The 113,248-nt window shown below is 53.2% G+C and carries 102 protein-coding genes, 11 tRNA genes and 1 pseudogene; 50 read left to right on the top strand and 64 right to left on the bottom strand.

The features are described 5' to 3' along the window. Positions 1-278: 278 nt before the first annotated feature. The 3 genes from HZU72_RS19635 to HZU72_RS19625 form a co-directional block, all read right to left on the bottom strand. Positions 279-1,499 carry a glycosyltransferase family protein gene (locus HZU72_RS19635; protein WP_180095102.1) on the bottom strand — a complete coding sequence of 407 codons (1,221 nt, stop codon included), beginning with the start codon at positions 1,497-1,499 and terminating at the stop codon, positions 279-281. Positions 1,500-1,559: 60 nt separating this feature from the next. Beyond that, the gene (locus HZU72_RS19630) at positions 1,560-2,477 is read right to left on the bottom strand and encodes an HAD-IIB family hydrolase (RefSeq protein ID WP_180095100.1); all 918 of its coding nucleotides are present in this window, start codon (positions 2,475-2,477) and stop codon (positions 1,560-1,562) included. A gap of 480 nt (positions 2,478-2,957) precedes the next feature. After that, entirely contained in the window at positions 2,958-3,968 is a 1,011-nt protein-coding gene (locus HZU72_RS19625; RefSeq protein ID WP_328737979.1) for an OmpA family protein, read from the bottom strand. A gap of 210 nt (positions 3,969-4,178) precedes the next feature. Here HZU72_RS19625 and HZU72_RS19620 point away from each other — a divergent pair, with 210 nt between their 5' ends. Together HZU72_RS19620 and HZU72_RS19615 are read left to right on the top strand one after the other, a co-directional pair. After that, complete coding sequence (locus tag HZU72_RS19620) at positions 4,179-4,844, top strand: hypothetical protein (RefSeq protein WP_235976189.1); 666 nt, start codon at positions 4,179-4,181, stop codon at positions 4,842-4,844. Between the two features lie 4 nt (positions 4,845-4,848). After that, entirely contained in the window at positions 4,849-5,439 is a 591-nt protein-coding gene (locus HZU72_RS19615; RefSeq protein WP_235976186.1) for a FlgO family outer membrane protein, read from the top strand. Between the two features lie 87 nt (positions 5,440-5,526). Here HZU72_RS19615 and glyA read toward each other — a convergent pair whose 3' ends face one another. Then, on the bottom strand, positions 5,527-6,792 hold the full coding sequence (glyA, locus tag HZU72_RS19610; protein ID WP_180095098.1) for a serine hydroxymethyltransferase: 1,266 nt from the start codon (positions 6,790-6,792) through the stop codon (positions 5,527-5,529). 243 nt (positions 6,793-7,035) lie between these two features. Between glyA and HZU72_RS19605 the strand changes: the two genes are divergently transcribed. Together HZU72_RS19605 and HZU72_RS19600 are read left to right on the top strand one after the other, a co-directional pair. Further along, positions 7,036-7,467, top strand: coding sequence for a LexA family protein (locus tag HZU72_RS19605; protein ID WP_180095096.1), 432 nt, complete (start codon positions 7,036-7,038; stop codon positions 7,465-7,467). Further along, a complete protein-coding gene (locus tag HZU72_RS19600) occupies positions 7,464-8,840 on the top strand; it encodes a Y-family DNA polymerase (protein WP_180095094.1) in 1,377 nt (458 codons plus the stop codon). The genes HZU72_RS19605 and HZU72_RS19600 overlap by 4 nt, the downstream gene beginning before the upstream one ends. Here HZU72_RS19600 and HZU72_RS19595 read toward each other — a convergent pair. The 6 genes from HZU72_RS19595 to HZU72_RS19570 form a co-directional block, all read right to left on the bottom strand. Then, entirely contained in the window at positions 8,802-10,265 is a 1,464-nt protein-coding gene (locus tag HZU72_RS19595; RefSeq protein WP_180095092.1) for a sodium-dependent transporter, read from the bottom strand. The genes HZU72_RS19600 and HZU72_RS19595 overlap by 39 nt on opposite strands. Before the next feature lie 76 nt (positions 10,266-10,341). Beyond that, complete coding sequence (locus tag HZU72_RS19590) at positions 10,342-11,565, bottom strand: YbfB/YjiJ family MFS transporter (RefSeq protein WP_180095089.1); 1,224 nt, start codon at positions 11,563-11,565, stop codon at positions 10,342-10,344. Positions 11,566-11,702: 137 nt separating this feature from the next. Then, the gene (locus tag HZU72_RS19585; protein ID WP_180095087.1) at positions 11,703-12,059 is read right to left on the bottom strand and encodes an AtuA-related protein; all 357 of its coding nucleotides are present in this window, start codon (positions 12,057-12,059) and stop codon (positions 11,703-11,705) included. Next, on the bottom strand, positions 12,046-13,452 hold the full coding sequence (locus HZU72_RS19580; protein WP_180095085.1) for an acyclic terpene utilization AtuA family protein: 1,407 nt from the start codon (positions 13,450-13,452) through the stop codon (positions 12,046-12,048). The genes HZU72_RS19585 and HZU72_RS19580 overlap by 14 nt, the downstream gene beginning before the upstream one ends. After that, the gene (locus tag HZU72_RS19575; RefSeq protein WP_235976185.1) at positions 13,449-15,359 is read right to left on the bottom strand and encodes a TRAP transporter permease; all 1,911 of its coding nucleotides are present in this window, start codon (positions 15,357-15,359) and stop codon (positions 13,449-13,451) included. Before HZU72_RS19575 ends, HZU72_RS19580 begins: the two co-directional genes overlap by 4 nt. Before the next feature lie 21 nt (positions 15,360-15,380). Continuing rightward, a complete protein-coding gene (locus tag HZU72_RS19570) occupies positions 15,381-16,346 on the bottom strand; it encodes a TAXI family TRAP transporter solute-binding subunit (RefSeq protein ID WP_180095081.1) in 966 nt (321 codons plus the stop codon). A 157-nt stretch (positions 16,347-16,503) separates the two neighbouring features. Here HZU72_RS19570 and HZU72_RS19565 point away from each other — a divergent pair, with 157 nt between their 5' ends. Both HZU72_RS19565 and HZU72_RS19560 read left to right on the top strand, forming a co-directional pair. Then, positions 16,504-17,388 (top strand): LysR family transcriptional regulator, encoded by an 885-nt coding sequence (locus HZU72_RS19565; RefSeq protein WP_180095079.1) that lies wholly within the window; start codon positions 16,504-16,506, stop codon positions 17,386-17,388. 81 nt (positions 17,389-17,469) lie between these two features. Next, positions 17,470-18,801 (top strand): M20/M25/M40 family metallo-hydrolase, encoded by a 1,332-nt coding sequence (locus HZU72_RS19560; RefSeq protein WP_180095077.1) that lies wholly within the window; start codon positions 17,470-17,472, stop codon positions 18,799-18,801. 993 nt (positions 18,802-19,794) lie between these two features. On the opposite strand, the gene HZU72_RS19555 is transcribed toward HZU72_RS19560, so the two are convergent. Together HZU72_RS19555 and HZU72_RS19550 are read right to left on the bottom strand one after the other, a co-directional pair. After that, positions 19,795-20,532, bottom strand: coding sequence for a glutaredoxin (locus tag HZU72_RS19555; protein WP_180095075.1), 738 nt, complete (start codon positions 20,530-20,532; stop codon positions 19,795-19,797). Between the two features lie 173 nt (positions 20,533-20,705). Beyond that, positions 20,706-21,392: a type 1 glutamine amidotransferase domain-containing protein gene (locus tag HZU72_RS19550; RefSeq protein ID WP_180095073.1), complete on the bottom strand. Its 687-nt coding sequence runs from the start codon at positions 21,390-21,392 to the stop codon at positions 20,706-20,708. A 93-nt stretch (positions 21,393-21,485) separates the two neighbouring features. Between HZU72_RS19550 and HZU72_RS19545 the strand changes: the two genes are divergently transcribed. After that, entirely contained in the window at positions 21,486-22,265 is a 780-nt protein-coding gene (locus HZU72_RS19545; protein ID WP_180095071.1) for a CLCA_X family protein, read from the top strand. Between the two features lie 75 nt (positions 22,266-22,340). Here the strand turns inward: HZU72_RS19545 and HZU72_RS19540 are convergent, their stop codons facing one another. The 4 genes from HZU72_RS19540 to HZU72_RS19525 all read right to left on the bottom strand — a co-directional run bounded on the left by HZU72_RS19540 (position 22,341) and on the right by HZU72_RS19525 (position 28,464). Then, positions 22,341-24,254 (bottom strand): TRAP transporter permease, encoded by a 1,914-nt coding sequence (locus HZU72_RS19540; RefSeq protein WP_208458161.1) that lies wholly within the window; start codon positions 24,252-24,254, stop codon positions 22,341-22,343. Positions 24,255-24,287: 33 nt separating this feature from the next. Beyond that, positions 24,288-25,415 carry a TAXI family TRAP transporter solute-binding subunit gene (locus tag HZU72_RS19535; RefSeq protein ID WP_180095069.1) on the bottom strand — a complete coding sequence of 376 codons (1,128 nt, stop codon included), beginning with the start codon at positions 25,413-25,415 and terminating at the stop codon, positions 24,288-24,290. Between the two features lie 102 nt (positions 25,416-25,517). Then, complete coding sequence (locus tag HZU72_RS19530) at positions 25,518-26,714, bottom strand: CaiB/BaiF CoA transferase family protein (RefSeq protein WP_180095067.1); 1,197 nt, start codon at positions 26,712-26,714, stop codon at positions 25,518-25,520. Then, on the bottom strand, positions 26,707-28,464 hold the full coding sequence (locus tag HZU72_RS19525) for an acyl-CoA dehydrogenase family protein (RefSeq protein WP_180095104.1): 1,758 nt from the start codon (positions 28,462-28,464) through the stop codon (positions 26,707-26,709). Before HZU72_RS19525 ends, HZU72_RS19530 begins: the two co-directional genes overlap by 8 nt. 150 nt (positions 28,465-28,614) lie before the next feature. On the opposite strand from HZU72_RS19525, the gene HZU72_RS19520 reads away from it, so the two are divergent. The 3 genes from HZU72_RS19520 to HZU72_RS19510 all read left to right on the top strand — a co-directional run bounded on the left by HZU72_RS19520 (position 28,615) and on the right by HZU72_RS19510 (position 31,239). Beyond that, positions 28,615-29,514 (top strand): LysR family transcriptional regulator, encoded by a 900-nt coding sequence (locus HZU72_RS19520; RefSeq protein WP_180095065.1) that lies wholly within the window; start codon positions 28,615-28,617, stop codon positions 29,512-29,514. Between the two features lie 76 nt (positions 29,515-29,590). Then, the gene (locus HZU72_RS19515; protein ID WP_158414232.1) at positions 29,591-29,755 is read left to right on the top strand and encodes a hypothetical protein; all 165 of its coding nucleotides are present in this window, start codon (positions 29,591-29,593) and stop codon (positions 29,753-29,755) included. A 287-nt stretch (positions 29,756-30,042) separates the two neighbouring features. Further along, a complete protein-coding gene (locus HZU72_RS19510; protein WP_009288078.1) occupies positions 30,043-31,239 on the top strand; it encodes a tyrosine-type recombinase/integrase in 1,197 nt (398 codons plus the stop codon). Positions 31,240-31,510: 271 nt separating this feature from the next. Here the strand turns inward: HZU72_RS19510 and HZU72_RS19505 are convergent, their stop codons facing one another. From HZU72_RS19505 to HZU72_RS19485, 5 genes are all read right to left on the bottom strand, one after another. Beyond that, positions 31,511-31,678, bottom strand: a complete 168-nt coding sequence (locus tag HZU72_RS19505) for a VIT1/CCC1 transporter family protein (RefSeq protein WP_370657681.1) — start codon at positions 31,676-31,678, stop codon at positions 31,511-31,513. Positions 31,679-32,014: 336 nt separating this feature from the next. Further along, positions 32,015-32,341 carry a hypothetical protein gene (locus HZU72_RS23910; protein WP_231500696.1) on the bottom strand — a complete coding sequence of 109 codons (327 nt, stop codon included), beginning with the start codon at positions 32,339-32,341 and terminating at the stop codon, positions 32,015-32,017. Between the two features lie 65 nt (positions 32,342-32,406). Further along, the gene (locus tag HZU72_RS19495; protein WP_180095063.1) at positions 32,407-32,874 is read right to left on the bottom strand and encodes a DUF6691 family protein; all 468 of its coding nucleotides are present in this window, start codon (positions 32,872-32,874) and stop codon (positions 32,407-32,409) included. An 8-nt stretch (positions 32,875-32,882) separates the two neighbouring features. Beyond that, positions 32,883-33,350, bottom strand: coding sequence for a YeeE/YedE family protein (locus HZU72_RS19490; protein WP_022523392.1), 468 nt, complete (start codon positions 33,348-33,350; stop codon positions 32,883-32,885). Positions 33,351-33,379: 29 nt separating this feature from the next. After that, on the bottom strand, positions 33,380-34,246 hold the full coding sequence (locus HZU72_RS19485) for an MBL fold metallo-hydrolase (protein ID WP_027959644.1): 867 nt from the start codon (positions 34,244-34,246) through the stop codon (positions 33,380-33,382). Positions 34,247-34,788: 542 nt separating this feature from the next. On the opposite strand from HZU72_RS19485, the gene HZU72_RS23905 reads away from it, so the two are divergent. The 4 genes and pseudogenes from HZU72_RS23905 to HZU72_RS19470 all read left to right on the top strand — a co-directional run bounded on the left by HZU72_RS23905 (position 34,789) and on the right by HZU72_RS19470 (position 36,709). Beyond that, positions 34,789-35,136, top strand: a complete 348-nt coding sequence (locus HZU72_RS23905; protein WP_235976184.1) for a hypothetical protein — start codon at positions 34,789-34,791, stop codon at positions 35,134-35,136. Positions 35,137-35,175: 39 nt separating this feature from the next. Beyond that, positions 35,176-35,688 (top strand): annotated as a pseudogene (locus HZU72_RS23900) (DDE-type integrase/transposase/recombinase); the annotation flags it as partial. A gap of 156 nt (positions 35,689-35,844) precedes the next feature. After that, positions 35,845-36,126: a PepSY domain-containing protein gene (locus tag HZU72_RS19475; RefSeq protein ID WP_022523388.1), complete on the top strand. Its 282-nt coding sequence runs from the start codon at positions 35,845-35,847 to the stop codon at positions 36,124-36,126. A gap of 13 nt (positions 36,127-36,139) precedes the next feature. Beyond that, positions 36,140-36,709, top strand: a complete 570-nt coding sequence (locus tag HZU72_RS19470) for a cytochrome b/b6 domain-containing protein (RefSeq protein ID WP_009288075.1) — start codon at positions 36,140-36,142, stop codon at positions 36,707-36,709. Between the two features lie 107 nt (positions 36,710-36,816). Here HZU72_RS19470 and HZU72_RS19465 read toward each other — a convergent pair whose 3' ends face one another. The 3 genes from HZU72_RS19465 to HZU72_RS19455 form a co-directional block, all read right to left on the bottom strand. Further along, on the bottom strand, positions 36,817-37,506 hold the full coding sequence (locus HZU72_RS19465; RefSeq protein WP_022523387.1) for a VIT1/CCC1 transporter family protein: 690 nt from the start codon (positions 37,504-37,506) through the stop codon (positions 36,817-36,819). A 187-nt stretch (positions 37,507-37,693) separates the two neighbouring features. After that, on the bottom strand, positions 37,694-39,106 hold the full coding sequence (locus tag HZU72_RS19460) for an ATP-binding protein (RefSeq protein WP_022523386.1): 1,413 nt from the start codon (positions 39,104-39,106) through the stop codon (positions 37,694-37,696). Continuing rightward, positions 39,103-39,765, bottom strand: a complete 663-nt coding sequence (locus tag HZU72_RS19455) for a response regulator (RefSeq protein ID WP_022523385.1) — start codon at positions 39,763-39,765, stop codon at positions 39,103-39,105. Before HZU72_RS19455 ends, HZU72_RS19460 begins: the two co-directional genes overlap by 4 nt. A gap of 293 nt (positions 39,766-40,058) precedes the next feature. On the opposite strand from HZU72_RS19455, the gene HZU72_RS19450 reads away from it, so the two are divergent. From HZU72_RS19450 to HZU72_RS19425, 6 genes are all read left to right on the top strand, one after another. Then, the gene (locus HZU72_RS19450) at positions 40,059-41,252 is read left to right on the top strand and encodes a glycosyltransferase family 9 protein (RefSeq protein WP_022523384.1); all 1,194 of its coding nucleotides are present in this window, start codon (positions 40,059-40,061) and stop codon (positions 41,250-41,252) included. A gap of 74 nt (positions 41,253-41,326) precedes the next feature. Further along, the gene (locus HZU72_RS19445) at positions 41,327-41,704 is read left to right on the top strand and encodes a diacylglycerol kinase (RefSeq protein WP_235976183.1); all 378 of its coding nucleotides are present in this window, start codon (positions 41,327-41,329) and stop codon (positions 41,702-41,704) included. Next, positions 41,686-42,372 carry a phosphatase PAP2 family protein gene (locus HZU72_RS19440; protein ID WP_180095061.1) on the top strand — a complete coding sequence of 229 codons (687 nt, stop codon included), beginning with the start codon at positions 41,686-41,688 and terminating at the stop codon, positions 42,370-42,372. The genes HZU72_RS19445 and HZU72_RS19440 overlap by 19 nt, the downstream gene beginning before the upstream one ends. A 24-nt stretch (positions 42,373-42,396) precedes the next feature. Then, positions 42,397-44,064 carry a phosphoethanolamine transferase gene (locus HZU72_RS19435; protein WP_009288070.1) on the top strand — a complete coding sequence of 556 codons (1,668 nt, stop codon included), beginning with the start codon at positions 42,397-42,399 and terminating at the stop codon, positions 44,062-44,064. Positions 44,065-44,139: 75 nt separating this feature from the next. Further along, positions 44,140-44,508, top strand: coding sequence for a hypothetical protein (locus HZU72_RS19430; RefSeq protein ID WP_027959652.1), 369 nt, complete (start codon positions 44,140-44,142; stop codon positions 44,506-44,508). Positions 44,509-44,737: 229 nt separating this feature from the next. After that, on the top strand, positions 44,738-45,529 hold the full coding sequence (locus HZU72_RS19425) for a hypothetical protein (protein WP_180095059.1): 792 nt from the start codon (positions 44,738-44,740) through the stop codon (positions 45,527-45,529). A 6-nt stretch (positions 45,530-45,535) separates the two neighbouring features. On the opposite strand, the gene HZU72_RS19420 is transcribed toward HZU72_RS19425, so the two are convergent. Beyond that, positions 45,536-45,745, bottom strand: a complete 210-nt coding sequence (locus HZU72_RS19420) for an AlpA family phage regulatory protein (protein WP_027959653.1) — start codon at positions 45,743-45,745, stop codon at positions 45,536-45,538. A 300-nt stretch (positions 45,746-46,045) separates the two neighbouring features. Next, a complete protein-coding gene (locus HZU72_RS19415; protein WP_009288068.1) occupies positions 46,046-46,783 on the bottom strand; it encodes a YagK/YfjJ domain-containing protein in 738 nt (245 codons plus the stop codon). Positions 46,784-48,061: 1,278 nt separating this feature from the next. Between HZU72_RS19415 and HZU72_RS19410 the strand changes: the two genes are divergently transcribed. Further along, on the top strand, positions 48,062-49,744 hold the full coding sequence (locus tag HZU72_RS19410) for an AICE-type RepA C-terminal domain-containing protein (protein ID WP_009288067.1): 1,683 nt from the start codon (positions 48,062-48,064) through the stop codon (positions 49,742-49,744). A gap of 300 nt (positions 49,745-50,044) precedes the next feature. Here the strand turns inward: HZU72_RS19410 and HZU72_RS19405 are convergent, their stop codons facing one another. Both HZU72_RS19405 and HZU72_RS19400 read right to left on the bottom strand, forming a co-directional pair. After that, complete coding sequence (locus HZU72_RS19405; protein ID WP_027959655.1) at positions 50,045-51,322, bottom strand: Y-family DNA polymerase; 1,278 nt, start codon at positions 51,320-51,322, stop codon at positions 50,045-50,047. Beyond that, on the bottom strand, positions 51,319-51,765 hold the full coding sequence (locus HZU72_RS19400) for a LexA family protein (RefSeq protein ID WP_027959656.1): 447 nt from the start codon (positions 51,763-51,765) through the stop codon (positions 51,319-51,321). The genes HZU72_RS19405 and HZU72_RS19400 overlap by 4 nt, the downstream gene beginning before the upstream one ends. A 155-nt stretch (positions 51,766-51,920) precedes the next feature. Between HZU72_RS19400 and HZU72_RS19395 the strand changes: the two genes are divergently transcribed. The 6 genes from HZU72_RS19395 to radC all read left to right on the top strand — a co-directional run bounded on the left by HZU72_RS19395 (position 51,921) and on the right by radC (position 55,625). Further along, positions 51,921-52,262 (top strand): hypothetical protein, encoded by a 342-nt coding sequence (locus HZU72_RS19395; RefSeq protein WP_027959657.1) that lies wholly within the window; start codon positions 51,921-51,923, stop codon positions 52,260-52,262. A 92-nt stretch (positions 52,263-52,354) separates the two neighbouring features. Beyond that, complete coding sequence (locus tag HZU72_RS19390; RefSeq protein WP_027959658.1) at positions 52,355-53,323, top strand: DUF932 domain-containing protein; 969 nt, start codon at positions 52,355-52,357, stop codon at positions 53,321-53,323. A 120-nt stretch (positions 53,324-53,443) separates the two neighbouring features. Beyond that, entirely contained in the window at positions 53,444-53,614 is a 171-nt protein-coding gene (locus HZU72_RS19385) for a hypothetical protein (protein WP_155830866.1), read from the top strand. 22 nt (positions 53,615-53,636) lie between these two features. Next, complete coding sequence (locus tag HZU72_RS19380) at positions 53,637-54,392, top strand: ERF family protein (RefSeq protein WP_009288065.1); 756 nt, start codon at positions 53,637-53,639, stop codon at positions 54,390-54,392. Between the two features lie 33 nt (positions 54,393-54,425). Beyond that, positions 54,426-55,037 (top strand): lambda exonuclease family protein, encoded by a 612-nt coding sequence (locus tag HZU72_RS19375; RefSeq protein WP_027959659.1) that lies wholly within the window; start codon positions 54,426-54,428, stop codon positions 55,035-55,037. 90 nt (positions 55,038-55,127) lie between these two features. Then, entirely contained in the window at positions 55,128-55,625 is a 498-nt protein-coding gene (gene radC, locus HZU72_RS19370; RefSeq protein ID WP_027959660.1) for a RadC family protein, read from the top strand. Between the two features lie 213 nt (positions 55,626-55,838). Here radC and HZU72_RS19365 read toward each other — a convergent pair whose 3' ends face one another. From HZU72_RS19365 to HZU72_RS19265, 21 genes are all read right to left on the bottom strand, one after another. Then, complete coding sequence (locus HZU72_RS19365; protein ID WP_027959661.1) at positions 55,839-56,114, bottom strand: hypothetical protein; 276 nt, start codon at positions 56,112-56,114, stop codon at positions 55,839-55,841. A 110-nt stretch (positions 56,115-56,224) separates the two neighbouring features. Then, positions 56,225-56,728: a hypothetical protein gene (locus HZU72_RS19360; protein WP_009288063.1), complete on the bottom strand. Its 504-nt coding sequence runs from the start codon at positions 56,726-56,728 to the stop codon at positions 56,225-56,227. Positions 56,729-56,815: 87 nt separating this feature from the next. Continuing rightward, the gene (locus HZU72_RS19355) at positions 56,816-57,682 is read right to left on the bottom strand and encodes a hypothetical protein (RefSeq protein WP_009288062.1); all 867 of its coding nucleotides are present in this window, start codon (positions 57,680-57,682) and stop codon (positions 56,816-56,818) included. A 636-nt stretch (positions 57,683-58,318) separates the two neighbouring features. Continuing rightward, positions 58,319-60,049, bottom strand: a complete 1,731-nt coding sequence (locus HZU72_RS19350) for a hypothetical protein (RefSeq protein WP_009288061.1) — start codon at positions 60,047-60,049, stop codon at positions 58,319-58,321. Between the two features lie 3 nt (positions 60,050-60,052). Further along, entirely contained in the window at positions 60,053-61,174 is a 1,122-nt protein-coding gene (locus HZU72_RS19345; protein ID WP_138799992.1) for a hypothetical protein, read from the bottom strand. Positions 61,175-62,218: 1,044 nt separating this feature from the next. Beyond that, positions 62,219-62,306 (bottom strand) — tRNA-Ser (locus HZU72_RS19340). A gap of 123 nt (positions 62,307-62,429) precedes the next feature. Next, positions 62,430-62,939: a YiiD C-terminal domain-containing protein gene (locus HZU72_RS19335; RefSeq protein ID WP_180095057.1), complete on the bottom strand. Its 510-nt coding sequence runs from the start codon at positions 62,937-62,939 to the stop codon at positions 62,430-62,432. 2 nt (positions 62,940-62,941) lie between these two features. Next, positions 62,942-63,502, bottom strand: a complete 561-nt coding sequence (locus tag HZU72_RS19330) for a nitroreductase family protein (protein WP_180095055.1) — start codon at positions 63,500-63,502, stop codon at positions 62,942-62,944. Between the two features lie 76 nt (positions 63,503-63,578). Next, entirely contained in the window at positions 63,579-64,412 is an 834-nt protein-coding gene (gene queF, locus HZU72_RS19325; RefSeq protein WP_180095053.1) for an NADPH-dependent 7-cyano-7-deazaguanine reductase QueF, read from the bottom strand. A gap of 48 nt (positions 64,413-64,460) precedes the next feature. Next, positions 64,461-65,234, bottom strand: coding sequence for an ABC transporter permease (locus HZU72_RS19320; RefSeq protein ID WP_133733386.1), 774 nt, complete (start codon positions 65,232-65,234; stop codon positions 64,461-64,463). Beyond that, a complete protein-coding gene (locus HZU72_RS19315; RefSeq protein ID WP_180095050.1) occupies positions 65,231-66,199 on the bottom strand; it encodes an ABC transporter ATP-binding protein in 969 nt (322 codons plus the stop codon). Before HZU72_RS19315 ends, HZU72_RS19320 begins: the two co-directional genes overlap by 4 nt. A gap of 171 nt (positions 66,200-66,370) precedes the next feature. Next, positions 66,371-66,445, bottom strand: a tRNA-Gly gene (locus HZU72_RS19310). Positions 66,446-66,465: 20 nt separating this feature from the next. Further along, positions 66,466-66,541, bottom strand: a tRNA-Glu gene (locus HZU72_RS19305). Positions 66,542-66,644: 103 nt separating this feature from the next. Beyond that, a tRNA-Gly gene (locus HZU72_RS19300) sits at positions 66,645-66,719 on the bottom strand. A 42-nt stretch (positions 66,720-66,761) separates the two neighbouring features. Beyond that, positions 66,762-66,837: transfer RNA gene (locus HZU72_RS19295), tRNA-Glu, on the bottom strand. Positions 66,838-66,940: 103 nt separating this feature from the next. Then, a tRNA-Gly gene (locus HZU72_RS19290) sits at positions 66,941-67,015 on the bottom strand. Positions 67,016-67,057: 42 nt separating this feature from the next. Further along, positions 67,058-67,133, bottom strand: a tRNA-Glu gene (locus HZU72_RS19285). Between the two features lie 95 nt (positions 67,134-67,228). Further along, positions 67,229-67,303, bottom strand: a tRNA-Gly gene (locus HZU72_RS19280). 52 nt (positions 67,304-67,355) lie between these two features. After that, positions 67,356-67,431, bottom strand: a tRNA-Glu gene (locus HZU72_RS19275). Between the two features lie 95 nt (positions 67,432-67,526). After that, a tRNA-Gly gene (locus HZU72_RS19270) sits at positions 67,527-67,601 on the bottom strand. A 52-nt stretch (positions 67,602-67,653) separates the two neighbouring features. Next, a tRNA-Glu gene (locus HZU72_RS19265) sits at positions 67,654-67,729 on the bottom strand. Positions 67,730-68,063: 334 nt separating this feature from the next. Here HZU72_RS19265 and HZU72_RS19260 point away from each other — a divergent pair. From HZU72_RS19260 to htpX, 8 genes are all read left to right on the top strand, one after another. Then, positions 68,064-69,167: a TRAP transporter substrate-binding protein gene (locus HZU72_RS19260; protein WP_180095048.1), complete on the top strand. Its 1,104-nt coding sequence runs from the start codon at positions 68,064-68,066 to the stop codon at positions 69,165-69,167. A gap of 1 nt (position 69,168) precedes the next feature. Continuing rightward, positions 69,169-69,678, top strand: a complete 510-nt coding sequence (locus HZU72_RS19255) for a TRAP transporter small permease subunit (RefSeq protein ID WP_180095046.1) — start codon at positions 69,169-69,171, stop codon at positions 69,676-69,678. A 3-nt stretch (positions 69,679-69,681) separates the two neighbouring features. Beyond that, entirely contained in the window at positions 69,682-71,007 is a 1,326-nt protein-coding gene (locus HZU72_RS19250) for a TRAP transporter large permease (RefSeq protein ID WP_180095044.1), read from the top strand. A 55-nt stretch (positions 71,008-71,062) separates the two neighbouring features. Further along, complete coding sequence (locus HZU72_RS19245) at positions 71,063-72,649, top strand: gamma-glutamyltransferase family protein (RefSeq protein ID WP_180095042.1); 1,587 nt, start codon at positions 71,063-71,065, stop codon at positions 72,647-72,649. 137 nt (positions 72,650-72,786) lie between these two features. Next, a complete protein-coding gene (msrB, locus tag HZU72_RS19240) occupies positions 72,787-73,185 on the top strand; it encodes a peptide-methionine (R)-S-oxide reductase MsrB (protein WP_180095040.1) in 399 nt (132 codons plus the stop codon). A gap of 83 nt (positions 73,186-73,268) precedes the next feature. Next, a complete protein-coding gene (gene ylqF, locus HZU72_RS19235; RefSeq protein ID WP_180095038.1) occupies positions 73,269-74,225 on the top strand; it encodes a ribosome biogenesis GTPase YlqF in 957 nt (318 codons plus the stop codon). Between the two features lie 105 nt (positions 74,226-74,330). After that, the gene (locus tag HZU72_RS19230; RefSeq protein ID WP_180095035.1) at positions 74,331-75,578 is read left to right on the top strand and encodes a pyridoxal phosphate-dependent aminotransferase; all 1,248 of its coding nucleotides are present in this window, start codon (positions 74,331-74,333) and stop codon (positions 75,576-75,578) included. 95 nt (positions 75,579-75,673) lie between these two features. Then, entirely contained in the window at positions 75,674-76,579 is a 906-nt protein-coding gene (gene htpX, locus HZU72_RS19225; protein WP_180095033.1) for a protease HtpX, read from the top strand. A 75-nt stretch (positions 76,580-76,654) separates the two neighbouring features. Here the strand turns inward: htpX and HZU72_RS24255 are convergent, their stop codons facing one another. The 3 genes from HZU72_RS24255 to pdxB all read right to left on the bottom strand — a co-directional run bounded on the left by HZU72_RS24255 (position 76,655) and on the right by pdxB (position 78,398). Next, positions 76,655-76,918: a type II toxin-antitoxin system RelE family toxin gene (locus tag HZU72_RS24255; protein WP_180095031.1), complete on the bottom strand. Its 264-nt coding sequence runs from the start codon at positions 76,916-76,918 to the stop codon at positions 76,655-76,657. Continuing rightward, positions 76,905-77,138: an RH3 domain-containing protein gene (locus tag HZU72_RS19215; protein ID WP_180095029.1), complete on the bottom strand. Its 234-nt coding sequence runs from the start codon at positions 77,136-77,138 to the stop codon at positions 76,905-76,907. The genes HZU72_RS24255 and HZU72_RS19215 overlap by 14 nt, the downstream gene beginning before the upstream one ends. Positions 77,139-77,249: 111 nt before the next feature. Beyond that, complete coding sequence (gene pdxB, locus HZU72_RS19210) at positions 77,250-78,398, bottom strand: 4-phosphoerythronate dehydrogenase PdxB (protein ID WP_180095026.1); 1,149 nt, start codon at positions 78,396-78,398, stop codon at positions 77,250-77,252. 84 nt (positions 78,399-78,482) lie between these two features. On the opposite strand from pdxB, the gene HZU72_RS19205 reads away from it, so the two are divergent. Continuing rightward, the gene (locus HZU72_RS19205; protein WP_022520413.1) at positions 78,483-78,764 is read left to right on the top strand and encodes a hypothetical protein; all 282 of its coding nucleotides are present in this window, start codon (positions 78,483-78,485) and stop codon (positions 78,762-78,764) included. 41 nt (positions 78,765-78,805) lie between these two features. Here HZU72_RS19205 and HZU72_RS19200 read toward each other — a convergent pair whose 3' ends face one another. Further along, positions 78,806-79,141, bottom strand: coding sequence for a glutaredoxin family protein (locus HZU72_RS19200; RefSeq protein WP_180095024.1), 336 nt, complete (start codon positions 79,139-79,141; stop codon positions 78,806-78,808). Positions 79,142-79,153: 12 nt separating this feature from the next. Beyond that, complete coding sequence (gene rlmKL / locus HZU72_RS19195; protein ID WP_180095022.1) at positions 79,154-81,391, bottom strand: bifunctional 23S rRNA (guanine(2069)-N(7))-methyltransferase RlmK/23S rRNA (guanine(2445)-N(2))-methyltransferase RlmL; 2,238 nt, start codon at positions 81,389-81,391, stop codon at positions 79,154-79,156. Between the two features lie 338 nt (positions 81,392-81,729). On the opposite strand from rlmKL, the gene rmf reads away from it, so the two are divergent. Next, entirely contained in the window at positions 81,730-81,939 is a 210-nt protein-coding gene (gene rmf, locus HZU72_RS19190; protein ID WP_007111057.1) for a ribosome modulation factor, read from the top strand. Positions 81,940-82,063: 124 nt separating this feature from the next. Here rmf and HZU72_RS19185 read toward each other — a convergent pair whose 3' ends face one another. The 5 genes from HZU72_RS19185 to HZU72_RS19165 all read right to left on the bottom strand — a co-directional run bounded on the left by HZU72_RS19185 (position 82,064) and on the right by HZU72_RS19165 (position 90,841). After that, positions 82,064-83,080, bottom strand: coding sequence for a quinone-dependent dihydroorotate dehydrogenase (locus HZU72_RS19185; protein ID WP_180095020.1), 1,017 nt, complete (start codon positions 83,078-83,080; stop codon positions 82,064-82,066). Positions 83,081-83,219: 139 nt separating this feature from the next. After that, positions 83,220-88,043, bottom strand: a complete 4,824-nt coding sequence (locus HZU72_RS19180) for an NAD-glutamate dehydrogenase (RefSeq protein ID WP_180095018.1) — start codon at positions 88,041-88,043, stop codon at positions 83,220-83,222. 158 nt (positions 88,044-88,201) lie between these two features. Beyond that, positions 88,202-89,326 (bottom strand): tRNA (uridine(54)-C5)-methyltransferase TrmA, encoded by a 1,125-nt coding sequence (trmA, locus tag HZU72_RS19175; RefSeq protein ID WP_180095016.1) that lies wholly within the window; start codon positions 89,324-89,326, stop codon positions 88,202-88,204. 46 nt (positions 89,327-89,372) lie between these two features. Beyond that, positions 89,373-90,194, bottom strand: coding sequence for a glutamate racemase (gene murI / locus HZU72_RS19170; RefSeq protein WP_180095014.1), 822 nt, complete (start codon positions 90,192-90,194; stop codon positions 89,373-89,375). A gap of 101 nt (positions 90,195-90,295) precedes the next feature. Next, a complete protein-coding gene (locus HZU72_RS19165; RefSeq protein ID WP_180095012.1) occupies positions 90,296-90,841 on the bottom strand; it encodes a hemerythrin domain-containing protein in 546 nt (181 codons plus the stop codon). 298 nt (positions 90,842-91,139) lie between these two features. On the opposite strand from HZU72_RS19165, the gene HZU72_RS19160 reads away from it, so the two are divergent. After that, positions 91,140-92,474 (top strand): replication-associated recombination protein A, encoded by a 1,335-nt coding sequence (locus HZU72_RS19160; RefSeq protein WP_180095010.1) that lies wholly within the window; start codon positions 91,140-91,142, stop codon positions 92,472-92,474. Between the two features lie 79 nt (positions 92,475-92,553). Here HZU72_RS19160 and lolA read toward each other — a convergent pair whose 3' ends face one another. Beyond that, positions 92,554-93,219: an outer membrane lipoprotein periplasmic chaperone LolA gene (gene lolA / locus HZU72_RS19155; RefSeq protein ID WP_180095008.1), complete on the bottom strand. Its 666-nt coding sequence runs from the start codon at positions 93,217-93,219 to the stop codon at positions 92,554-92,556. 191 nt (positions 93,220-93,410) lie between these two features. Beyond that, positions 93,411-96,635, bottom strand: a complete 3,225-nt coding sequence (locus tag HZU72_RS19150; protein ID WP_180095005.1) for a DNA translocase FtsK — start codon at positions 96,633-96,635, stop codon at positions 93,411-93,413. A gap of 131 nt (positions 96,636-96,766) precedes the next feature. Between HZU72_RS19150 and aat the strand changes: the two genes are divergently transcribed. The 3 genes from aat to infA all read left to right on the top strand — a co-directional run bounded on the left by aat (position 96,767) and on the right by infA (position 98,661). Beyond that, on the top strand, positions 96,767-97,513 hold the full coding sequence (aat, locus tag HZU72_RS19145; protein WP_180095003.1) for a leucyl/phenylalanyl-tRNA--protein transferase: 747 nt from the start codon (positions 96,767-96,769) through the stop codon (positions 97,511-97,513). A 63-nt stretch (positions 97,514-97,576) separates the two neighbouring features. Continuing rightward, complete coding sequence (locus HZU72_RS19140) at positions 97,577-98,311, top strand: arginyltransferase (protein WP_180095000.1); 735 nt, start codon at positions 97,577-97,579, stop codon at positions 98,309-98,311. Positions 98,312-98,442: 131 nt separating this feature from the next. After that, positions 98,443-98,661 (top strand): translation initiation factor IF-1, encoded by a 219-nt coding sequence (gene infA, locus HZU72_RS19135; RefSeq protein ID WP_007111068.1) that lies wholly within the window; start codon positions 98,443-98,445, stop codon positions 98,659-98,661. A 193-nt stretch (positions 98,662-98,854) separates the two neighbouring features. On the opposite strand, the gene clpA is transcribed toward infA, so the two are convergent. The 3 genes from clpA to HZU72_RS19120 all read right to left on the bottom strand — a co-directional run bounded on the left by clpA (position 98,855) and on the right by HZU72_RS19120 (position 104,121). After that, positions 98,855-101,131 (bottom strand): ATP-dependent Clp protease ATP-binding subunit ClpA, encoded by a 2,277-nt coding sequence (gene clpA, locus HZU72_RS19130; protein ID WP_180094998.1) that lies wholly within the window; start codon positions 101,129-101,131, stop codon positions 98,855-98,857. A 139-nt stretch (positions 101,132-101,270) separates the two neighbouring features. Continuing rightward, positions 101,271-101,579 (bottom strand): ATP-dependent Clp protease adapter ClpS, encoded by a 309-nt coding sequence (clpS, locus tag HZU72_RS19125; protein ID WP_180094996.1) that lies wholly within the window; start codon positions 101,577-101,579, stop codon positions 101,271-101,273. 307 nt (positions 101,580-101,886) lie between these two features. Continuing rightward, entirely contained in the window at positions 101,887-104,121 is a 2,235-nt protein-coding gene (locus HZU72_RS19120; RefSeq protein ID WP_180094994.1) for an NADP-dependent isocitrate dehydrogenase, read from the bottom strand. A gap of 175 nt (positions 104,122-104,296) precedes the next feature. Here HZU72_RS19120 and HZU72_RS19115 point away from each other — a divergent pair, with 175 nt between their 5' ends. The 9 genes from HZU72_RS19115 (at position 104,297) to HZU72_RS19075 (ending at position 113,214) form a co-directional block, all read left to right on the top strand. Next, entirely contained in the window at positions 104,297-104,932 is a 636-nt protein-coding gene (locus HZU72_RS19115; protein ID WP_180094992.1) for a pseudouridine synthase, read from the top strand. After that, on the top strand, positions 104,932-105,372 hold the full coding sequence (locus tag HZU72_RS19110; RefSeq protein WP_180094990.1) for an NUDIX hydrolase: 441 nt from the start codon (positions 104,932-104,934) through the stop codon (positions 105,370-105,372). Before HZU72_RS19115 ends, HZU72_RS19110 begins: the two co-directional genes overlap by 1 nt. A gap of 82 nt (positions 105,373-105,454) precedes the next feature. Further along, positions 105,455-106,642 carry a tRNA 2-thiouridine(34) synthase MnmA gene (gene mnmA, locus HZU72_RS19105; RefSeq protein ID WP_180094988.1) on the top strand — a complete coding sequence of 396 codons (1,188 nt, stop codon included), beginning with the start codon at positions 105,455-105,457 and terminating at the stop codon, positions 106,640-106,642. Further along, on the top strand, positions 106,639-107,280 hold the full coding sequence (gene hflD / locus HZU72_RS19100; protein ID WP_180094986.1) for a high frequency lysogenization protein HflD: 642 nt from the start codon (positions 106,639-106,641) through the stop codon (positions 107,278-107,280). The genes mnmA and hflD overlap by 4 nt, the downstream gene beginning before the upstream one ends. Positions 107,281-107,363: 83 nt before the next feature. After that, a complete protein-coding gene (purB, locus tag HZU72_RS19095; RefSeq protein WP_180094984.1) occupies positions 107,364-108,749 on the top strand; it encodes an adenylosuccinate lyase in 1,386 nt (461 codons plus the stop codon). A 60-nt stretch (positions 108,750-108,809) separates the two neighbouring features. After that, positions 108,810-110,000, top strand: a complete 1,191-nt coding sequence (locus HZU72_RS19090) for a cupin domain-containing protein (RefSeq protein WP_180094982.1) — start codon at positions 108,810-108,812, stop codon at positions 109,998-110,000. Continuing rightward, positions 110,000-110,425, top strand: a complete 426-nt coding sequence (locus HZU72_RS19085) for a GNAT family N-acetyltransferase (RefSeq protein WP_180094980.1) — start codon at positions 110,000-110,002, stop codon at positions 110,423-110,425. Before HZU72_RS19090 ends, HZU72_RS19085 begins: the two co-directional genes overlap by 1 nt. A 402-nt stretch (positions 110,426-110,827) precedes the next feature. After that, positions 110,828-112,426 (top strand): isocitrate lyase, encoded by a 1,599-nt coding sequence (locus tag HZU72_RS19080; RefSeq protein ID WP_180094978.1) that lies wholly within the window; start codon positions 110,828-110,830, stop codon positions 112,424-112,426. Between the two features lie 317 nt (positions 112,427-112,743). Further along, positions 112,744-113,214 carry an outer membrane lipoprotein gene (locus HZU72_RS19075; protein ID WP_180094975.1) on the top strand — a complete coding sequence of 157 codons (471 nt, stop codon included), beginning with the start codon at positions 112,744-112,746 and terminating at the stop codon, positions 113,212-113,214. Positions 113,215-113,248: the final 34 nt, after the last annotated feature.

The following is a 113,248-nucleotide window of genomic DNA, read 5'->3' as shown; positions in this document are numbered from 1 at the left end:
CCCAGCTGCGCCAACTGGTTGCCCACTTCCGTATTAACCAGAGCATGGGGCATGCACAAGCAAGTTTACCCGACTCTTCGCCTGCCCCACGTGCAGCCCTCCAGCACAGCGATTTTTAGCGCTAGCTCAATGTTAAAAACTAAGAGCTAAGAACCAGGTTTTAAAAACCGAGTGCTAAGAGCAAGGCCAGCTACCTTTGGGTAGCTGGCCTTTTTAATGGCAAAACAGTTATTGAAGAAGTGATTAATGAAGAAACTATTAATGAAACAGCCAGAGCGCTAAACCTTACCTTGATTATCCAGTTCTACCGCTTCGTGCATGCGTGTGAGCAGATCCGGCACCGCGGCCTGAACACGGTTCCAGCTGGGGATAAAGGGCCGCTCTCTGGGGTTATCCATAAAAAGATTGCCCGCTTCGAGCAGGTTACTGGCAAACAGCTCTACGGCCTGTTCTTCGCTGTGACGATCAAGGCTTAGGCCGTTCATCGTCGCATCGTGATCATAGGCTTCGATCAAATCCAGCGCAAAGCGGTAGTAGGTAGCTTTAAGCGTGCGGAAGTCTTCGCTGCTAAAGGTAATTCCCTGGGTGGCTAGTTTGCGATAGAGCGCTTTTGAAATATCCAGACTCATGCGGTTTAAACCGCTATCAGGATCATCTTCGCTCACCGGCTGATGCTTGTGGTCGTAGGCATCGGCGATATCTACCTGGCAGAGCTGGCGCAAGGAGTAGTTGCGCTGTAACTCCGACAAAACGCCGATCTCCAGGCCCCAGTCCGCAGGCATACGAATCCCCTCGAGCACTTCGCTGCGCATCGCAAACTCACCGGACAGCGGGTAGCGAAAGCTATCCAGGTAATCAAGGTAGGGCATCGGCCCACAAACAGTTTTAAGCGCCCGCAGCAACGGTGTGACTAACAGCCGTGAGACGCGCCCATTCAGCTTGCCCTCGGCAATACGGGGGTAATAACCTTTGCAAAAGCTGTAATTGAAATTGGGGTGTGCCACCGGATACATCAAGCGAGCAAGCAACCCACGCTCATAGGTCAAAATATCGCAGTCGTGAAGCCCTACCACCGTCGAGCGCCCTGACGAAAGCATATAGCCTGCGCAATACCATACATTGCGCCCTTTCCCAGGCTCTAAAGCGCCTAAACCGTGCTCTTCCAACTCCGCATCCAGGGCGCGCAGCCGTGGGCCATCGTTCCATAAGATGCGCGTGTGCTGCGGCAGGCGTGAGAAAAACTCCCGAGCATATAAAAATTGCTCACGATCGGCTCTATCCAAGCCAATGACTATCTCGTTGAGATACGGGACTTTAACCAGCTCATCGACGATCGCCGATAGCGCGGGTCCTTCCAGCTCCGAAAACAGCGACGGTAGAATCAGCCCCATTGGACGTCGTCGAGCAAACTGGCACAGCTCTTGTTCAAGCGCCTCCACCGAGCGCCGGGTAAGGTTGTGAAAGTCGGTAATAATTCCGTTTTGATGAAAGTCACTCATTCACTTACCTCCCTGGATTCAAAGTACTGGAGTCAAAGTACTGGACTCAAATAACTGGACTCAAATAACAACAGCATCACTCTTCTCCGCCGTCGCTAAACGGCGGTCATCTCGCCCCCACCAGTAGGCCACTCCCTCGGCCCAGCCGGTTGGCCCTGTGGCATCCGTGCGATAGAGCGAAGCGTTGCGGGGTTCTACGGCTAAGTCGTGACAACCTCGTATCACGACCGCTTGATCCACTGCTTCAAGCATAGTGATATCGTTTGGCCCATCCCCCAAACCCAATGAAAGAGGCATTCGCCCTCTTAATGCCGTGAAACGTTTAACCAGCCACTCGACGGCATTGCCCTTATCAGCGGAGCGCCCCATTACATGCCAAAAGCGCCCACCTTGAGTAAGCTGTAGGCCATCCCCCTCTAAAGCGGCACGAAACGTCTCAAGGGCCGCGGCCGTGTCTTCCCACAGCAACGGTTCGCTACCTTCCCGCTGCCGAGCATCCCGGGCGCGAACTGCGTCGAGCCCGGTAAGCTCCATCACCTCAGCTACGCTCATCTCTCCCATACGGGTAAAGCGAATATCCAAGCGCTCACGCCACACCTTCAATCGGGCACGTATAAAGCCAATATCCACACCAGGATGTTTGATAACGACACCATCACGGCCACTGCCTGGACGGTCTAAGCGCGCATGACACCAGCCAGGGGGAAGACCAATAACCGCACCATTTTCAGCAATAAATGGGGTTGCCGTGAGGCCCAGCGCTTCGCGCAGCGGTATCAGTTCGGCACGGGTTTTACTGGTCACCGGAACCACCGGCACCCCCATCTGCTTTAAGCGGGCAAGCCAAGGAGCAGCAGGGCTGAAGTCATAACTGTGATGGTCGAGCAGTGAGCCATCTAAATCGGTCAAGACAAGCCGCGGCTGCAGAGCTGGATCAACCGAAGGGATTGACGCTGAAAGACGGGCGGGTTCAGGCATAACACTACCTCTCTTCGGCCTTAACGCTTCGTTAAGACGTCATATCTAGGACACCTAAATAGCTATGGCCAGCTATTAATTGCTATCTAAAGCATAGCAATTAATAAGCCAAAACAGAGAAGTATCTATTCAACAGAAGGTTACATGGGATTTTACGGGATAAACAAAACAGAGTACTCGCAAGCACCAAAAAGAGGCAGTTTAAATGCACCATAAAAGTGCATGCAGTGGATCGGTGCGCTTTGTGCAGCCCCTTTCAGAAAATGCATTAGTGCTAATTATAATGATAAAAACTGAAAAAAGCCTTACCACGCTTGGCAACGTTTAATAAATAGCTATACTGATATTCTACCCACTGGAAATCCTGTACACCCTCACTTGATGCCAGTGGGCTGCAGTGAGCCAAGCCCTTTAATGCCCGCCTCCCCCGGCGGGCTTTTTTAAAATTCTTATTTAACGCAGGGCATACTCCAACGCTGCTTACTCGACGTGAATCACCACCTCAACCCGCCGATTACGAGCACGCCCTTCCGCGGTGGTGTTGCTCTCTAACGGTTTTGTTGCTGCCAAGCCGACTGCGCGAAGGCGTTCGGCATCAACGCCCGCCGCTTCCAGCGCCTCCACAATGGCAATGGCACGAGCACTCGACAGCGCCCAGTTGGATGAGAATTCCTCGGTGCTAATGGTCTGGCTATCCGAATGGCCCTCCACCCACACTTCGCCATCGTAGCGCTGAATAGTCTCGAGCAAACTGCCCACTAGTGACGACCCATCGTTGGTTAACTCAGCCGCGGCAGAGGGAAACAGCAGTTGATCCTGTACACGCAGGCTAATCCCCTCAGCTACCCGCGATACTTCAACACCCTCAAGGTCGGGCAGATAGGTAGACTCTTCAACACGATCCGAAAGTGCCTGATTTAGCGCAAGCGCCCCCGCTACTGACTCATCACTCACCGCTTGTACATTCACCGGAGGATGATCAGTTAACACCACCATGTAGTCGGCCAAAGGCGATGTAAAATCATCGCTGCCCGCGGGCATCAGTAGTTTTGGTAACGAAATAACCGGCTCAACAGGCGGCAGTGGTGCTGCCAAAAGCGGTGGAACACCGAAGCTGACTCGTCGAGGAAGATCGGCCAGCTTGGGCAGCCCTGCCACGCCAAGTGCCGCACTAACCGCCATGGGGTTCAATCCTGTACTACTCCACTGGGCAACACTCTCACGCTCATGACTTGCCTGGGCCAATGCTTCGGGCAGGGGGACTCCCAAAGTAGGCGAGGATGTGCCTGCGTCCTCGCCCACACTATCCTTCTGGTTCAATTGAGGGATAACCGGCCCTGCAGCGGCGATAATGACCACGAAAAGAGCCACCAACAAGGTCATGATATCGAGATAACTGATCATCCAACCACTACCGCTATCACTTTCATGATAGGCCGACATCAGCGAATCATGGCGCGGGCCGCCGCGGTGATCTTCAAGCATTGGCATTATCGCTCATTCAAGTTTTGAACCTCGTGGCCGATCTTGCTAGGTATGATGAATTAGATACGTCAAATTAGGCATGGCAAACTAAACAAAGCACATAGTCTATCAAAAGTCGTTTTGTAGCGAAAAAGGAACCAGTAGGTGCGCACCCGTCCCCGATTATTTCAATTACCCTATTTCATACGTCCTGTTAGTTTGGGGCTGGCAAGCTTAATGCTTAGCGGCTGCTTTTATGCCAACACATCTCAAGCGCCGATCGCCACTACCTACCCCTATACCGAACAGCAGCGTATGCAGGCAGCTCATCACTGGGATGTGCTGGCCCGCCATGAAGCTACCAGCATTTTACAACGCGAGCGCGTCCGCAATCGCGATTTACACATCAGCGAGTCAGATAGTGAAGCGCTGCACGCCTACAGTGGCGGTGAATTTGGGCGTGGTTTTCGCGCACTGCTGACCAGCGAACTGGTGTCACGGGGCGCTAACCTTACCACCGTTCCCACAGCAAACAGCGCCAATATCACTATCGACGTCGAAGTTGTCGAGCACCGTGACCGCGGCTTTATCCGCCCACCGGTCGGCGCTTTTACCGCACTCACCGCGGGCATCGCGGTAGCCACGATTCCGTTTAATCAGTGGAGCGAACCTGCACTGGGATTAATCCCCGCCGGCATGCTTGCCGATACCACCAGCGGTAGTTGGACATATACTGGTGACGAAGAGATTATCGTGACCACGCAAATTATCGATGGCGAACGAATTCTCTACTCTTCGTCCAACATTTACTACATCAATGCCGGTGATCGTCGTCAATATGCCCCTCATCGCGTGCCTCAGGCACCTACCACACCCTCCGTTTCCCTTACTGATACGTGGTAATTTCATGCTGATGACACTTTTAACTACTTGGCGCGCTCGCTCTATCAGCCATGCTACCCGTGGGATGACCATGGGCATAACGCTACTGTTACTAGCTGGCTGCAGCGCGCTGGGCAATGCTAACAACACGCCCGCCGAACCGGAACCCGATCTCTCTGAATTGGTTCATGCCGCTGCTGAACAGATGGTTGCCAGCAATCCTGAGCTCACACGCTATAGCCCCATGATTGCCGCGACTTTTGTGAGCATCGACAATCTAAGCCAGTCGTCTACGCTTGGGCGTATTAGCTCTGAAATTATGGCCTCCGCACTGGCCCGCCAGGGTATGCAGGTACGCGAAGTCAAAATGCGCGACAGCATGTTTATCGAAGAGAGTGTGGGAGAATTGATTCTATCACGGCAAGTTCAGCGCCTAACCGCCCAGCACAACGCCCAATCAATATTGATGGGCACCTACGCTCAAGGCCAGGATTACGTCTATGTGAGTGCTCGTGTGGTGCGGGCAGGCGATGCGATGGTGCTTGGCAGCGCCGATTTCCGCCTACCGCTCAATAACAACACCCGCAGTTTGTTAGAGGGTCAGGGAGGCTGGTAAAAAAAGAGTGGGGGAGGTTTTAGTGTTTTGTGACTAAAAAAAGCCCCGCAAATAGCAGGGCCTCCTCAAACCTAGCTAGCGTTACAATTACTTATAAACCGGAAGCCGCGCACAAACCTCAGCCACTTTATCCAGCACCTGGGCTTCGATGGCGCTGGTGTCTTCGCCCTTGGCCAGTACGTCCAGAATGTCACAGATCCAACCTGCCAACGTACTACACTCTTGTTCACTGAAACCGCGCGTGGTCACCGCCGGGGTGCCAATACGCAGGCCAGAGGTGACAAACGGGCTTTGCGGGTCGTTAGGAACGGCGTTCTTGTTCACGGTGATATGAGCACGACCCAAAGCAGCATCGGCGTCTTTGCCGGTAACGCCTTGCTTGATCAGCGAGAGCAGGAAGAGGTGGTCTTCGGTGCCACCGGAAACGATGTCGTAACCGCGGTCGATAAACACCTTGGCCATGGCCTGGGCGTTCTTAACCACCTGCTGCTGGTAGGTTTTGAACTCGGGTTCCATGGCTTCTTTAAAGCAGATCGCTTTAGCGGCGATCACGTGCATCAAAGGGCCGCCCTGACCACCGGGGAAAACCGCTGACTGCAGCTTCTTCTCAATATCGGCGTCATTTTCCGCAGAGAGAATCACGCCACTGCGGGGGCCGCGTAGGGTTTTGTGGGTGGTGGAGGTGACCACGTGGGCATGGGGCAAAGGGCTGGGGTAAATGCCCGCCGCGACCAGGCCGGAGACGTGGGCCATATCAACGAGTAAGTAAGCGCCTACTTCATCGGCGATTTCACGGAACTTGGCCCAATCAACAATTTGTGAATAGGCTGAGAAGCCGGCGATGATCATTTTGGGTTTGTGCTCGCGAGCAAGCTGGGCCACTTGATCGTAATCAATTAACCCCTGCTCATCCAGACCGTACTGAATGGCGTTGTAGTGCTTGCCGGAAAAGTTAGGCTTGGCACCGTGGGTCAGGTGGCCGCCAGCATCCAGGCTCATGCCTAAAATGGTATCGCCTGGCTTAACCAGCGCTTGGAACACCGCGCTGTTGGCTTGCGAGCCTGAGTGGGGTTGAACGTTCACGTAGGTAGCGCCGAACAGCTCTTTGGCGTAATCAATAGCTAGGTTTTCAGCAATATCAACGAATTCACAGCCGCCGTAGTAGCGCTTGCCAGGATAGCCCTCAGCGTATTTATTGGTCAGCTGACTGCCCTGAGCTTCGAGTACGCGGGGGCTGGCGTAGTTTTCGGAAGCGATCAGTTCAATGTGGGCCTCTTGGCGCTCCACTTCTTTCTGCATGGCATCAAACAGCACATCATCAAATCCGGCAATTGTCATATCGCGGCTGAACATCGGCGGGAACCTCGTAACGAGAAAGGGTCATCATGGGAGAAGCGAGGACGCTATCATAACGCAGCCTGACGCGACTTTCATCGCATCCTCGTCAGGTCTTGCATGAGCGTGATTCATGTAATGACAGAGGAAGTGTCATCGCGAACACAGTGAAGCGATCTCAGGGGGCGTCAATTTGCATTTTCCTTCACTATGCAAAATACTGTATATCCATACAATATTTTAAGCACCAGGATGCCGACGATGCCGGGCCAGTCTTCTCACTTTACCCCCGCCTTGCCGTTAACCTCTCAGCCGCAGCCTTGTGGCCGCGCTGGTTTTAGTGGCTTTCCTTCGCCAGCCCAGGATTACGAGCCATGCACGCTGGATCTCAACACACGGCTGGTTAAAAACCCTACTGAGACATTTTATGTCTCCGCCACCGGTGACAGCATGGAGGGTTGGGGAATTTTCGAGGGTGATTTGCTGGTGGTTGATCGCAGTATTGAACCGCAACTGGGACATATTCTGGTCGCTATGCTGGAGGGTGAGGCGCTGATTAAACGCTATGCGCTCTATCGGGGAACGCCGCACCTTTGCTCAACACATCCAAACTATCCGCCACTGCCACTTGAAGGCAGCGACTGCCAGCTATGGGGGGTGGTGCGCGCCGTCGTGCACGAGTACTTGCGATGATCGGTCTAGTCGATGCAAACAACTTCTACGTCAGCTGCGAGCGAGTTTTTCAGCCCAAGCTGGAAGGTAGGCCCGTGGGGGTCATGTCGAATAACGACGGCTGCATCATCGCCCGTTCCGCCGAGTTAAAAGCGCTGGATATCCCTATGGGTACGCCCGCCTTCAAGCTTGAAGGAATGCGTCAGCGCGGAGAGATCCACCTGCTGTCGTCTAACTATGAACTCTACGGAGACATGTCGACACGGCTGGCCCAATTGCTGCGAGATGCCTGCCCTGCGGTTGCGCCCTATTCAATAGATGAAATGTTTGTCTACCTGGAAGGATTAACCACAGAGCAGTGTGAGGCGCTGGGGCGGGAGCTGCGCCAGCGTATTCGTCGCCACTTGGGCTTGCCGGTGTGCGTCGGGCTGGCCCCTACCCATACACTCGCCAAGCTGGCCAATCATCTGGCCAAGCAACACCCTCACTATCAAGGCGTTTGCCTGCTGAACGGGCAGGATCACACCACCGAGGCGCTGCTCAAACGCATCCCGGTGGCCAGTGTGTGGGGCGTGGGTCGTCGGCTTGCCGAGCGCTTGGCCATTGGCAATGTCAACACTGCCTGGGACTTACGTCAAAGCGACGACAAGCCGTTGCGCAAGCGCTTCTCTGTGGTGCTGGCGCGCACCGCGCTCGAACTGCGTGGTACTCCTTGTATGGAGATGAACGCTCTGGATCAACCGCGTCAACGCATTATGACCTCGCGCTCCTTCGGCCAGCCCACCGGCGTTTTTGCAGAAGTACATAATGCACTGCGGCGCCACGCCCAGCGCAGCGCTGAAAAACTTCGCAAGCAGCGCAGTTTAGCCCGTGCGGTAATGGTATTTCTCAACACTAACCGTCATCGCCGCGATCAGCTGCAATACTTCCCGCAGGCGCTGATCCCCCTGCCCTCACCCAGTGACGATACCCGGGTGATCCTTGATGCCGTACGCCAAGGCCTTGAGCAGATCCATCGTCCCCGCTACCAGTTCATGAAAGCCGGGGTGATGTTGCTCGATTTAGTGGACGCTGAACAGCACCAGCTTTCGCTGCTGCATCCGCCCACACGGGATCGCCACCCGTTTTTGATGGCAACGGTGGATCAGATCAACCAGCGCATGGGGCAAGGCACTATCAGTTTTGGTATGACGGATGCCCCTGCCGCTTGGCAACTGCGCTGCGCCCACCGCTCAGACCGCTTTACTACGCGCTGGGACGAGCTGATGAAAGTGGGCACTCACCCCGGCGCAGTCGCCGCCGCCGAGGCAAAGCAGAAGGAGAAGGAGAAGGAGAAGCTGAAAAAACAGCAAGCGTTAACCAGCACTAAGCGCGGTACGCAGCCGCGGGCTTAAGGTTTCACCAAGCGCGGTCATGGCAACCAGAATCCCCAGCAGCCAGGGCCAATGGTCTGCAAACGAGACCTGATAAACGCCCAATGCATCGACAAAAATCACCACGATGCCCAGCGGACTAACGTAGCGCACCATGGTCAGCCACAGCGCGTAAGGCAAGGGGGCAAGCCCCAACTCGTCGCGGAAAGTATCGCTTTTCAGCACAAACCCCGCTACCACTACCGTGCCCAAGCCACCCAGCGGCATCATCCAGCGCGAGGTTAAATAATCCAGCCAGTCAAAGAAGTTCTTACCGGCCAGTGTCCAATCCGCGCCCAGGTTAAACGACAGCATCGCCAGTGTGCTAATCAACCACAGCACAATACCGGTTCCCCAGGCGGCTGCCGGACGCGAGATACCTTTGTTGTCGCACAGCCAGGAAACCGTGGCTTCGACCATAGAGATCGAAGAGGTCAGCGCTGCCATAGAGAGCATCAGGAAGAAGAGAATGCCAAACAGGGTGCCCAGCGGCATCGCCTGGAAAGCCAGCGGAAGACTCATAAAAATTAGCCCAGGGCCTTCGCCGGGGTTCATGCCATTGGCAAAAATAACCGGGAAGATCGCAAGCCCCGCCATCAAGGCAACAACGGTATCCGCCACCGCCACACTCACCGTGGTGCGTCCAATAGAGGCGTCTTTAGGCAAGTAGCTGCCGTAGGTCAGAATCGCCCCAGAGGCCAGCGAGAGGGTGAAAAACGCATGACCCAGCGCTGCCAGCAGACCCTCGCTAGAGAGGCTGCCCGCATTGAACGAGAATAGAAAGTTAACCGCGGCGCCAAAGCCACCGGAGAAGATGCCAAAGCCAATCAGCACCACCAGCATAATCACCAGCCCCGGCATCATCCAGCTAACGCTCTTCTCGATTCCCTGCTGCACGCCTTTACCCACGATCAACATGGTGGCCAGCGTAACCAGGGTGCTCCAGAACCCGAGGTTCAGCGGATTGGCGTTATTGGCCCCGAACACGGCGGCCATCTCATCAACGCTGCTGCCCGCAAGCCCCCCGGTCAGCATCTTCCACAGATACGAGAACGACCAGCCCGCCACCACCACGTAAAACGACAGGATCATAAAGCCGCAGAGCATGGCCATCCAACCAATCAACGACCAGGCCGATGAACGGCCAGACTCATTGACCACGCGCCGTATGGCATCCACCGGGCTACCACGCCCCCGCCGACCAAACGCGATTTCGACCATCATCACCGGCACACCCACGGCAAAGATGCACGTTAGATAGACCAGCACGAAGGCGCCGCCGCCAAACTCCCCGGTCATATAGGGGAATTTCCAGATATTGCCCAGCCCCACTGCGGAGCCGGTTGCCGCTAACATAAACCCCCAGCGGCCTAGCCATTGGGTACGTGGTTGCCTAGAAGAGGTCATTTGCCCATTTATCCCATTATAAAAAAGGCGCCTATCCTAGAGGATTTCACCGACAATGCCCACCTGACCCCTGCCACTAGGCATACACCAGGGCTTTGGCTGCGGCATCCAAGCGCTGAGCGGTTTGGTCTACCCGGCGCAAACAGGCCAGCAGCACGACGCCAAGCGTTACAAAACCGCCCGCCAGCCATAGTCCAACGCCATAATGGCCAGAGGCTTCAGCCAACATACCGGTTAACGCCGGAGCGCATATCTGGGCGGCGCCGTATGCGAGCGTCATCTGCCCCATTAATCGAGCAGGGCTGGCGGGATAGAGCCTACCCGCCATTGTCAGCACTAAGCTGACACAGCCAAGGAAAGTGCCGCCATAGAGTACGGCGCTTAGCAGCACCACCGCTGCATTCGCAGTAATGGCTGGGAGCACAATACCAATAACTTGAATGCTCATAGCGATCATCAGTGCCATTAAATAGCCCACTCGACGGGCGACTAGATCCCATAGCATGACGGCAGGCGCGGCGGCTAAACCGGCCAGGGCGAACGTCCAATTGCCCATCCCCGCCAGCAGCGGCTCACGCTCAACGATGGCAACTAAGAAGGTAGCACTGATCACATAGCCATAACCGGCGCAAAAGTAGGCGGCGAGCATCCAGCGCATAAAAGTACGTGTTGGCGGCGTAGCGGTTCGGCTACTCACCACGTGAGCCCCCTCTAGCGGCTTTTCCGGCCGCGGCAGCCAGCGCCAGGCAGGCACCAACAGCACGGCACCCAGCAGGCTAAAGCCCCACCATTGGGTCTGCCAGCTAAAGGAAAGCTGGAGCATCATCTCCACTGCCACCGCCGCGACAACCATGCCTAGCCCCAAGCCGGCAAAATGAATTCCCAGCTCGCCGCGCTGGCGATGTTGGATTAACCAGTGAAGAATCAGCCCTGACGCTAATAGCATTGCAGCACTGCTTGAAAGACCCGCCAGAAAGCGCAACCCCGCCCAAACCCAGAAGTGATCGGTAAGGGCCATACCCGCAGTCGTGATTACAGCCAGGATTAACCCACAGCGAAATAGCGTGTCCTTGATATAAATACTGTGAATAGAAGCGGCCAGCACTGCCCCTAGCATATAGCCCGCGTAGTTAACCGCGGCCAGCCAGCCGCCATCGGCATCCCCCATCCAGGTCTGCTGCTGCATCACCGGTAGCAATGGGGTATAGGCAAAGCGCGCGATGCCAACACATAATATTTGGCTAAAAACGCCCGCCAACAGCACTTTGAAGCGCTGGGCACCTAGCGTTGCGACGGTCATGGGGCTGCTCCTGAACGGCTCTTTAACGACGACTGAGCGGACGTTATGTTAATTAGCGTGCGTATTTTATCGTCATAGTAAGGCCTTTCAGGCAGCGGGTCATGACCACCTAAGTCGAGGGGCGAGGTTAAAAAGGTCTAGCTCGAATTAACCTCCATGCTTAACAGCAAAAACGATAGCGTTTTGCCATGCCCGTCCAAATTGAGCGCGCCATTAACACCGCCCTGCAGCACGTCATCAATCACGAAGTTCATGCCCGCCAAATTAGGCAAAGGGTAGCGCCGCACTCGGCTGGCACCGCGGTGAGCAAACAGCGCCAGCACACGCTCCTCGGTTACCTGCTCCAGCAAGGTGGCGTAGTGGTCTGGGTCATAGGCAAATAGCGCCACATTAAGGCGCTCGCCCTTATCGCCTGCACGGGCATGGGCGAGTTGATGGAGGGTGACTGAGGAATCCGGGTGCACCGCCGTTTGCGTGCGTTCAGCTTGCAACATAACGTTCACTCCTACGTTCGCCGAGTGGCGACGATTCAAACAGGCTGGCATGGGCATTAACGTCGCTACGTTTGACCAAATAAGAGGCAGTAAACACTCGCCTTTGAAATTGGCGCCGCACGCCGCCGCCACCCGCGGGCCCCGCACAATAAAGCGCCAATAGCTCCTGGGTGGCGCGAGCCACCCAGCGCCGCTCGCTGTGCTCGGCCGCCAGGCGCAACCGATAATCGCCGCTGGCAGACGCTGAAGCACTGCGCTGTAACTCACCGCTATCGCTATCGAATACGCTGGCCAGGCCAATGATATCCAAGCGGGTACGCAGCTCAGCAGGGGCCCGAAAAATCAATCGTTCACGTAGTACCTGCGCTGCAAGCTGCGCCCTTGCCAATGCGTTGGGCCCAGCATAGGAAATTTCCGCTTCGCCCTGCCAGCCGCCTTCATAGCACACGGTGGTTTTTAGCCGCTCAGGCGCAGGCTTGCCGCGAATTCCCGTCACCGCCACGCGGTTGGGTGACAACTGACGCACCTCGGCGTGGGAAAGATCCACCGTGACATCCGGGGTTAGATAATTCGCTGGGTCATGAACTTCGTAAAGCAGCTGTTCTTTCACAGTCTGCTCGGTAACACAGCCACCGGTATTGGCAGGCTTGGAAATAATAAGGCTGCCATCCTGCTCTACTTCAATAATCGGATAGCCCACCGTGGCGAGTCCCGGCACGTCTTTAAAACCCGGATCGGCAAAGTAGCCGCCGCTCACCTGGGCGCCACACTCAGCTAAATGCCCCGCCATCATGCCGCAGGCTAGGCGATCCCAATCATCCCAACGCCAATCGAAGTGGTGCATCAGCGGCGCTAAAAACAGTGCTGGGTCGGCTACCCGCCCGGTGACAACCACATCCGCCTGCATAGCTAACGCTTCAGACAGCGCCTTGGCACCCAGGTAAACGTTGGCTGAGATCAGGGCGTCATCACCTGGCATATCCAGCCGCTCGGCCTCCCAGCGCTGTAAGTCCAAGCTATGTAGTTGCTGACGGATATCGTCACCGTGCACCTGGGCAATTCTGACATCTGGACGGCCAAGTTGTGTGGACAGCTCCGCAATTACCTGGCACGCGCCACCAGGGTTCGCTGCACCGAAGTTGCCTAAAATCTTAATGTCGTGATCCAGACAGTCACGAAGCACTGGCGCCAGCAGCTCGTCTAACAGCGGCTCAAACCCGCTTTCGGGATCATCACGCATCGCGCGGTGAGCTGCCGCCAATGTCCGCTCGCCAAGGGTTTCAAATACTAAAGCGGAGGGCTGCTGTCGCTTGATCAACTCTGCCACCACCGCCACGGCCGCATCGGTACGGTCGCCAGAAAAGCCCGCACCACTGCCTAATAAAAAGCTCATAGCTGTGTCTCCTTGGCCTGAAGAGAATGGTGGTCACCCGCGACAGACCCCAGCTCGTCTCTCAGCAGCGAGCGGCGGCGTATAAATAGCCCAATGATCAGGGCTAGCGCCGCCAGCGTGGTCAACCAGCCGGGTGTCAGCGCAAGCCCAATCACCACGATCAGCCCCACGACATCGATCGCGCGTTTGCCCGTCATGGCTACCCGGGACATCAACGCGGCAAAGGCCATCACAAACACGACCCCCTGACAGCTGGCCAAGACGATCTCCAGGGCAGAACCAAACCCCGCCAGGGCTGGGTAGATCAGCAGCAGGAAGGGAATGACATAGATAGCCGCCGCCAAGCGCACTGATTCAATAGCCGCAGGCAGCCAGTTGGTGTCGGCAATTCCTGAGGCCACGAATACCGCAATGCAGACAGGCGGTGTAATGACAGAGAGCGTCGCGAAGTAGAAAACGAATAGGTGGGCAATCAGCGGCTCAACACCGATTGTGGTGAGCGCAGGCGCCAGTACTGATGCCACCAGAACATACGCTGCCGTAGTCGGAATCCCCATACCCAAAATAAGACACACGCCACCGACGATAAAGGCGACCAGGAACAGCGATTCGCCGCCTACCGTGACGATCAAGCTGGCTAACGTTACCCCGATGCCCGTCATACCGATCATCGCCACCAGTATTTGCGCCCCGGCCAGCAGCACACCAATAATCACCATGCCCTTGCCCGCATCGACCAGACCAGCCACCAGCTTGCCGAGGATCTCACGCAGCGGCATCTTGGCCATCAGCGCAAAAGGCACAAACGTTAGCACGGTCATTAAGATGCCATAGAAAGCCGACATTTGAATCGAACGACCGCTAAGTACGCCGTAAAACAGCCCGCCTAATGCAGCCAGAATGGGAATGATCCGTTCAGGGCGTATCACATCTGACCAGCTTGGCAGTTCATCATCGGGCACTACCTGCAGTTGACGGCGCTTGGCGACGAGATGAATGGTGACAAATACCCCCAGGTAGAAAAGAATCGCGGGCAGCAAGGCCGCCAAGGCGATCCGCAGGTAACTCTCACCGAGAATTTCCGCCATGATAAATGCCGCAGCACCCAGGATCGGCGGTGCGATTTGGCCGCCGGTAGAGGCCACGGCCTCAACCCCGGCTGCGAACGGGCGTGGATAATTTAAGCGTTTCATCATGGGAATGGTAAAGTTGCCCGTGGTGGCCACATTGGCCACCGCACTGCCGCTGACCATGCCGAATAGCCCGGAAGCCACCGTGGCCACTTTGGCAGCACCGCCTGGCGAGCGGCCGCTAATACGCAGCGCCAGATCCATAAAGGTATTACCGCCCCCCGTGTGCAGCAGCAAACAGCCGAACAGTACGAAAGCGGCAATGGTAGTCGCGGCGACACCCACCAGCATGCCCCACACGCCTAAATCGCCAAGGTAGATGGTTTCGGTCATGTAATACAGATCAAAACCACGATGGCCGAGCGGCCCTGGAATGGCTGCTCCAAACCACGCGTAAGCTAATCCCGCTAACACCAGCAGTGGGAAAATAGCCCCAATAGCACGCCGCGAAAGCTCCAAAATAGCCACCAGCAGCACGCCGGTCAGCAACATATCCCGAGGTGTTGCCCAGGGTAGCTCGACCAGAATTTTTTCATGGTTGAGCGCTACATAGCTGCAGGCGAATACCACGCCAACCGCCAGCACGACATCGATAACGATGCCAAGTGGCCGCCAGCGCTTGCCTTGCCCTAATGGATAAACGGCAAGCCCTAGCAGGATGACCAGCGCGAGGAAGATACTCCGCTGAATCAAGCTCTCGAACGGCCCAGTGGCGGAGGTATAAAGGATTAGTCCACCAAGCAGGAGCGCCAAGCCTTTGGTGAGTATCTCACGCATGATCATCTTCTCCGATTGGCCTTACTGAACAGGTTGCAAGGCATCGGGGATGTCATACCCCTGCTCTTCGAAATAGCGTGCAGCACCGGCATGCAGCGGTACTGTGCCCACTTCCAAGGTCATCTTCGCCATATCCGCATCCTGCATGGCCGCAAAGGCGTTAACCTGCGGTTCTGGGTTTTCCATCACCGCTTTGACGATTTGATAGGCTGTCTCGTCATCCATATCCGGATGGGCGTGCACGGCAACCCCAAAAGCCCAAGTGGTGTAAGCGGGAATACCCTCTGCCGCGCCTTCAGGAACATCGACAATGGCTACGTCAGGCATTTCGCTGCGCAGTGTGTCAGCCTGCTCTTGGTCAAGCGACAGCACGCTAATCGGTGTGAAAGTGGCGATATCCATAGAGGAGCCATCCAGGCGTTCTCCGACACCCGACTTAACGGATCCCATCACCCGACCATCTTTCATGGCGTCGACCATATCGGTCGTTGAACCGCGCACGTAGTCAGGCTGAATACCTAGCGTGCGCATTACCGCTTCGGTGGTTTTCTCAGTAGCTGACCCCGTGATCCCTGGATTGAAGCGAACACCGTTTAAGTCAGCGAATGTTTCCACCTCAGCATCCTGGCGCATTACCGTATTCTGCGGTGCCACGGTGTAGACCCACAGCAGACGGTTATCGACGGGGCGGCCTTCGAAATCTTCCTCACCGGCATAGGCGTGATAGCCGGTGTTGGTGGTCACCAGCCCCATATCAATTTGATCACGTCCTAAACGGCGCAGGTTATCCACCGTGGCGCCGGTTTCGGCAACCGAAGAACTGATCCCTTCGACTTGGTTATTAATAATCTGATTAACCGCCACAAAATAGCTGTAGTGGCTGGAGGAGCTTGAGGTAGAACCAATCAACAGGCGTTCATCGGCATGAGAGGTCGCAGCGGCTAGCATAGCGGCGCTTGCCACCATGGCGGTCAGTAGCGTTTTCATTGTGTCTCCGAAGCTCGCTAGGCGAGCTATTGTTATTGTAGAGCGGTTTTTTATGTAAAACGTTGATCGCGACGAATCGAATCGCGATAAGCCAAGCATGGTGCTCAGATTTAATTTTGTATATTGAATAGTTTTTAACTTATGTTTTACTTTCTAAATGAATCCAAGTATCCAGCAGTTGCGTGTTTTTGTTGCCGTCGCCCACTCGCGCAGCCTTGCAGAGGCCAGCGAGCGTGTGCATCTTTCCCAACCAGCGATCTCTATTGCGCTGCGTAAACTTGAGGAGAACGTCGGTGGAGCACTGTTTGCCCGAACCACGCGCCAGCTCGCGTTAACACCGGAAGGCGAAGCTTTTCTGCCCGTTGCCGTGCGGCTCTTAAATGATTGGAATGAAGCCTTTGAAGATCTCAATGACCAATTTTCCAAGCAACGCGGAAAGGTAACCGTGGCCGCCCTGCCTACTCTGGCGGCAGGATTATTCCCGCGAGTCATTAAGCTTTTTCATGAGGCCTACCCACGTATTAACCTCAGCCTGCACGATGTGCTGGCTGAGCAGATCAATCAAATGGTGCGCGAAGGCCGCGCCGACCTGGGACTTTCAGTGCCACCAAGCGATGCAGAGGATCTAACGTTTGAGCCCGTCCTCGAAGACAGCTATGTGGTCGTTTGCCCTTGTGGGCATCCATTGCTGGCACAATCAGCCGTCGCCTGGAGCCAACTTGCGGCTTATCCGTTTATTGGTATCAATCGCCTTTCCAGCTCGCACCAGGATATTGACCGTATTATGCAGAGCGTAGGAGAACGGCTGGATATCTTGTGCGATGCGCGCCAGATCGCCACAGTAGGCCGCATGGTAGCTGCGGGGTTAGGCATTAGCGTGCTGCCCTCGCTCAGTTTTCGGCAAATTGCCGCCGATGGTATTGAGTACCGCCCACTGGTGGAGCCGACCATTCGACGTGAGCTGGGCATTATATTAAGCCGCCGTCATCCTCCTTCCGCCGCCACTAGCGCCCTGCGTCAGCTAATACATCACCACGAATAAGCGGCTTTCTCTACACACAGTACGGGAATCTGGCAGACTAGGGGTGATTAACATCCACCTAAAAATGAGTGAGCGACAACGATGAGCGATAGTGCAAAACCCTGGACACAACCGATGCCCGACGCGCAGTTCAAACTGATGCGCGATATTCTTGCTGCCCCTAGCCCCGTCGGCCTGGAAGCTGCCATGACCTACGGCGTGCTCAAGCCGCATTTCGAGAGCTTCGCGCCTAAAAGCTGGCACCTTCACCAGTTTAAGGGCAACGCGGGCGTTGTGCTGGACACTCACCCCGGCCGCGACGACATGTTCAAGGTCATGCTGATCGGCCATGCGGACAAAATCCGCATGCAGGTGCGCTCGATTGGCGAAGACGGCAAGATCTGGATCAACACCGACTCCTTCCTGCCCACCGTGCTTATCGGCCATGAAGTGAAGCTGTTCAGCGAAGACCCCAACGCCCCCGGTAGCTACCGCTGCATTGAAGGCGGCACGATAGAGGCACTGGGCGCGATTCACTTCTCCGATCCTGCCCAGCGTGATGGCAGCAAAGGCCTGAAAAAAGAGCAGATCTACCTGGATCTACAGATCCACGGCGAAAATAAAAAGCAACAGGTGCTGAACCTGGGTGTACGGCCCGGCGATTCGATTATTTTCGACCGTCCAATCCGCCCCGGCTTTAGTCCCAATACCTTCTACGGTGCCTACCTGGATAACGGATTAGGCTGCTTTGTAACCGCCGAAGTGGCGCGTTTGGTCGCCAAAGCAGGTGGAACCAAAAATGTGCGCGTGCTGTTTGCGATTGCCAGCTATGAAGAGATTGGCCGTTTCGGCAGCCGCGTAATGGCGGGCGAAATGAAGCCGGATGCTTTGATTGGCGTCGATGTAAACCATGACTACGTGGCCGCACCAGGCATCGGCGACAAGCGTATGCAGCCGCTAGAGATGGGCAAAGGCTTCACTATGGCGGTGGGCTCTATTGCCAGTGAACAGCTCAATCGGATTATCGCCACTGCCGCTAAAGAGCAAGACATTCCGCTACAGCGCGATATCGTCGGTGTGGATACGGGTACCGATGGCATGGCAGGCGTATTGGCGTCTATCGATAGCGCCGCCACCTCGATTGGCTTCCCCATCCGTAATATGCACACCATCTCAGAGACAGGCCATACCCAGGATGTGCTGGCGGCGATCCATGCCCTCACCCATACCCTGCAAGCCCTTGATGGCCTGCCGGATCTGCAGCGTGAATTCCGGGATAACCACCCGCGCCTAGACCAAGCGAGCCCGCTCACCCATCAAGGCGGCGACAAGCCTGACAGTGAGAAGGATGACAGCAAAGACGAAAGCAGCGAAGGCAAAACAGTTAGCCAAGGCAACGACAGTAAGAAAAGTAAGAAAAAAGCGAAGAAATAAAACAAGCGTATAAAAAAAGAAGCCCCGGCCACTCCCTGGCTGGGGCTTTATCAAACCTTCCTTGATTCGTCTTCACAAACATCCTGTTTGTGCTTCCATGAGCGTAAGCTTCCCTAGCTTTATCTTCCCTGTTGCCACTTCCTTATGCTGTGTAGTCACAGTGAACCTTAAAACACTCTATTTATCTAACCTATGTTATTAAATCGGAAAAAATTTATCTTTTTTATTCAGATTAACTGCACCTATTTAAAGCGCGCTTTTTATATGGCACATATTCCTTGCAGCGCTATACTATTAAAAGTATCGGCAACGATGCTACTCTACACGGACGTTACCACGCCTGAACCATCATCTAACCTAATGGTAGGAGGTCAGCGTGCGAGACATTATTATTAGCAGCAAAGTCAACGGGCTGGATGTCATCTGTCGTCATTGTGGTAACTCAGAGTCACCCAAAAACCCGTTTTTGAACCGCTTCCGTTTAGAAGGCACCGGTAAAAACAGTACCACCGTTCGCTGCCTGAACTGTCAAACAGCGGTTGAAATACCCTTGAGTGAATTAAGCTCGCTTTATTATCACTACGCTTGCTAAAGTAAGCAATTGCTAACTTTAGCGCTTGTTATAAAAAGGCTTATTTCATCACCACTGTCCTTTTATTATCACAAGCAATGTATTGTTAATAAAAACGTCATAAGAGCTTAATTAACTTGTTATTTATGTCGGGGTAAAAAAACCCGGCCACTCCTTGGCCGGGTTTTCATCGGGTCTTCCCTGATCTTGCACCATAAACATCCTGTTTATGCATCCTTGTGCTACACAAGCAATCCTTGCTTGTTCTTCCCTGCCGCGAGTTCCCTTCGCTGTGTGCACACAGTGCGCTTTATAACAGAGGGTTTATCTAACCTGTGATATGTAGTGGCAAATAAATTGTTTTTTAACGGCTTTTTGGATTTTAAACAGCATTTTAGCCAAGCAATTTTTAATGACGATTTTTATAGCAACATTTTCAGCGGCATCCATAGCCCCATCAGCACCATGGCGATATTTTCTGTCAGCGATACAAACCCTAGTGGCACATTGCTGCTTCCGCCAACGCAGGCGCATTTCAACTCTCGCTTATCCACGTACACGGCTTTAAAAACCGACACCGCGCCCACCGTGCCGATAAACAGCGCCATCGGTGCTGCAAGCCAAAGCATGGCACCGGCCAGCATTAGTATCCCTGCCAGGGTTTCTGCGTAGGGGTACACATAGCTGTAAGGGACATAGCGCTGAGCCAGCAGGTCGTAGTTAAGGAACATCGAGCTAAAGCTCTCTACATCCTGCAGCTTCTGCAAACCTAGCAGCACCATGGCCGTGGCCACCACATACTCTGGCATTCGTGCTGCCACTAAGGTGCCATTGGCAACCCAGCTAATCGCCAGACCGATGAGCAAAGCGGTAACAAAAATCGCGATCACTGGCCGATATGAGGTCTCTTTTGCACTCGGCACGCTCATGCCTAAATGCTCACGCACCTCTTCATAGCCGCCAATACGTTTATCGCCGATATAGGTTTGCGGAGTGGTATCGACATTCTCCTGGGCCTTGAATGCTTCAATTTCATCTCGGGATGTAAGCGGATGGTCATCGACCTGATAGCCTTTGCGTTTTAACAAATCGACTGTTTTCATACCGAATGGGCAGAGATGCTCTGCCGTCTTCATCCGATAGACGCGTGCTGTCTCCATGTTAGTCGTCTCCTTGTTGCCCTGATGAGAACATAGCTACTACGTATAAATAACCTATTGCCCTATAAGGGTAGTCAGGATCTAGGCTTTGTACGAAAACTGCCTGCTCCAAAAAAACAAACGGCGAGGTGAGCCTTGTCGTTATAACCCTACGTATGATTAATAACGTTTAGCTATTTAGTAAGCCAGGCCATCAGCGTTTCAGCCGTGAGCGCTGAGGAAGGCGGATTTTGCCCGGTGATCAGTTGGTCATCCTCACGTACGTAAGGAGTGAAATCATCCGCTTTGCTATAAATCCCGCCGCACTTTTGCAAGGCATCTTCAACGAGATGCGGCACGATATTGGTTAAGCCCACGGCCTCTTCTTCGCCGTTGGTAAAGCCCGTTACCTGGCGGCCTTTTACTATAGGCTCTCCAGCGCTGTCTTTGGCATTAACCAGGACAATCGGCGCGTGACAAACCGTGGCAACTGGTTTGCCTTGGGCGAGAAAGGTTTCGATCAAGCGAATCGAGTCCGGGTCGTCAACGAGATCCCATAGCGGGCCATGGCCACCGGGGTAGAATACCGCGTCGAAGTCATCGGCCTTCATGTCGCTCAAGCGATGGGTAGCGGCAAGCTTCGCGTTAGCTTTTTCATCTTGCTTAAAGCGGCGCGTTTCATCGGTTTGGCTATCGTCTGCGTCACTTTTGGGGTCAAGCGGCGCCTGCCCACCCTTGGGCGATGCCAACGTTACTTCAGCACCCGCGTCTTTAAAGACATAATAAGGGGCTGCCAGCTCTTCGAGCCAAAAACCGGTTTTATTACCGGTATCGCCCAACTTATCGTGAGACGTTAGTACTACTAAAATACGCTTGCTCATATCTCTCTCCTGACGGTGGAAAATGAGGCAATTAAAATGCGTTACGGTTAATTAGTGGGGGTCTGGATGGCGGAATGCAAGGAGAAACGACAAGTGAGCATCGAAGCGCGGGATTTTTATCGCAGTGGCCCTGACCATCGTCAGGGGCAAGCCAGCAGTTTTGCTCTGATCCGGCGTCAGTTTGATTTTCGCTCCATTGAGATTGGCCGCTGGGTAACCGCCGCTGAGCGCGACCGTGCCGCCGAGCTGTTTCATGATGCGCTGTGCGATCTCATGGTGATTCTACAGGGGCCAGAGGCGTTGATTTCACTACGCGGCTCAATCGCGCTGCAGTACGGCAGCGGTGGTCGACCTGGCGTTTCTGCCCACTACGACCCCAGCCAACGTAGTTTTGCGCTGGCCAAAAACGCTGGCCCCGGCAGCATTGCCCACGAGTGGTTTCATGCTTTTGATCACTACATCGCCAGTAAGTGTTTTCGCGGCACGCCCGTCGGCATGTTCGCCTCTACCGCTTGGCTAGCCGATGCCTCCCCCACTCCTCACCCGCTCAACGATTTACTAATGCGTTGTTTTAAAGCCGTTTTGCTACAGCCAAAAGGTGACCAGCCCAGCGAGCTATTTAAGCACTCCGCGCAGATGGACAAAAAACTTGGCCAGCTTTATTACAGCAAACCCGAGGAGCTCTGCGCACGCGCCTTTGAATCCTTTGTTCAAGACGCAACCATCACCAATCACTTCCTGGTCAAAGGCACCAAGGCCTCTCCTGAAGCAGAAAGAGGACTTTACCCACGGGGCGCACAGCGGGAACAGATCAATGCAGCGTTCAGCGACTACTTTGGCAGGCTGGGGAAAGCGTTGCGGGATGCAGAGTAAGCATGACGGCGCTCGGCAGGCTCTGCTGACGAACGCCGTGGGTGTCCAAGCAACTTTACCTAGGTGGAACACTACCTAGGTGGAGCACTTCGTGATGTCTGCGCGTTTCGTGGTGTGCAGCATCGCCATCAGGTAGCACACTGCAAGCGCTAGAAAGCCCAGCAGATCACTGATCCATTCGGGATAGATCATCAGCGCGGCAGGTACCAGCAGTGCACAACGCATGCGCACTCCCACCGAACCTATTCGATAAAGGTATCCTTCCATCGCCGCTGCCACCAACCAGATCGCGGTCATGGCTGTAAAAGCGGAGGCCATAACGCTCAACAGGGGGCCCTGCAAAATCAGCGATGGGTTGAGCACAAACAGGAACGGCAGTACGAACAGCACGGCTCCCAACCGCACGGCATGCAGGCTCGTTCGAGTACTGTTGGCGCCCGCAACACCGGCCGCAGTAATGGCGGCCAGCGCCACGGGTGGCGTGATATAGGAGAGCATTCCCCAGTAAAGAATGAACAGATGGCTGGCAAGAGGATTGAGACCAGCACCCACCAGCGCTGGCGCAAGCAGGATCGACAGGAATATGTAGCATGCGCTGACCGTCATTCCCATCCCGAGGATAAAGCTGGTAATCGCACCCGCCGCCAGCATCAGGGGAATGCTGTCACCTGCATACAACAGCAGTTCGCGAGAGAAAGCTCCTGCAACCCCCGTATAGGAAAGCCCACCGACCACCAAACCGATACCGGCCAAAACGGCGACCAGACTCCCCACCCCGTGTGCCAACTGATAGAAAAAATCCAGCAGTTGGCTGATACGCAGCCGCTGCTGACGGCGTACCAGTGCAATCGCCAGCAATATCAGGGTGGCATAGTAAGGCGCCTGGCTTTCCAGACGCATGACAAGCAGCATGTAGATCAGCACGCCCAAGCTGAGCAGGTACGGCCATCCAGAGAGCAGCGTGTCACGCACCCTGGGAATATCCTTGGCGGGCATGCCCATGAGGCCTTTGCGGGCAGCATAGTTATCTACCTGAAGCAGCAGGGCCAGGTAGAAGAGCACCGCAGGCAGCAACGCCGCCAGCATTACCTCACCGTAACTGACGCCTAGGAAGGAAGCCATGATAAAGGCAACGGCCCCCATAACGGGCGGCATCAAGGTTCCGCCCGTGGAGGCGCACGCCTCTACGGCAGCGGCATATTCGCGTGAATAGCCACTGCGCTTCATGGCAGGAATGGTAATCGTCCCTGTGGTCAGGATATTGGATACCGCACTACCGGATAAGCTGCCCATGAAGGCACTGGAAACGACGGCCACCTTGGCGGGCCCGCCGCGGCTTCGGCCCATCAATGCAGTGGCGAAATTCATAAAGAACTCACCGCCACCGGTGATGGTTAGCGCAATCCCAAATACGACGAAGCCGATAATCAGGTTGGCGACGACCTGCATCGGCACGCCCACAATGCTTTCTGCCCCCATGACATGGGCTCGGATGGTTTCCCCCCATCCAAAACCGTTACTCCACAGGAAACCAGGCATGTGGCCTGCATAGAGCGGATAGAGCCCAAACAGCAGTGCCACGGCAAAAATCGCCCAGCCACCACAGCGACGAACGCCCTCCAGCACCAGTAGCAGCATCATCGTTGCCACCAGCGTGGCTTCGAGCGGGGCGAAATACTCCCACCCTTGCTGGGTCATGCGCAGGCCATTAAGGCCGAGGTAGATGGCGCCACCAAGAGCAGCCCCCGCCAGCACCCAGTCATACCAGGGAAGGCGTTCGGTATCAGCCTTGCGGGCCGGAAAGATCAGTAGTGCCGCCGATAGGAACAGCCCTATCAGATAGTAGATGAAGGCATTACCGATCGGATAGAACCCCAACAGTTTGAGGGCAAAGGTTTGGTTGATCGTCATCAACAGACCGACGGCCCCCAGCCCCATCACTATCCACCTTGCCGAACCTTCCAATCGCTCTTGACTTGAATTGCTCATGATGTCGCTCCCAGTTACACATCCACCCCGTGGTCAAAGCGCGCCAATCACTTCTTGCCGGCGAGCTTCCCAACGTTCGGCAAGCGCATCCCCTTCGAGGTCTGGCTCCTCGTTCAGCAGGCTATCCCAAGCTTTCTTCAGTGCTTCCAGGCGGGCGAGGCGATTATCGTTCCATGTCTGCATCTCCTCGCTCCATAGTCCTTTCTCTTGCATGTAGCGGATAGCCCCAGGGTGGAAAGGGATATCGATAGGCGGCACGCCGGAGTCCTCGATTGCCCAGCGGTGAATGGCAGCGGTCGCGTCACGATAAAGGTCATAACTCTCATCCAGGCTCTTGATGAACTGGTAGACCTCTTCTTCGTCACGATCAGCCATGGCCACGATGATCGGGTAACGGTAGGCAAGCATGTTGGCGGGAGATGCTTCGCTTAGCCCGGCGCCAATGGTTTCACGGAATGACTGGAAGACGGGAGCCACCTGGTTCATGCGCGCCCAGCCCTCTTCATCATCGGCAGGAATATCCACCCAGCGAATACCACGAGACGACTCTTCCAGCTCATAAAGCTGGCTGGCGGTGGTGGTCGTGCAGGTGGCATCGGCCCGATCCTCGACCAGCGAGCTCATGGCGGCGCCGTGAGTCGGGAACATCACCGCCTCCACATCGTCGCGATTCAGCCCAGCGAAGGCCAGGATCGCATCACATTTCACATTGACCGAAGGGTTGCCTGCCACGTAGGCAACCCGTTGCCCCCGCAAGTCTTCGAGCGTGTGGATATTGGCGTCGGCAGCCGATGGCACACCAAAGGTAGACGGTCTTCCTGCAACGGCTCTGAGGTCTTGGGGCCCCCAGCGGCGCTCGCTGAAATCGTAAATTCCTTCCGTTGCAAAGAAGGACTCCGTGGCCAGGTAGGCATAGTCAGCTCGGCCGCTCACCAGGGGCTGCAGTCGCCCAATGGCCGATCCCGCAGGCTGGATACGGATGCGGGTGTTGTAGGCCTTGCCAAAGGCATCCGCGATGGCGGAGGCCTCCGAGTGCCCTTGCGAGCCCACATCATAGGCGGTCCATGTCATGGTGCTGGGAAGCTCTGCGGCCGAGGCCGTATTGGCTAGAACGGCAAAAACGGTGGAGATAAGGCCAGTGGCCAGGTGCGTGCGTTTCATGGGTTTGCTCTCATGTTGTGTTGTTATTGGCGTAACGTTAATTGTGCTTATTTTTCAGCCCATAGAATTGGGCAATGGTGTACAGCGTGTTGTGCAAAGGCTTCATGTCACCGGCATATCTGGCAGCACGCCTTTCGCTCTCAGATGCTCTATTTGTTGCACGGTCAATCCTGCTTCATGAAGGATTGCGTCGGTATGTTCGGCAAAGCGTGGCGGTGGCGTTTCATAGCGCGAGGGCGTACGGGCTAGCTTGATCGGCGAGCCAGTGCCCTTGTAATGACCGATATTGACGATCATATCGCGGTGCTGGGTATGCGGATGCGCCAGCGCTTGCGTGGTATCGAGTACGGGCCCGCAGGGAACGCCGATACGCATCAATAGGTCGGCAAGCTTATCCCCTTCCCACCTGACCATGGCACTTTCCAGCACATCACGCAGTGCATCGCGGTTACCCAGGCGGGCACCATTGGTTGCAAAGCGTTCATCCTGGCTAACGTCGTGGCATTCGAGCAACTCGCATAAGCGCGCGAACTGCACATTATTGCCAACCGCCAGAAAAATCGGCTGTGTTGCCGTCCGGTAGACCTCATAAGGGGCAATATTGGGATGCTCATTTCCCGTGCGGCGTGGCGGCGGACCACCGTAGAACACGTTGGGAAAGTGGGGATGCATCAAGGACAGCCCGGAGTCGAACAGTGCTGTCTCGACAAACTGCCCACGCCCGCTGCGCGTACGCTCATGGAGAGCCAAGGTGATACCGATGACGGCATTGAGGCCAGTCACGATATCGACAATGGGCAGCCCCACGCGCAGCGGCTCCCCCTGTTTCTCACCGTTGACGCTCATCAGCCCCGCCATTGCCTGGATGATGGCGTCATAGCCAGGCAAACCGCCCATCGGACCATCAGCACCAAACCCACTGATTCGACACTGGATCAGGCGGGGAAAGTGCGCGCTGAGAATGTCATAGCTCAACCCCCACTTCTCCAGGGTTCCCGGCTTGAAGTTTTCCACCAGCACATCGGCGCCCTCCAGCAACTGCAGTAGCAGTGCCTTGCCGTCGGGATGGCGAAGATCCAGCGCCATCCCGCGCTTGCTGCGATTCAAGCCGTGGAAATAGGAAGCTGCATCGCCTTCGAAAGGAGGCCCCCAGCCACGGGTTTCATCCCCGCCAGGAGGCTCGATCTTGATCACATCCGCACCGTAGTCACCCAGCACCTGGGTGCAGTACGGGCCTCCCAGCACACGACTAAGATCAATCACCTTGATTCCGCTCAGTGCACCATTGGGCTTATCCATGCCCCACCTCCAGCCCGCGGGAACGCGCCAGTACTTGGGTATTCACCACCACCGCGACCTGTTCGTCGGTCATCGGCGTTTCGCTGAGCAGCATCGCCAGCGCTTCCGGTGACGCTCGACTGACCGATAGCGGATCGGGGGGTAGTAACTTGTGGCGTACCACCAGCCAGGCCAGTGCCAGTCGCCGCCTGTCTCCCGTGATCCGGGACGCCTCCCAGGCCATAAGAATAGCGGAGGTAATGTGGTAGAGACCGCTGGCAATCCGTCGCGCGTCGTGCTCGCAGGCAGGATCCTCTGCCAGTGCATTCGCGCTCTCTACTGCCTTGTCGAGGAGCACCTGCAACAGGTGGCGCTCGTGATCCTCCATGGCGGACGCTTGCAACTGCTGGTGCAAGTAGTCAGCCAGTACCGGCAAGGTCTGTTCACGCCGAATCGCCCGAAAAACATCCAGGGCAACGATATTGCTGGTGCCTTCCCATATTGAGCCAAGGTGGGCATCGCGCAGCACACGGGCATCCGACCACTCCTCGATGTAGCCACAACCACCACGTACTTCCATACCATCCCCAGCCACCTTGCGTGCATCCCGCGTGGTGCGGAACTTGATCATGGGTGTCAGGATGCGCAATAGCTTGGCTGCCTGGGCATCCCCCGCATCGGCACGCCGCAGACACTCGGCCGTGTGGAAGACCATCGTGCGTCCCTGCTCGGCAGTAAGCATCATCTTGCTGAGCTGACGCTGCATAAGCGGTAGCTCGATGAGCTGGCTACCGAACGCCTGACGATGGCGAGCAATGAAAAGCGCCTCGTTGAGTGAGCGCCGCATCAACCCCGCCGACCGCACTCCGTTCGAGAGACGAGACATGTTGATCATGTCTGTCATCTGCTTGAAGCCCTGCCCCGGCTCTCCCACCACATAGGCTTCGGCGCCTTCGAGCAGAATCTCACCGCTCGCCATGGAGCGAGTACCCAGCTTGTCTTTCAGGCGTACGATGCGGTAATGGTTAAGATCACCATTTTCTAGATACCGGGGCAGCAGGAACAGTGTGAGACCGCGAGTGCCCCGCTCCCCCTGCTCGGGGCGCGCCAATACCATCGCCAGCGCGGCATCGGGGTTAGAGCAGAACCATTTGTCGCCATAAAGGCGCCATTTGCCGTCTTTCTGCCTCGCTTCCGTAGTAATCGCCCCTACATCAGAGCCTGCATCCTGCTCGGTCATGAACATGGCTCCCTGATAAGCCAGATCCATGTCCTGTGAGGTCAACGCTTCCAGGTAGCGGTTCACCAAGGCGTCGTCGCCGAACTTGCGCAACGTGCGAGTCAGTGCATCGGTCATGCTAAGCGGGCAGCAAAGGCCAAACTCTGCCTGCACGAACAGGTACGTCAGCGCATACTTCACCACCGGCGGCATGGGTTCCGACCAGTCAAGCACGCCACCGCGGTGCGACATGGCCGCCAGCCCGAACTGCCCATAGGCATACGCTTCCAGGCGTTGATAGGCTGGATGCTTGAGGATCTTCTGACGCTCGGTGCCATTTCTGCTGCGCAGGGCAAGTTCAGGCGGATGATTGTCAGCCTCGATGGCCAGCGTTTCCAGTTCACCGCCAGCAAGGGCTCCCATCTCGTTGAAGTGGCGCTCCAGGTGCTGACGTAGCGCCGTCGGCAAATAGAGATCCAGAAGTTGGGAAAGGGTGGGATCGTTATGGTAACTGTTCTGCCCCCAGGAATCGGGGATATTGCGGTGTATCATTTCACTCACGACGACGTACCTCTTGGACTTATTATATGTTTTATCGTCACATTAGGCGGGTATGGAGGCCGTATCCAATACTGTTTTAGGATCCATTGATTCAGTTTTATGTATGATTGAAGAACAAGAAACGATAAAGGAACGAAGCCAATGGCGCTGACATTTCGACAGCTGCGTTACTTTCTGGTGCTCTCGGAGGAGCTGCATTTCGGAAGAGCAGCGCAGCGCCTGCATATTTCTCAACCACCGCTAAGTGCCAGCCTGCGTCAACTGGAAGAGGAGCTAAAGGTCAAACTGCTGCTGCGCAATAGCAAACGCGTTACCCTCACGCCCGCCGGAGAAGCCTTCCAGCGCCAGGCACGCCGGATTCTCGAGCAGCTAGAAGACTCGCAAACGCTGGTGCAGCGCATTGCCTCGAGCGCCACCGGCTTGGTGCGTGTTGGATTTACGCCCGCCATGCTCTTTCGCGGCCTACCGGAACTGCTCAAACGCCTGCAATCCCGCTATCCAGGCATCGAAATACAATTGATCGAACGCAACTCGGCAGATCAAGTAGAAGCAGTGATGCAGGAGCAGCTCGATATCGGCTTCATCCATTCGATGCCGTTACCCGAGGGAATCGAGTCGGTCATCCTGTCGGACGAACCCTTCCTGTGCTGCTTGCCAGCGCATCACCACCTGGCAGGCCGACGCGAGTTGGCGGTCAAGGAACTGGCCAATGAGCCCATCATCCTGTTTGGACGCGACCTTGCCCCTCACTATTACGACAGGATCATCGGCCTGTTCCACCACGCCGATGTTAAACCTCATATCTGCCACGAAGTCTCCCACTGGTTGACCATTCTTGCTCTGGTAGCCAATGCGATGGGAGTTGCCCTGGTACCCCAATCACTTGCCAAAGCCGGGTTTTCCAATGTGAGCTTTCTTCCCCTGACCGATTCAACGACACGACATCAGTCGCACTGCATATGGCGCGTCGATTCGGAGGCACATGAAGAAATTCGTCAGTTGCTGCTTAACTGCCTCAAAGAGCAACAGCAAGTCAGGTAAGAACGGCGACAAGCCCAGCAGCCCCCTACCTGCCCTACTCCCGCTGGCCACCTCATTCCGTCGTGAGGAAACCCCAGTGCAGTCGCTTTCGCCAACGTGCGAAATAGCGCTTTCGCGACTACGCTATAGCAACGCTCACTACTCAAAGGAAGAGAATATGTCTACTACCACTATCGTCGTTATCGTTGTGGTTATCGTTGCCGTGCTGGGTATTGGCTTCGGTGGAGTGCTGCCTTTTTAAACAGCTTTCTTTATTTTTCCCAAGACAATGCCAGACAGCCAAAAACGAAAAAGGCCGTCGAGCTAAGAGCTTGACGGCCTTTAAAATTCTGTGGCGGAGGGGGAGTCCGCATACTACATGTACAACAGCATCCACAATGATACAACAAGCCACTGATTTATAATAAAATAATAGTCGATACAGTCCAACCACACCCACTCACATACAACGTAAAACATATTAGAAGTATGGGCTGGTGTATGGGCTAAAATGTGGTACGCTAAAAACATACTTCGGGGATAGCGGCTATGGGCAAACTCACGACAAAAGGCGTTCAAAAGCTGGTCAGGGAGTCAAACCCTGGCATGACCAATGATGGGGATGGGTTGTACCTCAAAATTGGCAAAGGTGGCGGCGCAAGCTGGATTTACCGTTTTCGATGGAATGGCAGGTTACGTGACATGGGTCTTGGTAGTTATGCTGACAAAACACTATCAGACGCACGCGAATCAGCCGCAGAAAATCGAAAGCTCGTCAAACAAGGCATCGACCCACTGGCTGTTCGTGAGCAGAAAAATGAAAAAAAGTCCGTGACTGTAACGGTTACCCACTGCGCAGCACGCTATATTCAATCCCACCGTCGCAGCTGGCGAAATGCCAAGCATGCACGTCAGTGGGTAAGCACTCTTAAAACATACGTGCGCCCGGTAATAGGTAACCTACCCGTAGAAGAGGTCACCACTCAGGATATATTGAAGATCCTCACGCCTATCTGGACAGTCAAGAATGAAACAGCTAAGCGTGTTCAAGGTCGAATTGAAAACATATTAGACTTCGCAGCAGCCCATGAGTATCGCGACCAGGTCAACCCTGCCCGCTGGCGTGGCCATCTCGATAAACTCTTAGCTAAGCCGTCAAGGGTTCAAAAGGTGAATCACCATCCTGCTATGCCTTATGATCAGGTAGCGACATTTATGGGCTCAGTTCAGCTCTACAAAAGCATGTCATCAAAAGCACTACTATTTTTGATACTGACAGCCACACGTACCTCAGAGGTGCTCAACGCTGAGTGGAAAGAGATCGACATTGGAAAAGCTACGTGGCAAATACCAGCAGAGCGCATGAAAGCTAATCGAGAACACAGAGTGCCACTATCTAAGCAGGCAATTGATCTTTTACTGAGCCTCTCTCGCGTGAAAGGCAATAGCTTTATTTTCCCGGGAATGAAAGCGGGTCGACCATTATCCAATATGTCGCTTCTGCAATTTATGCGTGGGCTAGGTTACGGGCCTAGTGGTGAAAAAGGCAATTATGTGCCCCACGGATTCCGCTCAAGCTTTAGGGATTGGACAGGCGAGGTAACGAGCTATCCAAGGGATGTAGCTGAAATGGCACTGGCTCATGCAATTGAGAATAAAGTTGAGGCCGCCTATCGTCGAGGAGACCTTTTTGAAAAGCGCCGAGCTATGATGCAGCACTGGGCCGATTACACTTTTTTGGTATAACAGCTAGGCCTTATCATTGATCCGCCAATTATCCCGTGTAATAAGCATTTGGTGACTGAAAGGTAGTCGAATACCTCATTGCACGTCCGCAAGCGAGACGCCTATCGTTAAACTACTTTTGAACACTACGCGTTCGTAGTGTTGCAACGACACGATAAATACCGTTTATCAACCGGTAACCGACATCTGAATTGATGACACCTTATGGTTGCTGGTGAATGGGCGTAGTGCTTTCTCCCATTATTGATATCAATCCCAACAATTCACGTAGTTAAGCCACCACACCAAATACCCGCCCTATGCCGGATGTGATGGCCATAGCAAGTGCACCCCAAAACATGACTCGCAAAGCAGCCTTGAGCGTTGGCGTCCCACCTGCCCGCGCGGCAACGGCCCCCAATAAGGCTAGAAAATATAATGAACATAGCGATCCCAACACCGCAAGCTGCGTTAGCGGCCACAATGGCTAGCCCCAGTCCACTGCGCTGCTGTTTACTGGCGCGCCAGAATCGATGCGTTAATTTGCGCTATCAACACCTGAGCCTTGGTCGCTAACGCTAAAAGTGAGACGACGCTCCCCTGACTCCCACTGCGCATCAACGTTAACGTGGGCATCGCAAGAGCAACATCAGGCCAGTGGGATGGCTCTATAAAGCGGACTTGTTTGTCGTACAAGCTATTTGCCGGGGCATGTTCGGCCACATCTGCGACGCGACTAGCTTGGCCATAATCAAAACGCACACGCACCTCTAGACGAGCCAGAGTGAGTAACTGGTCAAGGGTTTAGCTCAACCGCACAACGCACTCTTGAGCATAGTTGAGCGATGTTATTGCAGCCTGACTTTCGACCCTGCGAGCCATTTGCAGGTGGGTTTTGATTACAGTCAGCGGAGGCATGGTTTGTAAAGCGCTGCTCGCGGATAATGGCTTGCTGTACACACTCAAGAAGCGTATTTGAGGTTTCAATTAGCGGACGAGTCTCTTTAGGGAGGCCATACGTAGCGACCGGGGCGAGTGCATCGGGTAATCCGCGATCAAGAATGACCAAATCACTGGTCACCGCTCGCACCGCCTGACGGGCGTTAACCCAGTGTTTAGACAAATAAAAACACCCTTGCGGTGAAGGCAAGGGCGTGGGCATGGCAATCGCCGAATAAGGACGAATGGCTAGGCGAGACGCTTAGCGGCAAACCACCCCAACACCATGGTCACCAGCATGGCCAATAGCGGTAAGGAAAGACCGCCGATGGAGGCAATCGCTGGCCCTGGGCAGTAGCCGGAAAGTCCCCAGCCAATGCCAAACAGGGCCGCGCCCCCTAACAACTTCGCATCTAACTCTCGTTTGGTCGGTAACTGAAAGACGCCACCCAGCAGTGGAGCAGTACGCTTGAATACCAGCCGATAGCCGATAAAGGTGGTAACGACGGCCCCGCCCNGATAGCCGATAAAGGTGGTAACGACGGCCCCGCCCAATACGAACATCAGCGTTGGATCCCAGGCACCCGCTACGTCTAGAAATCCCACTACTCGCGCGGGGTCCGTCATGCCTGAAACAGCCAAACCAATACCGAAAAGTAGCCCCGCCGCATAGCCTGCCGCCGTTTTTATCCAACTGCTCTTGTTTGACTGACTCATTGAACTATTCATTGAACGCCACCTAAACCTAGCAAGTGGCGCGAGATATAAACGGTCACTAGCCCCGTCACTAAAAACATACCGGTGGCCGCCATGGAGCGTGGCGCCAAGCGCGCCAGTCCGCATACGCCATGGCCGCTGGTACAGCCACTGCCCAGCCCCGTGCCTACGCCCACTAACAGCCCAGCCACTAGCATTAACCCTACACCTCCTACTGATGCGCCGATCACCTCGCCAGGGCTACCGGCAACGTTGCCCAAACCACCACCAAAAGCCATAAGCAAAAGCGGGCCGCTAATCAGCCCTAACAGAAAAGCCACTCGCCAAGCGCTATCGCCCTTGGGGCGTTGTGTTATCAAATTGCCCACGATGCCACTGATACCCGCAATACGCCCTAGCGTTGCCATCAGCCAGGTAGCGGAAAGCCCGATCAACACACCCCCAACCAGCCCTTGTAAGCCTGCTGTCCAATCCACTGGTGACTCCTTAGATCGCACTCAAACCGTTAGAAAAAATTAATCGGCACTTTGAGATAGACGGTGCCGTTCTCTTCCGCCGGAGGCAGCTCCCCTGCACGCATATTGACTTGCACAGAGGGAATAATGAGCTTCGGCATGCCTAAGGTGGCGTCGCGCTCAGTGCGCATCTTCACGAACTCGTCTTCGCTGATACCTTCATGAACATGGACATTCTCACTGCGCTGTTCCGCAACGCTGCTTTCATGCTCAAAGTTATCACGGCCGGGGGCTTTATAGTCGTGGCATAAGAACAGCCGCGTCTGCTCGGGAAGCGCCAACACTTTTTGAATAGAGTGATAAAGGGTGCGCGCATCGCCGCCGGGAAAGTCACACCGCGCGGTGCCATAATCCGGCATAAAAAGCGTATCGCCTACAAAGGCGGCATCGCCCACTACGTAGGTTAAACAGGCGGGCGTATGCCCAGGAGTGTGCAGAACATTGCCCTGTAATTGGCCAATGGTAAACGTATCCCCTTCTTCGAACAGCGCATCAAATTGGCTGCCATCCCGGGCAAACTCGCTGCCCGCATTGAACGCCTTACCGAATATCTCCTGCACCTTCACTATGTTGGCGCCAATGCCGGTTTTACCGCCTAACTGATCATGCAGGTATGGCGCAGCCGAGAGGTGGTCGGCATGCACATGGGTCTCCAAAATCCAGACCACCTCGAGATCGTGTTCGCGAATAAAGGCGATGATGTTGTCAGCGGATCGCACGTCCGTCTGCCCAGCGGCATAATCAAAGTCGAGCACTGAATCGATGACCGCACAGGCACGGCTGTCTGAGTCTTGAACCACATAGCTAAAGGTATTGGTGGGCTCATCAAAAAAGTGCGTAACGATTGGGCATTGCATCGCGATCACCAAGATAGGTAATTTAATTTTTTGATTATGAAAATAGTATATATCAAAATAACTCATAAGCTTAGATTTATTTCGAATATGATTCCAGAATAATTTTTTTAAAAAAATTCTATCGTTAAATTACAAAGCTGGTTAGCTAGCCAATGGGTATACCCGCTCTGTCGCGACTTGGATCTGGGTAGGCTAAGTGGGGATTAACATATCTTATTGCTCAACACGGATTCCATTGTGTCAATTGCGATATTTGCAAGTCCTTCAAGATAAAACACGAAAGACGAATAGCTTTATGAAGGTTTTGTCGAACATCGAATTTTCCCTTCTTGGTGCAGCACTGGTCGCGATTAGCTACGGGTTTGGATGCTTCACTTTTGGCCTATTTGTCCTGTCAATTATTACCGAGCTGGCTAACGTCCTACTTGATCGGCATTATCAGGGTGCTTAGGCGTTGCAGGTCTCGCGCTGCTCAGTCAGTCGTATGCGCACTATCAATGGGTATTGGTGGGTTTATCTGCGGTATCTGCGCCGGTTTGATGATGCCAAAACTTACCGATGCGATGACGGCATTGGTGAGTCGCACGATGCACGGTCGTGTAATATCCATCATGAATGCTGGTACCAGCATCGGTATTAGCATTGCCGTGCCCTCCGCCGTGTTCCTATACGATGCATGGCGTCTCACTTGTATGGTATTTGCTGTGCTAACGGCTGCTGGCGTGAAGGCTGCATGGTACTTCATTCCCTTGGATTCTCGTTTAACACCTGGCAATGCTTCCCCCACCGCCACCAATCACTCGGTTACAGTGGTCGCGTTTTATTCGGCTTTCGTTGTTCGGCTTCGCGATGGGCTTTGTGTTAGTGCCGTACTGGCTTTTACGTCTTAGGCAAGCGGTCGGTTCACCCGTTATCGGTATTTTTAAGGGCCCAACCTCGTTTGGGATAGCGATGTCACGTATATCTAAACTGGAGATCGCTGGGCCTATCTAACGGTTGTCATTGACATATTAGCTAGAAAACCGGTTGGCTGGGCGAAGTCGTTATCGCCGGATAGCGAACTCACCAGTTGTGTATTAAAAATGGTCTATAAAAGCCGAGGGCGACCCAAAGCCGTTATGTTCCACAGCTGACCAGGGCAGCTATTTTACGAGCTGTAGTTTCCGTCAGACGCTCTGAAAATGCCTGATAAAACAAAGCCTGAGTCGGCGTGGGAATTACTGTGATAATGCGCCAATGGAGCGGTTCTTTTGGAGCTTATAGGTTTAATGGGTGCCGACGTATGGCTATCGCTCATTCTTGGAGAGCCAGCATCATATCGTGAACTATTTAATCAGGTATTAAAGCCAGCTTAGGCCTCATCAGCATAATGTGGGTGTTAGCCTGAATCAGGCAGAGGAAAAAAATGGGTTAACTATAAACCGGTGGCCAGTTTTACTTGACCACTACAGGCGCCAGAAAAACGTGCTCAATAATCAGTTTTTTTGCTGCTTACCTTTTTTTAAGCCTGCCATAAGTTACCTCATTTAGGATGATCCTTGTGCCAATCGACAAATATGTCTTGCACAGCCACCCATCATCGAAAAGAGGTATTACTTATGCGAACTCACATCACTAAGATTATAACATCGGCGTTGTTACTGACGGCTAGCACGGCTGCGCTGGCCGAGACTCATTGTACTGATGCCCCCAGTGACGAATGGATCAGCCAAGCTGATATGGAAGAACGTATCAGCGAGATGGGTTACAAAATCAAAGAATTTAAGGTCACCGAGGGAAACTGCTACGAGATATACGGCTGGGACGAGCAGGAGCGCCGGGTAGAGATCTATTTCAACCCAGTAGATGCCAGCATCGTGAAGCAGGAAGTCGAAGACTGATCAGGAGGTTACCATGGCCGATAATACCCGTATCCGTGTTTGGGACCCGTTGGTCAGGTTGGTACATTGGGCTTTGGTTGCTGGCGTAGCCGTCAACTTATGGCTAACCGAAGAAGGGGGCGATATACACCAATGGGTCGGTTATGCCTTGGTGGCATTAATCGTCGTACGCATCCTTTGGGGATTTATCGGTCCCTGGAGTGCACGCTGGCGGAGCTTTTGGCCTACCGTGAGCCGACTTCAATGTGTGCTGCGCGGTCGCGACAGCAAGATAGAGCAAACCGGCATTACCCATACACCGCTGGGCGCTATCATGATGCTGGTGCTGCTTGGGCTAATCCTCGGTCTGGGACTTACTGGCTACATGATGGAAGAAACGGATCGTTTCTGGGGGGTTGGCTGGGTTGAAGAAACCCACGAACTCATGGCCAACGCGATTCTTTTTCTAGTACCACTGCATGTATTGGGTGCTGTGGTAGAAAGCCTCAAGCAAGGCGATAATTTGATCGCTAGCATGTTGCATGGCTATCGCCGCCGCCCTACCTCTACCCCCAACACTAAGGCTCATGATGTTCAGTCTTAATTAAGATGTTGTTAAGACAATGCAATGATAATGGCCACTCCTTAATTTTGCACGAGTGGCCTTTTCAGACCTGTTTGACACAGAGCAATGGCTGCACTATCCCTTATTTATGCCACGACACCGAACAAGCGGCCTATGCCGAAGGTCAAGGTCATCGCCAATGCGCCCCAGAACATTACGCGCACCGAGGCTTTGAGTATCGGCGCGCCACCCACACGGGCAGCCGCCGCCCCTAGAAAGGCTAAAAACAGTATCGAGAAGAGCGCCACCAGAAGAATAAGCAATGGCGGCGGCGCCCACCAGGCGATTAGCAACGGCCACATGGCGCCAGCCGTGAAGGTCACAGCCGATGAAAAGGCCGCCTGGAGTGGGCGCGCTTGGCTTGTCTCGGTGATGCCAATCTCATCTCTGGCGTGAGCGCCTAGCGCATCGCTTGCCATCAGCTGTTCAGCGACTTGCGTGGCTAGCGCCGGTGTTAACCCACGCGCTTCATAAATCGCTGCCAGCTCTTCCAGTTCAGCATCAAAATGTTCTATCAACGCTTGGCGCTCAAGCGCAAGATCCGCATGTTCGGTGTCAGACTGTGAGCTAACGGAGACGTATTCACCGGCGGCCATCGACATAGCCCCGGCCACTAGCCCCGCAATACCGGCCAACATAATGTCGCTATGCGCGGTGCTCGCTGCTGCCACGCCGAGTATCAGGCTGCTAGTCGAGACAAGGCCATCATTCGCGCCCATGACGGCTGCGCGCAGCCAACCTGAACGGTTAGATCGATGGTGCTCTGTATGTTGCATGGCCTCACCTCGTGATTGATTTCCCCTTTCTTTTCAGAGGGAGAGTGGCAGATAGCTGTGTGGCAACAGCCTTCAGGGCATATTTTTAGCCAGCGCTTGTAGCAACAGTGCGATTCTCTGGTGCATATAACGGTTGAAATGCATTTAGATTCAATCACTTGTTCCAAAGAAAAGCACTGTAAGCTAATCAGCGATCCTGATGTTGGTTTTGCTCCCACACCACACTGACCGCCAGGCCATTGGGCGTACGATTACTAAGCGTAAGGCGTGCGTTCTGGCGCTGAGCCAACTCCGAGACAATCGATAAACCCAACCCGCTGCCGGTGGTACCCTGGCCAGACGCGCGCCGAAAGCGCTCAGTGACTTTATCCAACAGTGCCTCGGGGAGGCCGGGGCCAGTGTCACTCACCGTGAGTTGAGGCAACCCCTCCCAAAGCGCTAACTCTACCTCCACTTGACCGCCTTCCGGCGTATAGCGCAAGGCATTATCCAGTAGGTTACGAAAGAGCATTCCCACCTCGACTTCGTCGGCGCGAACCTCCAACCGGGTTAAGCCTGTTAGCCTCAAGTGCTGATCTCGCTCATCAGCGAGTGGCCACAGCTCGGCTATCAATTCAGCAATAATCGGATAGAGGTCAATAGTGGCCGGTGAGGTTGTGGCAACTTGATCCAAACGAGCCAAAATGAGCAGCTGTTCTACCACCCGTTGAAGCCGCTCAACCCCGACATAAGCCTTTTGTAATGATTGCTCTCCCCCTGCCTGCGCATTATCTAAGTGGATTCTCAGCGCTGCCAAGGGCGTGCGTAATTCATGGGCCGCATCTGCAGTGAAGCGCCGCTCGCGCTCTAACGTGGCTTTCAACCGGGCGATAAAGTCGTTTAGTGATTGGCGTAATCCATTAAGCTCTTGAGGAACCGGATTATTGATTTGACGCAGGTCGTGGGCGGAGCGACCTTGTACCTGGCTGGAAAGTGCTTGGATGGGTGCAACACCCCGCCGGATAACTCTACTCATCAGCCAAAGAAGGAGTGGCAGCAACAAGAGCATCGGCAATAAATTGTTCCAGGTGATGCGCTCCACCACTTCATCATGAAACGAACCCCGTAGTCCCATGCTGATCCAGGTATCGCTGGCAACATCGAACATGCTGAAAACCCGCCAGCGGTGACCATCGTAGCTTTCCCAGCGAAAACCCTCCTCTAAAGGCGCGGGGAAAGGCCCTGCATCATTCCATTTGCCCCCTAACAGCCTGGGTGAGCCATCGGCATTCCAAAAACCCAGTACTAATTTAAGCTCTTCCTCGTGGTAAAGCTTGGGACCTGATTCAGAGCTGCTCACGGGCACGGCGATACCGTCACGATATAGCTGGGTTGGATGCGCGGGAAGGCCCATGCGCGCAGCAAGGCGAGCATAGTCGTCGATGGTAGCGTTTGGATCGAGTTGGCCAGCCACAATCCGGCTATGCAGACTGAGTTGTGTATCGAGAATTTCTTCTAGCTCGTGATCCGTAATTAAGTAAGCCGCGGTAACCGCAACGCCCCCAGCGACCACCATGGTAATGGCTAGCGTGCGAAGCAGATAACGCCGTATCGATCTCATTGCGCCTGGCTATCCAGTCGGTAGCCAATCCCCCGCACGTTAATAATTAGATGTTTTTCAAGCTTTTTTCGCAGATGATGAATGTGAACTTCCACCGTGTTGGACTCTACCTCTTCGCCCCAGCCGTAAAGCAAATTTTCTAAACGAGGGCGAGATAGCACCCTGTCAGGGTGCCTAGCTAGCTCTAGCAATAAGGCATACTCGCGTCGGCCCAACTTTACGTCTTTGCCCCGCCAACTCACCGCATGGAGAGCCTCATCAATACTCAGTGCACCCAGCGTCAATATTTGCGAGGCCCGCCCCTCAGCGCGCCGCATTACGACACGCAAACGGGCGAGGAGCTCCTGCAAATTGAAAGGCTTGAGCACATAATCATCCGCCCCCGCATCTAAACCCCCAATACGGTCTTCCATCGCATCACGGGCCGTCAAAATAAGAATAGGCAGAGTAGATTGCTGTCGGAGTAAATGCAGTACTTGCATACCGTCCATATCGGGCAGCCCAAGATCCAAAATAATCACACTAAAGGTCTCGCTGCCGATAGCGCTGATTGCCTCGCGGCCAAGCATAAACCAATCAACCGCGTAGCCCTCGCGCTCCAGCGCCGTCTTGATGCCATCCCCAAGCAAGGGATCATCTTCTATTAGTAGTGCACGCATGCTGATTCCCTCAATCGACAAGCCGCTATCTTGGCTACCAAAACTTAAGCTTTTCTTAAATAGGGTAACTTACTTCTCAAAAAGCAACCTCATCTGAATGCAACCAGTAAGCCAACCACCCTATCTTTTCGAACTTCTTACGCAGTTTAACTCTTCTTTAAGTTATTTAGGCTCATGCTGCCTCTTTCGCCATGGGCAAAGCCCAAGCAGTGCCTTCAGTGACAGTTATTTTGATTATGCCCTGTCGCAACCGTGGGCAGGCTATTTTTTATTAATTGAGAGAGCGCCATAACATGCAATTACTAACACTTATTAGAACAAACTATTATTTAAAAATAATGGCCCGTTTTTTAGAAAAAAGAATGAAGCAATATTTACTGGGAGGCATACGGTATATCCTCAAAGCACCTACACCAGAAACCATTGACAGCCTTGTGGGCGTAGAAAAAATTCTCATTATTCGCCCCAATTTTCGTCTAGGCAACGCGCTAATTAGTACCCCTGTCATCGATGCTTTTCGTGAACGTTTTCCTTCCGCGCGCATAGACTATTTAGCGACTGATAAAACATGGCCACTGTTGCAACAACGACCTGTTGATTATTTCTTTTTACTGTCGAGAAGCGCCATTCTTCGACCTTGGCAGTGTGTGACATTATTACGACGTCTACGAGCACAACGCTATGACCTGGCGGTACAAGTGAGTGGAGGATCAACGAGCGGTTTTATAGTGACCCGGTTAATAGGGGCACGGTACACCATGGGTTCAGGTAAAGGTCACCAGCGCTGGTACAGCATTGAGGCGGAAGGTACGTCATCACATGCCTACGATGCCATCGTTAACTTAACACGTCCGCTCGGTGTTGCTTGCCGTAACCGGCCATTGCTCCAGATAACAGAGCAGGAACGCTATCAGGCAATAACGAAAATACAACAGCTAGCCAGCCTTCATAGCGAACAACCACCAGATACAAATTTTATTGCGATCTTCGTAGGCGGGCATCAAAACAAGCGTTGGCCGTTGGAATTTTGGTTAATGCTTATCGATGCCATGGAAGCCCGTAAAATACGCTATATTGTATTTCTTGGACCGGAGGAGTTTAGGCTTCTAGCACCTATTGAGAAGCGTTTGAAGTCATCACTTTATGGCAGCTTATGCTCACCGCTTCCTATCCGCCACTTTGCCGCGGTTTTGGAACGTGCGCGGTTACTCGTGACGCCAGACTCTGGGCCTATGCACTTAGCGGCAGCACTCGATGTCGCCACCATTTCCCTGGTACGCCAAAAAAAATCACTCGCTTTCGTACCACGAGAAGCCTATGACACTATTCTGTGGCACCCAGAAATCAGCACGGTAATAGAAGCCATACGCACTAATCTTAACGGACAAAACGCAACGGATCCCGTTCAATCGGCCTCGGCAACAAATCAACCAACACAGTGGGTAACACCACCACCCAGCGCTGCCCCTTTGCATTCTAGCCACTGAATTAAAGCGCATAACTGTTCGTTAAGTTTTGCACTTTATAGTGACCCTACTGTTACGTTATCGAGAGTACTGTCTTGCCTATTTCAACGACGTCAAAACCCAATGGCACGGGTTTCAAACGCATCTTCCGCGCTTCTATGAATGCAGTATCGGGTTTAAAAGCTTGCTGGATAAATGAGTCTGCCTTTAGACAAGAGGTGATGCTATGCCTCGTCCTCTACCCTTTTATATTTTTTGTTAATGCCACTTCCGTAGAAAAAGCATTGCTGTTTTCTTCACTCACCCTTGTAGTGATAGTGGAACTCATTAACTCCGCCATCGAATGCACCATTGACCGTATTGGACTAGAACATAACGAACTTAGCGGGCGTGCTAAAGACATGGGGGCTGCCGCCGTCATGATGACCCTTTTTATGATGATGGGTGTGTGGCTATGCGTGCTGCTCTACTAAATGTTCTCAAATCCGTAGCATCCGCATGGCTTTTATTTCTAATCGCCATGTCGGTCTTCAGTATTTTAAACATAGATTTTACGATAACTGACGTTATATATCGCTTTCAAGGTAATGCCTGGGCGTGGAAAGATACCTTAATTACCCAAGATATTCTTCACAAAGGCGGTAAATGGCTAAGCTTGGCGATGGGTTTAGCCACACTCCTCCTATTAATACTAAGCACCGTGGTTACTCGTCTTAAAGCGTATCGCACGCCGCTTTTATATCTTTTTTCCGCAACGCTTCTTTCAGCGCTACTTGTAGCAACGATTAAACACCTAGTGAGCATGGAATGCCCTTGGGATTTAGTTCGCTATGGTGGGGCACGCGACTTTATTGGCTTGCTCAGCATACGGCCTTCCTCAATGCCAGCGTCCGCCTGCTTTCCCGCCGGGCATGCCAGCGCAGGGTATACCTGGATAGCCCTCTACTTCTTTTTTGCCGCCATACGGCCCCACTGGCGATGGGCAGGGCTTGCACTGGGCTTAGGGCTTGGCCTTACGTTTGGGATCACTCAACAGTTCCGCGGGGCGCACTTTCTCTCCCATGACCTCTGGACCGTCATGATTTGTTGGACCGTAAGCTTTGTCCTTTCAAGATTCTTATTACCCCCCAGCGTTCATTAATCTTTTCATATAGAGAGCCTTTCAATGCCCCCTTTGCTGTCATTGCCTTCAAAAATTGTAGGCACCGCTTGGCATTATCGCCCCACATTAAGTACGGAGCAGCTTGTCTTATGGGGTGTTGTCATATTCAGTGTTTTTTACAATGTCCCTTTTTGGCAACAAGCCTTTGCTGGCTATGACCCTCTTGCCGTCCAGACGTGGCTAACCTTTGCCAATATGTTTTTGGTGATGACCTGCCTTAACTATTTGATCTTCGTGAGCCTTGCTTTTCGAACGCTGGTAAAACCTTTATTAACCTTGCTGTTTCTGATTGCCGCCTTTGTCAGTTACTTTACCAGTTACTACGGCACCTATTTTGACACCTCCATGCTAGACAATGTGCTTCAAACGGACACTAACGAAGCACAGGAACTTCTCACCGCTGGTTTACTGATTCATTTGGCAATCTTTTTTGGCTTGCCTACCGTCATGATTTGGCGCGTTAAAATCACACCGTCAACCTGGAAGAAGGCAGTGTTGCGTCGCTTAGCTTATTGCCTTGCCAGCACTGCTATATTGCTGTTAGCAATTTTCTTATCTTACCAAGAAGTGTCGTCACTCATGCGCAACAATAAAGAGCTACGCTACTTGGTGACCCCAGGTAATTATATTGTTTCGATGGCGCAGGCCCTTTCGAGCCAACACGCTTCCGCGAATACGGTGCGTTCCCCGGTGGGTGAGGACGCCAGTATCAGTTCACAAGCGGGTGACAAACCCAAACTGCTCGTCATCGTGGTGGGCGAAACGGTACGGGCGGCGAATTGGGGGTTAAATGGTTATGAACGCCAAACCACACCCAAACTTGCCCAGCAGCCTGACGTTATCAATTTTTCTGATGTTTCCTCATGCGGTACAAGCACAGCGGTCTCATTACCCTGCATGTTTTCATTACCAGGGCGTGCCGATTACGCTAAATCGTATGCTCAGCAATATGAATCCTTGCTGGACGTATTAGCCCACGCCGGGTTAGAGGTCACCTGGCTTGATAACCAGTCAGGCTGTAAAGGTGTCTGCGACGGAGTGACGACAGAAGCGCTCTCGCCAGAGAAGTATGCTTCTTTGTGTCAAGATGGGCGATGCTTGGATGAAGCACTGGTTCAAGCCTTGACCACGCAAATTAGCGGTACCTCAGTTGATCAGGTTGTTGTGCTGCATCAGCTAGGCAACCACGGCCCCAGCTATTACCAACGCTACCCTGATGACTACGAACGTTTTGTTCCCGCTTGCACCACCGCTGATTTAGCCAAGTGCTCAAGAGACGACATTACCAACAGCTACGACAATGCCATTCTGTATACCGACACTGTGTTGGATCAGGTGATTGAGATGTTAAAGCGTCAGGAAGACTACGCAACTGCGATGATCTATCTCTCTGATCATGGTGAATCACTGGGCGAAAAGGGGCTTTATTTGCACGGCATTCCCTACGCCATTGCCCCCGACGAACAGACGCATGTGCCTATGGTTTGGTGGCTTTCCAACTCATTTTCAAAGCAGCGAAGACTCGATACGGAGTGCTTACGCCTAGTCTCTGATCAAGCCGCTTCCCACGATAACTTATTTCACAGCGTGCTGGGATTGCTTGGCGTAGCAACGGACGTATATCAGCAGGCAGAAGATATTAGCCAAACGTGCCGGAGCCTCGCCAATTAATGAATGCTTAAGTGATCGTTAAGTATTGCATGTCAAGCTGTTCTCCATTCTGCTCAATTATTCTGGTGTATGCACATGGTTTTATCGCTACTATTGGACTCCAACCAAGGTTTTTGGAGACGGCTGCTACCCAAAAAAAAGGCAACAGCAGGAAGCTTGGTAGGCGGTGTCGATACCTCTATTCTTTTTGCTAAATGGCTTTCCTTTAGAGCCAGCGTTGTTTTAATTACTTTACTAGCGACTCTGCTGTGGCTAACCGGTATTGAAAACATCGAGATCATCATCGGCGTATTAAGTGTAACGTCAAATGGAATATCACAGTTATTTGAACGCTATTTTTCTGTCAGTGTATTGAAAATGGTTGAAAATGATTTGACAGATACGCTAGACGCATTGGGAATTGCAGGAGTTGGAACCTTAATAATTTTATATTTATTAGGGTAGCGCACCTAATAAGTACCCTCAACGCCAACTCCATAAAATAATCATCCTTGGTAGTCCAGTATAAGGCCTGGAGGTGTCTACGAAACCTGGGGCGATTCAGTATCGACTAGCCGTTCTAAATTAGTTATTTAAGCGTGATGAGTCAAACAGCCTCATTGATATTGCACAGCCATCAATCGCTAACACAATCCATTACCTTCTCCGTTCATACAGAAGAGAAAATAACCGCATGTCACAAACAAAAAACCCGCTCCCTGATAAGCATTATATTAAAGAGGATAACAAAGCCTCACATTTAGCTGGGAGCATGATGGCAGTGCCTGACATCTTTTCCGCTTTTTCCAAGTTGCCGTTGAGAGAGCGCATAGAGCAATTCAAGCAACAACTGAGTGAAACTTACCTATTCTTGTTGAATGGTGCCCCTGAGACAAAAGAGCTCTCGGATGAAGCATGCCAGGAGCGCTTTTTGGATGAGTACCAAATTTCCCTAGATCGTTTAAAAGATAATATTAGCGCTACCAAATGCAAAAACATCATTTGCCACTCACTGCCTACTACCCATAGCACTGAGGTTAGCAACCTCTTTCCCGTAGCATTCATGTGGATCGTGTGTGCAGATCTCCTTGAGCAACATGGCTTTCATGAAAATGCTTGGTCATCGTTAATCGAGTTTAAGAATATCGAGCATCAACTTGGACAAGCACTGGCCACAGAAGAGAAGCTGCAGAAAAAAGCTTATTCTCAAAAAGCAGGTGGACAAGCCTATAAAGATTACTCGAACCTGAAATACAGCTTTATTGATTTGCTTAGAAACTCTCCTCCTATAGGGGGTTGGAAAACACTCGAGTCCGCTGCTCACGAACTAGCTGAAAAGGTACTAGCAGAGCATGAGAACAGCGAACATCGAGCAAGATATTCAATTAAAAAGGAAAGAGTAGAGACGAAGCTCAACACTTGGTTAAGAGATGTTAATGGTGAGTGTAGAGCAGCATATGACGAAAATGCCGCTAAACATCGCTGAAACTCATTACGCTTGACGGCTCATCAGCCACTCATCCACTTGATTTTCAAGCCACCCGACAGAGGCTGCGCCTAACCTGATGGGCTTGGGAAAAGTTGCATCGAATCGAGGCGACTTGGGGTTCATTTTTTCATAGATTGATGAGCGGCTGATACTGAGCTTTTGGGTCATTTGCTTCATGCGCAGGACAATGCGATTACGGTGGCTGTGGGTCATGGCTTAACTCCTTTCGGTTGATATGTGAATGATAGAGAGCCGCCACTACCACCGCAATTCGAGATGCTAGCTATGGAAATAATAGCTTTTAATGCTTATTTAAAATAATAAAACCCCTTAATTTCAAATACTTATTAATTATTTATGTTTATGGGAAAGAATACTCACCCTTTAGAAGCACTTTAGAGGTGGGTATTGCATGGCTCACCGCGATGAAAGCTAGCACCAAACCAGACGCTTACTTAAGCAGTACTGAATGGAAGCAAAGTGTCACCGGATAGGCACTTATTGTTCGTCTTATCACACTCTCCTGTGTAATGGTTTTTGACTAGCACCAAAGCAGTGAACCCATTGACCGAGGGGTTTGCTGTGGTACTTGCAGAGATAGCTAGCTACGTACATCACCTCCGCAAAGCTATAGGGATCGTTTCTATGCAGCATGCAGAGGAAATATTTATTGGTACGTCTACCGTGTTTCCACTTTTTCACTATCTCGACAAGCCCTTTATTTTTATATATTGGGAGTTCAAGCGCTTGGCTCCACGCGCGAATAGCCGCATGAATCAAGGTATTGTCTTGGTATCCTCCCCACGCGGACTCCTTACTGCTCCCTAGTTGTTGAAATGCATTCCCATTCAGCAAAATAAGCAAGTGGTAGTGCGGCTTATCGCTGTCTTTTTGCTCTCGGCACCACACATTGCGAAAGTTTGTACTGTGGATCTGTGATTGATGTTTTAGCCTCAATAAGGCTAACTCCTCCTCATAATTATCCAAAAAACGCCGTATATATGTGTTCAATACATGCAAAGTGTTAGGTGGCATATCGTCGGGAAAGCGAAGATCTAGTCGGAAAACGAATGTTTTGTTCTGCATTTCACAGACGTATAGCAGAGCGTCGTAGGTGCTTTCCAAATAGTTTTCGATAAGAGGACCCTGTCGCGTAAGTACTTCACAACCACGGTAGTAGCATTCGTAGAAAAACTTAAGCTTCATATTTTCAGGAACCCGCTTGCGCAGTTTAAGGCTAACAGTTTTCATAGTTGTACCAGGCTATCAATGAGACATGCATACGCAGCGGCTTAAAGGCCGTGAGTAATGGCGTCTTTAAAGGGAGGAACCAGGAAGCGGTGCAACGCTTCTGGGAAGGCGTAATGATTAACAGAAACACCACGCTCATCCTGGCGTGGTTGTGCAATTAACTATGCCGCTATAGCTTCGTTAGTCTAGGTCGTGAAGTTGGTTGGATAGGCTGCTGTTTTATTGAGGAAATCGTCGGCTTGTTGGCCTCCTCTTGGTGGATGGCTTTTCGCTTCTCTACACCCCTTATTTATTCTCTAAATGAACATATATATTACCTATTACCTAAACAGCTAAGTGGAAACAATATGTCCTCAGCCGCTCTGCGCCTAGCTATCGATCTCACGCAAGTGGCTAAAATACCAAAGCAAAAAGTCCATTTTTCTTACTCGAACAATGGCGACCCAACTGGGCGCGCAATGACTCAGAATATGACTCTTCCCAGTAAAACTATTTTTGGATAAGTGTATAACGACAACAGAATTTTCTTTCCCTGAGTATTCTTAACCCTGGGCACGCTAATGTCCTTTTTTAAAAAAAAGGTAAGGCTTACTCCACGTGGCCAGTGACGATTTTACTGGGCAGGCTTTTATGCATTCCCTCCCTCAAAGGTAATCTTACAACCAGCCTGACCGGTTCTTTTAGCCTACCTCCTTAATATGAGTGATGCTGCCGTTTACAGGACACGTGCGCAATCCGCCAGTACCGCATCGGCCAGAACATCGGTGCGCTGGTAATGAAATAGGAAACCTACGCGACATATAGCCGATAGGTCAGCTTGTCCAGTACAGGCGGCCACCGGAACGAGAGCAATTTTAATGCGATGATCTATCTGATTGGCAGCCCAGTGTTACCTTCAGATGAGAAAACCCTACACGTATATAGAACTCTATATAAGCACAGCTTTCAGACTCATAGCTTTTATTTATAACTGCTTGAATTATGTTCATGCAGTAATCTATCCATCGGTGTCCAACCAAGTTTAAATACTTCTTTTACCATCCAGCAACAAATAAAACTCGATATTAAAAAAAGTCATTAGACACATTAATTAAATCTGATAAATTTAAACTTATTGCCTTATGGATTAAATTTAGCGAAAGAGAGGTTTTTTTAAAAGACATCATGGATCAGTTTCTATGCATAACTTTCTGTTCATCACCATGATATAAAACATGCGGAGTAATGATTACTATGAACAGCACGCGCCCCTGCTAATAAAACCAAGGAACCAACCTAATGACATATGATAGTTTTCATTCTCAAGAACATGCTTTGGACGGCATACTTCTTTCCAACCAACCTTCTCACTCCCAACAAGCTGATCAGCCTATTTCCTCTGTAGGTGCATCACTGGGGCATTTAATGCCGTCTATACCCCGCACCAGACGACTACCCAAGCTTTGCAATGCCAATCTCGTCAGGGAAATTATTCACCATTATTATCGACTAGCCATAGACCCCAACGGGGTTAATTTCCTCTTGCCACATTCATCAGGTCCCGTGCTAATAATGGAAGCAGAGATGATTGCACCGATCATCAAAAAAATTGTTGCTGAAAGCAGTAATCGTGATGTTTCTGACAAAAACATCCAAAATGCACTAGATATTATTCGCTTCAATCAAGCTGATTTTCGAACTATCGGCAACGGCCGAACTTGGCTGGGTGAAAGCAACGAACGCTTTATTGAACTAGGTGGCGAGGTGATGATGTTCCCCTCGGGGCATGAATCAATGGTTCGCCCCCAACAACACTATCCTTACTGGCAGCCCATCAATAGTCGCCCCTACAGCGAGTTACACACGCATGGGCGCAGTGCAGACCTGAACGTCATGGAGACTTACGTGGCGCTACCAAAGGATCGAGAGCTGTTAATTTACACATATATGGTGTTGTGCCTAATGCCAGAACGACAACAATTAGCTTTAGAGCTCACGGGAGAGCCTAAAAGTGGCATGTCACTACTTCAACGCATCATCAAAAACTTAGTTGATCCAGTGATTAAGGAAACTGCAATACGTGATATACCCACAACTGTGAAAAAAGTAAACCGGCTTGCTTGGCAGCATCAAGTCATTAGCCTAGAAAACGTTGAAGCGCCTTTGAGTGCAGTAGTACAGCGTCGCTTGTTTGAGTTGCTCTGTACCACTCAACTAGAATGGAGAGCAAACGACGGTAATGAGACTACATCCAGTTTGGATGTGTCACGCCCTTGCGTTCTAAGCAGTTTAGAACCAGTTATTTGTCATGATGAATTAGCTGAGCTCACTTTGAGTCTAGAGATGCCGTCCCCCTCTATTGCTAAACCACGTGAGACTTACCGGATAAAAACTCGTCATGAAAACCTGACACCGATGGATCAGACTTGCGCTTTCAGCGCACTGCTTACACTGCTTGGCAAGGCACATGCCAATATTGACCAAGTGAGATTAGAACGAGAAGTGCCGGGCAACTGGCAAGACTTCTGCCGAATTGGAATGATTGTTTCCGATAGTTTGGTCGGGAACTCAGAAGGCTTCTGGACACAGTATCAGGCGTATCGTAGTGATCGGCTCTGCGAGATGACCGAAGAGGAACCGGTTGCTCAAGCTCTCATTAAATATCTTAAAATCGAGGCCATCACGGAAGCCGTTGAAAAACCAACGGGAGTGTGGCTCGCCATTTTGACAAAATATCGGCCGAGTTGCACTTTGGGTAGCCAATGGCCGCGTGAGCCCCGTGGCCTTGGCGCAGCGTTCAAGCGAGCTGCCTCACTGCTCAATGCCCAAGGGATAATCTGCTATAGCAACGGTAAACGTGGCTCGAAGCGCCACTGGGTGATCGGACCCACCCCCTCTCCCCACAGTATTTCTGTGAGCAATGGACAAACATCAGGCAGCGAGCATTCGGTGCTAGGCTGTGAGGAAAGGGATTTCTTATGAATGTTATTCAACTTTTTTATAAGTCCCTCGAAGACACAGCACGTTGCCCAATGCACTATTGACGTGCCTTACAACGCGAAGTTCTTGATGGAGTATCCACGACAAGACGACGTTCGCTGCCAAGAATTTCGTAAATTGCCAACCTATATGGTGTTTTTATGATTTTTTTGCTCTCAACGTCGTGACGTCGTGCTTAAGGGTCCATCCTTACGGCACTTTGGTCACACCGATGTTTTCTTCATCAACTTTATCAATAGTTTAATTTGTTTAGCATGGCAAAAATATAAACCGATGCTTGATCTACTTAACGACCAGAAGCTCGTTCCACTGTGTGGTGTACCGCGGCGTACGTCGTTCACTGCGCAGCGCCCATGCATTGCCTTTACGGGGTAGACCAAGCTGTACCGTTCCTTTACCTAGTTCACGATTGAGCTTATCCATCGTCGCCATCAGCCGTTCACTGCGTTTAGCCTCTTCGTCGGTTTGCGGGGTTTCAGTGAGGGTAAGCTGTCGGTTGGCCTTAGGTGAAAGGTCGAGCAGCATCAGACCTGCTTTATGGTAGGCGTAGCCCTTGCGCCAGAGACGGCGTAGGCCTTGTACCGCTGAGGCGATGATATCGCGGCTATCATCGGTGGGCCTCTCTAGAGAGACAACCACACGTTGTTGATATTGCGGTAAGTCAGTACGGAATGGGTTGGTTCGCAAAAACACCATCACGGCACTGGTTACACTTTGCTGTTTGCGCAGCTTTTCTGCTGCCCTCGCGGCGTGATGCCTTAAGGCTTCGCGTAAGTCATGGGGGTTGCCGGTAAGCCTGCCGAATGAACGCGACACCATGATTTGTTTTTTAGGTAGACTCATGTCATCAAGCTGGATGGCGGATTGCCCGCGTAGCTCCCATACGATGCGTTCCTGAACCACACTAAAGCGCTGCCTAATACGCTTAGCGTCTGCCTCACGCAGATCCCATGCGGTATCAATACCCATTACGCTTAATCGTTCACCGGTACGGCGTGCCACGCCCCACAGCTCGGTTACCGGCAACTGTTTTAGCAATGCTTTGGTCGCTTCACTATCAGCGGTTAGCTTACATACGCCATGCTGCTTGTAGGCAGGATGTTTTTTAGCCGCTTGATTCGCCACTTTGGCGAGTACGCGGGTAGGTGCAAACCCCACGCACACGGGAATGCCCGTCCACTGTCGAACGGTATCGCGCATGGCTTGGCCCCGCGCCTCCAGCGAATCTGGGTCAAAGCCCTGAAACCCGACAAAGCTTTCATCAATGGAGTACACCTCCACATGGGGCGAAAACTCGCCTAGCACCTCAGTTACCCGCTGGGACATATCGCCGTATAACGCATAGTTACTGGATAGCAGCACAGCCTGGCGACGAATCGCGGGCGGTAACAAGTGCATGGCCGTCCCCATCTCAACACCCAGGGCTTTGAGTTCGTTGCTACGGGCAACGACGCAACCATCGTTATTCGACAGCACCCCTACCGGACGCCCTTCCAGCATTGGATCAAAAACGCGCTCGCAACTGACATAAAAGTTGTTGCAGTCAACGAGTGCAATCACGGCAGTGCCCTCAGCAGATTGTGAATCACGTCGGTCACTACACCCCATACTTGGGATTCGCGTCCATCAAGGGGAATCGGCTTAAAATTGGGGTTGCTTGCTTTGAGGTAGGTACGCTGACCAACGCGCTCCAGACGCTTAACAGTCATTTCCCCATCTACGCAGATCACCACAATCCGACCAGGCAGCGCTTCCAGGCTGCGATCCACCACCAATAAGTCCCCAGGGTGGATGCTGTCTCCGATCATTGAATAACCTTCGGCACGAGCAAAATAGGTCGAGGCTGGGCGTTTAACGACGTAGCGGTGCAGATCTAGCTCGGTATCCAAGTGATCATCGGCGGGCGAAGGAAATCCCGCGCGCACGGCGGTTGAATAGAGCGGCAAGGGTAGTGACGAGGCCATGGTGTCTGCGCGGCCCAGGAGTGAAACGTTCGATGACATAATAGGCTACCTATTTTACTGTATATATGAACAGTATCAGTAAAGGAGTTTCATGAAGCAAGCACTCAAAGGTCAAAGCCAAAAAATTACAGACCTATATCACTCCTATGAATCCTGCACACGGGATCACTTTGACACCTATAGGAGTGTTGTTTATGTCCCCGCCTTGCCTGCGCTGTGCAGCCCCATGCACGCTTAACTTTGAAACCGCCCAACGTATCGGCACCGTTGGCGGCAGCCTTGTCGGCGCTGCCATTGGCGCGTGGCGCGAGTCCTATACCCTAACGTCCCCTTTATCGATGGCCTCAACCCGCTTCCCGTTAGCCAAACTGCCCACTGCCGTGATGGGTGCTGTGTTCGGTAGTCAGGCAGGCTCGCGCGTCGCAACCCAATTTTTCACCCAGAAATTGCCACTCGGTGAAGGAGTTTCCTGGCTATGCATATCGTGTGGTCATGCCTTCCGGCAATTACCCCACTCCTACACTTCACCTCGTTAATTCGTCACCATTAATCGACTTACCCCTAACTTTCCAACCATAAAGCGCTGGCGATTTTCGTCAGCGTTTTTTTATTGCTAGGAGTTTTCATCATGGCTCATCTCGTTGAACAAATGGCTTACGTCGGCGCTACCCCTTGGCACGGCCTGGGACAGCAGCTATCCCGTCAACAACCGTTAGAGGTCTGGCAGCAACAGGCCGGAATGAACTGGCACATTGAAGAAGCCCCGGTGCGCTTTATTGCCGAGGGTGCCAGTCACTTGGGCAGCATTCACTCGTTCCCTGAACAGAAAGTGCTCTACCGCTCGGATACCAAGGCACCGTTATCGGTGGTATCACAGCGTTATAAGGTGGTGCAGCCCGAGGAGATTCTGGAGTTTTACCGCGACCTCACCGAGTACGCTGGATACGAGCTGGAAACCGCTGGGGTACTGAAAGGCGGGCGTAAGTTCTGGGCCTTGGCGCGCAGTGGTTTAAGCACCTCCCTGAAAGGCCAGGATGAGGTCAACGACTACCTACTATTGGCAACCTCCTGTGACGGCACGCTGGCCACCATGGCGACACCCACCACGGTGCGGGTGGTGTGTAACAACACGCTGCAGATTGCGGTGGATGGCACGTCGCAGGCAGTGAAGGTACCCCACCGGTCGGAGTTCGATCCACGTGCGTTAAAAAGCCAACTAGGTATTTCTGTTTCCCAGTGGAATGACTTCATGTACCGCATGAAGGCCCTGGCAGAACGTAAGATCGATCATCGCGAGGCGCAGCAGTATTTCCAGTCAGTGCTCTGCGGTATCGATAAGCCAATCGAAGATCCTTCCAAGCTGCCTAACTATCGGGCGCTCAACAAGGTACAGAAGCTTTACCACGGCGAAGGCCGCGGCTCCCACCTCGACACGGCCAAAGACACTGCCTGGGGTCTGCTCAATGCCGTGACCGAGTACGTGGATCACGACAAGCGGGCTCGCAGCAACGATACCCGTCTGGATTCCGCGTGGTTTGGCCAAGGGGCGCAGCTGAAGCAAGAGGCGCTACAAACGGCCCTTGCCCTGGTGAGCTGACATGCTGTTTCTGATCATTCTAATGCTGATTTTCCTGGTTTTTGTCTTACCCCTCATTGGATAGCGCGATAAGCCCAGCCACTAACAGGCTGGGCTTTTTGCTTTTACGTGGAGCACATCATGGCCTCTCTTAGCCCCGATTTAGATATCGCCTTAACCCAACTGACCGAACGACTGCTCACCCAGGATCAAACCTATGCCGAAACCTACGTGATGGCAAAAGGACAGCTGTATCGCACCGAGCTGCACCTATGCCCCGTTCCCCCGCACGAACTTCCCGCCGATCTTTAACCCCTATTGAAGGAGCCTTGTCATGGCCACCAAAGCTAATGTGGTAAATCACGAGACGTCTGCATCCTCTTTACAAGCTGTTCCTGGAGCATCCCCGCCACACCTTGCGGAAAGTACGGCCATCATCCAGGTGATAGAACGTGCGGCACTCAACCCGGACGTCGACATCGATAAGATGGAACGCTTGCTACAGATGCAGGAACGGGTAATGGATCGCCAGGCCATGATGGCCTATAGCGCTGCCATGGCGGCGATGCAGACCGAACTGCCCAGCATTGAAGAGCGCGGGCAAACCAACAACGGCTGCTACGCCACGCTGGAAGATATCGTCGATACCGTGCGCCCCATCATGCAGAAACACGGCTTTGCGGTGAGCTTTCGTATTCAGACGCAGGAGCGTGGTATTGAGGTGACCGGTGTGCTGATGCATAAGGATGGCCACCGTGAAGAAACCAGCATGTTGCTACCTGCCGACATAAGCGGCAACAAGAACGCGGTGCAGGCGTTTGGCTCTTCCACCAGCTACGGCAAGCGCTACGTACTCTGCGCCCTACTCAACATCACCACAAGGGGCCAGGATGACAATGGCAAGACCAGTACCAAAGTGGGTATCAAGCTAGTAACGCCCTTTCAGGCCGGACAGATCCAGCGACTGATTAGCCAGTGCCCCGCCACGACCCAGGAATGGTTCAGTGGTAAATACGGTTCAGCCGTGCAAGTACCTCAGACTGACTTCGACAAGCTACGCGCCTCACTCTCTAAACGGGCGGTTAAGTAATCCACGCTCTACCCCTTATGACAGGAGTCTTTAATGCAACTGCTTACTATGGAGCAAGGCACCCCAGAGTGGCTGGCGGCGCGGCTAGGTCGCGTCACCATGTCGGAGCTAAAGGTCGTGCTGGTGAAGGGTAAAGGCCCAGGCGGGTTGAGTACCGGGGCGATTACTTACATGCACCAGTTAATCGGTGAACGCATTACCGGGGAGCTGGCCGAGCCGTTTCAAGGTAACGCGCATACTCGACGAGGCCATGAGTTGGAAGGCTTGGCACGTGCGCTTTATTGCGATGCCACAGGCGAACCCCAGCCCCAGGAAGTGGGCTTGATCCTTAACCATGGCGTGGGCTACTCGCCCGACAGCCTAGTAGACGCTAACGGTCTGTTAGAAATCAAAACAAAGCTACCTAAGTTCCAGATTGAGGTACTGCTCAGCGGCGAAATACCTGATGAGCACGTGCCCCAATGCCAGGGCGGGCTATGGGTCAGCGAACGGGAATGGATCGACTTTGTGAGCTATTGGCCAGGTATGCCGCTGTTTATCAAACGTGCCTACCGTGACGACATTATGATCCGCACCATTGCCGAGCGGGTAGAACGATTCCATGAGGAGATGGAACGTCGCATAAACCAAGTGATGGCTGCGTGACGCGACGATTCCATAGATACACCAACCGATCATTAACGACATAGACGCCGGGGCCACCACCCCGGCGTTTTTTATTTTTTGGAGACAACCATGACACACGCCAAACTCAAAGCTGGGGAAGTGGCTGGTACCTATCACGTTACCTCGCCAGTGACTGAAAACGATATCATCACCATGGCCAAGCGCTTCGCAAGACGCAAACTCGCTAAAGGCCGCAAGATCACGCAGCCTTCCCAGGCGTTTGAGCACCTGCAGTTACTGCTTCAAGATTACGAGCACGACGTGTTTAGCGTGCTGTTCCTCGATAGTCAGCATCGCGTTATCCGTTTTGAAGAGCTATTACGTGGAACCATCGACGCGGCCAGCGTCTACCCACGTGAAGTACTAAAAGCCGCCCTTACCTACGACGCTGCGGCCGTTATCCTCGTGCACAACCACCCAAGCGGAGATCCCGAACCCAGTGAGGCCGATAGGCGTATTATTGATCGCCTAAAGGAAGCCTTGGGACTGATGGATATACGTGTGATTGATCACGTGGTCGTGGGAAGTGATGGGTGTAAGTCGTTTTCGGAAATGGGGTATTTATAGGCAACTGTTGGGATAAAATGGAACTGCCCAACGAGGCAGCTCTCGTAATCAGGCAAGCTTTATTTTTTGGTTAAGAGGGCAAACAGCCAAGAGCAGACTATCAGGTAGTACCAATATAACTTCCGGCTCAGCGGCTGACAAAATGGCACTGATTTTGCTAGAGCAAAAGCTGTGACGCTTTTGGCAGTTCGACAGCAGCCGATTTGATATCAATTAGTATATAGCGTCTCGGCCCTTTTCGGTGAGGAAAGCCTTATCATCTTTTTCTTCAAAATAGCCTTCTGAGATGAGTGTGTTGAGTGCTGGCTGCAACGCCTCTCGCTGTTTCGGATTAAAGCTCAAGGTTCTGTGCAACAAAACCCTTATTGGCAGAACATGCCCTGTATCTAGCCTCAAATCAGCAGCGAGAGAAAGAATATAGCTCTTCATTTCGTCTTCAGGAGATAAATCAGCTTCCCTTATATTTTGTTTCATGTCAGATATTTTCATTATTTCTCCTTACGGTATTTTAGTTGAGCATATAACGCTAAGGTTATGGGCGGCTTTGGAGCAGGGCCAAAGACGGCGCGTAGCGATCAGGCTGACCGCCAAATTATGGTTCAGACTGCTGTATAGTTCATGTAACGCATCACAAAAGTAACCAATAGGCTTAAAAATCCCAATCCTGCTAACGGCCCCTTTTCTGTGCTCGTTAAGACCATTGTTATCCCCCTAAATACTCCTCCTAATCCCAGAGGAACCAGCAACGGAAATACTATGTTCATTAGCGTTATTAAACCTCCAGCGACAAGCATCAAATACACTAACCCGGTGACAAGGATAGCCTCAGCGCGCCACTCACCGTTAATCGAGGAGCCAAATCTGAGCACGAAGTAAGCAAGTCCGAAAGCGATAAATGAGGCAATGATTTTTGGAAGGCTCACTTTCAAAAAAACTAGTGCCCCCGATAGGTCTTCATCGACTCTTCCTTGAACACCAGAAAAATACTCGCTTAGTACACCATTCATGTGCTCGCGCCACGACTTTGGTGTGAAATAATCCCACCCCATCATTACTCCCGCAGCTATTTGAAAATACAGAATTGTCAGCTCTTCAAACGGCACTTAAGCTCTCCTTCAAATATAACGCTACACATAAAGCCTATCGAAATGCGCGTAACGATTCTTTTCTTATATATATGATTGTTAAGTTTAATTTACTATGCCCTTGAATTGCCCTTCAAGACGCCAAACTGTTGATTCGTGATCTTCGAATTTACCACCAACTTCTAATCCGGTCTTACTAATAGCTACCTTTAAGCCAGCATTGACGCCAAAATCATCTTCGTAGGATACAGACAGGGAAAAATCCTGGAGACCATAATTTATTCGGCCTTTGGCGATAGACTGCCAAGTTGGTTCATGTTCATACCAAACCAAATCGTCAGGGATCGATGGTGTTACAGTTCCTGATAGCCTAGCTTCAAAAAGTAGTCTTGAGCCAGAATTTGATGATGACGAAGCTTCAGCACTTACATTACTTTCAGCTTCCCCTAGTGGGACTGAAATACGGCTAGAGAAATCTCTTGACCAACCGTTAACGTGCTCAACGCGAATTGAAGTTGCTCCTAAGCTCATAAGCAAATTAATTGCTTCACAAAACTTATGTTCAAAAGTTACGCGGTGAAAATCAGCCAAAGTGTAATAAACATTAGGCAATGCGGGATGCCCTATGTACAGGACACCATCACGAGGATGGCCCGGTGGAAATGATAGTAATTTTGCCGTCGTACTTCCAACCGGTAACACTAAAAGACCATTATCTCGTGCACGCCCCCATGCCTTTATAGCCTCGCGAGTTACTTCTGCTATAGTTCTACCTAATGGAAGAGGAATAACATCAAAAACGATCGCTTCAGTAATTTTTTTCCAATCAAGACCATCTTGACGAACTTGAACAGCTTTTCGTTCCTCCTGCTTCGCTGCTTCCACAATCACATCGTCAGTAACAACAATCAATTGTCTGCTCGAATAAGGCAGCTCCAAGAAGCAAGAAGAACTGTACTCAATGTGACTCATTTTTATGAGCTCCTATTATGTTTAATGCTCAACTTAGCGGCACCCTTGCAATGGAGGCGAAGCTGCAATGTAAAGGGCGTCTACGGGCCATCGGCCGCGTACTACAGCGACTTGTTACACATTGCTAAGAATAATGAATTTATCTTTTCCAGTAAAAATAGAGCGCCTCATAAATATCTCGTTGACCATCCATAGTTCTACTACGCCTTGAGATATAGCTCGATGTCTTCGAGTTGATCTTTGAATACGAAACACATGAGACCACAATTTTCGAGGCCGATATCTCGCTGATCTTGTTTTCCTTATTCAGATCAATCCCATCTTCTACCACGAAGCATGCCTTATCTGACGTAAGCATCTCCATTTCGGCTGAAATCCAAAGCCAAATGTCACAAGACATGCTGGGCAGGTTGTTGATCCCCACCTTAATGGCTACGATCCAAGCTCCATTCCTGAACAACCTAACTGGTAGAGCGCTTTAAATTTTATTTGCCTAATAGTATATTTTTGCTATAACAAACCACTCATTTACCAATGAGTGGTATTTGACTAATTTTTTATATCAGTAAAGCGTTTAGAGTGTGAAGTTCTTACCTCTGTGAACAAGCAAAATGTTCACACACTAGGTCTAGTGTATTAACCCAAAATTTCCATAGTTTCATCAATGTAATCTTCGAATTCACCGTTGTATTTTTCAAGAAATGATCTTTTTTTAGTATTATTTCCAATGCAAATTAGTTTTGCATTTTTATTGAAGTGCTTTTCGTTATATGTCGCAGCTGAGTTAGCATTGCTTTTAGAATCCGCTATAGAAACTATTAGCTGCTGATCCACTGAAGCATTATTCTTAATAAAACTAAGTATCTCATTCTTACTTTCATCTTCAAAGTCACCTTCGAATATAGCGTCAAGAACAAAAGGAAATACGTGTATGTATTCAGTTTTCTTTATCATCTCAACAAATGAAAAATTGTAAGCAAGGAGAGTTTTAAGAAGCTCCACACCTTGCCTAGGAAAAGCAGGAATGTCATACAACAAATAGAAACATTCATCTTCAAATGGTTTTATTTTTAACTCTGAAACATGCTTTTCAAATATAGACTTAAAGGTGTAACTAGCACTACGCCTTTCTCTTTTAACGATCTCGTCAGTCTTGAATTTGCTGAGCTTACCTTCAACTTCATATATTTTTGATGTGATTTCGCCTAGCCTTCTCTCCAATTGTACAGATAGTTTGACGCTTACTTTGTTATTTAACCATGATTCCAGCGTGACATTATCCACTTTGTATTCTAAAAGCTCATAGTATTCTTTTTCAACGACTTTTTTCTTCTCATTAATTTCATTGATTACAGAGTTTAGCATTCCCTGTGAATCTTTAAGATTTCTAATGTTTCTGCTTAACTCTTCAAGTTGTTGATCTGTGTCATTTAAGTCCTGAAGATAACTATACGTATCTTCTACGGAATGAGATAAATGTTGAGAACATGTTGGGCACTTTGTATCAGCTAAAATATCATTGCTTAAGCTTCGCTTGACTCTACGTAGAACCTTTCTGCTTTCTTCTAACAGTGTTATTTTGTTGCATAAAGAAAGATATTCTTTTTCTAACTCTATTAACTTTGACTTGTTTTCTTTGTAAGGCTTTATATATTCGTTAGTTTTTTCTGCAAACACTTCGTCCTTCATCTTAGCAAGTTTCAGCTTCTTATCATTTTGCTCTATCTTATGAAGAAGTCTAGATTCTGCTTCTAGATCCTTCTTTTCTTTTTCGAGTTGACTTTTCTCTAGGCGATCATAATTATTCCTTATGCCAAGGAAGTAATCAAAGAAATCGTTCTTGAAATTTTTAACGAAATCCAAACCTCTAAATGATTTATGCCGATAAACCCAGCCAACATCTTGCGCTATGTAGTAAGGTAAAAACATTGCTTCAAGTGAAGCTGGTTTGTACTCGTTGTCATATTCTAAATGCAGTGTAAAACCAAACAATTCAGACAAGAACGCTTTTAACTTTATGTGCTCTCTAGATCTGTTGCCGCCGATACCTATAAACTTAATAGGTGGCCTTTTCGCCACTTTTATAGAAACAATTTCATCATCTCTCACAATGGAAACTTTTTTTGAGCTAGAATTGTAGATGGTGAAGTCGAGTCTAAAAATCACACCTTCATTAAGAATCTCTGCAAGCTTTCTCTTTTCATCATTTATGCCAAATGTATAGAGAATCGCCTGTATAAAAGTACTTTTACCAGATGTATTCTTTCCATGAACTATATTGATACCTTCGGCGAATATAGTGTTGAAATATTTCTTTCCCTTGCTGCTATAAGCAAAGAAATTGTTATATTTTACTGAAACGGTCAATTTTTAATCATCCATTTTATTAATTGCTTCAAAGTAAGCAGCATACATCGTTGCTTTTAATGTTTGATCGTCCAAGCTTGATCTAATTTCATTATTAAATTTTTCAACTAGCTCTTCTATGCAGCCGTCTTCGCTAAAACCGTTACATTGAAGATAGTTTAACTTTACAAAATTTAGGATTTTCTGATGTTCAGCTTCATCCTTGCTTTTAAATAGATCAAAAGCCAAAATAAATTTCATTTCAAATGTTTCACGTTCGAATGGTTTAATCCCTAGCTTTTGACCAACTTCTCTTTTATGATCACGCCAGAATTGAAAGGCTTTAGATTTTGTTGTAATTATCTTTATGGCATTATTTATATCTTTGCTTTGTATCTGTTTTGTTTTATCAGAAAGTCTAGCAATGCTTTTTTGATTGTAAGTCAGTTCGATATCCTTAAAAAGCCTGAATATGGATTCTAATGCCGCCTTGGAATCACTAACTTTCCGATCAAAAATATCTTCAATTTTGCTTCTTAATTGATTCTCTTGTTCTTTATTTGTTCTATTAAAGTCTATGTACAAGAACTTCAAATTCTCTAGCTGTTCAAACAATTTGTCGTTATTATACGACTCATGTAATTCAAGCTTGGTAGTTATAGCGTTTTGTATAACTGGGTCTAACTCACCATAAATGACTTCAGAGTTCTCCTCGTTTACAGCATGAGCATAAGTTCTAGTTTGTTTTTTATTGTCAACGAAGCTATTTACTTTCTTTTCGAGTTGTATGTTTGTATTTGATGAGAAGTACAGGTCATGGCTATAGCTGCAACATTTTGGATATTCATCTATAATGAGCGATTTACCGACTTGGAGTATCTTGACTATTATCTCGGCAAGTTCGACACCGATTTTCCAACTACCATTGGATTTCTTTTTTGATTGATAGGTTTCTACTTTGACTGCTTTCCCATGGTCATCAAGATAGCAAAACAGTATGTCCTCCAAATGCTCAAGAGATAGGAAGTACTTCGCTCCATCAAATTTGCTTTGGTAGTTATCAAGTATAATGAAAAGAGCCATGTTTCTCTGCAAAGCAAAGCCTTGTTGTGCTCTAACTCCTGCATTTACGCTTTGATCAACCAACACCATTTCCTTGTTTTTTGCTTTAATTAATTACAATTAGTAGTTTATTCATAACACATATGATAAAAAATTTCAATAATTTCTTCTAGTATATGATGCTTAGTGGATGAGTGCCATTACTTACCGGAGTTAAGCAGTTAACATGCCAAAATTCCCTGCGCTGGTTAAGGCAACAGGGGTGAAGGCTGCTGCTTTTGGATCCTCACCACGCTGCTGTGCCACCACCGCGTATTTAATTTAAAAGCCACACTCTCAGGCTGCCTTTAAGACGAGCACCGAGTCCGCAGGATACTGCAAAAAGCACCTAGCCCCACAGATCGAGAAAGCTAAGCGCCCAGTGTGACGGTTGTTTGTGATGCCTATGGAATCGGCTGAAGCCAACGATTCTGTTAACCTCAGTCAGACTGACTTCAGAGGCTGAAAGTAGATGCACTTTTGCGTTAACAGTTTATTAGTGCGCATGCGTGTTTTTCTGGCAACCAAAACCCTAACAATTTACCTATAATGCTATGAAATTTATAAAAAAAATATCGACTTTGCGATACCCTTGCCGAAAAGGCGCACGCACATTAACATTGTCACTACCCTTTCAAAGTTGCGTATAAGCACAAAATACTTCCCTGTAAATCATTGTTTTAATTAAATTAACAAGATCATTTTTCAGAAATATGAACACTCAACTTACAAACCCAAGTAGAAAATCGCGCATTGTGTGCTTGAGGCTGCCGTAAAAACGTGGCTAATTCTTAAGTCTATTTTGGCTAAAAATCAGATGTATAGAAAACTCACAATTCTTAAGATGACATTAGCGTAGTCGGCAGCCCCTGTCACCCAGCATTTGTAGGTTTAAAGCTTACGTGGAACATATAGTCTTAGGTCTGGACTGGGTAATGAGGTTGCAGAAACTTAGATAGATGGATGAACTGTCCAAAGGCATCCCGTGCGTTACGAAGGGAGCCGATACACAAGTATGGGCTGAAGTATGGGCTGCTTAAAATAAAGACACAAAAAAGCCGCTGAAATCAGCGGCTTAATCTATATTCTTGGCGGAGGGGGAGGGATTCGAACCCTCGAAGCCTTGCGGCTTACACACTTTCCAGGCGTGCTCCTTCGACCACTCGGACACCCCTCCGCGTTTTGGCGCTGTTGAAAGGCTGAACCTTTCGCGACAGAACGGCGCATATACTATTGGCTAAGCCTCGAAATAGCAAGCCTTTTCCGGCTGACGAACCTTTAGGTTAGTGGCATACCCCGGTTATCGTTCAGACAATACAGCGTAGCTGCCGTTGGCTTCCAGGCAGAGCGTCTCGCCACAATAGAGCTGCTGGGTTAGCGCTATGCGGCCTTTTCCTCGCTCAGCGAGCTTGTTGGCAAGCTGAGTAGGGCCTTCTGGCACTGCTGGCGTGCATATCAGGCGGTAGTCACTGGTTACCGGCGCCAGAAAACGCTGGCTAGCCTCGGCAACCACGACATCCCGCGCAATGCCCCGCTCACGTAGCCATAGCGTTACCCAGCACCAGCCTTGCAGCGTCGTCTGCGCCGTCAGTGCGCCACCAAAGCCCGTGCCTTTATCGTTAAGGTTGGGCTCCAGCGCTAACTGCCAGGCTAGTGAATCACCCTGACGCGTCATTTCGCTAATACCTAACGCGCCCACCATGGGTATGGCGTCGCTCAGCCACTGCTGAAAAACGGCCAGATTTTCCGGCTGGCCTTTTGGCAATGGCAATCGTGGATGAGGGATGCCTCGCTGACGGGGGAGACTCATCGCTAGTCCCAACGTTCTACAAAGTCAGCAACATTATGCTGCGGTACCGGTTTATGACGACCACCCAAAGTGCCCAGATAGATAAACGCGACGACTTCGTCATCTTCATCCAGATTCAGCCCTTTGCGAACTACGGGGTCGAAAGCGTACTTGCCGCTGCGCCACATTGCTCCCAACCCTAAGGCGTGGGCGGCTAGCAGTATGCCGTGGGCGGCGCACCCGGCGGAGATCACCTGCTCCATTTTGGGTACTTTTTCAAGTTTGGGCGTGACCTTGGCGATCACGGCGATAATCATCGGCGCCCGCAGCGGCTTTTTGCGCGCCGAGTTGAGCGTTTCGTCATCGGCGCTAGGATCCTCCTGAAACTCCGCCTCGGCGAATAACTCGCCCAAGCGTTCTCGCCCTTCCCCGCTAAACTCGATAAAGCGCCAGGGGCGCAGCTCTTTATGATCCGGGGCACGTATCGCGGCCTGATAAATGGCGCTGAGCTGTTCGCCGCTGGGCGCTGGCTCCATCAGCTTGCCCATTGAGCTACGCTCGTGAAGCAGCGTGAGTGCGTCCATTGATGACTCCAAATCCAATTGTGTGAGGCTACTTTAGCACCGTCATTTATAGCATTGTCATTTATAACATTGCCGCTTACTGCCTTGCTAGGCGCAGTGGCGTGGGGGGCGTTAACCCTGGGGTTGCGCGCCAGGGACTGATATCCAACCCGCCGCGACGCACATAGCGCGCCAGTACCAGCAACTGCGTAGGCTTTGTCTGGGCCATTAAATCGCAGAAGATATGCTCAACGCAGTGCTCGTGAAAATCCTGGTGCTGGCGAAATCCAATCAGGTAACGCAGCAGCCCTTCGCGGTCTATTTTCGGGCCTTTATAACGAATCAGCACGCTGCCCCAGTCCGGCTGGCCGGTAACCGGGCAGTTGGATTTGAGCAGGTGGGAGTAGAGCGTCTCCTCAACGACCTCTTCCCCTACCGACAGGTGATCACTGCTAGGCGTATAGTCGCTTACTGCGATATCTAAATCGTCCAGGCATTCGCCCGGCAAGTGCTGTGGCGAAAGCTCTGGCGCATCCACATCAAACAGCTCGACACTCACTTCAGCCCCCGCCGCTAAGGAGAGATCATTAGCAAGCGTTTCCATCACTTCCTGACGACTATAGAAACGGGTTTGGTTAAAGCTATTGAGGTAGAGCTTCCAGGACTTGGACTCAATCAGATTGGGCGAGGCTGCTGGCAAGCGAAAGCGCGCCACGGCCACAATAGGCTTACCGCGGCTGTTCAGCCAGGAGACTTCAAAGGCGTGCCACTCATCTTCCCCCACAAACGGCAGAGCCCCCTCTTCAATCCCCAGCGGCACTCGATTAGCCGCGCGGGGAATAGGGTATAACAGCCCCGCGTCATACTGCTCAGGGTAAGCGGAATCGCGCCCTAACGGCGCGTGCGCTAAAGTGTCTGGGCGATGTGCCATTGTATAAAGCTCTCTCTTCTCAATCGGATTGATGCGTCTAGCAGCCTGCTAGCTGCGAATACCTTTGCCGCGTTCCAGCATCGCCAGTGCAATGCCAAACAGCACAATGATAAAGGCAAAAATGGCAGCGAGCGCCCAGCCAACGGGAATATCCGAAACACCTAAGAAGCCATAACGGAAAACGTTGACCATGTACAAAATTGGATTGAGCATGGAAACGCCCTGCCAGAAGTCAGGCAACATTGAGATAGAGTAAAACACTCCGCCCAAATAGGTCAGCGGCGTAAGGATAAACGTCGGCACGATAGAAATATCGTCGAACTTATTGGCCAGTAACGCATTAATAAATCCGCCAATAGAGAACAGCGCAGACGTCAGCACTACGACCAATACCGTGAGCAGCGGATGCTCCATGGTTAGACGGGTAAAGAACAGCGAAACGATTGTGACAATTAACCCCACGCCCAGGCCTCGCGCCATTCCGCCTAAAATAAAGCCGGCCAGTATCACCCAATTGGGCATGGGCGAGACCATCATCTCTTCGATCGAACGCTGAAACTTATTGGAGAAAAAACTCGACGCCACGTTGGAGTAGCTGTTGGTAATCACCGACATCATGATCAGCCCCGGGACAATAAAGTCCATGTAGCTGAAGCCGTCCATGTCACCAATCCGCGAACCGATTAGGTTGCCGAAGATAATAAAATACATCGCCATGGTGATAGAGGGAGGCAGCAGCGTTTGTGGCCAAATGCGGGTGAAACGTTTGATCTCTTTTAGCACCAGCGTCCACAGGGCAATCAATGTTTGAGTAGCGTTCATACGCGCTCCTCCTTCTTCTCAACGCGCTGGTCTATCGCCCCTTGACCACTACCTTCTACCATCGACACAAACATCTCCTCCAGGCGGTTGGCACGATTACGCATGGAAACCACCTGGATGCCCTGCTCACTCAATGCCTTGAAGACATCGTTTAAACGTTGCCCGCGATGCACCACGAGTGATAGCTGAGTAGACTCCAGCTGTTTTATCTCAAACCCGTCTATCTTGGGTATGTCTGTAATGGCTTCCGAGGTATCAATTAGGAAGGTCTCGGTATTCAGCTCAGCCAGCAGGCCTCGCACGCTAGTGTTCCGCACAATGTCGCCATTATTGATAATCGCCACATTACGGCACAGGCTCTCAGCCTCTTCCAGGTAGTGCGTCGTCAGGATGATGGTGGTGCCTTCGTCTTGGTTAATTCGTCGCATGTACTCCCACATACTGCGCCGCAGTTCGATATCCACCCCGGCGGTTGGCTCATCCAGAATCAGCAGTTTGGGGCGATGCATCAGCGCTCGAGCGATCATCAGGCGGCGTTTCATTCCACCTGACAGCATGCGCGCGCTGCCGTTGCGCTTTTCCCATAGGCCCAGATCGGTCAGTAGCTGTTTAGCTCGGGGCAAAGCCTCACGGCTAGTCATACCGTAGTAGCCCGCCTGGGCCAGTACGATATCGAGCACTTTCTCAAATTGATTGAAGTTGAACTCTTGAGGCACTACGCCTAGCTGGTACTTGGCTTTAGCGAAGTCTTTATCCACATCAATGCCGAATATGGAGACCTTGCCCGCCGTCTTTTGCACCAGCGAGCAGACCACCCCCAAGGTGGTGGACTTGCCGGCGCCATTGGGGCCCAACAAAGCAAAAAAATCGCCCTGCTGGACGTCGAGATCAATACCTTTGAGCGCCTGAAAGCCGTTGCCATACACTTTGGTAAGGCCACGGATCGACAATGCCGGTTCGGCCATGAACATGTCCTGTCAGCAAAATAAGAAGAGAAGGAGAAACATTAGGGCGCAAACGACTTTTTTCAAGGTGATTAAGAACACCAACCGTCAGGCACGCAAAGAATGACGCCCAGCAAGTAGCTAGCGCATCAGGAATAAAGAGAGATAACCAAATGAAAACTAGGAAGCGCTTGGAGCGGGAAAGGAGATTCGAACTCCCGACCCTCGCCTTGGCAAGGCGATGCTCTACCACTGAGCTATTCCCGCAACGCAAACAACATACTAGATGGCGTCCCATAGGGGGTTCGAACCCCTGTTACCGCCGTGAAAGGGCGGTGTCCTAGGCCACTAGACGAATGGGACTAAATCAAACCTGGAGCAGGAAAGGAGATAGACGGGGCGGCCTTCCGCCGGGCTGGCGTTCCAGCTCCCGACCCATCGCTTACCGATCCGGTACTACTAAAACTGGAGCGGGAAAGGAGATTCGAACTCCCGACCCTCGCCTTGGCAAGGCGATGCTCTACCACTGAGCTATTCCCGCTTATAGAACACTTGCTTAGCTTTTTACCTAATCTATCGTAAGTGGCGTCCCATAGGGGGTTCGAACCCCTGTTACCGCCGTGAAAGGGCGGTGTCCTAGGCCACTAGACGAATGGGACTAAATCAAACCTGGAGCAGGAAAGGAGATAGACGGGGCGGCCTTCCGCCGGGCTGGCGTTCCAGCTCCCGACCCATCGCTTACCGATCCGGTACTACTAAAACTGGAGCGGGAAAGGAGATTCGAACTCCCGACCCTCGCCTTGGCAAGGCGATGCTCTACCACTGAGCTATTCCCGCTTATAGAACACTTGCTTAGCTTTTTACCTAATCTATCGGAAGTGGCGTCCCATAGGGGGTTCGAACCCCTGTTACCGCCGTGAAAGGGCGGTGTCCTAGACCACTAGACGAATGGGACGCTATAAGCACTTTAATGCTTGGAGCGGGAAAGGAGATCGACTGGGCTGGCACACCAGCTCCCGACCCTCGCCTGCTTTTAACACTTTTAGTACTTGGAGCGGGAAAGGAGATTCGAACTCCCGACCCTCGCCTTGGCAAGGCGATGCTCTACCACTGAGCTATTCCCGCATTCCGAACCCTGACGACCGCTTACTCTAACTCTAGAAAGAAAAAGAATAAGTGGCGTCCCATAGGGGGTTCGAACCCCTGTTACCGCCGTGAAAGGGCGGTGTCCTAGACCACTAGACGAATGGGACGCTATAAGCACTTTAATGCTTGGAGCGGGAAAGGAGATCGACTGGGCTGGCACACCAGCTCCCGACCCTCGCCTGCTTTTAACACTTTTAGTACTTGGAGCGGGAAAGGAGATTCGAACTCCCGACCCTCGCCTTGGCAAGGCGATGCTCTACCACTGAGCTATTCCCGCATTCCGAACCCTGACGACCGCTTACTCTAACTCTAGAAAGAAAAAGAATAAGTGGCGTCCCATAGGGGGTTCGAACCCCTGTTACCGCCGTGAAAGGGCGGTGTCCTAGACCACTAGACGAATGGGACGTTGCATTGCCTCGTCGAGGTGGCGCGTATGTTACTCAGACCTTATTGAGCTGTCAAGCACCCTGCCTTCACCAAACTAACTGACACGCTTTCAATTACCTACCTCTACGTCCAACTTTTGCGAAGCCAGTATGCACACCGAGGGTGCCCCTGGACACTCATTCGGCGCCATAACGGTGCAAACGTTTATTTTTCTTATACTTAACCTTTTCATTAGAGACCGACAAAATCCTTAAAAATCTTTTATTTAAAATAAAATCGATTTTTATGGCACACCCCTTGCTACTTCATTGTGTTCCCTGGCTGACCAATTCCACCATTAATGAGGTGTGCTATGTCCTTATCCCGTCGCAAGTTTCTCACCACAGCTGCCGTCTCCTCCACGGCAGGCCTTGTATTGGGCGCCCCGTCTATCGCCCGTGCGCAGTCCGCCGAGAGCTTCAACTGGCGTATGACCAATGCCTACCCGCCCGGCTCGCCCTTTTACGTGGAAGGCCCTGGCAGCCCTACTGACGTGATCGCCAAAATCAACGCCATGTCCGGCGGAAGACTCAATATTCAGCATTTTTCATCCGGCGAGCTGATTCCAGCCTTTGAAGGCTTTGAAGCAGTTCAAAGCGGCACCATCGAAATGAATGCCGCCAATAGCTACTTCTGGTCCGGCACCACCTTTGCCGCTCAGTACTTCACTACCGTTCCGTTTGGTATGAGCTTTATGGGCCATATGGCGTGGCTTTACCACGGCGGCGGTTTGGAGCTTTGGCACGAAGTGTATGAGCCCTACGGCATGGTGGCCTTCCCGCTGAATAATACCGGCGTGCAAATGACCGGCTGGTTCCGCGAACCGATCGAGGATATTAGCCAGCTCAACGGGCTGCGCATGCGCGTTCCTGGCTTGGCGGGCCAGGTTTACTCTTCGCTTGGCGTGGATGCCCGCGTACTGCCCGGTGGTGAGATATTCCCAGCGCTGGAGCGTGGCGTGATTGATGCAGCCGAGTTTGTGGGGCCTTTCCAAGACCGCCGTATGGGGCTACACAACGCTGCCAAGTTCTACCACACCACCGGCTGGCACGAACCTTCAACCACGGGTGAACTGCTTATCTCGAAAACCCACTGGGATAGTCTGCCAGAAGATCTGCAGATGATTGTCAAAACCGCCTGTATGGCCGCCTGCTTGGAGAGTGTGACCTGGTCTGAAGCGGTCAATGGCGAGGCCATGACAGATCTAGTGGAGAACGAAGGCGTCACTGCCAGCATGCTTCCCACCCCCGTTATCGATGCGCTGCGCGAAGCCACTCAAGACACCCTGGCGACAGAGGCCAACGCCGACCCGCTGGTACGCAAAGTGCACGATAGCTACATGGCGTTTAAAGCCAATCATGACCGCTGGGCGGGCGCCAGTGAGCGTGCTTGGTTAAACGATATTATCGGAGTCTGATATGCGCGCCGTGGCATTTGTTGTCCACGGGGTCGAGGCGGTGGTTCGGTTATTTGGCTGGATCGCCGCCTGGACTTGCGTGGTATTAGTCGGGCTCGTCGCTGGCGACGTATTGATGCGCTATGTGTTCAGCGTAGGAGCAGTATGGCTGCAGGAACTGCAGTGGCACCTGATCTCGCCTATTGCGCTGTTTGGCATGTCGTATTTGCTGTTGATGGGTGAGCAAGTGCGCGTAGATGTTTTCTACGAGCGTTTCCCCGCAGGCCTGCAGCGGGTGATCGAAGTGATCGGCGGACTCTTGCTGCTGGTGATGGGGCTGTATATCGCCTGGCTAACACTGCCCTGGATCGCCCAGTCGTTCGCTCGGGGTGAAGCGTCACCCAACCCCGGTGGCCTGCCTCTACGCTGGCTACTCAAGTCGCTCATTCCATTCGGCTTTGTCCTTCTCGCGCTGCAAGGGCTGGCCCACGCGCTGCGTCAGGCTTTCGCCCTACCCACACGAGGTGAATAACGCATGTCTCCCAATGAATGGCTCGCGATCGGCATGATCGTGGCTTTTTTTGTGTTCCTGCTGATAGGTATTCCGGTAGGCATTAGTATCGCGGCGACGGCCTTTTTCTTTGGCTACATTGGCTTTGGGCCAATGCTGTTTAACCTGCTGCCATCACGTATTTACGGCGTAGTAACCAATTACACCTTTATGGCCATACCGCTATTTGTGTTTATGGGGGTGATGCTGGAGAAGTCGAAGTTGGCCGAGGAGTTGATCGATGTTATCGGCCACCTGTTTGGCGGCCTCTCGGGCGGCATGGGCGTAGCGATCATTCTCGTTGGCGTGCTGTTAGGCGCCGCCACGGGAATTGTGGGCGCCACTATCGTTACCCTTGGCCTGCTAACGCTACCGACGCTGCTACGCCGCGGCTACCCTAAAACCCTGGCCACCGGGATGATCTGCGCTTCCGGCACCTTGGGTCAGATTATTCCACCCAGCCTGGTGCTGATTCTGCTGGCGGAAATTTTGGGTGAATCGGTCGGTACGATGTTCGCCGCCGCCATGGTGCCGGGACTAACCCTGGCGGCGGTGTATATTATTGCCATTCTGGTGATCGCCAAGCTCTACCCCAACTTAATGCCGCCTATTCCTGCCGAGGAGCGAGCAGAAATGAGCCGGGGTCAGTTGATACGCAAAGTGATTACCGTGGTAGGCCCGCCAGTGGGGTTGGTGTTTGCGGTATTAGGCTCGATTATTGGCGGCATTGCCGCGCCTACTGAAGCGGCCTCCATGGGTGCGCTAGGAGCATTGCTAATTGTGACCTGCTCGGGGCGGTTAACCTTTGCGCTACTCAAAGAAGTTGCCCAGGCCACGCTGGTGATCTCGGCCATGGTGTTCTTTATTTTGATCAGCGCCCAGGTATTTGGCCTGGCATTTCGCGGCTTGGGCGGCGAGCATTTGGTTGCCCGTATGTTCGACTGGGTGCCCGGTGGCGAATTAGGCGCGATGCTGTTTATGCTGCTACTGATGTTTGTGCTGGGTTTCTTTCTGGAGTGGATTGAGATCAGCTATATTGCCCTACCGCTATTTTTACCCTTCTTTGTGCAGATGGGCGTCGATATGGTGTGGCTGGGCATTCTGGTGGGACTAGTGCTACAAACATCGTTTCTTACCCCACCCTTTGGCTGGTCGCTGTTTTTCCTCAAGGGTGTAGCGCCGAAAGAAGTCTCGACGCTGGATATTTATAAAGGCGCCCTACCGTTTATCGGCTTACAGTTTGTCGCCGTCGCGCTGGTATTTATCTTTCCCAGCATTGCTACCTGGTTGCCCGAAGCCATTGGCTGGTAACGTCTTGCTCTAGCATTTATTTAACAACTATTTACTTAATAACAAGGATTCAAAGATGCTCCACACCCAACGTAGTTACGGCGGCAGCTGCGTCGCTCCTCATCACCTAGCTGCCAGCGCCGGGCGAGATGTGCTTAAACAGGGTGGTAACGCGGTGGAAGCCATGGTCGCAGCCGCTGCTGCCATTGCGGTGGTCTACCCGCATATGAACGCCCTGGGTGGCGATGGATTCTGGCTCATTCATGAGCCGGGCAAAGCGCCCATCGCCATTGACGCCTGCGGCCCTGCGGCAGGGCTTGCCAGCGCAGACTTCTACGCCGGTGAAACGCAGATTCCCGAGCGCGGCCCTAAAGCCGCCCTCACCATGGCCGGTACCATTGGCGGTTGGCATGAAGCGCTGAACGTGGCGTCAGCATGGGGTAAGCAGTTGCCTCTCACCACGCTACTGGCCGACGCCATTTATCATGCCGAGGGGGGTGTTGCGGTCTCCCAAAGCCAGGAAGCGCTTACCGCCAAACACGTTGAGCGCCTGTCTCAAAGTCCTGGCTTTAGTGACGCCTTGCTGCTTAACGGTCAAGTACCGCGTGAGGGTAAGCGGCTGCGTCAGCCGCGCCTGGCCGCGACACTTAAGCGCTTGGCAGAAGCGGGGTTAGACGACTTCTACCGCGGCGAGCTGGCCGCTAGCATGGCGCGAGATTTAGAGGCGGTGGGCAGCCCACTATGCCTGGCAGACTTCCATGCTTACCGCGCCCAGCGCGTCACACCGCTGGAAGTCACCCTGCAGGATACCACGCTGTATAACCTACCTGCGCCGACCCAGGGCATGGCATCGTTAATGATTTTAGGCATTTACGAACGCTTAAAAGCCGCCGAGCCAAACGGTTTTGAACACCTGCACGGGCTCATCGAAGCGACCAAGCGCGCCTTTATCCTGCGCGACCAAAACGTCACCGACCCCGGCCGCGTACCCACCCCGCTGCAGGAATTACTCAGCAAAGAGAATATTGGCCGGGAGGCGGCTCAAATCGACCCACAACATGCCCTGCCCTGGCCACACGAACCTGCCCCTGGCGACACCATTTGGATGGGCACCGTGGATAGCGAAGGGCGTGCGGTGAGCTTTATCCAGAGTATCTACTGGGAATTCGGAAGTGGCGTAGTGCTGCCAGAAAGCGGTGTGCTGTGGCAAAACCGCGGCATCAGCTTTTCGCTTAACCCCGACGACCTGCGCGGCTTAGCCCCTGGACGTCAACCTTTCCACACTCTTAACCCGGCGCTTGCCAAGTTTAACGATGGCCGCACTATGGTTTACGGCACCATGGGCGGTGAGGGCCAGCCGCAAACCCAGGCAGCGGTATTTTCGCGCTACGCGCTGCACGGCATGCCGCTGCAGCAGGCGATCACGGCCCCTCGCTGGCTGCTGGGGCGCACCTGGGGCGAAACCAGCACGAACCTAAAGCTCGAAGCGCGTTTTGACGACGCCTTAGTGGCCGCGTTGGCAACGGCAGGCCACGATGTGGAAGTGCTGCCCGAGGCATTCAGTGACACCATGGGCCATGCAGGCGGTATTGTGCACCACCCGGATGGGTTGATAGAGAGCGCCCACGACCCGCGCAGTAACGGCGGCGCGGCTAGCGTATAGCGCTTACACTGGCACAGCGATGTATAATCGCCCATGCTGAAACTCATGATGATCAAGTGGTGTCACTAGGCTAGTGAGTCCAAACCACACTTGGCCTCAGCGATGTAAGCGCAATGCATAAGGGAGAGGAACAGAGCATGGCGAAAATAGAAAAATCCCCTGACGAGTGGCAACAGCAGCTATCCCCCGAGCAGTATCGCGTAGCGCGTGAGAAAGGCACCGAGCGCCCGTTCACCGGTGATTATCAGGTGCGCGATGCGCAGGGTATTTACCACTGCGTCTGCTGCCACGCACCGCTGTTTGAGAACGAGCATAAATTCGATGCTGGCTGTGGCTGGCCGAGCTTTGATCGGCCGCTGGGCAGCCGCTGCGTTGAGGAGCATACGGATACTACTCACGGCATGCAGCGCACCGAAGTGGTCTGTTCTCACTGCGATGCTCACCTGGGTCACGTGTTCCCCGATGGACCTCCGGAGACTACCGGGTTGCGCTACTGCATTAACTCGGTATCACTGGAATTTCATCCTGACGAGTAATCAGCGCTAAATCCTCGCAAGGAAACCAGTAAAGCGGGTGCTACAATAGCAGCCCGCTTTTTTTGTGCTTGTAGGAGAGAATGATGCTCGGCTGGTTCCCCGGACATATGAACAAGGCCCGCCGCCAGATTAAGGAGGTGCTGCCTGAAATTGACGTAGTCATCGAGGTACTCGATGCACGTCTGCCCTACTCCAGCGCCAACCCAATGCTGGCCGAGCTAACCCGCCATAAGCCGGTGCTAAAAATCCTCTCCCGGGCAGACCTCGCTGACCCGGAGCGAACGGCCGAATGGGTGACTTATTTCGATGCCCAAGAGAATATGCGTGCCTTGGCGGTGACCACCACCAACACTCGCGAACTCAAGAAAATTCCCAAGCTGTGCCATGAGCTGGCCGGTGCCGTTCGTGCTGACCGGGATGTGCGCGTGATGGTGATGGGTATTCCCAACGTGGGAAAATCCACGCTGATTAACGGACTGGCCGGGCGAAAAATCGCTAAAACCGGCAACGAGCCAGCAGTCACCAAGCGCCAGCAAAAAGTGCGTATCGATGGGCGTGTGGCACTCACCGACACCCCAGGAGTGCTGTGGCCGAAGATTGAGGATCAGGCCAGCGCCTATCGTCTCGCCGCCACCGGCGCCATTCGCGATACCGCTATCGAGTACGCCGATGTAGCAATCGTTACCAGCGCAGAGCTGGCCAAACGCTACCCCGAAGCGCTCACCGAGCGTTATAAGCTCAAAGAGCTGCCGCCCTACGCCGCGCCGGACATTCCCCATGACATTGACGCGGACGGCCCGAAAAAACCCGACTTTCTTGCTATTGCTGGCTTCGACGGTAACGCCATCTTAAAAGATATCGCTGCCCGCCGAGGCGGCCTGCGTCCCGGCGGCGCCGTTGATCTGCACCGCGGCGCGGAAGTGCTGCTTCACGAACTGCGTGATGGCAAGCTGGGCAGGCTAACGCTTGAAACCCCGGCAGACATTCCTCCACCGCCCGTGCAAAACGACGAAGACAATCAAGCACTTTCCGACGCATAATGGCCTAATAGCTCGATAGCCTACGATGGCTTGTGGGCGCTGTTTTTAGACACTCATGCTTTTTGGACACTTTTGGGCCTCTAGCTACTTTTGGACAGACACCTCATGGATACCCCGCAGTCGCAAGAATCACAACCGTTAAAGAAATCTCATAAACTGCACAATGTCTGCTACGACATTCGCGGCCCGGTACTTGACCATGCCAAGCGCTTGGAAGAGGAAGGTCAGCGAATTCTCAAGCTAAACATTGGCAACCCTGCGCCCTTTGGTTTTGAGGCGCCGGAAGAGATTCTCCAGGATGTGATGCGTAACCTGCCCACCGCCCAGGGCTACTGCGACTCCAAAGGCCTCTACTCTGCCCGTAAAGCGATTATGCAGGAGTGCCAGCGCAAACAGATTCCCGGCGTGGGTATAGAAGATATCTTCATCGGCAACGGCGTCTCTGAGCTGATCGTGATGGCCATGCAGGCGCTGCTCAACGACGGCGATGAAGTACTCATTCCCGCGCCGGACTACCCGCTCTGGACCGCCGCCGCCCACCTTTCCGGTGGTCACGCGGTGCACTACCTGTGCGACGAGCAGGCGGAATGGACGCCCGACATGGCGGATATTCGTGCCAAGATCACCAGCCACACACGTGCCATTGTACTGATCAACCCCAACAACCCCACCGGCGCGGTCTATCCACCCGCCGTGGTGAAAGAGGTATTGGCGATCGCCAAACAGCACAATCTGGTGGTGTTCTCAGACGAAATCTACGACAAAATCCTTTATGACGGCGTCGAACACACCGCCACAGGTGCGCTGGCGGACGATGACCAACTGGTCATCACCATGAACGGTCTCTCCAAAAGCTATCGCTGTGCAGGCTTCCGCTCGGGCTGGATGATTATCTCCGGCACCTTGGCAAAGCTAAACGCTCAGGACTATATCCAGGGGCTGAATATGCTCGCCTCCATGCGCCTGTGTGCCAACGTGCCCGCCCAGCACGCGATTCAAACCGCGCTGGGGGGCTATCAGTCGATCAATGATTTAATCCTGCCCGGCGGGCGGCTGCTGGCCCAGCGCGATATTACCGTGGAGAAGCTAAACGCAATCCCCGGCGTTTCCTGCGTGAAACCTAAAGGCGCGCTGTACGCCTTTCCACGGCTCGACCCCAAGGTCTTCAATATCAAAGACGACCAGCAGATGGTGCTGGATCTGCTACTACAGGAAAAAATCTTACTGGTACAGGGCACGGCCTTTAACTGGCCAGAACCGGACCATGTGCGCATCGTAACGTTGCCCTGGGCCGACCAATTAGGCGATGCACTCGATCGCTTTGCCAACTTCTTGTCGCGCTATTGGCAGTAGCTTTTGTAGCCATGACTTGAAACTGCCATGAACAGCACGTATCTAAGCCATTAATCTAGTAATGCTTCGATGAACTTTAGGGGAGAACCTGCACCATGATGCGAATTCTGCTGTTTTTAGGCACCAATATAGCGGTCTTGCTGGTCGCCAGTATTACCCTGCGCCTGCTAGGCGTAGAGGGTTACCTGCGCGGCCAGGGCATCAACTTCACCAGTCTGCTGATTTTCTGCTTTGTGTTTGGCATGGCGGGGTCCATCATCTCGCTGTTTATCTCCAAATGGATGGCTAAGCGCAGCACCGGCACGGTGATTATCGAAACGCCCTCCAACTCTACCGAACAGTGGCTGTTGGACACAGTGGCTGAGCTCTCCCGCGAGGCGGGTATCAAAACCCCGGAAGTGGGTATTTTCCCGGCTCAGCAGTCAAACGCCTTTGCCACTGGTTGGAACAAAGACGATGCGCTGGTAGCCGTCTCGGCAGGCTTAATGAATCGCATGCGTCCAGAAGAGGTGCGTGCAGTACTGGCTCACGAAATTGGTCACGTCGCTAACGGCGATATGGTAACGCTGGCGCTGATTCAGGGCGTGGTGAACACCTTTGTGATGTTCTTTGCCCGGGTCGTGGCGCATCTAGTCGATAACTTCCTGCGCAGCCGCAGCGATGGCGAAGGCGGGCTGGGCTTTATGGGCTACTTCGCGGTGGTGATGGTCGCTGAGATAGTGTTCGGTATTTTGGCCTCGGCTATCGTCGCCTGGTTCTCGCGCTACCGCGAATACCGCGCCGACGAAGCTGGTGCGCGCTTAGCGGGCACCAATGCCATGGTCAGCGCCCTGGCACGCTTGAAAACCGAAACTGAAATGCCCGATCAAATGCCAGACACGCTGCGCGCCATGGCCATCACCAAAGGCCAAACGCGCTCGCTGGTGGAAAAGCTATTTGCTAGCCATCCGCCGCTGGATGAACGCATCCGTGCGCTGAAAGAAGCCGCTTATCGTCAGTAAGTTTTTCAGTAGCTCCATACGTTTAAGGCCCGCATCTGCGGGCCTTATTCTGTATTGGGTTTGACATCAGAAGCGTTAGCTACGCTTATAGACATGCTTTCGGTGCCCAACCTTTACGACAGTCACGATAAGAAGCTCATCTGCCACTTCATATATAATTCTATAGGCTCCCTGCCGTATACGATAACGCTCTTGCCCTGAAAGCTTTTCACTACCGATAGGACGAGGCTCTTCTTGCAGTTCCTCTATGCGCTGAAGAATGCGGGTAACGTCTTTGTTTGGAATTGGCCGAAAATCTTTGGAGACAGATTTCCTGAAGACAAGCTTATAATTTGCCATGGGCCTTCAAATCATCCAGCAACGCCTCATAGCTCATTGTTGGCTCGGATATCCGCTCCTCGAATGCGGCTAAATCTTCTTGATCCTCAGCCAGCGCAGCCCGAACAGCGTCGTTGACGATATCAGATAGGGAACGATGCGTATGCGCTGCCTTCAACCGCAGCGCAGCGTGTAACTGAGGGTCAAAATAGACCGTAGAACGCTTCGATGTTTCACTCATGTTGTTTTCCAAATCTCATGACGTCTTAGCACTATAGCGTCAGAACACCAAAGCGTCAAAATGACTCTAGCAACCATTTATTCCTGCCTGTAAACACCTACTAACTAACCTTTAATTATCCACCATCACACCAAACCCAGCCCCAAGCAGCATGCCCTCTAGCGCTACCGCCTCCCCTGATAGCTGCACATTGAGCGTGGCGAATTCACGCCGCAGCGGGTAGTTGGCGCGGCAGTCATCAAAGCCTTTACGCATTCCATGATTCAGGGTTTGGCGCTGGAGAGCATCGTGGTCGCGGCGCACGTCATACACCGCTCTCATACAGAGCCTTAGAGCATCTTCCGGGGGTAGTGCGTGCTGTAAATGCAGCGAAGCCAGCTCGGGCGGCGGGCAAATATCGGTGAGTGTTAGTCCACTAGGCTGCCCGCAATAGCGGGCTAGCGCCTGCTCAATCATCCAGGTGCCACGCAGCTTGCCATCCAGGCTATGCCCGGCAATATGCGGTGTTGCCAGAGAGACCAGATCACGCAAGCCAGCCTCAATATCGGGCTCTTCCTCCCACACATCCAGTATGGCACTGATATCCCCCTTGCCCGCAAGACGACTCCGCAGCGCTAAACCATCCACACAATCCCCACGCCCGGCATTCAGCACTACGCTACCTGGCGCCAGCTCATCAATACGCTGGGCGTTGAGTAGCTGATAAGTCGCGTGCGGGCCTTCGCGGGTTAGTGGTGTATGCAGGCAGAACACGTCACAGCGTTCGATCAGGGCGTCTAAGGAGTGAAAGCCTTGCTCAGGCTCCTCTTCGGCTCTAGGCGGATCACAGGCCAGCGTTGCCACGCCCATGGCGGTTAGCCGCGCCTGCAGCCGGCTGCCGACATTGCCTACCCCCACAATACCCACGGTGCGCTCGCTAAGTACCCAGCCATCGCGTTCCGCCAGCGTTAGCAAGCCGCTTAGTACGTAATCAACCACCGCTTCAGCGTTGCAGCCTGGCGCACTGGCGAAGGCAATATCGCGCTGAGCGAGCGCTGCCTGATCGATATGATCCGTGCCGATGGTGCAAGTACCAACAAAGCGCACGGGGCTATCGGCAATTAGCTGATCGCTGACCTGGGTAATGGAGCGCACGATGAGCGCATCGGCATCCTGCAGGTGGGCGACGTTTATCTCCCGCCCAGGCACGCGGGTGAGCGTACCGAAATGGCCAAAGCAGCGTTCGGCAGCGGGGATATTGGCGTCGATGACAAGTTTCATAGGCGTTTTGGTATCCGGGCTTTACAATACGCCCGCGACGGCTTGATGGGCAGGCGTGTTTAAAGGGTATTTAAGGAGAGTGTTGTGATCGTACGCTGGGAAACCAACCATGACTATGTGTTGGTTCATATTCACCAGGATATGTTTGGTGACTGGATTTTCAGCCGCGCCTGGGGCCAAATCGGCACTCAGTTTGGCGGTCTGAAACATCAGCTAGCCGATACGCTGGATCAAGCCCATATGTGGCTGGAGGACGAAACCACTATCCAGTCCTCACGAGGCTTTCGCAAGGTGCTGGAAGTGGCCGACCATACCCCCGAAGGCCAAGAAGCCATGCGTCAACTATCGCTACTGGACGTGATGTAAGTCACTCGAACCCGGCCATGCACTTATTAACCATGCACTTGTTAACCTAAAAAACGCCGCCCATGACGCTTATGGGCGCCTTTCGGCGGCGTAGTGTCTGGCGGTGCTGTAAACCCCGCCAGCGCGTCTTCATCCAGCCAGCCGCGCTCGCGCAACCAGGCACTTAATCGCTCCAGCTCAAAGCCACGATCCAGCTCATTGCCGTCACCATCCACCAGCACCGGTATCCGCACGCCGTAGCTCTCAACCAGGGCGTCGTCGTCGCTAATCTCGATGTGGTGCAGCCACACCTTTTGATTCGCCAGTGCCGCCACCAAAGCCTCTAACTGGCTGCATAGGTGGCAGCCCATCGTTGTGTAAAGCGATAGCTGAATCATGCAAAAGCTCTCTTATGACGCCTTATGACGAAGTAAAAACACGTGGTGCAGGTTCGTGCGCCGCTGGAAATCGGGGTCGAAACTGCGCCTGGTGATATCCTCAACAGCGTAAAGCTCGCTGAGCGCTTCATCGAGTTTAAAGCGCCGCTGGTTATTAGAAAACACCAAGGTTCCACCGGGTGCCAAGCGCGCCATGGCGAGCTCCACAAGCCGCGGGTGGTCACGCTGCACGTCGAGAGTATCGCGCATTTTCTTCGAGTTAGAGAACGTCGGCGGATCCATAAAGATCAGGTCAAACTCAGCATTGGCGGTTTCCAGCCAGCGGAAACAGTCGTCGCGCACCACGCGGTGCAGCCGTGTATCAAGCTTATTCAGCGCAAAGTTGTCCTTAGCCCACTCCAGGTAGGTGTTGGACATATCCACGCTCACGCTGTCGCTGGCGCCGCCTAAGGCGGCCTGTACCGTCGCCGTGGCGGTGTAGCAGAACAGGTTTAAAAAGCGCTTGCCGCTGGCCATTTCGCCCAGCATCCGACGTACCGGGCGGTGGTCAAGGAACAACCCGGTATCCAGGTAGTCACGCAGATTGACCCAGAGCCGTGCCTTACCTTCCTGCACCTCAAAACGCTCGCCACTAGCGGCGCGCTTCTGATACTGGGCGCTGCCGGTTTGGCGTTCGCGGCGTTTGATATAGATTTTACTGGCGTCAACGTTAAGCGCCTCGGGCATGACTTCCAAGGCATCGTACAAGCGCTTCTGTGCTTGGGCCGGATTAATCGAACTCGGCGCCGCGTACTCTTGCACGTGCACGCGGTCACCGTAGCGATCCACCGCCAATGCGTACTCGGGCATATCGGCATCATACACACGATAGCTGGTTTCCCCGCTCTGCTTCAGCCATTTCTTCAAGCGCTTCTGATTTTTGATCAGCCGATTGGCAAACATCTGGGCATTGTCTTGGTTTTTGTGAACAGCTTGCTCTTCGCTAGCCTCTTCATTAGGTGTCGCTACTGCACTGCTCTCGCTCTGAACAGGCTTTGTATCGCTCACGGCAGGTGAATGCTCGGCGCCACCAACCTCCATAAGCAGCAGCTTGGCCTCCAAGGCGCCGTTTTTGAGTGCGTACTGTTTGTGCGCACGCATCCCCAGCCGGTGGCCGAGATCCGGATTGCCGGTAAACACCGCCAGGGTCCAGCCGGGAAACAGTGCTTTGGCTTTATCACCTAGCTGGGCATAGAGACGCACCAGTTCGGGTAGCTCGCCCAGGCGCTCGCCGTAAGGGGGATTGGTGATCAGCAGGCCGCTCTCAGCAGTCAGTGTTTCGGGACGCGTCAACTGGGCAAGGCTCTGCCCATGCAGGGTAATCAAGGCTGGGATGCCTGCCCGCATAGCATTGGACTTCGCCGCCGTAAGCGCCGTAGGGCTCTGGTCGAAGCCTAGTAGCTGGGCTTTGCAGCGCTTGCGACCAATCGACGCGCGCGCTTCGGCTTCGCGCTTCTGCTCCCGCCACGCTTCATCATCATGCCCAGCCCAGCCGTGAAAGCCGAACCGCTCGCGATTCAGGTTAGGCGCTTGGTCAGCGGCCATCATGGCGGCTTCGATTAGTAGCGTGCCCGCACCACAAAGCGGATCGATCAACGGTTCACCGGCTTTGAGGCGCTCGGGCCAGCCTGCGCGCACCAACAGTGCCGCCGCCAGATTCTCTTTTAGCGGCGCATGCCCCACATCCCGGCGATAACCGCGACGATGCAGGCTTTCACCAGAGAGATCCAGCCCAATAGTTAGGTTCATCCGGTGGAGGTGGGCGTATATACGCAAATGCGGGGTTTTAGTATCAACGTTGGGACGTTCCTGCCCTGCCAGTTGAAGGGCATCAACTACGCCGTCCTTAACGGTCTGGGCACCAAAACGGGTGTGGCGAATATGTTCGCTGCGGCCGTGAAAATCGACCGCCAACGTGTTACCCGGCGCCAGGTGCTGCGTCCAGGCAATACGGGCGACCACATCGCGCACTTGCCCAGCGGTATCGATCATCGATTCGCGTACCAGGGTCAAAATGACCCGGTTAGCTAACCGAGACCACAGGCAGACACGATAAGCGATCGCTTGGCTGGCAGTGAAATAGACGCCCGCTACAGTGGTTTTACCCGGCGTGGCGCCCAGCGCTATGAGTTCGTCGTGGAGCAAGCCTTCAATGCCTTTGGGACAAGTGGCGAGCAAGTTCAGGGGAGCGGTTTGGTTCGACTCGGTCATGATAATAGCGGCGCTGAAAGGCGCAATATTCCTGTATATAGCAAATGAGTTTACGTTTTATGACAATTTGGTAGTCGACAGATGACCCCATCATGGTCTAACAATAAGAGAGTAGCTACTGAAAAACGCATGCGTTTCTTGTCAGGGTCGGTTCAAGACCGGACCCTTGGCGTTTAAGTGTTCTTTGTAAGAGATTGCCGCTCGGCTCGTTCAGCCCGTGAGTGCCAAACAACAGGGCTGAAGCGGCGTCTCGCTCTTGAAGCAAGCTCTCGGAATAGTGGTTGTTTTCGATAACACCCTATTTCTTATCAAAGGCTTTCGTGAAAAGAGGTTAGCCAATGAAACGGCAAAAACGTGATCGCTTCCAGCGGGCTTATGTCCACGGCTACAAAGCGGGTGTATCGGGTCGTTCTCGTGACGACTGTCCCAGTCAAGATATCAATTTACGCGAATACTGGATGAGCGGTTGGCGTGAAGGTCGCGGCGACCAGTGGGATGGGATGACCGGCATCTCGGGCATCCACAAAAATCCTTTAGTCATGGCCTAACGTTTTATTTTTCAAGGTTTTAAAAGAAAGATTTTAAGCGAGAGGTTTTCAGTGAGCCCACTTTTTCAAGTGGGCTTTTTAGTGCGCCTTTATGCCCACACCGCTTCGCTAATCATCTTTGCACTCAACCTTTAGCTTTCAGTGCCCTCGCGCATTCACCGACCAGTTTAGGCCCTTGATAGATCAACCCCGAGTAAAGTTGCACCAAATCTGCTCCCGCCGCGATTTTGGCCTGAGCAGCAGCAGCACTATCGATCCCACCGACACCTATGATAGGTAACGATGGTAGATGCTGACGCAGTTGGCGAATAACGCGATTGGATGCCTCGAAGACCGGTTTCCCAGAGAGCCCTCCAGCCTCCTCCGCTTGTGAGTCACCCTCTACTCCTGCGCGGGAAACCGTCGTATTGGTGGCTATCACGCCATCAAGTGCATTGCGCTGAATACTTTCTGCCAGCAAGACTACTTCTTCAGCGCTCATATCCGGGGCTATCTTAATCAGCAATGGTACGTTGCGGCCCGTTTGGTCATTGAGCTCTGAGGCTCGTGCTCGAATCGGCCCCAACAGCGCATCCAGTTGCTCGCCGAACTGTAGGCTGCGCAACCCAGGGGTATTCGGTGAAGAGACGTTAACGGCAATGTAATCCGCGTAGGGATGCACCGCGTCTAAACATATGAGGTAGTCATCCAGCGCGTGCTCTACTGAAGTCGTCAGGTTTTTACCAATATTGATGCCCACAATGCCGCCGTAGTGGCGCTGTTTGACCTGCTGAACCAGGTGCGCAACCCCTTTGTTGTTAAAGCCAAAGCGGTTGATGATTGCCTCATGCTGCGCTAGGCGAAATAGCCGAGGCTTAGGATTGCCTGGCTGCGGCTTAGGCGTCACCGTGCCAACTTCGACAAACCCAAACCCCAGCGCGCCAAGGGCATCAAGATGGTCGGCGTTTTTGTCCAACCCGGCAGCTAACCCCACTCGATTGGCAAATCGCAGCCCCATAAGCTCGACGGGATCACTCACCGACTGGCCAAACAGGCGTGCTACCCCACCCACCCGATGCAGTGCATCCAGAGCGCTCAAGGCCATCCCGTGAGAGGTCTCTGGGTCAACGCGAAAAAACAGTGAGCGAGCGAGGTTGTACATAGCGGATCTCTTGAAGCGGGAGCTGAAAACGGGCATCAGTATAACGCAATAAAGCGCGCCCTGGTGGAGAACCAGGGCGCGCTTTCATGGACACACTTTAATTAAATAGACACGCTTTAATTAAGTCGGCTAGGTACGTTTAGGCTTCGCTATCGCTTTCAGCCAGATCTACCAGTTCGCGTACCGCCACGGCAAAGAGCGCAAAGCCTCCTTCACTGCCGCCGCGCACCTCTTCAATAAGGCGGCACCAGCGGCGATGCAGATCGGCGTGCTGATCCAGCCACTGCGCCACCCGCTCCGGGGTATCGCGACTTCCGGCATCCAACTTCAGTACGCTGGTGGTCAGCGCCAGCTGCTGGCGCTCAATATCGTCACGGAAGGTTTCCCGCGCCTGGGCCTGCCAGGCGTCGCGCACTTCCAGCTGGGTTACCTGCTGAATCATCCATGGTAACTCCAGGCGGCTGCCAATTTCGTACAGCACTTCCGCCACTCGCTGGGGTTTTTCATTCGTCAGGCGCGCCGCCTGGATAATACCCAGCCCCGCATAAAGGCTTGATGACGCCGCCACGTTGGATGCCAACGCTTCTGGCACACCCGCCTCCAACAACTCGTCACGACGCGAGTTCCAGGCGCTAAGCTCTTCACCACTGAGAAGCTCACCAATACCTTCCTGCAACTGCGCCAAGCGAGGAGCGAAGTACTCAATGGTATCTTGTGTCGAAAGCCCTAAGTGCTGACGCACAAACCAGCGCGTGGCACGACGGATCAAGCGCATCAGGTCAAGCATCATCGAGTACTGAATGCGGTTGGGCACCTGATTATCGAGGGCTTCAATTTGCGCCCATAGACTGGGCAAGTTAAAGCTATCACGGGCCACGATGTAGGCTCGCGCAATATCGGCGCGCCCCGCTCCGGTGGAGTCCATCAGGCGACGTACAAAGACGACCCCCATATGATCGACCAGATCGTTGGCCACCTGGGTAGCGACAATTTCACGCTTCAGACGGTGCTCGTACATTTCGACTTTAAAGCGCTCGACCAGCACTGATGGGAACAGCCGCTCCAGGTGACGATGAATATAGTGATCGTCCGGCACATCAGAGGTGATCAAGTCGCCTTTCAAAGTGCTCTTGGCGTAGGAGATCAGTACCGACAGTTCCGGCAGGCGCATCCCTTGATCGTTGCTGGCCCGCTCTTTGAGCACATCATCGGTAGGCAGGAATTCCAACTCGCGGTCAATCTGCCCGGCGGCCTCCAGCTCGCTGATAAAACGGCGGTAAGGGCCCATTGACTGGTCAGAAAGGGTAGCCGATAGATCCAGCGCCTGACTTTGGCGGTAATTATCCAGGATCACCAGATCCGCCACCTCGTCGGTCATTTCCGCCAACAGCTGATTGCGCTGCTTGTCGGTCATGTCGCCGCGCTTGACCACTTCATCGATCAAAATCTTGATATTGACCTCGTGGTCGGAGCAGTTCACTCCACCGGCGTTGTCAATAAAGTCAGTGTAAACGCGCACGCCTTTGGCGGCGGCTTCCATACGTCCGCGCTGGGTCAAGCCGAGGTTACCGCCCTCGCCGACCACACGGCAATTCAAGTCATTGCCGTTGATGCGCAAGGTGTCGTTGGCTTTATCGCCCACATCCGCATCGGTTTCGTCGGAGCCCTTCACGTAGGTACCGATACCGCCGTTCCAAATCAAGTCCACCTTGGATTTGAGCATGGCGCGGATTAGTTCATTCGGCGACAGGCGCTCTTCCTTGATACCAAATACCTGCTGCATCTCCGGTGTGATGCTAATCGACTTGGCGCTACGGCTAAAGATGCCGCCACCGGCGGAGATCAGTTCCTGGCTATAGTCTTCCCAGCTGGAGCGTGGTAATGCAAACAGCCGCTTGCGCTCGGCAAACGACGCCTCGGCGTCCGGGTTGGGGTCTACAAAGATATGCAGGTGGTTGAAGGCGCCCACTAGCTGAATCTTGTCGGAGAGCAGCATGCCATTACCAAACACATCGCCGGCCATATCACCGATCCCCACCACGCTAAACAGGTCGCGCTGGGTGTCGAGATCCAGATTTTTGAAGTGGCGCTTAACTGATTCCCAGGCACCGCGAGCGGTGATGCCCATTTTCTTGTGGTCATAACCGTTAGCACCGCCAGAGGCAAAGGCATCGCCCAGCCAGTGACCATACTCAATGGAAATTTCGTTGGCGATATCTGAGAAGGTAGCGGTGCCTTTGTCGGCAGCTACCACTAGGTAAGCGTCGTCCTCATCATGGCGGACAACATTTTCCGGCGGCACAACATCGCCGCCCACCAGGTTATCGGTGACATCCAGCAGCGCACGAATAAAGATTTGGTAACAGGCAATGCCCTCTTTCTGGACGACATCACGACTGGCATTTTCCGGCATGCGCTTACAGACAAAACCGCCTTTAGCACCAACCGGCACGATAACGGCGTTCTTAACCTGCTGCGCTTTCACCAGCCCCAGCACTTCGGTGCGATAATCTTCAAAGCGATCCGACCAGCGAAGGCCACCGCGGGCCACTTTGCCGCCCCGCAGGTGGACACCTTCCACCCGCGGCGAGCAGACAAAAATTTCAAACATCGGCCGCGGCTTGGGCATGCCGGTAACCTTGGAGGGCTCCAGCTTATAGGCGATATAATCTTTAAAGCGCCCACCCTCAGCCAGTTGGTAGTAGTTGGTACGTAGGGTGGCGAGGATCAGCTCCATAAAGCGGCGCAGTAGCTGGTCATCGTTAAGGCTGGCGACCCCTTCCAAGCGCTCATTTAAGCTCGCGATGCACTCGTCGGTGGCGTGGCTCTGCTGCTCAGGATCAAAACGCAGGCGGAATAATTCAACCAACTCACGGGTAATGGCAGGATAGTTGGCCAGCGTAGCAGCGATGTAATCCTGGGACATGCCGAAGCGGATCTGTTTGAGGTAGCGTGCGTAGCCACGCAGCATGGCCACTTCGCGCCAATCCAGGCCAGCGCCGATAATCAGGCGGTTAAACGCATCGTTATCGGCCTCGCCGGTCCAGATGCGCTTGAAGGCTTCCGTGAATACATCGCGCATGTCGCCCAGGCTGACATCCGCACCGCTGTGCTCAAGCTCAAAATCGTGAATCCAGTAGCGCTGTTCAGGAGCGTTAATATCGTAGGGGCGTTCACCAATTACACGCAGGCCGAGGTTTTCCATCATCGGCAGCACGTCAGACAGCGGAATCTGCGATTCACGGTGAAACAGTTTCAGGTTAACACCACCACCCTGCTCTTCTAATGGCCGATAGAGCGACAGCGAGAGGTCGTTCTCGCTATCCAGTGTCAGTAGGTGCTGAACATCAAACACCGCGGTGCGCGCAGAGAAGTCTTCACGGTAGCTGGCCGAGAACGCCTCGCGGAACTGATCCATCAAATTGTTGGCGCGCTCTTCCCCAAAGCCTTCGATCATGGCGTTCTGCAGCTCGTCACGCCAACTGCGCGCCAGCCGTGACACTTTGCTTTCCAAACGCTTGAGGTCATAGTCGCTGGGCGCGTCACCATTAAAGCGTAAAATCAATTGAATACGCGCCAGCACAGACTCGGATAAATAGGTATTGAAGTCGCCAAAGTGGGCGTCTAACTCGTCGCACAACACGTTTTGAATCCGCTGACGCAGATCCGTGGAAAACACGTCCCGGGGGACAAACACCAGGCAAGAGTAGAACTTGCCGCTGATATCGGCGCGGATAAATAGCCGCACCTGACGGCGCTCACGAATATTGAGGATGCCCAGCGCAGTGCTGGCCAGTGACTCGGTATCGATCTGGAAAAGATCATCCCGGGGATAGACTTCCAGCACCTGTAACAACTGCTTGCCGTTGTGGCCCTGGGGATTAAACCCAGCGATATCCATGACGGCTTTGAGCTTGCGGCGCAGCAGCGGAATATTGCGCGGCGACTCGTTATAGACCGTGGAGGTAAACAAACCGAAGAAGCGCCGCTCACCAATCACATTGCCGTCATCGTCGTAGCGATCAACGGTGATGTAGTCAGGGTAGGTAGGACGGTGCACCCGGGAGTGATGGGCGCTTTTGGCAAACGATAGTAGCTGCGGCACCAGCACATAATCATTGTGCTCATCCACCCCTTCTTCGGTGCGAATACGCTCGCAGTAGCGCGGCTGATCCAGGCGGAACACGCCCAGCACGCTATCCGCGTCGCGCTTTAACTCGCTGCCCTCCAGCAGGTACTCGTCGTAGCCCAGGAAAGTAAAGTTATCCTTGAGCATCCACTCTAAAAAGGCAATCGCCTCTTCGTGGTCGTCAGGATCGATCTGCGGCGGGCAGTTTTTCTCGAGTTCTTGAATCGATGCGGTGATTTGCGAACACATGGCGTCGAAATCGCCCACAGCGGTACGTACATCGCGAAGCACGTCATTTAGATTGCTTTCGATTTTCTCAAGCAACGCCACGTCGGTGTGCCGGTCTACCTCAATGACAATTAGCGACTCGCGCGCTTCAGGTGCGTTTTCTGCCCTGGGCGAGGCCAGCGCCTGCAACTGATGGCGCTCATCACGGGCGACTGCAAGCACGGCGTTTTGAATGGCGTGCACGGTCAAGCCGCGGCGGTTGAGCTCGATACGCACCGAGTCGACCAAAAACGGCATATCTTCGTGGAGAACGGCGACAAAGGTATGCGTCGACTGCCAGCCGTGCTCTTCAAAATCAGGGTTAAATACCCTTACTTTGGGGCTTTGCGGGTCGTGATGCTGCAAAAACTGCCAGATCGACAGCGTTGCGCCATACAGATCGTCCAGGCGGCGATCTACCAGGTCTTCCACCGGCACGGTGGCATAAAAGTGCCGAGCAAAAGCGTCCACAGTGGCGGCACGAGCGGGGTCTAACCGCGCGTATAGCCGCTCCTGGAGCTGCTTCAAAAGATCTTGCCGGCTCTCTTCAATCGCAACGTAGTGCATCCATCACCTCGACTGCCTAGGCCATTAAACGGCCAAAAAACGAAGGACAATAGGCCTTTAGGCCAACATAACGGCTAGCTTACGCTACCTATCGTCGCGGCCCTAATCACCTGACGTGTTGTTCATGGCACATACCGTTTACGCATTAGGTCGTATGCTTACTCGGCCACCCGCCGCTTCAACAGCACTCCACATTCACAGTGGTCGGTAAACGGAAACTGGTCAAATAGCGCAAAGCGCTCTATCTCATGGGTGTTGGTCAGTATGGTCAAGTTTTCAGCTAACGTGGCTGGGTTGCATGAAATATAGACGATCTGAGCGTACTCGCTGAGTTGTTCACAGCTCTGCTCGTCTAAACCAGCACGGGGCGGGTCGACCAGTACGGTGGAAAAATCGTACTCTTCCAGCGCCATTTCCGCCACGCGACGCCCGGCTTTATCGCCCTTCAGCGCCAGCGAAAACTCCTCCGCTGACATACGACCAATCTGCGCGTTCGTTACCCCATTGGCTTCCAGGTTCACGTTAGCGCTAGCCACTGACGTGCGGGAAATTTCTGTGGCCAGCACGCGGCGGAAGTTCTCCGCCAGGGCAATGGTGAAATTGCCATTACCGCAATAGAGTTCGACCAGATCTTTCTTCGCGTTATTCTCCTGCTGGCCCGCGGTGACTTCGCGCCCCCAGCTGAGCATTTTCTGGCAGATATGTGCATTGGGTTGAGTAAAGCTGTTTTCGACCTGCTGGTAGTGCAGCGTGTGGCCATCCACCTCTAGCCGCTCCCATACGTGGTCTCGGGTAAGTACGATGCGCTGCTTGCGGGAGCGGCCAATAATCATAATACCCAGCTCAGCCTCAAGAGCGCGGGCTTCGCGCTCCCACTCATCGCCTAATGGGCGGTGGTAAATAAGTGTTACCAGCGCCTCACCTGACAGCGTGGTTAGAAACTCTACCTGAAACAGCCGCCGACGCAGCTCATCACAGCGAAGGCACGCTTCGCGTAACTGCGGCATCAGTTGATTGATTCGCTCACTGGCGACTGCGTACTGATCTAACCGAATCACCCGCTTGTTCTTCGGGTTCTCAGGGTCTACCTCGAACATGGCGTAAAAGAGATCGTCCTCTTCGTGCCATATGCGAAACTCGCAGCGCTGACGGTAATAGCCTGGCGGCGATTCAAACACCTCTAACACCGGTGGCTGAAAAGCAGCAAAGGTACGTTCCAGGTAGTCGCGTTTGGCGGCTAGCTGCTCAGCGTAGCGTTCAGGTTCTACAACGGGGATAGCCAAGGCTGCTCCTTTGAATCCGATTAGAAATAGTAGCGGTCAATAGTGTTCAGGCGCCCACGTTAAGCAACTGGGGCGCATCAAATCCGTAGCGGGCCAAGCCAGCGGTCAGGTTAGCTGCTGAGGTGGTGGTAAAGCAGCGGCCGTCGTGCTGATCGCTATTTAGCTCATCGACTACTTGCGCAACCCGGCGGGCAATCGCATCGCCGGAGTCGACCCAATGTAGCGGCACGGGGGCAAGCTGCGTCAGCCAAGGCTTGAGCAGCGGGAAATGAGTGCAGCCCAGTACGACGGTATCTAGCGCCTGATGGTCAGGTGTTAAAGAAGGAGTAGACGACGGAGGTGCGACGGCGTGCCATAACGGCGCCAGCGCCGTCTGTATTCGGTCAATATCGGGCGTGATACCTGCCAAGTACGCTTCCGCCTCAACGACCAAGGCATCAGCGGCGACGCGAGTAATCACACAGTCGCTGGCAAAACTATCAATCAAGCGTTGGGTGTAGGGTCGCCCTACCGTGGCCTTGGTGGCTAACAGCCCAATATGGCGTGTCTGGCTAATCGCTGCGGCAGGTTTGATAGCAGGTACGGTGCCCACGACAGGGATTGCTAACTGCTCGCGCAAATTTTCCAGCGCCAGAGTACTCGCGGTATTGCAGGCGACAACCAAAACACTCGGCTGGCACGCTTCCACAGCGGAACGACATACCGCCACAATGCGGTCGGTCAGGGCTGCATCTTCGCGTAGGCCATAGGGCAACCAAGCGTTGTCGCAGGCATAGCACAGGGCAGCATCAGGGTAGTATTGGCGCAGCGACTGCGCCACCGACAGGCCGCCGACACCGGAATCAAAAATTAACACGGGGCCTTTCATGACTCTGCCTATCATGGCTCTGCCTGAAAAAAAACGGAGCCGCTATTTTAGCATGCTCCGTCATTTTATTGATGACCGTAGCGGCCACTTGTCCGCTAGCGCTATATCACAGGTACGTCAGCACCACGCAGTTCAGCGTATAGCTCGGGATAAGCGTCCTGTAGACGTTCCAGCTCTTTCTCAGCGCCTTCTGGGAGCGCCTGACGCAGCTCATCCATATCTTCCTGGCTAAAGTGCTGATCAATCAGCGGGAACAGGCCCTCGCGTTCGTGACGCAAATAGGCACGATGCGCTTCCAAATAATCTTTTAAGTCATCGGCAAAGCGATCCATCGGAATGATGTTATCCATTAACACCATGTCAATGTCGTTGGAGAGGCGCTGTAAGCGCGGCTTTAGCTCACGATAGTCATTCGCCATCTGCTCAGTAAGGGCAATGTGCTCTGGGGCCTGGGTTTGCAATCGCTCCACGCAGACCCGCTCTAGGGGTGCTGCAAAACCATCCATATAGGACAAAATATAGTCGACGACCTCGCGCATAAGCTGGAAGTTGGGCCGCTCACCCTGGGCAAGAGTTTTATGCTTAAGCTGCAGCACATGGAGTAGTCTCGCCATGTTGGCATGATCTAGACGCAGTTGGTTTAACATCGAACTGTCTCCTTTTATTGTGTCATGCCTACCGTCGAGCCTGAGTGATTGACGGCATGCGATAATAAGCGCGTGGTAACAAACATGTTTTATCGCTAAAACATATCGTAACCTGAGCGTGTCGTAACTAACGGGGGTTATCAACAACAGTTATCATAAACAATGCCCCTCTCAAGCTATCCTAGCAAGTGTATCTTTCTGATAGGTTACGCCTAAGGTAGTTCTCTAAAGCGCGGTTTACCACCTATACTTGTTGGCAATTTGTTGCTCAACGTACTGATTTATAACGGAAGCTTACATGGATCTTTTTGATAGCGCTCAGGCGACACCGGCTGACGATGCTCCGTTAGCCTTTCGTATGCGGCCACGCCAATTGGACGATTACGTGGGCCAGCAAGCGCTGGTGGGGCCAGATAAACCTCTACGTCGTATGGTGGAGTCAGGCGTAGTGCGCTCAATGATTTTGTGGGGGCCGCCAGGGGTTGGCAAAACCACGCTGGCAGAGCTGTTGGCCCGGGCCTCCCAGGCCCATCTGGAGCACCTCAGCGCGGTGATGGCCGGAGTAAAAGAGATTCGCGCTGTGGTAGAGCGGGCCCAACAGATGTCCTCCACGGTTATCCTCTTTTTAGATGAGATTCATCGCCTCAACAAGAGCCAACAGGACGCATTATTGCCCCACGTGGAGTCGGGCCTGTTAACGCTGATTGGTGCCACCACCGAAAATCCCTCCTTCGAAGTCAACTCGGCGTTGCTATCCCGTGCGCGGGTGTATGTGCTGAAATCGCTTACCCATGAGGAACTGATCACGGTGATGCGCCAGGCACTCAGCGACGTAGAACGTGGGCTGGGCAAGCGTGACATTCAGGTTGATGACGAAGTATTAAACGCTCTGGCCCACGCTAGCGCTGGCGACGCACGGCGGGCGCTGGGATTACTGGAAACCGCCTGCGATTTCGCTACTGAGGAAGCGAACGGCGAAGTGCTGCATAAAGAGGTGCTCGCCGATGTGATCGGCCACCAGGCCAGCGCCTTCGATAAGCAGGGTGACGCTTATTACGACCTACTTTCGGCCATTCATAAGTCGATACGCTCTTCACGCCCCAACGCGGCATTGCTGTATATGGCCCGCTTTATGCAGGGCGGCGGCGACCCGTTGGACGTAGTGCGCAGACTGACCGCGATTGCCTCAGAAGACGTCGGTAATGCTGACCCTCGCGCGCTACCGCTGGTGATTGCCGCCTGGGATGCTTATTTACGCCTGGGCGATTACGAAGGCCAGCGGGCAATTGCCCACGCGGCGATTCATTTAGCAGTGGCGCCCAAGAGTAACCGCATTGACCGCGCCTGGAGTGAAGCCAAGCAGTACGTACACCAGCAGCCTCAGGTTGAGGTGCCGACGTACCTGCGCAACGCGCCCACTAAGCTGATGGAGCAGTTGGGTCATGGTGAAGGCTATCGCTATGCCCACAATGAGCCAGACGGCTACCCGGCGGGAAGCGCCCACGACTGCTGGCCTGAGGAACTGCCTAAAGCCACCTTCTTCAAGCCAAGTGCCTTTGGTCAGGAGAAGCGCTTTGGGGAAATCATGGCGTGGCGGGAAAATCTTGACCAGCAAGCAGATCAGGCGCCCTAAGGCGCCTGATGGTTATTACCTAACGACGAATCTCCAATCAACAACTTACCACTTACTCTTTACCACTCCCCCTTCAGCATTAAAGCTCTTCACGAATAACATCGGTGCCTTCGGGAATTTCGAAATCAAACATGTCCGCAGCAATTTCGCCATTGAGGGTAATATTGCTAAAGGTAATGGCGGTGCGCTGGCCGGTACTGTCCATCATCCACAGCTCGGTTAGCGTATCGGCATCGAACACCATGCTTAGTTCTTCGAACAGCGTATCGGCAGAGATAGGCACTAGGGTAAAGACATCTTCTCCCCCGTCCTGCTCGTAGAACACCTCATAGCTTTCGGTTAAATCGTCCACGCTTCCCGACAGCAGTAACGCAGGGGTATGGGTTACTCGATCGTCCATCTCTTGAACGGTGACTTGTTCAAGGTCGGGATCGTACATATACACATCATCGCCGTCAGAGACCACGGTTTGAGAGTAAGGCGCTTCCACTTCCCAACGCAGCATACCGGGGCGAGACAGCCACATCTCACCACGCGCGCTTTGGAGGCGCTCCCCGCTGCCATCAAGAATTTGCTGCTCAAAAGCCGCTTGATAACGCTCAAGCGGATCCAGCCGTTCAGTCAAACGCTCGGCAGCATCATCTGCCCAAGCGGGAGCACCAAAGGTTAACCCCAAGGCGCTAGCCGCAAATGCCAGTTGTGGCGCACCTATTGATGACGGACGTTTTGTATGCGTATCGCGCATATGATCTCCCTAGGCAACCGTTGCCAGATAACTGTTGCTCAAAACTATTGCTCAAAAATCAAGCAGTGAGGTCGGCTTAACCGGCCATGGCTAACTCAGAAACGTAACAATCAGACGAGAAAAACGCCGCAGGGTTTCACCCACGGCGCTACTTTCACGCTTATTGCATAATTGTGGCTTTCATCAAGCGGTTAGTGGCCCACCGGAGGCGGGGCAAGCACTTCCCGGGCACCGTTAGAGCCCATAGAGGTCACCACACCGGCGCCCTCCATGGCCTCAACTAAGCGCGCAGCCCGGTTATAGCCAATTTTAAAGCGACGCTGCACGGCGGAAATCGAGGCTTTGCGCGTTTCAGTGACAAACTGCACGGCTTCATCGTAGAGCGCATCCTGCTCCGCATCGTCGCCATCCACACCCTCGGCCTCAAGACCCGTTAAGGCATCGGCGGATACGCCACCAGAAAGAATCTCTTCGATATACTCGGGTGCTCCACGGCGCTTCCAGTCATCGACCACGCGGTGTACTTCGTCGTCGTCCACAAAGGCACCGTGGATGCGGTTAGGTGGCCCGGAACCTGCGGGTAGATAGAGCATGTCACCGTGGCCCAACAGGCTTTCAGCGCCGCCCTGATCCAAAATGGTGCGCGAATCGATTCTGGATGAGACCTGAAACGCCATCCGCGAAGGGATGTTGGCTTTGATCAAGCCAGTCACGACGTCCACCGAGGGGCGCTGGGTAGCCAGAATCAAATGGATACCTGCGGCACGCGCCTTTTGCGCCAAGCGCGCAATCAGCTCTTCGACTTTTTTGCCAACGATCATAAACATATCGGCAAACTCGTCGATCACCACGACGATGTAGGGCAGTTTCTCCAGCACGGGATGCGGCTGATGCACTTCCCAGGGCTGCGGTTCCCAGAGCGGGTCTGCCACTTGGGCACCGGCGCGCTCCGCTTCATCCAAGCGGCCATTGAAGCCCGCGATGTTGCGCACGCCCATGGCCGCCATTAGCTTGTAGCGGCGCTCCATCTCGGCCACGCACCAGCGTAGGCTGTTGGCCGCCTCTTTCATATCGGTAACCACTGGCGCCAGCAAATGAGGAATGCCGTCATATACCGACAGCTCCAACATTTTCGGGTCGACCATGATCAGCTTTAGTTCACTGGGCTTCGCTTTAAGCAGCATTGAGATCAGCATGGCGTTAACGCCCACCGACTTACCTGACCCGGTGGTACCGGCTACTAGCAAGTGGGGCATCTTGCCCAGGTTGGCGACCACTGGGCTGCCGCCAATATCTTGGCCTAGTGCCATGGTAAGTGGGGACGTCTCCTGCTGGTAACGGTCGGAGTCGATAACTTCGCGTAGGCGAATCATGGCCCGGTTGGGATTAGGTATTTCAATACCCACCGTGGGACGCCCAGGAATAACCTCGACCACTCGCACGCTTTTAACCATAAGAGAGCGCGCCAGGTCTTTGGCGAGGTTACTGATTTTAGACACTTTGACGCCCGCGGCGGGCTTGATCTCAAAGCGGGTAATCACTGGCCCAGGCCAGGTATCCACCACTTCAGCTTTCACACCGTATTCGCGCAGCCGCACTTCAAGCAGTTCAGCCATATCGGCCAACTGCTCGTCACTATAATTGGGCTGATACGGCTCTGCAGGTGTCAACAGCTGCAAGCTCGGCACGTCGCCCTCAGGCTCGTCCAGAGTTTCAAAAGCAGGCCGCTGGCTCTGCAAATGCTCCACGGTCCACAGGGCGGGGCCTTCATCCGCCTCTGGTGTGCTCTCTTCGGGCGCGAAACTGGGTTCTTGGCGAGCTGCCGGGGTTGGCGTGGACGATGGAGTAGTCGTTGAGTGCGCTCCTCCATCGCGGCCTTGGGCATACAGCTCATCATCCATCTCTTCATCGTCCCACACCGGCTCAGGCACCACCTCAGCTACACGTTCAGGTTTACGTGCAGGTTCAGGCGCAGTGACGCGCTCAGGGCTCCAGGCAGTATCAGTTTCACCGATATGTGGCTCACCAACACGCGGTTCAGCTTGGCTGCTGCTGGGATCAGCGGTGAGTGATGGCTCACTGCGTCGTTCAACGGGCGCGTCGTGAATAGGTTCTTTCTCGGCGGGCGCATCGTCGCTGACAAAGAAGTTACTCCTGGCAGGCGCCGGGGGCTCTTCTTGACGAGTAGCACGCAGCGGAAAGGACGCCTCGGCTTCCTTGGGCTCATCATCTGACGCAGGTGCTTGAGCCTCGGGCGCTACTGACGTTACCTCAGCCTGGACAAAGGCATTTTCCCGCGGCGCCGAGGGGGCTGCTGCAGGCGCTGAAACCGTCGGCTCCGCGGTGGGTGTCGAAGAGATAGGCGCAGGTGTTTTAGCAGGCACATGCTTATTACTTGAAAACGCTGCGGCTTCCCAGGGAATCGAAGTATCCGTGGTTGCGTTGCTATTTGAAGGACTCGCTTCTGACGCATTGCTCTTTGAAGAGCTGTTCGCCTCACTACTGGAAAGTGGTACAGAGAAGCCTGGCTCACGGCGTTCGCGGCCACTTGGGCTTTTGCCTACTGGCTCTGCCGCAGGCTTTATCCCAGCTGGTGCAGCTTCAGATTTAGCTTCTTGAGACTTCGCTTCTTGAGATTTAGCTTCAGGCGCTACTTGAGGCTTGGCCGCAGTTTTGGCAGCTTGAGCAGCCGCTCGCTGAGCAGCGCGCATACGACGCGCTTGGCGACGTGCTGATAACCAGCTACCCAGCCGACATATACGCTTGCCGAGCTCATCAGCCACTTGCAACCACGACATACCGCTAAACAGCGGAAAGCCGCTTAAAATTAACGCCGCAGCGATTAAACCAACGCCACCACTCCCCACTAAAGGCCTTAACGCACCGACCAAACCTTCGCCCAAAATACCGCCGGAGGCATAGGGCAGCATGCTCTCAGGGTTATAAAAGTGCAGCGCCCCCAACATGGTAGTGCCGAAAATAAGTAGCACTAAGCCACCCGCATGGACAGCAATTGCCACCGGGTCGAGTTCAAAACGTACCTGGCGTGAGCGAATCAACCACCAGGCGGCAAAGCCGAACATACCCGGCCACCACAAAGCGCTGGCGCCAAGCAGTGAGTAGAGAACATCGGCCAACCAAGCGCCAACCTGCCCCATCCAGTTACCCACATCTGTCTCAGGGCCCTGATAAGACCAGCCTGGGTCAGAGGGCTGGTAACTAAATAGTGCTAATAATAAGAAAACACACAGCGCCAGCAGGATCACCACTACGCCTTCGCGCACGGAGCCTTGTAAGCGCAGGCCAAAACGACGAGCCTTATCCTTTGCGGCGTTAACGCGCGCAGAAGAAGCCGATGATGGTGTTTGACGCGCGCTACGCTGCGTTCGCTTGTTTACTGCTTTATTCACTTTCAAGCGACTCTCCCTTTACACCTCAATGGCGTCTTTAATCCACTTGCGAGTTTGCATGATACCGAGCATCCTTCCGCCGTCACAGAGGCTATCGTAAAGCGCTCAGTACAAGAACGTCGTAACAGGAGCAAGTAATGCTACCTTGGCTTTCCTCGCTACATCCTAATTTTCCAACTACCTCCCAAGCGCTGGCCTCCCCCAATGGCCTGCTGGCCGCCGGAGGGGAGCTCTCGCCCGCTTGGCTGGTAGAAGCCTATCGGCAGGGCATATTTCCCTGGTTCAGCGACGACGACCCCATTCTGTGGTGGAGTCCAGACCCGCGCATGATACTCCTACCTGAGCAATTTAAGCAGCGTCGTAGCCTCACCAAACGATTACGCCATGGTGGCTTTCATATCACCCTGGATCAACACTTCGATCAGGTGATTCAAGCCTGCGCCGCCCCGCGTGGTGAAGAGGCGGGCACCTGGATTACCGACGAAATGCGCGAGGCCTACGGACTGCTGCACGCTCTAGGCATTGCTCATAGCATCGAAGTTCATCAACATGGCCAATTGGTGGGCGGGCTGTATGGCATTGCCATGGGGCCGGTATTTTTTGGCGAGTCGATGTTCTCCCGCGCCCCGGATGCTTCGAAGGTAGCGCTGGCCCATCTCGCCAGGGCCATGCGCGAACATGGCGGAAAACTCATCGACTGCCAAATGCACACGCCTCATCTGGCAAGCCTGGGCGCTATTACAGTCGCTCGCGAAGCATTCATCAACTATCTTAAAAGCTGGTTACCCGATAAGGCATTTACGTTTACCACGTCACCCACTGAAACACCCACTGTTCCTGCATCGCTCTGGCTTAAGGCGATTGCCACCGAGGGTAATGCGTAGTGATGAACCATAGTGACGAACTTATTCTGTTCCAACCATTTTTTTACAACGAGGAGGCAGGCCGTGAGTAGTAACACTCCGCGTCGGCCGGTGCGGGATTTGCGCTTTTTCCTTACTGTGCCGCATGCCTGTAGCTATTTACCCGGCAGGGAGGCGACAACGCTGTTTCTCGACCCTCAGGAGTCGCCTGTTCCAGGAGTCTATGACTCGCTGGCACTGCTAGGGTTTCGTCGCAGTGGGCGCCATCTTTACCGCCCTCACTGTGAGGGATGCAACGCCTGCCGCTCGGTGCGTATTCCGGTTGAACAGTTTGCACCTAACCGCACTCAACGAAAAATTTGGCGCCGCAATGCCGATATAAGCGTCCGCATTGTGCCTGCTCATTTTGCATCTACCCACTACTCGCTTTACGCGAATTATATTCGTCAGCGCCATGCTGACGGCGATATGTTCCCGCCCAGCCGCGAGCAGTACCGCACCTTTCTTACCCTTGATGAGCCCTATGCCCATCTAATGGAGATGTACCTCGACGAAGAGCTGGTTGGTGTGGCTGCATTCGACCAGTTGGAGCATGGGCTCTCGGCAATCTACACCTTTTTTGCCGTTAGCGAGGCTCTGGATAAGCGCTCACTAGGCACTTTTGCCATTCTTCAGCTCATCGAGCTCAGCCGCGAAAAAGCGCTGCCGCACCTTTATTTAGGGTATTGGATCGAAGAGTGCCGTAAGATGCGCTACAAGCAGGCTTTTGCGCCGTTGGAAATACTTGATGGGCGCCACTGGCGGCCGTTAATTCGCTAAACATGTAAGCTTTTTTGCCTTGACGGCGGGCTTACGGCACAATATAGCGCTGTTTTGAGCGCCCCCACCTAGCGGCACTCAAATTCTAACCGATAATGACATTACTAACTCATCAGTGAGGACATGCCTATATGGCACGCGAAGATCATATTGAAATGGAAGGCGTTATCGTCGATACCCTTCCGAACACCATGTTTCGGGTTGAGCTGGAAAACGGTCACGTTGTTACCGCTCATATCTCCGGCAAAATGCGCAAAAACTATATCCGCATTCTGACCGGCGACAAGGTAAAAGTTGAGCTGACACCTTACGACCTGTCTAAAGGCCGTATCGTTTACCGCTCGCGCTAAGTCGTTACACCATTAACGCGTTCGGCTGACTTTAACTGTTCCAGCTAGACTGTCCTTTTAACGACAGCGCCGATCAGCGTCAATGGTGGTTCACTAAAAACGACAACGCCCCGTCGATGACAGGGCGCTGCGTTTTGATGCATATAGCATGAGTATTAGAAAGATAGCTTTTTAGCGCGGCTTAGCGCCCTTTTCAGGGCGCATCTGCCATCTCAGTCTCTGTGGAAAGGCGCAACTCGCCCTCCTCCAGGCTGACATGGACAATACCGCCCTGATCAGCCAATTCTCCGAACAGTATCATTTCGGCTAATGGCTTCTTCAGCTTCTCTTGTATGAGGCGCGCCATTGGGCGTGCACCCATGTCAGGATCGTAGCCCTGATCGGCCAGCCAATCCCGCGCCATGTCGTCCACATCCAGCTGAACACGCTTCTCATCCAACTGCGCCTGTAGTTCGATCAAGAACTTGTCGACCACATTGCGTACCACCGAGACCGGCAGCGAGTGGAACTGAATAATACCGTCCAGACGGTTGCGGAACTCCGGTGAGAAGGTGCGGCGAATCACTTCCATGGCATCGGTGGAGTGATCCTGGTGCTGGAAGCCAATGGAGCGACGCGACGCCTGCTCCGCACCAGCGTTAGAGGTCATAATCACGATAACGTGACGGAAGTCCGCTTCACGCCCGTTATTGTCCGTTAAGCGGCCATGATCCATGACCTGCAGCAGCAGGTTAAAGACTTCCGGGTGAGCTTTCTCAATCTCATCCAACAACAACACGCAGTGCGGCTGCTTGGTCACCGCTTCGGTCAGTAGCCCCCCCTGGTCGTAACCGACGTAGCCCGGAGGCGCACCAATCAGGCGCGATACGGTATGGCGCTCCATATACTCGGACATATCAAAGCGCACCAGTTCAATGCCCATGATATGCGCAAGCTGCTTGGCCACTTCGGTTTTACCCACACCGGTGGGGCCTGCAAACAGGAAGCTACCGACGGGCTTATCGGGAGATTTAAGCCCGGCCCGGGACAGCTTGATAGCAGCAGAGAGACTATCAATCGCCTCGTCCTGACCGAACACCAGCATCTTCAGGTCACGATCCAGCTTCTCTAGCAGCTTGCGGTCGGAGCTTGAAACGCTCTTCGGTGGGATACGTGCAATGGACGCTACCACGGCTTCCACTTGCTCGACATCGATCGTCTTGGCGCGCACTTCTGGCGGCAATAGACGCTGGTGAGCCCCTGCCTCGTCAATCACGTCAATCGCTTTGTCGGGCAGGAAGCGATCATTGATGTAGCGATCCGCTAAGCGTGCGGCACTTTCAAGCGCGCCATCGGTATACTTAAGTTCGTGGTGCTCTTCAAAGCGTGAACGCAACCCTTTGAGGATTTTGATGGTGTCTTCCACAGACGGCGCCATCACATCCACCTTCTGGAAGCGCCGCGCCAGAGCACGATCTTTCTCAAAGATGCCGCGGAACTCCTGGAACGTAGTCGAACCAATGCAGCGCAATTCGCCCGAAGAGAGCAGCGGCTTGAGTAGATTGGACGCATCCATCACGCCACCAGACGCGGCACCTGCACCAATCACCGTGTGAATCTCATCAATGAATAGCACAGCGTTAGGCTGCTTGCGTAGTTCGCTCAGCAGGCTCTTTAGGCGTTTTTCAAAATCACCACGGTACTTGGTACCGGCCAGTAGCGCGCCCATGTCCAGCGAGTAGACCACTGCATCGGCAATAACATCGGGAACGTCTTCTTCGACGATACGCTTGGCAAGGCCTTCGGCCACTGCGGTTTTACCTACCCCCGCCTCACCGACTAACAACGGGTTGTTTTTGCGCCGACGGGCCAGAATTTGCACCACGCGCTCAAGCTCGTGTTCGCGGCCAATCAGCGGATCAATTTTACCCAGCCGTGCCTGTTCATTGAGATTGGTAGCGTAGCCAGTGAGCGGATGCGCAGCACCCTCATTGCCACCCTCCTCCGCATCTTCACTCTCAGGTGAAGCAGGCGAGGGAGACGGCCCGTGACCGGCCACTTTGGAGATACCATGGGCGATGTAGTTGACTGCATCGACCCGCGCCACGCTCTGCTGCTTAAGGAAGTATACCGCCTGACTCTCCTGCTCGGAGAAAATCGCTACCAACACATTGGCACCGGACACTTCGCTTTTGCCAGATGACTGAACATGGAAGACTGCCCGTTGTAAAACACGCTGAAAACCAAGCGTGGGCTGGGTCTCACGATCACCCTGGCCTTCTGGAATCAATGGCGTAGTCGAGTTAATAAAATCCTGCAGATCGGACCGCAGCTTGTCGAGGTTAGCCCCGCAGGCCTTCAGTACGTCTACCGCTGAGGCATTATCTAGCAACGCTAGCAGTAGGTGCTCAACGGTCATAAACTCATGGCGCTTTGAACGCGCCACGGTGAAGGCCGTGTTCAGGGTCATTTCAAGTTCTTTGCTCAGCATGGCAGTCCCCTTTTCGCTACTACCTAGGGCGTGTCGCCACCTAGGGCTTGCGTCGGATCAATTTAGTCGACCGGCACTCTCAACATCGGGTACAAATGGCACGGTTGCAAGCCTCACCACCAATTATTTCTCAACGCTTTTAATTGGCGGCCTCTATATCACTTATCAACGGGTGCTCACACTCACGGGCATATTCATTTACCTGATAGCTTTTTGTTTCGGCTATATCACGCGTAAACACGCCACAAGTGCCCTTTCCTTGGGTATGTACGGCGAGCATGACCTGAACGGCCGTCTCGCTGTCCATGTTAAAAAAATCTTGCAGCACTTCAATGACAAATTCCATCGGCGTGTAATCGTCGTTGTGAAGCACCACCTTATAAAGCGGTGGTTGCGCCAGCGCCGGTTCTGCTGACTGTACCGCTATATCATCATCTTCATCGGGCATATCCGGCCGCGTCGTCCCCGCTTTTACGGGTAACACGGTCAAGTATGAACTATCTTGGTTGGGCATAAGCTGCACGGTTGGTTGTCTCGACACTGACCGATGGAAGCGTTTATCAGACCTCACATCGCCAATTCACTACTGTAGTTTCTTAACTACTATAGCTTATTAGCCTAAACGTAAGACGCTTTCGATCAGCAAGGGTTCATGGAAAACTTAAAATATTACAGCGCGCAAAAGCGAGCGCAATGCAAAACCCCCGCCCGCCAAGCGGACGGGGGTTATTCAGCCTAATCACAGGCGGGCTCTATTAGCTTTTTGCGACCATGGCAAGCGTTTCGTTGAGAGTCTGGCTGGGGCGCATCACCTTAGCCGTCTGCTCGTGATCCGGGTGGAAGTAGCCACCAATATCGGCAGGCTGGCCCTGAACGCTGCTCAACTCATCGACAATGGTCGCTTCTTTGGCCGTTAGCGCGTCAGCCAGACGTTTGAACAGCGTCTGCATTTCGCTATCTTCGCTCTGCTCTGCCAACGCTTCAGCCCAGTATAGCGCCAAATAAAAGTGGCTGCCGCGATTGTCCAGCTCACCCACTTTGCGCGACGGCGACTTGTTGCTATCTAGGAACTTGCCGTTCGCCTGATCAAGCGCTTTGGCCAGCATTTTTGCCCGAGCGTTATCGAAGGTGCTACCCAGGTGTTCAAGAGATGCCGCCAAGGCCAAAAACTCGCCCAGCGAGTCCCAGCGCAGATGATTCTCTTCCAGCAACTGCTGAACGTGCTTGGGAGCAGAACCGCCAGCGCCGGTCTCAAACAGACCACCGCCATTCATCAACGGTACGATTGAGAGCATCTTGGCGCTGGTGCCGAGCTCCATAATCGGGAACAGGTCAGTCAGATAGTCACGCAGTACGTTACCGGTGACGGAGATAGTGTCTTCGCCCTTGCGAATACGCTCCAGAGAGAAGCGCATGGCCTCTTCTGGCGTCATGATACGAATATCCAGGCCAGCGGTATCATGCTCTTTTAAGTAGCTCTCGACTTTCTTGATCAGTTGAGCATCGTGGGCACGCTGGGCATCCAGCCAGAAGATAGCAGGCGTTCCGCTTTCGCGGGCACGATTAACCGCCAACTTCACCCAATCGCGGACCGGAGCATCCTTGGTTTGGCACATCCGCCAAATGTCGCCCTGCTCAACGCTGTGCTCAAGCACTACATTGCCGCTGGTATCGGTGACGCGTACGGTACCGTCGGTAGGAATCTGGAAGGTCTTATCGTGTGAGCCGTATTCTTCGGCTTTCTGGGCCATCAAGCCTACGTTGGGTACGCTACCCATAGTCGTCGGATCAAAGGCACCGTGCTGTTTGCAATCGTCGATGACCGTTTGATAGATACCGGCATAGCAACGATCAGGAATGACGGCTTTGACGTCGTGCAGTTGGTCGTCGGCGCCCCACATTTTACCGGAATCGCGGATCATCGCCGGCATGGAAGCATCGATAATCACATCGCTGGGCACGTGCAGGTTGGTGATCCCTTTATGGGAGTTCACCATCGCCAAACGCGGGCGCTCGGCATAAAGTGCTTGAACCTCATCCTCAATCTGGGTCTGGTGCTCTTCCGGCAGTGACTTAATGGCCGAATAGAGATCGCCGATACCGTTATTGGGGTCGAAGCCGGCCTGCTGGAGCTCATCAGCGTGTTTATTTAGCACGTCCTGATAAAACTCGCTGACCACCATACCGAACATGATCGGGTCAGAGACCTTCATCATGGTCGCTTTAAGGTGCAGCGAGAACAGCACGTCTTTGGCTTTTGCGTCCGCGACTTCGTCGGCCACAAAACGACGCAGCGCGTTACGGCTCATGACCGCAGCGTCGACGACTTCGCCTTCAAGTACCGAGGTTTTCTGCTTGAGCACCGTCGTGCTGCCGTCGTTAGCGACCAGCTCGATCTTAAGATCAGTGGCTTTTTCAATCAGCGCTGACTTCTCACTGCCGTAAAAATCGCCTTCGCTCATATGCGCCACATGGGACTTGGAGTCGCTGCTCCACTCACCCATGCGGTGGGGATATTTGCGGGCGTAATTCTTGACCGACAGCGGAGCGCGGCGATCAGAGTTACCTTCACGCAGCACCGGGTTAACGGCGCTGCCTTTAGTTTTGTCGTAGCGCGCCTGAATGTCTTTCTCTTCATCGCTCTGGGGCGCTTCAGGGTAGTCAGGAAGTTTGTAACCCTGCTGCTGCAACTCTTTAATCACCGCCTTTAGCTGAGGCAGAGAGGCGCTAATATTGGGCAATTTGATAATGTTAGCTTCTGGGGTCTTGGTCAGTTCGCCAAGCTCCGCCAGGTGATCGCCGATCCGTTGCTCTTCGCTCAGATAGTCAGGGAACTGAGCAATGATGCGAGCGGCCAGGGAAATATCGCGGGTCTCTACCTGAATGCCGGCAGAATCGGTAAAGGCATCGATAATCGGCAGTAGGGAGTGCGTCGCGAGTGCGGGCGCTTCGTCAGTGAGCGTATAGATGATCTTCGGCGTTTTGGTCATTTTTGCGTTAACCTCTCTCTTTTCGCTGCGATGGCAAGAAATCTTGAGCGGAGCGCGAGCTCAACGATGGGCGCCCCATCAGGTAGCCGGAGTATACCAGCGCTGCCCGCCGTGCGCATTGTCGACATACCCATTCCTGAGAGCGAATAGAAAGTAAAAAGGGCAACGAGAAGTCATGAGCAACCTTTATTTACTGCATAAGCCTTTCAAGGTACTGAGCCAATTCAGTGACCGTGAGGGGCGGCAAACCCTTGCACACTATGTCGATGTGAAAGATATTTACCCCGCAGGACGGCTTGACTACGACTCTGAAGGCCTACTGTTGCTCAGCGATGATGGCGAGCTGATTCACCGTATTTCTCATCCGCGCCATAAGCAGCCCAAAACCTACTGGGCCCAGGTGGAAGGGCAAATCGATGACACGGCGTTGGAGGCATTGCGCCAAGGCATTGCGCTGAAAGATGGCCCAACGCAGCCGGCCAAGGCGCACAGAATAGATCCGCCTACGACCGCACCACGCCACCCACCCATCGACCCCCAACGCCACCCCTCTACTAGCTGGCTGGAGCTAACCATAAGCGAAGGCCGTAACCGCCAGGTTCGCCGTATGACTGCCCATGTAGGCTACCCTACCCTGCGCCTGATTCGCGTAGCGATCGGCCCCTGGCGGCTGGATGGTTTGGCACCTGGCGAATGGCGCAAAGAAACCCTACACGCGCCCAGACCGACGAATACGCCCCCACGTCAGCAACGAATAGCTCCGCAAAAAGATCAGCGTAGGCGGCCCACCACAAAACGCAGGAAACCCTGATGAGCCTTATTCGCAGCACGGCTGCCTGCGTCATCCAGCAAGGCGAGCGCTTTTTGATGGTAGAAGAACAGCGTGGTGGCCCGCAGAGTGTGTTTAACCAGCCCGCTGGGCATATTGAACCCGGCGAAGGCCCCATAGCGGCCATTCTGCGCGAGGTAATGGAAGAGACTGCTTGGCAGGTATCGCTCACCGGATATCTAGGTTTATACGTATTTCATACCGACGAAGGGCAAACGTTTCACAGCCACGGCTTTATTGCCGCGCCGCTTCATCAACTCGACCTCCCCCTCGACCCGGATATTTTTGCCACCCACTGGCTTACCATTGAGCAAATACGGTCGCTAGATCAGCAGGCGCTCCTACGCAGCCCGCTGGTACTCAAACGTATCGAGGATGCACTCAGCGGGCCTTGCTATCCCCTGTCGGTGATTCGCGAGTGAAGCACTCGAAGCCATTACCCCCCATCGTGTATAATCCTCGCCCAACTGCACACTGCTTATTTGCACCCTACTTCAACTGAGGATGCCCATGTCATCCACTGAACCAACTACGCCAGGCTCATCCACCACTGAGTCATCCGCCACAGCCGCTAATGGCAAAGTGATTGTCGGTATGTCCGGCGGCGTCGACTCGTCCGTATCGGCCCTTCTCCTCATGCAACAAGGCTACGAGGTCGAAGGCCTGTTTATGAAAAACTGGGATGAAGACGACGGCACCGAATATTGCACGGCCAAAGAGGATCTCGCCGACGCCGAGGCGGTCTGCGCCAAACTGGGCATTAAACTGCACACCGCTAATTTTGCCGCCGAGTATTGGGATAACGTATTCGAGCACTTTTTAGCCGAATACAAAGCGGGCCGCACGCCCAACCCGGATATTCTGTGTAACCGGGAGATCAAATTTAAGGTCTTCCTTGAGTACGCTGAAATGCTCGGAGCCGACAAAATCGCCACCGGGCACTATGTTCGCAAAGGGAATGTGCGCCAAGGGGATAGCGATGTTCGCCCGCGCCTGCTGAAAGGCCTGGATGGCAATAAAGATCAAAGCTACTTCCTGCATGCAGTGCCAGAAGCCGCGATTGCTCGTACCCTGTTCCCCATAGGTGAGCTGGAAAAACCCGCCGTACGCGCGCTTGCAGAACAGCACGATTTGATCACCGCTAAGAAAAAAGACTCCACCGGCATCTGCTTTATCGGCGAGCGCCGGTTTCGCGATTTCCTCCAGCAGTACCTGCCCGCCCAGCCCGGTACCATTGAAACGCCGGATGGCGTTGTCATCGGCAAACATATGGGGCTAATGTACTACACCCTGGGCCAGCGCCAGGGTCTAGGCATTGGCGGGCTTGCCAACTACTCTGAAGACCCCTGGTACGTGGCGGCAAAAGATCTTGATCGCAATGTACTGATCGCGGTGCAGGGCAAGCATGACCAACGGCTCTACTCCGACACCTTGGCCACAGAGGCCATGGATTGGGTGGCGGGAGAGCCGCCGGTTCAGCAGGGGCGCTTTACCGCCAAGACGCGCTATCGGCAAAGCGACTGCGGCTGTGAAATGCGCGCGCTGCCCGACGGTGGCGTTGAGGTCACGTTTGACGACCCCCAGTGGGCGGTCACCCCTGGCCAGTCGCTGGTGCTTTACGATGGCGACATTTGCTTGGGCGGCGGCGTTATTCGCGCTACCTGGAAGAAAGCCGCGGAGGCTGCTGCATGAATCCTACCACCCCGATTCATCGCGCCCCCGACTCTCCGGCAGCCCGCCAAGCACTTGCCCTTGCTGGTGTCTTTCAAGCCGCCAGCCTGGTCGATGAGCTGGCCCGCACCGGGCAGGTCGACACCCGCGCCTGGGAAACACTGATTGAGGCCACCGTGGATACTAACCCGGAAAGCTTCGAGGCGATTTATGGCGGGCACCCCAATAATCTGCGCCGCGGCCTGGATACCTTAGAAGCTCTGGTGGGGCGTAAGCAGGCGAATCCGGTGGTGTTGCGCTACGGTTTTTCGCTGCTGATGCTAATGAATAAGCTGCGTACCAATAACGACATGATGGATTCACTGGGCCAAAAATTAACCCGCATTCAGGGGCAGGCCGAACACTTTGGCACTACCCATGAAAACGTGGTTGCCAGTCTTGGGGAAGCGTACCAAGAGACGATATCTACCTTTAAAACCCGCATTGTGGTGCAAGGGGATCCATCACTGCTGCAAAGCCGCATGATGCCTGAGCGTGTGCGCGCTTGCTTAATGGCCGGGATTCGCTTTGGATTATTGTGGCACCAGCAAGGCGGGCGCCGCTGGAAACTGGTATTCCAGCGTAAAGCGCTACGCCGGGCACTGGATAACCTCAGCTAGACGACTACTCTGCTCTAGATCGACGTCTTCTCAATTAACTTACTCTCGACTAATTTTCTTTCGAACCTCCTGGAAACGATGCCATGCAACTCTCCGCTTTGACCGCCCTCTCCCCCGTCGACGGCCGCTACGCCTCTAAAGCCGCCGCCCTGCGCGAACACTTCAGTGAATTCGGCCTGATTCGTGCCCGTGTGATTGTGGAAGTCCGCTGGCTACAGCGTCTGGCTGAGCATACGAAAATTGTCGAAGTACCGCCCCTCTCCGCTGAAGCGACTGCCTTTCTTGAGCAATTGATTCGTGAGTTTTCACTCGAAGATGCCGAGCGTATCAAAGAGATCGAGCGCACCACCAACCACGACGTCAAAGCAGTGGAGTATTTTCTCAAAGAGAAGATCGCAGGTCAGGCCGAGCTCCACGCAGTGACCGAGTTCATTCACTTTGCCTGCACCAGCGAAGATATCAACAACCTCTCTTACGGCGTAATGCTCAGCGACGGCCTGAACGCCATGCTGTCCACCATGCACGAGGTGGCCGATGACATTGCCAAGCTAGCCATTGCCCACGCCGCCCAGCCGATGCTGTCGCGTACTCACGGTCAAACCGCCACCCCGACCACGCTGGGCAAAGAGATGGCCAACGTGGCGTACCGCCTTAAGCGCCAGCTTAAGCAGATCGAAGCGGTGGAAGTGCTCGGCAAAATCAATGGCGCTGTGGGTAACTATAACGCCCACCTGACTACCTACCCGGAGATCGACTGGGAAGCCAATGCGCGCACCTTTGTGGAAGGCTTGGGGCTAACGTTCAACCCCTATACCACCCAGATCGAGCCTCACGACTACATCGCCGAACTGTTTGACGCCATTTGCCGCTTCAATACGATCCTGATCGACTTCGATCGCGACGTATGGGGCTATATCTCACTGGGCTACTTTAAGCAGCGCACGGTTGAGGGCGAAATTGGATCTTCCACTATGCCGCATAAAGTGAACCCGATTGACTTCGAGAACTCCGAGGGCAACTTGGGCCTGGCCAACGCTGTGCTTAGCCACCTTGCGCAAAAGCTGCCGATATCCCGCTGGCAGCGCGACCTGACTGACTCCACCGTGCTGCGTAACCTTGGCGTAGGCCTGGCATATGGGTTGATTGCTTACCACGCCAGCCTAAAAGGTATCAGCAAGCTTGAAGCCAACCCGGAGCGTTTAGACGCTGATCTGGATAACAGCTGGGAAGTGCTCGCCGAGCCGATTCAAACGGTGATGCGCCGCTACGGTATTGAAAAGCCCTATGAAAAACTCAAGCAACTGACTCGTGGCAAACGTATTGACCAAGCAGGCTTTGCGGCGTTTATTGATACCCTTGAACTGCCCAGCGAGGTCAAAACCGAATTGAAGGCGCTCTCACCGGCCAACTATATTGGTAATGCCCAGGCGCAAGCCGAAGCACTGACACATCAGTTAAACTCTCTGTAACCCATTTGTTGTGACCAACTTGCTGTGACCAACGTTGCTACCACCACACCAGGACACGCCATGAACCATCACGATAAGCCACTAACATTGCTGGGCGATCTTACCGCTGCAGACTTTCTGGCCAATTATTGGCAGCAAAAGCCGCTGCTGATTCGTGGCGCAATGCCCGACTTCATTAGCCCGATTGAAGCCGATGAGCTGGCTGGACTCGCCTGCGAACCTGGCGTAGAAGCGCGTTTGGTTGAAGAGGAGGGCCCGGATGGCCCTTGGCAGGTCTCCCACGGCCCCTTCGATGAAGCCACCTTTGAACGGCTCCCGGAAAACAACTGGAGCCTTCTGGTGCAAGCGGTTGACCACTATGTTCCATCGGTGGCTGCGCTAATGAATGAGTTTGACTTCCTACCTCGTTGGCGGCTCGATGACGTGATGATCAGCTACGCGCCTCCTGGCGGAAATGTGGGCGCGCATATCGATCAGTACGATGTCTTTTTACTCCAGGCCAGCGGCCATCGCCGCTGGCAGTTGGGCGGCAAGCTCACGGAAGATGCACCGATCATCCAAGGTATCGATCTCCGCATCCTGAAAGAATTCACCGTAGAGCCCGACTCCGACTGGGTGCTTGACCCCGGCGACATGCTTTATCTCCCTCCTGGCTGGGCGCATCACGGCGTTAGCCAGAGCGATGACTGCATGACCATTTCAGTTGGCTTTCGCGCTCCTTCTGCCGATGAGGCGATCACCTCCTACGCCGACTATTTGGGCGAGCAGTTGCCTGCCTCTCAGCGTTACAGCGATGCGGGCATGGCGCCTGTTCAGCAGGTCGGTGAACTGGACGACGCCGCCGTTGAGCGTATGCGTCAATTGATTATGTCGACACTGGACAACCCGACCCAAGTTGCCCAGTGGTTTGGCCGGGTGATGACCCAGCCCAAGTATGTGGATCAAGTAGTGCCACTTGAAACACCGCTAACCGAAGCAGCGCTTGTTGCTCAACTACAAGAGGGCGAGCCACTTTACCATATGCCCGGCTCACGCTTTGCCTGGCGCCGCGATGCCAGCGGTACCACACTGTTTGTCGATGGCGACGGCCACGCCTGTTCAACTGAATTAGCCAAACGCCTAGCCGATACCACCCCACTCTACGCCGAAGACCTTGAGCTTGACGGTGCCGCAGCGCTCATCACCCAGTTGGTCAACACCGGCAGCCTCGGTTTTATGGGCGATGAAAGTGAGGATGACGAGGAGTATTAATGGCGATTACCCACATTAGTACTGGCAGTTGGGAAACGCTGAGCCCGACTGCCAGCGAGATCCGCCGCAAGGTATTTATTGAAGAGCAGGGCGTGCCTCAGGACGAGGAGTGGGATGGCCTGGATCCGGCGTGCCAACACTTTCTCGCCATGCTTGATCAGCAGCCGGTAGGCACCGCACGACTGCTGCCCGACGGGCATATAGGCCGCGTCGCCGTACTCGCTAGCGCCCGCGGCACCGGTATTGGTGTACTGCTGATGCAGGCCGCGATTGAAGCGGCACGCCATGCGGGCCACGCCCAAGTGGCCCTGAGTGCCCAGGTGCACGCACTGGCGTTCTATGAGCGTCTAGGCTTCATCGCTCATGGCGATGAGTTTCTGGATGCGGGCATCCCTCATCGAGAAATGACGCTTTCGCTCGCTTAACAAGCCCTATTGATTGATCTCTAGCACTGCCTCGGCAGTGCTTTTTTATGCGCTCTTGCCGCCATCTTGACGAAAAACGACTACACAAACCCTCCCTTCCTCCACCTCCCTGTCGTCGGGTTACAACGCCTTCTGCCCCCAAGTGTCAATTGTTGAAGGCGCCATCCTCGTGGATAGTTATTGCATTGCAGCGTCAAGGCAGCGTGACTGATTCACCAAGCCTCCAACGCTGTATCAGATGTTGTTAGCACTAGCGCCTCTGGGCTCCAAGACGATTGGCTTAGAGACGATTGGCTTAAAGACAGTACCGCGAAAATCAATGACCCTGAACATCATTTCGCAGGTGCAGCATAAGCAAGTGCTGATTTGAAAAATACGATCACGACCGAAGAGGATAAGCTCATGACAGGACTGCTCGACGATATCAAAGCCATGGCCCAACTACGCGAAGCACAAGGCGGCAAGTGGGAAGCCATCAAACCTGAGTACGCCGCTCGCATGCGTGCACAGAACCGCTTTCACACCGGCCTGAATATTGCGCGTTACACCGCCAAGATCATGCGCGAAGATATGGCCGCCTATGATGCCGATACCGCACAGTACACTCAGTCGCTAGGCTGCTGGCACGGCTTCATTGGTCAACAGAAGCTAATCTCGATCAAGAAGCACTTTGGCACCACCAAACGTAGCTACCTCTACCTTTCCGGTTGGATGGTTGCCGCACTGCGCTCCGAGTTCGGCCCGCTGCCCGACCAGTCAATGCACGAAAAAACCTCCGTAGCGAACCTGATCGAAGAGCTCTATACCTTTCTAAAACAAGCCGATGCCTGGGAGCTTAACCACTTGTTCCGCGCCCTTGATGAAGCCAAAGAGGCTGGCGACAAATCAAAAGAGCAGGAACTGATCAGTAAAATCGATAACTACGAAACTCATATCGTACCGATTATTGCCGATATCGACGCTGGCTTTGGTAATGCAGAAGCCACCTATCTGTTAGCCAAGAAGTTTATTCAAGCGGGCGCCTGCTGCATCCAGTTGGAAAACCAGGTCTCTGATGAGAAGCAGTGCGGCCACCAGGACGGTAAAGTTACTGTGCCCCACGAGGACTTCCTAGCCAAAATCAACGCCGTGCGTTACGCCTTTTTGGAACTCGGCATTGAAGATGGCGTTATCGTCGCCCGTACCGACTCACTCGGCGCTGGTTTGACGCAAAAAATTGCCGTTACCAACGAGCCAGGGGATCTCGGCGACCAGTACAACAACTTTTTGGACGGCGATGTCATTGAAAATGCCGCCGATATCAACAACGGTGATGTGGTCATCAAGCAGAACGGCAAACTGGTTAAACCCAAGCGCCTAGCTTCGGGTCTCTACCAATTCAAACCCGGCACCGGCGAAGACCGCGTTATACTAGACTGCATCACCAGCCTACAAAACGGCGCCGACCTACTGTGGATCGAAACAGAAAAACCCCATGTTGGTCAGATCGCCAGCATGGTCAACCGCATCCGCCAGGTCGTGCCGGATGCCAAACTGGTCTATAACAACTCTCCGTCGTTCAACTGGACGCTGAACTTCCGCCAGCAGGTGTTCGATGCATGGCAGGAAGAGGGTAAAGACGTTTCGGCTTACCAGCGTGATAAGCTGATGAGCGCGGAGTACGACGAGACCGAACTTGGCCAGCTGGCCGATGAGTGGACACGCAATTTCCAGCGCGACTCGTCTCGCGAAGCGGGCATCTTCCACCATTTGATCACGCTGCCGACTTACCACACGGCTGCTCTGTCTACCGACAACTTAGCGAAAGGCTACTTCGGCGATGAAGGTATGTTGGCTTACGTGAAAGGCGTACAGCGTCAGGAAATTCGCCAAGGGATTGCAACCGTTCGCCATCAGGATATGGCAGGCTCCAATATCGGTGATGACCACAAAGAGTTCTTCCACGGCGATGCTGCGCTCAAAGCCGGTGGCAAAGACAACACCATGAACCAGTTTGGCTAATGAGCAGGTTTCAGCGCCATAGTTCACTATGTACCCCTGCAACAGGAGGCCTTCGGGCCTCCTGTTTTTGCTTGGTTATACGTATTTGCACACTGTTTTCTTAATACGCTGTTAAACTCTCGGTTAAGCTTTTTTGGCGACTGCTCTACCAACTTTGATCTTTTTTCATGAACGCTGGTCAAAGCCATTAGCATCGGCTATCTTTAACGAACACTGTTCTATAACTATATCTACCCTGTGCCTGCCCAGTTATGAACGCTATATGGATAACAGGCCAATGGATGACAGTTATAAAAATAGACACTCTGGAGGTTTTAATGAAACGTCTTCTTCTCCCTATTGCCGCACTGAGCATTCTCACGCTGGCAGGCTGTGCCAACACATCAGGCTACTCTGGCGATGTCTACAGTGGTAACCAGGCTAAAACAAGCCAAAGCGTTACTTATGGCACTATCGTGGCGGTTCGCCCAGTGCAGATTCAAGCAGAAAGCCGTGCAGGAGGTCTTTTAGGTAGCGGTGGCGGTGCGGTTATTGGTGGCCTTTTAGGCAACCAGGTAGGTGGCGGTTCAGGTCGTCAATTGGCTACAGTGGCAGGCGCCCTGGGCGGTGCGGTGGCAGGTACGGCCGCTGAAGATGCGACTAACCGAGTTAATGCGTTGGAGATGGAAATTCGTCGTGATGACGGCACCGACGTGGTTGTTGTTCAGCGTGCGGATCGCCAATTCCAAGCGGGCCAGCGTGTTCGCTTGATCGGCAGTGGTGCTAACGTGAGCGTGGCACCCTATTAATCGAGGGCTCTTCGACGTTGGGTGTGGAATTCGC

The sequence above is a fragment of the Vreelandella sedimenti genome, assembly GCF_013416325.1.
Taxonomy (GTDB): Bacteria; Pseudomonadota; Gammaproteobacteria; order Pseudomonadales; family Halomonadaceae; genus Vreelandella; species Vreelandella sedimenti.
This window is presented reverse-complemented; position numbering and strand designations above follow the sequence as displayed.

Excerpts from the sequence above, each read along its gene's own strand:
- HZU72_RS19635 (WP_180095102.1), bottom strand. The coding sequence starts at position 1,499 with ATGAGTGACTTTCATCAAAACGGAATTATTACCGACTTTCACAACCTT.
- HZU72_RS19630 (WP_180095100.1), bottom strand. The coding sequence starts at position 2,477 with ATGCCTGAACCCGCCCGTCTTTCAGCGTCAATCCCTTCGGTTGATCCA.
- HZU72_RS19625 (WP_328737979.1), bottom strand. The coding sequence starts at position 3,968 with ATGCCAATGCTTGAAGATCACCGCGGCGGCCCGCGCCATGATTCGCTG.
- HZU72_RS19620 (WP_235976189.1), top strand. The coding sequence starts at position 4,179 with ATGCTTAGCGGCTGCTTTTATGCCAACACATCTCAAGCGCCGATCGCC.
- HZU72_RS19615 (WP_235976186.1), top strand. The coding sequence starts at position 4,849 with ATGCTGATGACACTTTTAACTACTTGGCGCGCTCGCTCTATCAGCCAT.
- glyA (WP_180095098.1), bottom strand. The coding sequence starts at position 6,792 with ATGTTCAGCCGCGATATGACAATTGCCGGATTTGATGATGTGCTGTTT.
- HZU72_RS19605 (WP_180095096.1), top strand. The coding sequence starts at position 7,036 with ATGCCGGGCCAGTCTTCTCACTTTACCCCCGCCTTGCCGTTAACCTCT.
- HZU72_RS19600 (WP_180095094.1), top strand. The coding sequence starts at position 7,464 with ATGATCGGTCTAGTCGATGCAAACAACTTCTACGTCAGCTGCGAGCGA.
- HZU72_RS19595 (WP_180095092.1), bottom strand. The coding sequence starts at position 10,265 with ATGACCTCTTCTAGGCAACCACGTACCCAATGGCTAGGCCGCTGGGGG.
- HZU72_RS19590 (WP_180095089.1), bottom strand. The coding sequence starts at position 11,565 with ATGACCGTCGCAACGCTAGGTGCCCAGCGCTTCAAAGTGCTGTTGGCG.
- HZU72_RS19585 (WP_180095087.1), bottom strand. The coding sequence starts at position 12,059 with ATGTTGCAAGCTGAACGCACGCAAACGGCGGTGCACCCGGATTCCTCA.
- HZU72_RS19580 (WP_180095085.1), bottom strand. The coding sequence starts at position 13,452 with ATGAGCTTTTTATTAGGCAGTGGTGCGGGCTTTTCTGGCGACCGTACC.
- HZU72_RS19575 (WP_235976185.1), bottom strand. The coding sequence starts at position 15,359 with ATGCGTGAGATACTCACCAAAGGCTTGGCGCTCCTGCTTGGTGGACTA.
- HZU72_RS19570 (WP_180095081.1), bottom strand. The coding sequence starts at position 16,346 with ATGAAAACGCTACTGACCGCCATGGTGGCAAGCGCCGCTATGCTAGCC.
- HZU72_RS19565 (WP_180095079.1), top strand. The coding sequence starts at position 16,504 with ATGAATCCAAGTATCCAGCAGTTGCGTGTTTTTGTTGCCGTCGCCCAC.
- HZU72_RS19560 (WP_180095077.1), top strand. The coding sequence starts at position 17,470 with ATGAGCGATAGTGCAAAACCCTGGACACAACCGATGCCCGACGCGCAG.
- HZU72_RS19555 (WP_180095075.1), bottom strand. The coding sequence starts at position 20,532 with ATGGAGACAGCACGCGTCTATCGGATGAAGACGGCAGAGCATCTCTGC.
- HZU72_RS19550 (WP_180095073.1), bottom strand. The coding sequence starts at position 21,392 with ATGAGCAAGCGTATTTTAGTAGTACTAACGTCTCACGATAAGTTGGGC.
- HZU72_RS19540 (WP_208458161.1), bottom strand. The coding sequence starts at position 24,254 with ATGAGCAATTCAAGTCAAGAGCGATTGGAAGGTTCGGCAAGGTGGATA.
- HZU72_RS19535 (WP_180095069.1), bottom strand. The coding sequence starts at position 25,415 with ATGAAACGCACGCACCTGGCCACTGGCCTTATCTCCACCGTTTTTGCC.
- HZU72_RS19530 (WP_180095067.1), bottom strand. The coding sequence starts at position 26,714 with ATGGATAAGCCCAATGGTGCACTGAGCGGAATCAAGGTGATTGATCTT.
- HZU72_RS19525 (WP_180095104.1), bottom strand. The coding sequence starts at position 28,464 with ATGATACACCGCAATATCCCCGATTCCTGGGGGCAGAACAGTTACCAT.
- HZU72_RS19520 (WP_180095065.1), top strand. The coding sequence starts at position 28,615 with ATGGCGCTGACATTTCGACAGCTGCGTTACTTTCTGGTGCTCTCGGAG.
- HZU72_RS19510 (WP_009288078.1), top strand. The coding sequence starts at position 30,043 with ATGGGCAAACTCACGACAAAAGGCGTTCAAAAGCTGGTCAGGGAGTCA.
- HZU72_RS19485 (WP_027959644.1), bottom strand. The coding sequence starts at position 34,246 with ATGCAATGCCCAATCGTTACGCACTTTTTTGATGAGCCCACCAATACC.
- HZU72_RS23905 (WP_235976184.1), top strand. The coding sequence starts at position 34,789 with ATGCCAAAACTTACCGATGCGATGACGGCATTGGTGAGTCGCACGATG.
- HZU72_RS19475 (WP_022523388.1), top strand. The coding sequence starts at position 35,845 with ATGCGAACTCACATCACTAAGATTATAACATCGGCGTTGTTACTGACG.
- HZU72_RS19470 (WP_009288075.1), top strand. The coding sequence starts at position 36,140 with ATGGCCGATAATACCCGTATCCGTGTTTGGGACCCGTTGGTCAGGTTG.
- HZU72_RS19465 (WP_022523387.1), bottom strand. The coding sequence starts at position 37,506 with ATGCAACATACAGAGCACCATCGATCTAACCGTTCAGGTTGGCTGCGC.
- HZU72_RS19460 (WP_022523386.1), bottom strand. The coding sequence starts at position 39,106 with ATGAGATCGATACGGCGTTATCTGCTTCGCACGCTAGCCATTACCATG.
- HZU72_RS19455 (WP_022523385.1), bottom strand. The coding sequence starts at position 39,765 with ATGCGTGCACTACTAATAGAAGATGATCCCTTGCTTGGGGATGGCATC.
- HZU72_RS19450 (WP_022523384.1), top strand. The coding sequence starts at position 40,059 with ATGCAATTACTAACACTTATTAGAACAAACTATTATTTAAAAATAATG.
- HZU72_RS19440 (WP_180095061.1), top strand. The coding sequence starts at position 41,686 with ATGCGTGCTGCTCTACTAAATGTTCTCAAATCCGTAGCATCCGCATGG.
- HZU72_RS19435 (WP_009288070.1), top strand. The coding sequence starts at position 42,397 with ATGCCCCCTTTGCTGTCATTGCCTTCAAAAATTGTAGGCACCGCTTGG.
- HZU72_RS19430 (WP_027959652.1), top strand. The coding sequence starts at position 44,140 with ATGGTTTTATCGCTACTATTGGACTCCAACCAAGGTTTTTGGAGACGG.
- HZU72_RS19425 (WP_180095059.1), top strand. The coding sequence starts at position 44,738 with ATGTCACAAACAAAAAACCCGCTCCCTGATAAGCATTATATTAAAGAG.
- HZU72_RS19420 (WP_027959653.1), bottom strand. The coding sequence starts at position 45,745 with ATGACCCACAGCCACCGTAATCGCATTGTCCTGCGCATGAAGCAAATG.
- HZU72_RS19415 (WP_009288068.1), bottom strand. The coding sequence starts at position 46,783 with ATGAAAACTGTTAGCCTTAAACTGCGCAAGCGGGTTCCTGAAAATATG.
- HZU72_RS19410 (WP_009288067.1), top strand. The coding sequence starts at position 48,062 with ATGACATATGATAGTTTTCATTCTCAAGAACATGCTTTGGACGGCATA.
- HZU72_RS19400 (WP_027959656.1), bottom strand. The coding sequence starts at position 51,765 with ATGTCATCGAACGTTTCACTCCTGGGCCGCGCAGACACCATGGCCTCG.
- HZU72_RS19395 (WP_027959657.1), top strand. The coding sequence starts at position 51,921 with ATGTCCCCGCCTTGCCTGCGCTGTGCAGCCCCATGCACGCTTAACTTT.
- HZU72_RS19390 (WP_027959658.1), top strand. The coding sequence starts at position 52,355 with ATGGCTCATCTCGTTGAACAAATGGCTTACGTCGGCGCTACCCCTTGG.
- HZU72_RS19385 (WP_155830866.1), top strand. The coding sequence starts at position 53,444 with ATGGCCTCTCTTAGCCCCGATTTAGATATCGCCTTAACCCAACTGACC.
- HZU72_RS19380 (WP_009288065.1), top strand. The coding sequence starts at position 53,637 with ATGGCCACCAAAGCTAATGTGGTAAATCACGAGACGTCTGCATCCTCT.
- HZU72_RS19375 (WP_027959659.1), top strand. The coding sequence starts at position 54,426 with ATGCAACTGCTTACTATGGAGCAAGGCACCCCAGAGTGGCTGGCGGCG.
- radC (WP_027959660.1), top strand. The coding sequence starts at position 55,128 with ATGACACACGCCAAACTCAAAGCTGGGGAAGTGGCTGGTACCTATCAC.
- HZU72_RS19365 (WP_027959661.1), bottom strand. The coding sequence starts at position 56,114 with ATGAAAATATCTGACATGAAACAAAATATAAGGGAAGCTGATTTATCT.
- HZU72_RS19355 (WP_009288062.1), bottom strand. The coding sequence starts at position 57,682 with ATGAGTCACATTGAGTACAGTTCTTCTTGCTTCTTGGAGCTGCCTTAT.
- HZU72_RS19335 (WP_180095057.1), bottom strand. The coding sequence starts at position 62,939 with ATGAGTCTCCCCCGTCAGCGAGGCATCCCTCATCCACGATTGCCATTG.
- HZU72_RS19330 (WP_180095055.1), bottom strand. The coding sequence starts at position 63,502 with ATGGACGCACTCACGCTGCTTCACGAGCGTAGCTCAATGGGCAAGCTG.
- queF (WP_180095053.1), bottom strand. The coding sequence starts at position 64,412 with ATGGCACATCGCCCAGACACTTTAGCGCACGCGCCGTTAGGGCGCGAT.
- HZU72_RS19320 (WP_133733386.1), bottom strand. The coding sequence starts at position 65,234 with ATGAACGCTACTCAAACATTGATTGCCCTGTGGACGCTGGTGCTAAAA.
- HZU72_RS19315 (WP_180095050.1), bottom strand. The coding sequence starts at position 66,199 with ATGGCCGAACCGGCATTGTCGATCCGTGGCCTTACCAAAGTGTATGGC.
- HZU72_RS19260 (WP_180095048.1), top strand. The coding sequence starts at position 68,064 with ATGTCCTTATCCCGTCGCAAGTTTCTCACCACAGCTGCCGTCTCCTCC.
- HZU72_RS19255 (WP_180095046.1), top strand. The coding sequence starts at position 69,169 with ATGCGCGCCGTGGCATTTGTTGTCCACGGGGTCGAGGCGGTGGTTCGG.
- HZU72_RS19250 (WP_180095044.1), top strand. The coding sequence starts at position 69,682 with ATGTCTCCCAATGAATGGCTCGCGATCGGCATGATCGTGGCTTTTTTT.
- HZU72_RS19245 (WP_180095042.1), top strand. The coding sequence starts at position 71,063 with ATGCTCCACACCCAACGTAGTTACGGCGGCAGCTGCGTCGCTCCTCAT.
- msrB (WP_180095040.1), top strand. The coding sequence starts at position 72,787 with ATGGCGAAAATAGAAAAATCCCCTGACGAGTGGCAACAGCAGCTATCC.
- ylqF (WP_180095038.1), top strand. The coding sequence starts at position 73,269 with ATGCTCGGCTGGTTCCCCGGACATATGAACAAGGCCCGCCGCCAGATT.
- HZU72_RS19230 (WP_180095035.1), top strand. The coding sequence starts at position 74,331 with ATGGATACCCCGCAGTCGCAAGAATCACAACCGTTAAAGAAATCTCAT.
- htpX (WP_180095033.1), top strand. The coding sequence starts at position 75,674 with ATGATGCGAATTCTGCTGTTTTTAGGCACCAATATAGCGGTCTTGCTG.
- HZU72_RS24255 (WP_180095031.1), bottom strand. The coding sequence starts at position 76,918 with ATGGCAAATTATAAGCTTGTCTTCAGGAAATCTGTCTCCAAAGATTTT.
- HZU72_RS19215 (WP_180095029.1), bottom strand. The coding sequence starts at position 77,138 with ATGAGTGAAACATCGAAGCGTTCTACGGTCTATTTTGACCCTCAGTTA.
- pdxB (WP_180095026.1), bottom strand. The coding sequence starts at position 78,398 with ATGAAACTTGTCATCGACGCCAATATCCCCGCTGCCGAACGCTGCTTT.
- HZU72_RS19200 (WP_180095024.1), bottom strand. The coding sequence starts at position 79,141 with ATGATTCAGCTATCGCTTTACACAACGATGGGCTGCCACCTATGCAGC.
- rlmKL (WP_180095022.1), bottom strand. The coding sequence starts at position 81,391 with ATGACCGAGTCGAACCAAACCGCTCCCCTGAACTTGCTCGCCACTTGT.
- rmf (WP_007111057.1), top strand. The coding sequence starts at position 81,730 with ATGAAACGGCAAAAACGTGATCGCTTCCAGCGGGCTTATGTCCACGGC.
- HZU72_RS19185 (WP_180095020.1), bottom strand. The coding sequence starts at position 83,080 with ATGTACAACCTCGCTCGCTCACTGTTTTTTCGCGTTGACCCAGAGACC.
- HZU72_RS19180 (WP_180095018.1), bottom strand. The coding sequence starts at position 88,043 with ATGCACTACGTTGCGATTGAAGAGAGCCGGCAAGATCTTTTGAAGCAG.
- murI (WP_180095014.1), bottom strand. The coding sequence starts at position 90,194 with ATGAAAGGCCCCGTGTTAATTTTTGATTCCGGTGTCGGCGGCCTGTCG.
- HZU72_RS19165 (WP_180095012.1), bottom strand. The coding sequence starts at position 90,841 with ATGTTAAACCAACTGCGTCTAGATCATGCCAACATGGCGAGACTACTC.
- HZU72_RS19160 (WP_180095010.1), top strand. The coding sequence starts at position 91,140 with ATGGATCTTTTTGATAGCGCTCAGGCGACACCGGCTGACGATGCTCCG.
- lolA (WP_180095008.1), bottom strand. The coding sequence starts at position 93,219 with ATGCGCGATACGCATACAAAACGTCCGTCATCAATAGGTGCGCCACAA.
- aat (WP_180095003.1), top strand. The coding sequence starts at position 96,767 with ATGCTACCTTGGCTTTCCTCGCTACATCCTAATTTTCCAACTACCTCC.
- infA (WP_007111068.1), top strand. The coding sequence starts at position 98,443 with ATGGCACGCGAAGATCATATTGAAATGGAAGGCGTTATCGTCGATACC.
- clpA (WP_180094998.1), bottom strand. The coding sequence starts at position 101,131 with ATGCTGAGCAAAGAACTTGAAATGACCCTGAACACGGCCTTCACCGTG.
- clpS (WP_180094996.1), bottom strand. The coding sequence starts at position 101,579 with ATGCCCGATGAAGATGATGATATAGCGGTACAGTCAGCAGAACCGGCG.
- HZU72_RS19120 (WP_180094994.1), bottom strand. The coding sequence starts at position 104,121 with ATGACCAAAACGCCGAAGATCATCTATACGCTCACTGACGAAGCGCCC.
- HZU72_RS19115 (WP_180094992.1), top strand. The coding sequence starts at position 104,297 with ATGAGCAACCTTTATTTACTGCATAAGCCTTTCAAGGTACTGAGCCAA.
- HZU72_RS19110 (WP_180094990.1), top strand. The coding sequence starts at position 104,932 with ATGAGCCTTATTCGCAGCACGGCTGCCTGCGTCATCCAGCAAGGCGAG.
- mnmA (WP_180094988.1), top strand. The coding sequence starts at position 105,455 with ATGCCCATGTCATCCACTGAACCAACTACGCCAGGCTCATCCACCACT.
- hflD (WP_180094986.1), top strand. The coding sequence starts at position 106,639 with ATGAATCCTACCACCCCGATTCATCGCGCCCCCGACTCTCCGGCAGCC.
- purB (WP_180094984.1), top strand. The coding sequence starts at position 107,364 with ATGCAACTCTCCGCTTTGACCGCCCTCTCCCCCGTCGACGGCCGCTAC.
- HZU72_RS19090 (WP_180094982.1), top strand. The coding sequence starts at position 108,810 with ATGAACCATCACGATAAGCCACTAACATTGCTGGGCGATCTTACCGCT.
- HZU72_RS19085 (WP_180094980.1), top strand. The coding sequence starts at position 110,000 with ATGGCGATTACCCACATTAGTACTGGCAGTTGGGAAACGCTGAGCCCG.
- HZU72_RS19080 (WP_180094978.1), top strand. The coding sequence starts at position 110,828 with ATGACAGGACTGCTCGACGATATCAAAGCCATGGCCCAACTACGCGAA.
- HZU72_RS19075 (WP_180094975.1), top strand. The coding sequence starts at position 112,744 with ATGAAACGTCTTCTTCTCCCTATTGCCGCACTGAGCATTCTCACGCTG.